Annotated in this window: 109 protein-coding genes, 5 tRNA genes and 2 pseudogenes (2 of these 116 cut by a window edge); 31 read left to right on the top strand and 85 right to left on the bottom strand. The window is 66.8% G+C overall.

The window, feature by feature from the left end; translation table 11 throughout:
* The 7 genes from ACORQU_RS12955 to ACORQU_RS12925 all read right to left on the bottom strand — a co-directional run.
* Window positions 1–737, bottom strand: the 5' portion of a protein-coding gene (locus ACORQU_RS12955; protein WP_491641532.1) for a ferritin-like domain-containing protein. 85 nt of this gene lie to the left of the window's left edge; 737 of the gene's 822 nt are visible here — the first part of the coding sequence; the start codon lies at window positions 735–737; its stop codon lies beyond the left edge, outside the window.
* 28 nt (window positions 738–765) lie between these two features.
* Entirely contained in the window at window positions 766–1,251 is a 486-nt protein-coding gene (locus ACORQU_RS12950) for a T6SS immunity protein Tdi1 domain-containing protein (protein WP_491641531.1), read from the bottom strand.
* Between the two features lie 12 nt (window positions 1,252–1,263).
* Window positions 1,264–2,733, bottom strand: a complete 1,470-nt coding sequence (gene purF / locus ACORQU_RS12945; RefSeq protein WP_491641530.1) for an amidophosphoribosyltransferase — start codon at window positions 2,731–2,733, stop codon at window positions 1,264–1,266.
* A gap of 44 nt (window positions 2,734–2,777) precedes the next feature.
* Window positions 2,778–3,560, bottom strand: a complete 783-nt coding sequence (locus ACORQU_RS12940) for a CvpA family protein (RefSeq protein WP_491641529.1) — start codon at window positions 3,558–3,560, stop codon at window positions 2,778–2,780.
* Between the two features lie 126 nt (window positions 3,561–3,686).
* A complete protein-coding gene (locus ACORQU_RS12935) occupies window positions 3,687–4,685 on the bottom strand; it encodes an SPOR domain-containing protein (protein WP_491641528.1) in 999 nt (332 codons plus the stop codon).
* Between the two features lie 65 nt (window positions 4,686–4,750).
* Window positions 4,751–6,019: a bifunctional tetrahydrofolate synthase/dihydrofolate synthase gene (folC, locus tag ACORQU_RS12930; protein WP_491641527.1), complete on the bottom strand. Its 1,269-nt coding sequence runs from the start codon at window positions 6,017–6,019 to the stop codon at window positions 4,751–4,753.
* Window positions 6,020–6,097: 78 nt separating this feature from the next.
* Entirely contained in the window at window positions 6,098–8,155 is a 2,058-nt protein-coding gene (locus ACORQU_RS12925; protein ID WP_491641526.1) for a phosphocholine-specific phospholipase C, read from the bottom strand.
* A 170-nt stretch (window positions 8,156–8,325) separates the two neighbouring features.
* Between ACORQU_RS12925 and ACORQU_RS12920 the strand changes: the two genes are divergently transcribed.
* The gene (locus ACORQU_RS12920; RefSeq protein ID WP_491641524.1) at window positions 8,326–10,626 is read left to right on the top strand and encodes a TonB-dependent receptor family protein; all 2,301 of its coding nucleotides are present in this window, start codon (window positions 8,326–8,328) and stop codon (window positions 10,624–10,626) included.
* Between the two features lie 128 nt (window positions 10,627–10,754).
* Entirely contained in the window at window positions 10,755–11,789 is a 1,035-nt protein-coding gene (tdh, locus tag ACORQU_RS12915; protein ID WP_491641523.1) for an L-threonine 3-dehydrogenase, read from the top strand.
* 68 nt (window positions 11,790–11,857) lie between these two features.
* On the opposite strand, the gene ACORQU_RS12910 is transcribed toward tdh, so the two are convergent.
* Window positions 11,858–12,571: a TorF family putative porin gene (locus ACORQU_RS12910; RefSeq protein WP_491641522.1), complete on the bottom strand. Its 714-nt coding sequence runs from the start codon at window positions 12,569–12,571 to the stop codon at window positions 11,858–11,860.
* Between the two features lie 391 nt (window positions 12,572–12,962).
* Between ACORQU_RS12910 and kbl the strand changes: the two genes are divergently transcribed.
* Together kbl and ACORQU_RS12900 are read left to right on the top strand one after the other, a co-directional pair.
* Window positions 12,963–14,168 (top strand): glycine C-acetyltransferase, encoded by a 1,206-nt coding sequence (gene kbl, locus ACORQU_RS12905; protein WP_491641521.1) that lies wholly within the window; start codon window positions 12,963–12,965, stop codon window positions 14,166–14,168.
* Window positions 14,169–14,179: 11 nt separating this feature from the next.
* Window positions 14,180–14,557 carry an HNH endonuclease gene (locus ACORQU_RS12900; RefSeq protein ID WP_491641520.1) on the top strand — a complete coding sequence of 126 codons (378 nt, stop codon included), beginning with the start codon at window positions 14,180–14,182 and terminating at the stop codon, window positions 14,555–14,557.
* Here the strand turns inward: ACORQU_RS12900 and ACORQU_RS12895 are convergent.
* The 3 genes from ACORQU_RS12895 to ACORQU_RS12885 form a co-directional block, all read right to left on the bottom strand.
* The gene (locus tag ACORQU_RS12895; protein WP_491641519.1) at window positions 14,554–15,315 is read right to left on the bottom strand and encodes a pseudouridine synthase; all 762 of its coding nucleotides are present in this window, start codon (window positions 15,313–15,315) and stop codon (window positions 14,554–14,556) included. The two genes, ACORQU_RS12900 and ACORQU_RS12895, sit on opposite strands and share 4 nt — an antisense overlap.
* Before the next feature lie 45 nt (window positions 15,316–15,360).
* Entirely contained in the window at window positions 15,361–15,891 is a 531-nt protein-coding gene (locus ACORQU_RS12890; protein WP_491641518.1) for a hypothetical protein, read from the bottom strand.
* A 224-nt stretch (window positions 15,892–16,115) separates the two neighbouring features.
* Window positions 16,116–17,195: an OmpA family protein gene (locus ACORQU_RS12885; protein WP_491641517.1), complete on the bottom strand. Its 1,080-nt coding sequence runs from the start codon at window positions 17,193–17,195 to the stop codon at window positions 16,116–16,118.
* A gap of 363 nt (window positions 17,196–17,558) precedes the next feature.
* Between ACORQU_RS12885 and ACORQU_RS12880 the strand changes: the two genes are divergently transcribed.
* Both ACORQU_RS12880 and ACORQU_RS12875 read left to right on the top strand, forming a co-directional pair.
* Window positions 17,559–19,601: an oxidoreductase gene (locus tag ACORQU_RS12880; protein WP_491641516.1), complete on the top strand. Its 2,043-nt coding sequence runs from the start codon at window positions 17,559–17,561 to the stop codon at window positions 19,599–19,601.
* A gap of 303 nt (window positions 19,602–19,904) precedes the next feature.
* A complete protein-coding gene (locus tag ACORQU_RS12875) occupies window positions 19,905–20,360 on the top strand; it encodes a cell wall hydrolase (RefSeq protein WP_271644858.1) in 456 nt (151 codons plus the stop codon).
* 82 nt (window positions 20,361–20,442) lie between these two features.
* Here ACORQU_RS12875 and prpC read toward each other — a convergent pair whose 3' ends face one another.
* Both prpC and prpB read right to left on the bottom strand, forming a co-directional pair.
* On the bottom strand, window positions 20,443–21,597 hold the full coding sequence (gene prpC, locus ACORQU_RS12870; protein ID WP_491641515.1) for a bifunctional 2-methylcitrate synthase/citrate synthase: 1,155 nt from the start codon (window positions 21,595–21,597) through the stop codon (window positions 20,443–20,445).
* 76 nt (window positions 21,598–21,673) lie between these two features.
* Complete coding sequence (gene prpB / locus ACORQU_RS12865; RefSeq protein ID WP_491641514.1) at window positions 21,674–22,564, bottom strand: methylisocitrate lyase; 891 nt, start codon at window positions 22,562–22,564, stop codon at window positions 21,674–21,676.
* A 114-nt stretch (window positions 22,565–22,678) separates the two neighbouring features.
* Here prpB and ACORQU_RS12860 point away from each other — a divergent pair, with 114 nt between their 5' ends.
* The gene (locus ACORQU_RS12860) at window positions 22,679–23,881 is read left to right on the top strand and encodes a citrate synthase family protein (protein WP_491641512.1); all 1,203 of its coding nucleotides are present in this window, start codon (window positions 22,679–22,681) and stop codon (window positions 23,879–23,881) included.
* A 63-nt stretch (window positions 23,882–23,944) separates the two neighbouring features.
* Here ACORQU_RS12860 and prpE read toward each other — a convergent pair whose 3' ends face one another.
* The 4 genes from prpE to ACORQU_RS12840 all read right to left on the bottom strand — a co-directional run bounded on the left by prpE (window position 23,945) and on the right by ACORQU_RS12840 (window position 29,556).
* Complete coding sequence (gene prpE / locus ACORQU_RS12855) at window positions 23,945–25,849, bottom strand: propionate--CoA ligase (RefSeq protein WP_491641511.1); 1,905 nt, start codon at window positions 25,847–25,849, stop codon at window positions 23,945–23,947.
* Window positions 25,850–25,954: 105 nt separating this feature from the next.
* Window positions 25,955–27,586, bottom strand: coding sequence for an acyl-CoA synthetase (locus tag ACORQU_RS12850; RefSeq protein ID WP_491641510.1), 1,632 nt, complete (start codon window positions 27,584–27,586; stop codon window positions 25,955–25,957).
* A gap of 218 nt (window positions 27,587–27,804) precedes the next feature.
* Window positions 27,805–28,791 carry a malate dehydrogenase gene (locus ACORQU_RS12845; protein WP_491641509.1) on the bottom strand — a complete coding sequence of 329 codons (987 nt, stop codon included), beginning with the start codon at window positions 28,789–28,791 and terminating at the stop codon, window positions 27,805–27,807.
* A 270-nt stretch (window positions 28,792–29,061) separates the two neighbouring features.
* The gene (locus tag ACORQU_RS12840; RefSeq protein ID WP_491641508.1) at window positions 29,062–29,556 is read right to left on the bottom strand and encodes a peptidylprolyl isomerase; all 495 of its coding nucleotides are present in this window, start codon (window positions 29,554–29,556) and stop codon (window positions 29,062–29,064) included.
* 101 nt (window positions 29,557–29,657) lie between these two features.
* Here ACORQU_RS12840 and typA point away from each other — a divergent pair, with 101 nt between their 5' ends.
* From typA to ACORQU_RS12825, 3 genes are all read left to right on the top strand, one after another.
* Window positions 29,658–31,487 carry a translational GTPase TypA gene (typA, locus tag ACORQU_RS12835; protein WP_271644850.1) on the top strand — a complete coding sequence of 610 codons (1,830 nt, stop codon included), beginning with the start codon at window positions 29,658–29,660 and terminating at the stop codon, window positions 31,485–31,487.
* Between the two features lie 40 nt (window positions 31,488–31,527).
* The gene (locus ACORQU_RS12830; protein ID WP_271644849.1) at window positions 31,528–32,007 is read left to right on the top strand and encodes a DUF2127 domain-containing protein; all 480 of its coding nucleotides are present in this window, start codon (window positions 31,528–31,530) and stop codon (window positions 32,005–32,007) included.
* Window positions 32,008–32,068: 61 nt separating this feature from the next.
* Window positions 32,069–33,682, top strand: a complete 1,614-nt coding sequence (locus tag ACORQU_RS12825) for an amidase (RefSeq protein ID WP_491641507.1) — start codon at window positions 32,069–32,071, stop codon at window positions 33,680–33,682.
* Between the two features lie 21 nt (window positions 33,683–33,703).
* On the opposite strand, the gene ACORQU_RS12820 is transcribed toward ACORQU_RS12825, so the two are convergent.
* On the bottom strand, window positions 33,704–34,876 hold the full coding sequence (locus tag ACORQU_RS12820; RefSeq protein WP_491641506.1) for a mechanosensitive ion channel family protein: 1,173 nt from the start codon (window positions 34,874–34,876) through the stop codon (window positions 33,704–33,706).
* 73 nt (window positions 34,877–34,949) lie between these two features.
* On the bottom strand, window positions 34,950–36,341 hold the full coding sequence (locus tag ACORQU_RS12815; protein WP_491641505.1) for a class II 3-deoxy-7-phosphoheptulonate synthase: 1,392 nt from the start codon (window positions 36,339–36,341) through the stop codon (window positions 34,950–34,952).
* Window positions 36,342–36,535: 194 nt separating this feature from the next.
* Here ACORQU_RS12815 and ACORQU_RS12810 point away from each other — a divergent pair, with 194 nt between their 5' ends.
* On the top strand, window positions 36,536–38,659 hold the full coding sequence (locus tag ACORQU_RS12810) for a TonB-dependent receptor (protein ID WP_491641504.1): 2,124 nt from the start codon (window positions 36,536–36,538) through the stop codon (window positions 38,657–38,659).
* Between the two features lie 62 nt (window positions 38,660–38,721).
* On the opposite strand, the gene ACORQU_RS12805 is transcribed toward ACORQU_RS12810, so the two are convergent.
* The 45 genes from ACORQU_RS12805 to ACORQU_RS12585 form a co-directional block, all read right to left on the bottom strand.
* Complete coding sequence (locus ACORQU_RS12805) at window positions 38,722–39,255, bottom strand: disulfide bond formation protein B (RefSeq protein ID WP_491641503.1); 534 nt, start codon at window positions 39,253–39,255, stop codon at window positions 38,722–38,724.
* Between the two features lie 140 nt (window positions 39,256–39,395).
* Window positions 39,396–39,770 (bottom strand): 50S ribosomal protein L17, encoded by a 375-nt coding sequence (rplQ, locus tag ACORQU_RS12800; RefSeq protein ID WP_271644842.1) that lies wholly within the window; start codon window positions 39,768–39,770, stop codon window positions 39,396–39,398.
* Between the two features lie 193 nt (window positions 39,771–39,963).
* A complete protein-coding gene (locus ACORQU_RS12795; protein WP_271644840.1) occupies window positions 39,964–40,962 on the bottom strand; it encodes a DNA-directed RNA polymerase subunit alpha in 999 nt (332 codons plus the stop codon).
* 49 nt (window positions 40,963–41,011) lie between these two features.
* The gene (gene rpsD, locus ACORQU_RS12790) at window positions 41,012–41,641 is read right to left on the bottom strand and encodes a 30S ribosomal protein S4 (protein ID WP_271644838.1); all 630 of its coding nucleotides are present in this window, start codon (window positions 41,639–41,641) and stop codon (window positions 41,012–41,014) included.
* A 15-nt stretch (window positions 41,642–41,656) separates the two neighbouring features.
* Window positions 41,657–42,049, bottom strand: coding sequence for a 30S ribosomal protein S11 (gene rpsK / locus ACORQU_RS12785; RefSeq protein WP_271644837.1), 393 nt, complete (start codon window positions 42,047–42,049; stop codon window positions 41,657–41,659).
* A 12-nt stretch (window positions 42,050–42,061) separates the two neighbouring features.
* Entirely contained in the window at window positions 42,062–42,418 is a 357-nt protein-coding gene (gene rpsM, locus ACORQU_RS12780; RefSeq protein WP_271644836.1) for a 30S ribosomal protein S13, read from the bottom strand.
* A gap of 351 nt (window positions 42,419–42,769) precedes the next feature.
* Entirely contained in the window at window positions 42,770–44,113 is a 1,344-nt protein-coding gene (secY, locus tag ACORQU_RS12775; protein ID WP_271644835.1) for a preprotein translocase subunit SecY, read from the bottom strand.
* A gap of 7 nt (window positions 44,114–44,120) precedes the next feature.
* Window positions 44,121–44,564: a 50S ribosomal protein L15 gene (rplO, locus tag ACORQU_RS12770; protein WP_271648620.1), complete on the bottom strand. Its 444-nt coding sequence runs from the start codon at window positions 44,562–44,564 to the stop codon at window positions 44,121–44,123.
* Complete coding sequence (gene rpmD / locus ACORQU_RS12765; RefSeq protein WP_014161364.1) at window positions 44,564–44,755, bottom strand: 50S ribosomal protein L30; 192 nt, start codon at window positions 44,753–44,755, stop codon at window positions 44,564–44,566. The genes rplO and rpmD overlap by 1 nt, the downstream gene beginning before the upstream one ends.
* Window positions 44,748–45,281 carry a 30S ribosomal protein S5 gene (gene rpsE, locus ACORQU_RS12760; RefSeq protein WP_271644833.1) on the bottom strand — a complete coding sequence of 178 codons (534 nt, stop codon included), beginning with the start codon at window positions 45,279–45,281 and terminating at the stop codon, window positions 44,748–44,750. Before rpsE ends, rpmD begins: the two co-directional genes overlap by 8 nt.
* Window positions 45,282–45,434: 153 nt before the next feature.
* Entirely contained in the window at window positions 45,435–45,791 is a 357-nt protein-coding gene (rplR, locus tag ACORQU_RS12755) for a 50S ribosomal protein L18 (protein WP_271644832.1), read from the bottom strand.
* Between the two features lie 29 nt (window positions 45,792–45,820).
* Window positions 45,821–46,348: a 50S ribosomal protein L6 gene (gene rplF / locus ACORQU_RS12750; RefSeq protein ID WP_271644830.1), complete on the bottom strand. Its 528-nt coding sequence runs from the start codon at window positions 46,346–46,348 to the stop codon at window positions 45,821–45,823.
* 15 nt (window positions 46,349–46,363) lie between these two features.
* Entirely contained in the window at window positions 46,364–46,762 is a 399-nt protein-coding gene (gene rpsH / locus ACORQU_RS12745; protein ID WP_271644829.1) for a 30S ribosomal protein S8, read from the bottom strand.
* Between the two features lie 184 nt (window positions 46,763–46,946).
* Window positions 46,947–47,252, bottom strand: a complete 306-nt coding sequence (gene rpsN / locus ACORQU_RS12740; protein ID WP_271644828.1) for a 30S ribosomal protein S14 — start codon at window positions 47,250–47,252, stop codon at window positions 46,947–46,949.
* Between the two features lie 15 nt (window positions 47,253–47,267).
* A complete protein-coding gene (rplE, locus tag ACORQU_RS12735; RefSeq protein WP_271644826.1) occupies window positions 47,268–47,810 on the bottom strand; it encodes a 50S ribosomal protein L5 in 543 nt (180 codons plus the stop codon).
* Window positions 47,811–47,821: 11 nt separating this feature from the next.
* Entirely contained in the window at window positions 47,822–48,139 is a 318-nt protein-coding gene (gene rplX, locus ACORQU_RS12730) for a 50S ribosomal protein L24 (RefSeq protein WP_491641499.1), read from the bottom strand.
* A gap of 15 nt (window positions 48,140–48,154) precedes the next feature.
* Entirely contained in the window at window positions 48,155–48,523 is a 369-nt protein-coding gene (gene rplN, locus ACORQU_RS12725) for a 50S ribosomal protein L14 (RefSeq protein WP_014161372.1), read from the bottom strand.
* Between the two features lie 14 nt (window positions 48,524–48,537).
* Window positions 48,538–48,804, bottom strand: a complete 267-nt coding sequence (rpsQ, locus tag ACORQU_RS12720) for a 30S ribosomal protein S17 (protein WP_271644821.1) — start codon at window positions 48,802–48,804, stop codon at window positions 48,538–48,540.
* Between the two features lie 11 nt (window positions 48,805–48,815).
* Entirely contained in the window at window positions 48,816–49,001 is a 186-nt protein-coding gene (gene rpmC / locus ACORQU_RS12715; RefSeq protein ID WP_271644820.1) for a 50S ribosomal protein L29, read from the bottom strand.
* Window positions 49,001–49,414 carry a 50S ribosomal protein L16 gene (gene rplP / locus ACORQU_RS12710; RefSeq protein WP_271644819.1) on the bottom strand — a complete coding sequence of 138 codons (414 nt, stop codon included), beginning with the start codon at window positions 49,412–49,414 and terminating at the stop codon, window positions 49,001–49,003. The genes rpmC and rplP overlap by 1 nt, the downstream gene beginning before the upstream one ends.
* Window positions 49,415–49,420: 6 nt before the next feature.
* On the bottom strand, window positions 49,421–50,140 hold the full coding sequence (gene rpsC, locus ACORQU_RS12705; RefSeq protein ID WP_271644818.1) for a 30S ribosomal protein S3: 720 nt from the start codon (window positions 50,138–50,140) through the stop codon (window positions 49,421–49,423).
* 4 nt (window positions 50,141–50,144) lie between these two features.
* The gene (gene rplV / locus ACORQU_RS12700; protein ID WP_130515975.1) at window positions 50,145–50,486 is read right to left on the bottom strand and encodes a 50S ribosomal protein L22; all 342 of its coding nucleotides are present in this window, start codon (window positions 50,484–50,486) and stop codon (window positions 50,145–50,147) included.
* Window positions 50,487–50,498: 12 nt separating this feature from the next.
* Window positions 50,499–50,774 (bottom strand): 30S ribosomal protein S19, encoded by a 276-nt coding sequence (gene rpsS, locus ACORQU_RS12695; protein WP_271644817.1) that lies wholly within the window; start codon window positions 50,772–50,774, stop codon window positions 50,499–50,501.
* Window positions 50,775–50,780: 6 nt separating this feature from the next.
* Window positions 50,781–51,608, bottom strand: coding sequence for a 50S ribosomal protein L2 (gene rplB, locus ACORQU_RS12690; protein ID WP_271644816.1), 828 nt, complete (start codon window positions 51,606–51,608; stop codon window positions 50,781–50,783).
* A gap of 11 nt (window positions 51,609–51,619) precedes the next feature.
* Window positions 51,620–51,919, bottom strand: coding sequence for a 50S ribosomal protein L23 (rplW, locus tag ACORQU_RS12685; protein ID WP_271644815.1), 300 nt, complete (start codon window positions 51,917–51,919; stop codon window positions 51,620–51,622).
* On the bottom strand, window positions 51,916–52,521 hold the full coding sequence (gene rplD, locus ACORQU_RS12680; RefSeq protein ID WP_271644814.1) for a 50S ribosomal protein L4: 606 nt from the start codon (window positions 52,519–52,521) through the stop codon (window positions 51,916–51,918). The genes rplW and rplD overlap by 4 nt, the downstream gene beginning before the upstream one ends.
* Window positions 52,522–52,532: 11 nt before the next feature.
* Entirely contained in the window at window positions 52,533–53,186 is a 654-nt protein-coding gene (gene rplC / locus ACORQU_RS12675) for a 50S ribosomal protein L3 (protein WP_271644813.1), read from the bottom strand.
* Window positions 53,187–53,197: 11 nt separating this feature from the next.
* Window positions 53,198–53,509, bottom strand: coding sequence for a 30S ribosomal protein S10 (gene rpsJ, locus ACORQU_RS12670; RefSeq protein WP_014161383.1), 312 nt, complete (start codon window positions 53,507–53,509; stop codon window positions 53,198–53,200).
* A gap of 404 nt (window positions 53,510–53,913) precedes the next feature.
* Window positions 53,914–55,104 carry an elongation factor Tu gene (gene tuf / locus ACORQU_RS12665; protein WP_271644792.1) on the bottom strand — a complete coding sequence of 397 codons (1,191 nt, stop codon included), beginning with the start codon at window positions 55,102–55,104 and terminating at the stop codon, window positions 53,914–53,916.
* Between the two features lie 53 nt (window positions 55,105–55,157).
* Window positions 55,158–57,245: an elongation factor G gene (gene fusA / locus ACORQU_RS12660; RefSeq protein ID WP_491641498.1), complete on the bottom strand. Its 2,088-nt coding sequence runs from the start codon at window positions 57,243–57,245 to the stop codon at window positions 55,158–55,160.
* A 186-nt stretch (window positions 57,246–57,431) separates the two neighbouring features.
* Window positions 57,432–57,899, bottom strand: a complete 468-nt coding sequence (gene rpsG, locus ACORQU_RS12655; RefSeq protein ID WP_271644803.1) for a 30S ribosomal protein S7 — start codon at window positions 57,897–57,899, stop codon at window positions 57,432–57,434.
* Between the two features lie 11 nt (window positions 57,900–57,910).
* Window positions 57,911–58,285 carry a 30S ribosomal protein S12 gene (gene rpsL / locus ACORQU_RS12650; RefSeq protein WP_271644801.1) on the bottom strand — a complete coding sequence of 125 codons (375 nt, stop codon included), beginning with the start codon at window positions 58,283–58,285 and terminating at the stop codon, window positions 57,911–57,913.
* 233 nt (window positions 58,286–58,518) lie between these two features.
* Window positions 58,519–62,745, bottom strand: a complete 4,227-nt coding sequence (rpoC, locus tag ACORQU_RS12645) for a DNA-directed RNA polymerase subunit beta' (RefSeq protein ID WP_491641497.1) — start codon at window positions 62,743–62,745, stop codon at window positions 58,519–58,521.
* A gap of 92 nt (window positions 62,746–62,837) precedes the next feature.
* Window positions 62,838–66,995 (bottom strand): DNA-directed RNA polymerase subunit beta, encoded by a 4,158-nt coding sequence (gene rpoB / locus ACORQU_RS12640; protein ID WP_271644799.1) that lies wholly within the window; start codon window positions 66,993–66,995, stop codon window positions 62,838–62,840.
* A gap of 284 nt (window positions 66,996–67,279) precedes the next feature.
* On the bottom strand, window positions 67,280–67,648 hold the full coding sequence (gene rplL / locus ACORQU_RS12635; protein WP_271644798.1) for a 50S ribosomal protein L7/L12: 369 nt from the start codon (window positions 67,646–67,648) through the stop codon (window positions 67,280–67,282).
* A 42-nt stretch (window positions 67,649–67,690) separates the two neighbouring features.
* Window positions 67,691–68,230 carry a 50S ribosomal protein L10 gene (gene rplJ / locus ACORQU_RS12630; RefSeq protein ID WP_271644797.1) on the bottom strand — a complete coding sequence of 180 codons (540 nt, stop codon included), beginning with the start codon at window positions 68,228–68,230 and terminating at the stop codon, window positions 67,691–67,693.
* Window positions 68,231–68,590: 360 nt separating this feature from the next.
* A complete protein-coding gene (rplA, locus tag ACORQU_RS12625) occupies window positions 68,591–69,289 on the bottom strand; it encodes a 50S ribosomal protein L1 (protein WP_491641495.1) in 699 nt (232 codons plus the stop codon).
* A gap of 5 nt (window positions 69,290–69,294) precedes the next feature.
* Window positions 69,295–69,723 (bottom strand): 50S ribosomal protein L11, encoded by a 429-nt coding sequence (gene rplK / locus ACORQU_RS12620; protein ID WP_271644795.1) that lies wholly within the window; start codon window positions 69,721–69,723, stop codon window positions 69,295–69,297.
* A 205-nt stretch (window positions 69,724–69,928) separates the two neighbouring features.
* Window positions 69,929–70,486, bottom strand: coding sequence for a transcription termination/antitermination protein NusG (gene nusG / locus ACORQU_RS12615; RefSeq protein WP_271644794.1), 558 nt, complete (start codon window positions 70,484–70,486; stop codon window positions 69,929–69,931).
* Between the two features lie 13 nt (window positions 70,487–70,499).
* A complete protein-coding gene (gene secE, locus ACORQU_RS12610; protein ID WP_271644793.1) occupies window positions 70,500–70,895 on the bottom strand; it encodes a preprotein translocase subunit SecE in 396 nt (131 codons plus the stop codon).
* A 62-nt stretch (window positions 70,896–70,957) separates the two neighbouring features.
* A tRNA-Trp gene (locus tag ACORQU_RS12605) sits at window positions 70,958–71,033 on the bottom strand.
* A 112-nt stretch (window positions 71,034–71,145) separates the two neighbouring features.
* Entirely contained in the window at window positions 71,146–72,336 is a 1,191-nt protein-coding gene (tuf, locus tag ACORQU_RS12600; RefSeq protein ID WP_271644792.1) for an elongation factor Tu, read from the bottom strand.
* A gap of 51 nt (window positions 72,337–72,387) precedes the next feature.
* A tRNA-Thr gene (locus tag ACORQU_RS12595) sits at window positions 72,388–72,463 on the bottom strand.
* A 53-nt stretch (window positions 72,464–72,516) separates the two neighbouring features.
* Window positions 72,517–72,590: transfer RNA gene (locus ACORQU_RS12590), tRNA-Gly, on the bottom strand.
* A 29-nt stretch (window positions 72,591–72,619) separates the two neighbouring features.
* A tRNA-Tyr gene (locus ACORQU_RS12585) sits at window positions 72,620–72,705 on the bottom strand.
* Window positions 72,706–73,017: 312 nt separating this feature from the next.
* Here ACORQU_RS12585 and ACORQU_RS12580 point away from each other — a divergent pair.
* The 5 genes from ACORQU_RS12580 to ACORQU_RS12560 are packed head-to-tail and all read left to right on the top strand — an operon-like array spanning window position 73,018 to window position 79,495.
* Window positions 73,018–74,178: an isovaleryl-CoA dehydrogenase gene (locus ACORQU_RS12580; RefSeq protein ID WP_491641494.1), complete on the top strand. Its 1,161-nt coding sequence runs from the start codon at window positions 73,018–73,020 to the stop codon at window positions 74,176–74,178.
* 10 nt (window positions 74,179–74,188) lie between these two features.
* Complete coding sequence (locus tag ACORQU_RS12575; RefSeq protein WP_491641493.1) at window positions 74,189–75,796, top strand: carboxyl transferase domain-containing protein; 1,608 nt, start codon at window positions 74,189–74,191, stop codon at window positions 75,794–75,796.
* Window positions 75,797–75,804: 8 nt separating this feature from the next.
* The gene (locus tag ACORQU_RS12570) at window positions 75,805–76,590 is read left to right on the top strand and encodes an enoyl-CoA hydratase/isomerase family protein (protein WP_491641492.1); all 786 of its coding nucleotides are present in this window, start codon (window positions 75,805–75,807) and stop codon (window positions 76,588–76,590) included.
* Window positions 76,591–76,592: 2 nt separating this feature from the next.
* Window positions 76,593–78,587: an acetyl-CoA carboxylase biotin carboxylase subunit gene (locus tag ACORQU_RS12565; RefSeq protein WP_491641490.1), complete on the top strand. Its 1,995-nt coding sequence runs from the start codon at window positions 76,593–76,595 to the stop codon at window positions 78,585–78,587.
* 5 nt (window positions 78,588–78,592) lie between these two features.
* Window positions 78,593–79,495, top strand: coding sequence for a hydroxymethylglutaryl-CoA lyase (locus ACORQU_RS12560; RefSeq protein WP_491645113.1), 903 nt, complete (start codon window positions 78,593–78,595; stop codon window positions 79,493–79,495).
* Window positions 79,496–79,558: 63 nt separating this feature from the next.
* On the opposite strand, the gene ychF is transcribed toward ACORQU_RS12560, so the two are convergent.
* From ychF to ACORQU_RS12520, 8 genes are all read right to left on the bottom strand, one after another.
* Entirely contained in the window at window positions 79,559–80,650 is a 1,092-nt protein-coding gene (gene ychF, locus ACORQU_RS12555) for a redox-regulated ATPase YchF (protein WP_491641489.1), read from the bottom strand.
* Window positions 80,651–80,723: 73 nt separating this feature from the next.
* Window positions 80,724–81,305: an aminoacyl-tRNA hydrolase gene (gene pth, locus ACORQU_RS12550; protein ID WP_271644786.1), complete on the bottom strand. Its 582-nt coding sequence runs from the start codon at window positions 81,303–81,305 to the stop codon at window positions 80,724–80,726.
* 54 nt (window positions 81,306–81,359) lie between these two features.
* A complete protein-coding gene (locus tag ACORQU_RS12545; RefSeq protein ID WP_491641488.1) occupies window positions 81,360–82,028 on the bottom strand; it encodes a 50S ribosomal protein L25/general stress protein Ctc in 669 nt (222 codons plus the stop codon).
* A 114-nt stretch (window positions 82,029–82,142) separates the two neighbouring features.
* A complete protein-coding gene (locus ACORQU_RS12540; protein WP_271644784.1) occupies window positions 82,143–83,102 on the bottom strand; it encodes a ribose-phosphate diphosphokinase in 960 nt (319 codons plus the stop codon).
* 62 nt (window positions 83,103–83,164) lie between these two features.
* Window positions 83,165–83,242, bottom strand: a tRNA-Gln gene (locus tag ACORQU_RS12535).
* Window positions 83,243–83,250: 8 nt separating this feature from the next.
* Complete coding sequence (gene ispE / locus ACORQU_RS12530; RefSeq protein ID WP_491641487.1) at window positions 83,251–84,135, bottom strand: 4-(cytidine 5'-diphospho)-2-C-methyl-D-erythritol kinase; 885 nt, start codon at window positions 84,133–84,135, stop codon at window positions 83,251–83,253.
* A complete protein-coding gene (lolB, locus tag ACORQU_RS12525; RefSeq protein WP_491641486.1) occupies window positions 84,132–84,785 on the bottom strand; it encodes a lipoprotein insertase outer membrane protein LolB in 654 nt (217 codons plus the stop codon). Before lolB ends, ispE begins: the two co-directional genes overlap by 4 nt.
* Complete coding sequence (locus ACORQU_RS12520) at window positions 84,782–86,470, bottom strand: tetratricopeptide repeat protein (protein WP_491641485.1); 1,689 nt, start codon at window positions 86,468–86,470, stop codon at window positions 84,782–84,784. Before ACORQU_RS12520 ends, lolB begins: the two co-directional genes overlap by 4 nt.
* A 65-nt stretch (window positions 86,471–86,535) precedes the next feature.
* On the opposite strand from ACORQU_RS12520, the gene hemA reads away from it, so the two are divergent.
* The 3 genes from hemA (at window position 86,536) to ACORQU_RS12505 (ending at window position 90,599) form a co-directional block, all read left to right on the top strand.
* On the top strand, window positions 86,536–87,816 hold the full coding sequence (gene hemA / locus ACORQU_RS12515; RefSeq protein WP_491641484.1) for a glutamyl-tRNA reductase: 1,281 nt from the start codon (window positions 86,536–86,538) through the stop codon (window positions 87,814–87,816).
* Window positions 87,794–88,879 (top strand): peptide chain release factor 1, encoded by a 1,086-nt coding sequence (gene prfA / locus ACORQU_RS12510; RefSeq protein ID WP_491641483.1) that lies wholly within the window; start codon window positions 87,794–87,796, stop codon window positions 88,877–88,879. Before hemA ends, prfA begins: the two co-directional genes overlap by 23 nt.
* A 100-nt stretch (window positions 88,880–88,979) precedes the next feature.
* The gene (locus ACORQU_RS12505) at window positions 88,980–90,599 is read left to right on the top strand and encodes an O-linked N-acetylglucosamine transferase, SPINDLY family protein (protein WP_491641482.1); all 1,620 of its coding nucleotides are present in this window, start codon (window positions 88,980–88,982) and stop codon (window positions 90,597–90,599) included.
* A 9-nt stretch (window positions 90,600–90,608) separates the two neighbouring features.
* Here the strand turns inward: ACORQU_RS12505 and ACORQU_RS12500 are convergent, their stop codons facing one another.
* The gene (locus ACORQU_RS12500; RefSeq protein WP_491641481.1) at window positions 90,609–91,358 is read right to left on the bottom strand and encodes an anti-sigma factor family protein; all 750 of its coding nucleotides are present in this window, start codon (window positions 91,356–91,358) and stop codon (window positions 90,609–90,611) included.
* On the bottom strand, window positions 91,355–91,867 hold the full coding sequence (locus ACORQU_RS12495; RefSeq protein WP_491641480.1) for an RNA polymerase sigma factor: 513 nt from the start codon (window positions 91,865–91,867) through the stop codon (window positions 91,355–91,357). The genes ACORQU_RS12500 and ACORQU_RS12495 overlap by 4 nt, the downstream gene beginning before the upstream one ends.
* 61 nt (window positions 91,868–91,928) lie before the next feature.
* Here ACORQU_RS12495 and ACORQU_RS12490 point away from each other — a divergent pair, with 61 nt between their 5' ends.
* From ACORQU_RS12490 to ACORQU_RS12470, 5 genes are all read left to right on the top strand, one after another.
* Window positions 91,929–93,233 (top strand): S8 family serine peptidase, encoded by a 1,305-nt coding sequence (locus ACORQU_RS12490; protein WP_491641479.1) that lies wholly within the window; start codon window positions 91,929–91,931, stop codon window positions 93,231–93,233.
* Window positions 93,234–93,315: 82 nt separating this feature from the next.
* Window positions 93,316–94,167 (top strand): hypothetical protein, encoded by an 852-nt coding sequence (locus ACORQU_RS12485; RefSeq protein WP_491641478.1) that lies wholly within the window; start codon window positions 93,316–93,318, stop codon window positions 94,165–94,167.
* Between the two features lie 103 nt (window positions 94,168–94,270).
* On the top strand, window positions 94,271–94,789 hold the full coding sequence (moaB, locus tag ACORQU_RS12480; RefSeq protein ID WP_271644774.1) for a molybdenum cofactor biosynthesis protein B: 519 nt from the start codon (window positions 94,271–94,273) through the stop codon (window positions 94,787–94,789).
* Between the two features lie 36 nt (window positions 94,790–94,825).
* A complete protein-coding gene (gene ppk2 / locus ACORQU_RS12475; protein WP_491641477.1) occupies window positions 94,826–95,611 on the top strand; it encodes a polyphosphate kinase 2 in 786 nt (261 codons plus the stop codon).
* Between the two features lie 121 nt (window positions 95,612–95,732).
* On the top strand, window positions 95,733–96,803 hold the full coding sequence (locus ACORQU_RS12470) for a glycosyltransferase (protein ID WP_491641476.1): 1,071 nt from the start codon (window positions 95,733–95,735) through the stop codon (window positions 96,801–96,803).
* Between the two features lie 13 nt (window positions 96,804–96,816).
* Here ACORQU_RS12470 and ACORQU_RS12465 read toward each other — a convergent pair whose 3' ends face one another.
* The 3 genes from ACORQU_RS12465 to ACORQU_RS12455 are packed head-to-tail and all read right to left on the bottom strand — an operon-like array spanning window position 96,817 to window position 98,944.
* Window positions 96,817–97,089, bottom strand: a complete 273-nt coding sequence (locus tag ACORQU_RS12465) for an acylphosphatase (RefSeq protein WP_491641475.1) — start codon at window positions 97,087–97,089, stop codon at window positions 96,817–96,819.
* The gene (locus ACORQU_RS12460; RefSeq protein ID WP_491645111.1) at window positions 97,086–97,613 is read right to left on the bottom strand and encodes a TlpA family protein disulfide reductase; all 528 of its coding nucleotides are present in this window, start codon (window positions 97,611–97,613) and stop codon (window positions 97,086–97,088) included. Before ACORQU_RS12460 ends, ACORQU_RS12465 begins: the two co-directional genes overlap by 4 nt.
* 53 nt (window positions 97,614–97,666) lie before the next feature.
* Window positions 97,667–98,944 carry a YihY family inner membrane protein gene (locus ACORQU_RS12455; RefSeq protein WP_491641474.1) on the bottom strand — a complete coding sequence of 426 codons (1,278 nt, stop codon included), beginning with the start codon at window positions 98,942–98,944 and terminating at the stop codon, window positions 97,667–97,669.
* 91 nt (window positions 98,945–99,035) lie between these two features.
* Between ACORQU_RS12455 and wrbA the strand changes: the two genes are divergently transcribed.
* Genes wrbA through ACORQU_RS12440 form a run of 3 tightly spaced genes read left to right on the top strand, consistent with a single transcriptional unit; the run spans window position 99,036 to window position 100,539 of the window.
* Entirely contained in the window at window positions 99,036–99,635 is a 600-nt protein-coding gene (wrbA, locus tag ACORQU_RS12450) for an NAD(P)H:quinone oxidoreductase (protein WP_491641473.1), read from the top strand.
* Entirely contained in the window at window positions 99,632–100,018 is a 387-nt protein-coding gene (locus tag ACORQU_RS12445) for a DUF2069 domain-containing protein (RefSeq protein ID WP_491641471.1), read from the top strand. The genes wrbA and ACORQU_RS12445 overlap by 4 nt, the downstream gene beginning before the upstream one ends.
* A gap of 35 nt (window positions 100,019–100,053) precedes the next feature.
* The gene (locus ACORQU_RS12440; protein WP_491645109.1) at window positions 100,054–100,539 is read left to right on the top strand and encodes an asparaginase domain-containing protein; all 486 of its coding nucleotides are present in this window, start codon (window positions 100,054–100,056) and stop codon (window positions 100,537–100,539) included.
* A gap of 191 nt (window positions 100,540–100,730) precedes the next feature.
* Here ACORQU_RS12440 and ACORQU_RS12435 read toward each other — a convergent pair.
* The 5 genes and pseudogenes from ACORQU_RS12435 to sufT form a co-directional block, all read right to left on the bottom strand.
* Window positions 100,731–100,961: pseudogene (locus tag ACORQU_RS12435) on the bottom strand (proprotein convertase P-domain-containing protein); the annotation flags it as partial.
* Window positions 100,962–101,099: 138 nt separating this feature from the next.
* Window positions 101,100–102,854 (bottom strand): annotated as a pseudogene (locus ACORQU_RS12430) (S8 family peptidase); the annotation flags it as partial.
* A 454-nt stretch (window positions 102,855–103,308) separates the two neighbouring features.
* Window positions 103,309–104,406: a branched-chain amino acid aminotransferase gene (locus tag ACORQU_RS12425; protein WP_491641470.1), complete on the bottom strand. Its 1,098-nt coding sequence runs from the start codon at window positions 104,404–104,406 to the stop codon at window positions 103,309–103,311.
* Window positions 104,407–104,541: 135 nt separating this feature from the next.
* Window positions 104,542–106,428 (bottom strand): M4 family metallopeptidase, encoded by a 1,887-nt coding sequence (locus ACORQU_RS12420; protein WP_491645107.1) that lies wholly within the window; start codon window positions 106,426–106,428, stop codon window positions 104,542–104,544.
* 674 nt (window positions 106,429–107,102) lie between these two features.
* Entirely contained in the window at window positions 107,103–107,654 is a 552-nt protein-coding gene (gene sufT, locus ACORQU_RS12415) for a putative Fe-S cluster assembly protein SufT (RefSeq protein ID WP_271644766.1), read from the bottom strand.
* 169 nt (window positions 107,655–107,823) lie between these two features.
* Here sufT and ACORQU_RS12410 point away from each other — a divergent pair, with 169 nt between their 5' ends.
* Window positions 107,824–108,240 carry a hypothetical protein gene (locus tag ACORQU_RS12410; protein ID WP_491641469.1) on the top strand — a complete coding sequence of 139 codons (417 nt, stop codon included), beginning with the start codon at window positions 107,824–107,826 and terminating at the stop codon, window positions 108,238–108,240.
* 26 nt (window positions 108,241–108,266) lie between these two features.
* Here ACORQU_RS12410 and ACORQU_RS12405 read toward each other — a convergent pair whose 3' ends face one another.
* Window positions 108,267–109,721, bottom strand: a complete 1,455-nt coding sequence (locus ACORQU_RS12405; RefSeq protein WP_491641467.1) for an NAD(P)(+) transhydrogenase (Re/Si-specific) subunit beta — start codon at window positions 109,719–109,721, stop codon at window positions 108,267–108,269.
* A complete protein-coding gene (locus ACORQU_RS12400) occupies window positions 109,718–110,020 on the bottom strand; it encodes an NAD(P) transhydrogenase subunit alpha part 2 (RefSeq protein WP_271644762.1) in 303 nt (100 codons plus the stop codon). Before ACORQU_RS12400 ends, ACORQU_RS12405 begins: the two co-directional genes overlap by 4 nt.
* Before the next feature lie 135 nt (window positions 110,021–110,155).
* Here ACORQU_RS12400 and ACORQU_RS12395 point away from each other — a divergent pair, with 135 nt between their 5' ends.
* The 3 genes from ACORQU_RS12395 to ACORQU_RS12385 are packed head-to-tail and all read left to right on the top strand — an operon-like array spanning window position 110,156 to window position 111,551.
* Window positions 110,156–110,728: an RNA polymerase sigma factor gene (locus tag ACORQU_RS12395; protein ID WP_491641466.1), complete on the top strand. Its 573-nt coding sequence runs from the start codon at window positions 110,156–110,158 to the stop codon at window positions 110,726–110,728.
* Window positions 110,729–110,733: 5 nt separating this feature from the next.
* Entirely contained in the window at window positions 110,734–111,072 is a 339-nt protein-coding gene (locus ACORQU_RS12390) for a hypothetical protein (protein ID WP_271644761.1), read from the top strand.
* Window positions 111,073–111,077: 5 nt separating this feature from the next.
* Complete coding sequence (locus ACORQU_RS12385) at window positions 111,078–111,551, top strand: DUF3106 domain-containing protein (RefSeq protein ID WP_491641465.1); 474 nt, start codon at window positions 111,078–111,080, stop codon at window positions 111,549–111,551.
* Between the two features lie 23 nt (window positions 111,552–111,574).
* Here ACORQU_RS12385 and ACORQU_RS12380 read toward each other — a convergent pair whose 3' ends face one another.
* A protein-coding gene (locus ACORQU_RS12380) for an NAD(P) transhydrogenase subunit alpha (protein WP_491641464.1) crosses the window boundary here: on the bottom strand, window positions 111,575–111,676 show its 3' end. 990 nt of this gene lie beyond the right edge of the window; only the last 102 of its 1,092 coding nucleotides appear in the window; the start codon falls outside the window, past its right edge; its stop codon occupies window positions 111,575–111,577.

Here is a 111,676-nt window from a genome sequence, read left to right as displayed (position 1 = left end):
AACGGCCCGCGCAGGTAGCCGCCGGCGTATTCGCGCAGCAGTTCGCGGAAGCGCGCGCGCGGCTCGACGCCTTCGCGCTCGCAGTACCAGCGGTACCAGCGCGAGCCAGCGGCGACGTGGGCGACCTCTTCGCGCAGGATGACCTCCAGGATCGCGACGGTCTCGACGTCGCCCAGCTTGCCGAGCTTGTCGATCATCCCCGGGGTGACATCCAGGCCACGCGCCTCCAGCACGCGCGGCACCAGCGCCATGCGCGCCAGGCCATCGTGCGCGGTCTTCTCGCACATCTCCCACAGCCCGTGATGCGCGTCGAAATCGCCGTAGTCGTAGCCCAGCGACTGCAGCCGCGTGCGCAGCAGCATGAAATGGCGCGATTCGTCGTTGGCCACGCCGACCCAGTCGGCATAGAACTGCACCGGAAGGCCGCGAAAGCGATAGACCGCATCCCAGCCTAGGTCGATAGCATTGAGCTCGATGTGCGCGATGGCGTGGAGGAAGGCCGCCCGGCCCTCCACGCTGCCCAGGCCACGCTTGGGCAACTGGCGCGGATGGACCAGCCGGGGCCGCTCTGGCCGTCCAGGCATGCCGATCGGTTGTGGAGGCGGCGCGTCTTCGGGAATGCACAGTTCACCGCGCGCAAAGGCGGCGGCATGACGCTGGGTCAGCGCGACCTTCTCGGCCGGGTCGCGGGCCGCCAGGCAGGCCTGGGCCGCCTCGAACAACGACGGAACGGACATCGCGGTCAGCCAGGTCGCGCGGCGACGCTCACTCGGTCGCCAGCGAGATGTCGGCGAGCGCCTGCCCCGGCGCCAACGCAGCGACCTGGGCGTGCACCTGCCCGGTCAGGGCGAAGTGCGCGGACAGCGCGACCGGCTCCAGATTGGACGCCTCCATTGCCCCGCCCAGCACCAGCGGCACGCGTAGCCCCAGCACCTGTCCGGCATCGGGCGCCTGCCCGGCGCGCAGGCGCTCGGCCACCAGATCGAAACGAAACCAGGCCGCGACGAAGTCTGCGTCGGTCAGCCGCTGCAAAAATTCGGACAGGTCGTCGGCTACCTTCTGGACCACGCCGCTGGCGCAGTCCAGCCAGTGCACGCCGGGCGCCTCCGGCAGCTGCACGAAGGCATCGCCGGCCACGGTCACCATCAACACCTGGGCGCCGGGACCCAGCAACCAGTCCCAGTCGTCCAGCAGGTCGGCGCGGTCGCCGGGCTCCAGGGTGACGGCCAGGTCTTCCAGGGTGATCGCCATCGACGCTTCCGCTCAGACTGCCCGGCGCAGGTGCTTGGCCTCGTCCGAGCGCAGCTGCTGGATGCGATCGAAATAGCCCGGTTCGATCCCGGTCACGTACTCGCCGTTGAAGCAGGACGAATCGAACTGCGTCAGGTCCTGGTTGCCTTCGCGCACGGCCGCTTCCAGGTCATCCAGGTCCTGGTAGATCAGCCAGTCGCAGCCCAGGAATTCCTGGATCTCCTGCTCGCTGCGGTTGTGCGCGACCAGTTCCTCGGCCGCCGGCATGTCGATGCCGTAGATGTTGGGGTGGCGCACCGGCGGCGCGGCGCTGGCCAGGTAGACCTTGCGCGCGCCGGCATCGCGCGCCATCTGCACGATCTGGCGGCTGGTGGTGCCGCGCACGATGGAATCGTCCACCAGCAGCACCACGCGGTTGCGGAACTCCAGGTGGATCGGATTGAGCTTGCGGCGCACCGATTTCACCCGCTCGCCCTGCCCCGGCATGATGAAGGTGCGGCCGACGTAGCGGTTCTTGACGAAGCCCTCGCGGTACTTCACGCCCAGCACGTTGGAGATCTCCAGCGCGGCGTCGCGCGAGGTGTCCGGGATCGGGATGATGGTGTCGATGTCGTGGTCGGGCTTGAGGCGCAGGATCTTCTCGCCCAGCTTCATGCCCATGCGCATGCGCGCCTTGTGCACCGAGACGTTGTCGATCATCGAATCGGGCCGCGCGAAGTACACGTACTCGAAGATGCACGGGCTGTGGTCGGTGGTGGTCGCGCAGACCTCGGAGAACAGCTCGCCGCGCGCGGTGATCACCAGCGCCTCGCCCGGGCGCACGTCGCGCACGCGGGTGAAGCCCAGGATGTCCAGCGCCGCCGACTCGGAGGCCACGATGTATTCGTCGCCGTCGACGTTCTCGCGCTTGCCCAGCACCAGCGGGCGGATCCCGTGCGGATCGCGAAAGGCCACCAGGCCCAGCCCCAGGACCACGCTGACCACCGCGTAGCCACCGCGGCAGCGGCGGTGCACGCCGGCCACGGCGCGGATCGCCGCCTCGGGGGTGAGCATGCGCTGGGCGTCCAGCTCGTGGGCGAACACGTTCAGCAGCACCTCGCTGTCCGAATCGGTGTTGATGTTGCGGCGGTCGGCCTCGAACACCTGCTGGCGCAGGGCCTCGGTGTTGGTCAGGTTGCCGTTGTGGGCCAGGGCGATGCCGTAAGGCGAGTTGACGTAGAACGGCTGCGCCTCGTCCATGCCCTCCGAGCCGGCGGTCGGGTAGCGGCAGTGGGCGATGCCCACCCGGCCTTCCAGCACGGCCATGCGGCGCTCGTCGAACACGTCGCGCACCAGGCCATTGGCCTTCTGTACGCGCAGGCGCGTGCCGTCCGCAGTGGCGATGCCGGCGGCATCCTGGCCACGGTGCTGAAGCACCGTCAGGCCGTCATAAAGCTGACCGGCAACGTTCTGGTTGCCGACGATTCCGACGATGCCGCACATGGGGCGTTCTCCGCTGTTGTCGCTGCTGCGTATGTTGCGTGGCGTTAGAGCGGCCGTTCCTGGCCTTGGGGGCTTGCCACGACCCGGGCCGGGTCGCGTTCGTTGGGACGCACCTGGGCCGGGTCGCCCTGTGGCGCGGCCGGCTCGTTCAGGGGCTTGGGCAGGCCGTTCGACCCGGGTGCCCGGGCGCCTCCCAATGCATCGGACACCGTCTGTCCGAGATGCGGCAGCTGTGCGGCTGCCTGCTGGAATCTGTCGTCGAGGTCCCTATTATCGCCCGACAACGGCAACTTGTTGAGATCCATGTTGCGCAACGTGTCCATGTTCATGTCTTCCATGGCCGGCATCGAGGGCATCGCGGGCACGGAAAAGTCCGGCAACTGGGCGCGCATCCAGTGCGCGCCGGGCTCCAGCACCGGCAGGACGCGCGACTCGCGCCATGCCGATTCGCCGGTCAGCGGCGTGAAGGACATCAGCAGCACCAGCACGCAGGCGAAGAATCCACCCCGCACCAACCCGAGCCCACCGCCTGCCAGGCGGTCCACGCCGGACAGGCGGGTGTTGCGCACCGACGCCCGGATCACCATGCCGATCAGCGCCACCACGATCATCACCCCGACGAAGGTCAGCGCGTAGCCGCCCAGGTAGTCGGCCATTCCGGGCCGCGCGCCATCGGCGAATTGCGCCGCCGCGTCGCCGCCGAACATGAACGCGGCCCACCCGGCCAGCAGCCAGGACAGGGTGCCCACTACGATCCCGATGAAACCGCGCAGCAGCCCCAGCAGAGTGGAGACAACGATGATGGTCAGCAGGACCAGATCGATCATGGCGTCGGGCCAGTAAGCCGGCCTTCCCGAAGATACGGCGTCAGGTTGTCCATCGGTGCTCCCTCCGTGGCTGCGTGGTCGGTCCAGTCCTGGACCCCGGGTCCGCGTTGAGGCGCGGGCCGGTGGTTACGGATGCGGGCGCACGATCCCGGCCAGGCCGTTGCGTGCGGCCACCTGGGCCTTGAGCTGGTCGGCCTCGGCGCGGGTGGAGACCGGCCCAACACGCACCCGGTACAGGCGCCCGCTGTCGGTGGACACCGGCTCGACGAAAGCGCTGAAGCCATTGCCGCGCAGCTTGTCGCGCAGGGCATTGGCATCGCCCTCCTTGCTGAACGCACCGACCTGCAGGGCGAAGCCCACACCGGTCGCGGCCGGCTTGGGGACCGCCGCCACCGGCGGCTTGGCCTCCGGCGCTGGCTGGGCCTTGGGCGGCTCGGGCTTGGCGGGCTCCGGCTTGGCCGGTGCGGGCGTCGCGGCCGGCGTTGGGGCTTCGGATGCCAACTGGGCGGCATCGGGATTGTCCGCGGCCGGCGTTTGCGGCTGCGCCGCCGAGCCGGTCGGCGCGGCGGCCGGCGTTGCGTCCAGCGCGATCACCTCGGCCTTGACGTCGCTGCGCACCTTGACCGCCGCCAGGCGCGCGATCTCGGCCTGGGCCTGGTTGGCGTAGGGCCCCACGCGCACCCGCCAGGCCGGCTTGCCGCCGATGGTGGCTTCCTGGCGGAAGGATTCCAGCCCGGACTGGCGCAGGCGGTCGATCACCACGTCGGCATCGGCCTGCGTCGCATAGGCGCCAAAGGTCACCGCGTAGTCGCCGCCAGCGGTGGCCACCGGAAGACCGTGACTGTTGGTCGGCGTCTTGGGCGCATCGACCGGCTTGAGGGCCTCGGTCCCGCCCTGCGCCGGGGCCGGCATGCCGGTCCCACCATTGGCGCCCGCCTGACCGGGGGTGACCAGCGGCAGCTCACGGGTCTCGAACTGGCCATCCGGCGCATTGGGCACGTCGGTGGAAATGTCCGAAACGCCGCTGTCGCTGGCCGGCCCCTTGACCAGCATGGGCAGGAAAATGACAGCCAGGGCCACCAGGACGATGGCGCCGATGATGCGGTTTCTCAAAGCAGTATCCATCGTCGTGGGCGACGGGCTCGGTCATGAAGCTGCAAATTATAAGGGCTGGACCTGCCCGGCTTTCCTCATGGGGCTGAACCCAGGATCGCCAGCGCTTCGGCAGCCGTGTGGAACGAGCCGAACACCAGCACCCGCTGTCCGGCGCTGGCCTTTCCAAGCGCGGCGGACAGGGCCTCGCCCACGCTCGCAAAGCGCGCCCCTGTGGCGGCTCCAGTGTCGGCCAGGCACGCGGCCAGGGCCTGGGCATCCTGGCCGCGCGGCGTGCCCGCCTCCAGCCCCGCCAGGTACCAGTGGGCGATGCGCCCTTCCAGCGCCTGCACCACGCCGGCACTGTCCTTGTCGGCCAGCGCCGCGTAGACGGCCACGGTCTGCATCGGGTTACCGTCCAGGAAAGCCGCCAACTCGCGCGCGGCCTGCGGGTTATGCGCGACATCGACCCGGACCTCGATGCCATCGCGCTCGAAGCGCTGCAGCCGGCCGCGCACGCGGGCCTGGGCGATTCCGCGGACAAACGCGCTGGCCGGCAGTTCCTCCGGCAACGCGCGCAGCGCGGCGACGGCGGTGGCCGCATTGGCGCGCTGCACCGGGGCGTCCAGCAGCGGCGCAGGCAGCAGCAGTTCGGTGCCGACCTCACGCCAGCGCCACTGGCCGTCCTCGGCCGGCTCATGGAAGAAATCATTGCCCAGTTGGATCACCCCGGCCCCGATGGCATAGGCATGCGCCAGCACGCTGGACGGCGCGGTCACCTCGCCCAACACCAGCGGCGTCCAGGCGCGCGCGATGCCGGCCTTCTCCTTGCCGATGGCCTCGCGATCGGTCCCCAGCCAGTCGGTGTGGTCGATGTCCACGGTAGTGATCACCGCCACGTCTGGGTCGACGATGTTCACCGCGTCCAGGCGCCCGCCCAGACCGATCTCCAGCACCGCCAGGTCCAGTCCGGCGCGCTGGAACAGCCACAGCGCGGCCAGCGTGCCGTATTCGAAATAGGTCAGCGGCGTGTCGCCACGCGCGGCCTCGACTGCCTCGAAACCCTCGACCAGCGCCACGTCATCGGCGTCCACGCCATCGATGCGCACGCGCTCGTTGTAGCGCAGCAGGTGTGGCGAGGTGTAGGCGCCGACCTTCCAGCCGCCGGCGCGCCCAATGGACTCGATGAAGGCCACGGTCGATCCCTTGCCGTTGGTGCCGCCGACGGTGATGACCTGACGCGCCGGACACTCCAGCCCCATCGCAGCAGCCACGGCACGGACGCGGTCCAGCCCGAGTTCAATGGCGCTGGGATGCTGGGCCTGGATGTGGTCCAGCCACTCGGCGAGGGAACGGGAAATCGACACGGGCGCGGCACGGGGTTACGGCAGGGGGCGCGTATTGTGACCGCCCTGCCGGCCCGGCGCGATGTGCCGACGTGGGCGTCAGCTGGCGCGTCCGATCGCCGGGTCGCTGCGGCTGGGGCGGCCGGTTTCCAGATGGCCGGCCAGGCGCCGACGGAAGGCCGCGCCGGGCTGGACCACTTCCAGGTCGTACCAGTGGTCGCTGTCGGCCAGGGCAAGGCGCAGGGTGTGCCGCTGGCCGGGTGCCAGATCGAGCGATTGCGGCGCGGGAGCCGCGTAGTCCAACGCGCGCACCTGCAGTTGGCAGGCCTCGCGGGTCGGGTTGGAGCACTGCAGCACCAGCGTCCCGCCGTCCTGCGTGGCTTCGACCTGCGGCGCGGCCTGCGCATCGCCGGCGAACTCGCGCAAAAAGCCATTGGGCCCATGGACCGTTAGCGCGTAGGCGCCGGACGGCAGCCCGTGTGGCGCGTCTTCCACCCGGCTGCGCGGCATCACCGTGTAGTACCACGGACCCGCATCGCTGCCGGGCGCGTAGACGTTGAATGCCGCAGCGGCATCGCCGTCGTTGATGAGGGTCAGGCGCAGGCCTTCATCGCCGTGGCGCGCGTGCACCTGTAGCGCGTAGGGCAGCGCGCGCGCCGGGCGCTGGCCCGGCTCCTGCTTCGGCTGCATTCCCGGCACCGGGACCACCGGCGCGGGCTGGATCGAAGCGGCCTGCATGCGCTGCAGGTAGTCGGCGGTGGACGGCAGCGCGGACAGGGCCGAATCGTCCGGCGTGGCGAAGTCGAACACGCTGGTCAGGTCGCCGGTCACCGCGCGCCGCCACGGGCTGATGTTCGGCTCGGCGACCCCGAAGCGCGTCTCCAGCAGGCGCAGCACCGAGGTGTGGTCGAACACCTGCGAGTTCACCCAGCCCCCGCGCGTCCACGGCGACACCACGGTCATCGGCACGCGGATGCCCAGGCCCACCGGCGTGCCCTGGTAACTCTCGCCCTGCGTGTCGACCTGGCTCACGCCCATGGTGGCGTCCAACGCCGGCTGCGGCGCCGGCACATGATCGAAGAAGCCGTCGTTCTCGTCGTAGTTGATGATCAGGCAGGTGCGCGCCCACACCTCGGGCACGGCGGTGAGCGCATCGAGGATGCGCGAGGCCAGCGATTCTCCGTGCGCCGGCGTGGCCTCGGGATGCTCGCTGTACGGATACGGCGCGACGATCCAGGACACCTGCGGCAGCTTGCCATTGCGCACATCGCTTGCGAACGCATCGACCAGATGCTGGGCGGTGGTCTGCGCCGCGTTTTCCGCGCTCGAACCGGCGACGATGGAACGCCCGCGCTGATACAGCGGATCGCGCACGTCCATCGCCCGGAAACGCGCGAACGATGACAGCGTGTTGTCGCCGTAGTTGTCGAACTCCTGATAGACGCGCCAATCGATCCCGGCTTCCTGCAGGCGCTCTGCATAGGTGGTCCAGCGCATGCCGGTGAAGCCCGGCTTGTCGCGCGCCATGTCGGCCGTCCAGTTGCCGTCATCGGCGTTGTCCACCGCCTGCGCGCCATCGTTGCCCACGCACAGTCCGCTGCTGCCGGAAAACAGGTACATGCGATTGGGATTGGTCGGCCCATGCATCGAGCAGAAATAGCCGTCGCACACGGTGAAGGCATCGGCTAGCGCGTGATAGAAGGGGATGTCCTGGCGCGTGAAGTGGCCCATGCTCATCGCACTCTTGTAGGGCACCCAGCAGTCGTAGTGCTGCCAGCGCGCCGCGTCCTGCCCGTGTGCACCTTTCCACGAATGATCCAGGCTCTTCATCAGCGCCGCGTTGGTGGCGCGCGCGTCCAGCCGGAACGGCAGGATGGCGTCGCCGTTGTCCTGGCGCTGCTGCCACACCGAAGTTCTCTCGCCCAGCATCAGCGGACGCGGATCGTCGAAGCCGCGGACCCCGCGCAGCGTACCGAAGTAGTGATCGAACGAGCGGTTCTCCTGCATCAGGATCACCACGTGCTCCATGTCGGCGATCGTGCCGCTGCGCACCTGTGCCGGCAGTGCCAGCGCGCGGCCGATGGAGGCCGGCAGCAGGCCAGCGGCGGTGAGTGCGGACAGGCGCTGGAGGAAATCACGACGCGACAGCGTGGACATGCAGGGACCTTGTGCGAACGGGAGAGCCAACCGCTTGGGCGCGGCGCGCTCGACGGTATACGTCAAGTAGATGGCAAGCGCACGACAGGTGACGCGGTCACCGTTGCGTCATCGCGCTTTCATGATGGCGTGACACCGTGCCGCCGCCTCCCCTACCAAGACTGTCGCCGATGTCATCTCCCAACCCTTCGCCGCGCCTTTCGGTGCTGGCGCTTGCCCTGCTCTGCCTTCTTCCCGCCATCGCACAGGCCGACGACACGCCTGTCGAGGACACGGCCGATACCGGGGCCACCCAGCTCGATGCCGTCTCCGTGGTCGCCCCCGGCAGTACCCGCCAGGTGCAGCGCATCAGCCAGCAGGACATCGAACGCCTGCCCGCCGGCAGCAGCGCGCTGAAGGCCATCGACAAGCTGCCCGGCGTGCAGTTCCAGTCGGCCGATGCCACCGGCGCCTACGAGTGGTCCACCTCGATCTACCTGCATGGCTTCGACCAGAGCCGGCTTGGCTTCACCCTGGATGGCGTGCCGCTGGGCAACATGAGCTATGGCGTCACCAACGGCCTGTCGATCACCCGCGCGATCCTGTCCGAGAACATCGCCTCGGTCGAACTGGCGCAGGGTGCCGGCGCCCTGGGCACCGCCTCCAACAGCAATCTCGGTGGCACGCTGCAGTTCTACTCGGCCGACCCGGACATGAGCTTCGGCGGGCGCGTGGCGCAGACCTTTGGTTCCGATGGCGCCCGTCGCACCTATGCCCGCCTGGATACCGGTGAACACAACGGGTTCTCCGCGTACCTGGCCTATGCCGATTCGGACATGGACAAGTGGAAAGGCGACGGCAGCCAGCGCTACGAACAGTTCAACGCCAAGGCGCTCTACACCTTCGGCGATGGCAATCGCATCAGCCTGTTCGTGGACAAGTCGCGCCGTAAGGAGCAGGACTACATGGACCTGTCGCTGACCAGCCAGAAGGCACTGGGCTGGAACTGGGACTACTTCAGTCCCGACTGGGCGACCGCCGCGCAGATGGCCAACGCCTACCAGTCCACCGGCACCTACAGCGGCGTGGCCAACGGCTATCCCGCCTCGCTGGCGGCACTGCCGGCCGACTACGACTGGCTGGACGCGGCGTATTACTGGGGCGCAGGCCTGCGCAACGACACCCTGGCCGCCTTGGCCGGCAGCTTCAACCTGGGTGGCGCCGCGACGCTGGATGTCACCGGCTACTACCATGGCGACCGCGGCGAAGGACAATGGGTCACGCCCTATGTCCCCTCCTCGGCCACCGTGCCGCTGTCCATGCGTACCACCGACTACGGGCTGGACCGCTTCGGCGCGACCGGCGCGCTGAAGTTCAGCATCGGCCAGCATGACCTTGAGCTCGGCGGCTGGGCGGAAAACGCGCAGAACACCCAGGAGCGCAATTACTTCACGCTCGATGCGCCGTTCACGTCGATCTACAACTTCTACGACGTCGGCACGCCGTTCTATCGCCAGTTCCTGCAGAAATATCAGACACACTCGCGCCTGTTCTACGCCCAGGACACGATGCACTTCATGGACGACCGCCTGACCGTCAACGTCGGCGCCAAAGCCGTGAGCACCACGGTCCGCGCACGCTCGCTGGTGACAAGCGCCAGCTACGCCCAGGGGGAAATGAAGGCCGACGACGGCTTCCTGCCGCAGGTCGGCGCCAGCTTCAAGCTGGATGATGCGCAGGACCTGTACGCGTCCTACAGCAAGAACATCGCCGCCTACGATTACAGCCCGTTCGCCACCAGCCAGGCGACCTTCGACAGCCTCAAGAACACGCTCAAGCCTGAGGAATCCAAGACCCTGCAGGCCGGCTGGCGCGCACATGGCGAGGGCTATGAGGCCTCGGTCGGCGCCTACTACACCCGCTTCTCCAACCGCCTGCTGACCATCTCGCCGTGCAGCGCGATCCAGACCTGTTCGGCGATCCTGAGCAACGTCGGCGAGGTGGACAGCACCGGCGTGGATCTGGCCCTGGTGTGGAAGCCGGCCGATGGACTGAGCTGGCTCAACACCGTGTCGTACAACAAGTCCGAGTACCAGGACGATTACCTCAACAACGGCGTGGTCGCCACCTCCGGCAAGCACGTGGTCGGCCTGCCGGAGCTGATGGCCTCCTCCAGCCTGTCCTGGCGAAAGGACGGCTGGCATGCCTCGATCGACGGCAAGTACACCGGCAAGCGCTACATCACCTACCTCAACGACTCCCAGGTGCCGGGCTACTGGCTGTTCAACGCCGGCGGCGGCTACGACTTCGGCCAGATTGGCATGCTGTCCAGCCTGGGCGTTTCGCTGAACGTGACCAACCTGGCCGACAAGCATTACTTCGCCACCACCGGCACGGGCGGCTATGTGGCCTCCGACCCGGACGGCTACAACCAGACCCTGATGGCCGGGGCGCCGCGCCAGCTGTTCCTGACAATCGACGCACGCTTCTGAGGCGCCTCCCACCGGCTGGCCCGACCCGGGCCAGCCGGGTCCGGCACCAGGAAGGTGTCGGGTGAAACGATTTGAACAGGCCGCCAGCCTATAATCGTCGCCTTCTTTGGCTTGGGTTCTCTCGCACCATGGCGGACACGATGAAGGCGCTGGTCAAGCGCGAAGCGGGCAAGGGCATCTGGCTGGAACAGGTGGCCAAGCCCACGCCCGGCCCCAACGAGGTGCTGGTCAAGCTGGAGAAGACCGCCATCTGCGGGACCGACCTGCACATCTACCTGTGGGACGAGTGGAGTCAGCGCACGATCAAGCCGGGCCTGACCATCGGCCACGAGTTCGTCGGCCGCATCGCCGAGCTGGGCTCGGCGGTAACTGGCTATGAGATCGGCCAGCGCGTGTCTGCCGAAGGCCACATCGTCTGCGGCCACTGCCGCAACTGCCGCGGCGGGCGACCGCACCTGTGCCCCAACACCGTCGGCATCGGTGTCAACGTCAACGGCGCCTTCGCCGAGTACATGGTCATGCCGGCCTCCAACCTGTGGCCGATCCCCGACCAGATCCCGTCCGAGCTGGCCGCGTTCTTCGACCCCTACGGCAACGCGGCGCATTGCGCGCTGGAGTTCGACGTGATCGGCGAGGACGTGCTGATCACCGGCGCCGGCCCGATCGGCATCATCGCCGCCGGCATCTGCAAGCACATCGGCGCGCGCAACGTGGTGGTCACCGACGTCAACGATTTCCGCCTCAAGCTGGCCGCCGACATGGGCGCCACCCGGGTGGTCAACGTGTCCAACACCTCGCTCAAGGAGGTGATGGGCGAACTGCACATGGAAGGCTTCGACGTCGGGCTTGAGATGAGCGGCAATCCGCGCGCCTTCAACGACATGCTCGAGTGCATGTACCACGGCGGCAAGATCGCCATGCTGGGGATCATGCCCAAGGGCGCCGGTTGCGACTGGGACAAGATCATCTTCAAGGGCCTGACCGTCCAGGGCATCTACGGCCGCAAGATGTACGAGACCTGGTACAAGATGACCCAGCTGGTGCTGAGCGGCTTCCCGCTGGGCAAGGTGCTGACCCACCAGTTGCCGATCGACGAGTTCCAGAAGGGCTTCGACCTGATGGAGGAAGGCAAGGCCGGCAAGGTCGTGCTGAGCTGGAACTGAGGTTCGTTCCCCTTAAAAAAAAGGCGCCCTGTCGGGCGCCTTTTTCATGTTGAAGCCGGCAACGTGCTTCAGTTGGCCACGGTCGCGCTGATCACCACCTTGTCGTCGGCGATCTCGCCATACGCGTCACGTCCATCCCCGTCGGTGCCGATGTAGGCGGCTGTCAGCGTGAGCGGGCCGAAGGACTTGCCGATGCTCACCGACCAATCCATGTAGTCCCGCCCGACCGTGCCATCCTCGAACTCGCTCTTGCCGACCGAGGCGCCCACGCTGAAATCCCTAGGCAACGGGTAGCTGGCGGCCGCCTGGTAATACCAGCCATCGGTATCGCTGTTGAACACGTTGTCCGTGTAGCCGACCAACAGGCTGTAGTTCTCCAGGAAGGTCACCTTGGTCAACAGTTCGTTGTAATTCAACGCACCAGCGCCCGGATAGTTGTAGCGGTTGATCATCACGTCCAGGTTGGCCCAGTCGGTGAGATCGGCGTTGTAGCCGATGAAGGCGTCGACCTCGTGGTCAGGATCGCCCTCGCCGAAGTCGACATTGGACGCCCAGGTCCCGACGTACAGGCCGAACGGCGCGCTGTAGGTCAGGCCTGCCTGGAAGGCCGGATCGACACCGGTCTGGGACAAACCGCGGAAACGGTAATCGGTGGTCGCGCTAAGCGACCATGACCAGGCCGATCCGGCTTCTTCCTCCGGAGCTTCCTGCGCCATTGCAACCATTGGCAGCGTCGCCAGGACGACGACGGCCACGACGAAACGCACGCTTGCTGCATTCATCTGACTCTCCTGCGTGGGTGGGGGAACAGCGCCTTACCAACACAACTGCAGTGAAGCGCGCCTGCGATGAGAACTGATCGGCGCTTTCACGGTTTTTTAACCGCAAGTTCTCTGGATATTGCGCCGCGCCCTCCGACGCCGTCAACCGATTTTTTGTTACGAATTCAACCGCATATACGTGCAACTTGACTGAAACGCCCCCGATCTCCTCACGAAGCAATCAGCCCTGCAGGGTCGCCCAGGCAGGATCGTTGGCATGGCGAGCGAAAGCGCACACCTCCCTCAAATCGTGCGCAACGCCTTGAGGCCTGTACTGGACAGCATGCGTGACCGATTTGGCTCGCAGCTGCCGCGTAAAATGCGGTCTCCCGTTCGCACACAGGCCTGACCGATGAATGATGCTTCCGCCCTCACCCACCGCTATATCGAGGAACTGGAAGGGATCCGGGACGCCGGCCTGTTCAAGTCCGAACGCATCATCACCGGGCCGCAGTCGGCGGAAATCACCCTGGCCGATGGCCGCACGGTGCTGAACTTCTGCGCCAACAACTACCTGGGGCTGGCCGACCACCCGGACATCATCGCCTCGGCCAAGGCCGCGCTGGATACGCATGGATTCGGCATGGCCTCGGTGCGCTTCATCTGCGGCACCCAGGACCTGCACAAGCAGTTGGAAGCCAAGATCGCCCACTTCTTCGGCAAGCAGGACACGATTCTGTATGCGGCCTGCTTCGACGCCAACGGCGGACTGTTCGAACCGCTGTTGAGCGAGGACGATGCGATCATTTCCGACGCGCTCAACCACGCCTCGATCATCGATGGCGTGCGCCTGTGCAAGGCCAAGCGCTTCCGCTATGCCAATTGCGACATGGCCGACCTCGAAGCCCAACTGCAGGCCGCCGATGCCGCCGGCTGCAGGACCAAGCTGATCACCACTGACGGTGTGTTCTCGATGGACGGTTTCATCGCCCCGCTCGACGAGATCACCACGCTGGCGAAAAAGTACAACGCGCTGGTCCACATCGACGAATGCCATGCCACCGGGTTTCTCGGCGACACCGGCCGTGGCTCGGCCGAGGTCAAGGGCGTGCTGGACAAGATCGACATCATCACCGGCACGCTGGGCAAAGCGATGGGCGGCGCGCTCGGCGGCTTCACCACGGCCAGCAGCGAAGTGATCGAACTGTTGCGCCAGCGCTCGCGCCCGTATCTGTTCTCCAACTCGCTGCCGCCGCACGTGGTGGCCGCCGGCATTACCGCCTTCGACATGCTCGATGCGGCCGGCGACCTGCGCACGCAGCTCAAGGAAAACACCACCTACTTCCGCGAGAAAATGACCGCCGCCGGCTTCGATGTGAAGCCCGGTGTGCACCCGATCAGCCCGGTGATGCTCTACGACGCCCCGCTGGCGCAGCGCTTCGCCGAGCGTCTGCTGGAAGAAGGCATCTACGCGATCGGCTTCTTCTTTCCGGTCGTGCCCAAGGGCCAGGCGCGCATCCGCACCCAGATCAGCGCGGCGCATACACGCGCTCACCTGGATCGGGCCATCGACGCTTTCACCCGCATCGGCCTCGAGTTGGGCGTCCTCAAGGGCTGAGTCCTGCCGGCATGCGCACCGTCCTGCGTCAACGCCTGCTGCTGGCCGCGCGGACCGATGCGCATGCCGTCATCAACGAAGAGGTCTGGACCACCCGTTGCCTGCATTGTCGGCGCGTTCTGCAGCTGCGTGCCGATGGAGAACCGCTTGGCGCGGCGACCCTGGAACACGTGGTGCCGCAAAGCTGGTTCGGCATGGCAAGCGCACGGGCGCTGACCGCCCGCGTCGGCGGCGATGCCGACGATCCGCGCAACCTCGCACTGGCGTGCGCGTCATGCAATCACGGCAAGGGCCACCGTCACGACGCCAATGGCCCGCAGGATGCGCGCGCGATCGAAGTGGTCACCGCGTTGCTGGACAAGCGCCTGCAGCGCTGGCGTGATGCCTAGCGGACGTCCGAAGGCGGCGCGAGCGCGCTGACTTCCTGCGCTGTCAGGTCCCGCCACGCGCCTTTCGCCAGCCCGCCCAGCGGCAACGTGCCGATCGCCACGCGCACCAGGCGCAGCGTCGCCAGATCCAAGGCCTCAAGCAGCCGGCGGATCTGGCGATTGCGGCCCTCGTCCAGGGTGATCTCCAGCCAGGCGTTGCGTGTTCCGGTGCGCAGCAGCGTGGCGCGGGCGGCGCGCAGCGGTTCGCCGTCGCTCAAGACTCCATGCGCCAGCCGGGCCAGCAGCGCGGCATCGGGAATCGCATCGATCTGCACGTGGTAAGTCTTGGACGGGCCGATCCCCGGATCGGTGATCGCGGCGGCCCATGCAGGGTCGTTGCTCATCAGCAACAGGCCCTCGCTGGCCTTGTCCAGGCGTCCGACCGGCGCCAGCCAAGGCAGGTCCACGCCCTCGAAGCAGCGGTAGATCGTTTCGCGCCCACGCTCGTCGGCCGCAGTCGTGATCAGGCCGCGTGGCTTGTTGAGCATCAGATAGCGGCGCTTGGCGCCTGCACCCGACAGACCGTCGACCTCGATGCGCGACTCGCCTGCGATCGTCGGAAATTCGGGATCCCGCACCACACGTCCGTCAACGCGCACGCGACCGGCTTCGATCCAGCGCGCCGCTTCGGTGCGCGAACACAGCCCCAGCTTGGAGAGTGCCCGCGCCAACCCGTGGCGCGGTGCGGCGCCCGGCAAGGGCCTGCGGCGCACGGTCATCCGTTCAAACCCAGCCCTATCGACCGCTGTGACGGACGGAGGTACTCAGTTCTTGCCCGCCGGCTCAGCCACGGCCGGCACCTGGCCCGCGGGTGCCGTGGAAGCCTCACCCGGCGCTGCCGGGGCGGGAACGGCCGCGGCTGGCTTGGCCTTGACCACGCGCACCCCACGCGCCTTCATCCAGGCATCGAACTCGTCGGCCGTCATGCGCTTGCCGTTCTGGTTCATGTCGAAACGCCAGGGCGAGTTGTCGAACTGCGTCTTGGGCTTGTAAGCCGCCGGATCGTTGGCCGAGGCCGCAGGCGTGGCCATGGCGGTCTCCCGGCAGCCGTCCAGCTTCATTCGCGTCAACACGCGGTCGACCGACTGTGACTCGTCATAGGACTGCGCCAGCACACCGCTTGGCGCGCCCAGACGCGTGGTGTTGGCGAACAGTTCCACCGCGACCGGCGGCAGGATCGTCGCCCGCTGCGGCAACGGCTGCGGACTGATCCCGCTGCAGCCGCCTGCTTGCTGGGCGTGTGCGAATGGGGCGACAACGAGCAGCGACAGGACGGCAAACGGAAGCACGCGCATGGAGGAAAAGTGTCTGGCAAAGAGGTGGCGCGAGTGTAGGCAGGCGTCCGCCCGGCAATCAACCGTTACGCGATGTTTTTCCTGCAAATACTTGAAATAAAAAGACTGAATACGCTCCGCCTTCCCGCCTGCTCCCGGAAACGCAGAAGCCCGGCACGAGGCCGGGCTTCTGCGAATTTCCCGAAGCGCCGCAGCAGGGCTGCGGCGCTCGGCGAGACGCCAGATTAGTTCTGGACGTTCAGCTCGGTGCGACGGTTCTTCGCACGGCCTTCGGCGGTCTCGTTGGTGTCGATCGGACGGCTCTCGCCATAGCCGATCGGGCCGACCAGACGCGAGGAGTCGATGCCGTTGCTGGTCAGGTAGTCGTACACAGCCTTGGCGCGACGCTCGGACAGCTTCTGGTTGTAGGCGTCGGTACCGACCGAGTCGGTGTGGCCGGCGACTTCAACGCGCAGGTCGGGGTAGCGCTGCAGGATCTGCACGGCCTCGGACAGGATCGCCACCGCGTCAGGACGCAGGGTCGACTTGTCGAAGTCGAAGTTCACACCCTTCAGGTCGATGGTGACCGGAGCCGGGCAGCCGTCCGGACCGATGGTCTGGCCAGCCTGCGAACCGGGGCACTTGTCGTCGCAGTTGTTGACGCCGTCACCGTCGTCATCCAGGTCCGCGCAGGTCTGGGCCGGCGGCGGCGGCGGCGGCGGCGGAGCGGCCTCAGCCTTGGTGCCCAGCGGGATGATCACGCCGACCGAGGCCAGCACGTCACCGAAGTAGGACTCGTCCGGAGCGTGGACGCTCTGGTCGTTGAAATCACCGCGGTAGGCGACTTCGGCACGCACGGCGACCTTGCTTTCGAAGGTGGTCTGCAGACCGACGCCGACCTTGGCGGCGAAGTTGCCGTCCTTCTCCTGGCCCGGAGAGTTCGGGCTCGGGAACGCGTCGTACTCTTCTTCCGAACGCTGGTAGCCCAAGCCCATCAGCACGTAGGGGTTCCAGCCGCGACCTTCCTGGATGAAGTGGCGACGCAGGTCGAACGAGATGCCGTACTGGCTCCAGTTCAGGTCCTGGTTGTCTTCGAAGTTGGGGTTCTGGTAGTTCAGCTCACCGTCCAGCGACCAGTTCGGGCTGATGAACTTGCCCAGGCCGATCGAAGCGAACGGCGCATCGTCCGTCGCGCGATCGTTGTCCTGCATGTTCCAGCCCACAGCGCCGGTCAGGTACCACCGGTCATCAAATTCCTGAGCCGCAGCGGCCTGCGCCACGCTCAGTCCGGCCAGCATCGCGGCGCAGAGAAGTTTCTTGTTCATTTGCGACTCCTTGAGAGATCAGAGATTTGAAAACCGAACTGCGTGGGAGCGGGAAAACCCGACCTGTTCTGCATTCCAGTTCCATGTTTGAACAGCGGTTGGGCCGTCAACATCCGGCGCACATTATGCAGGGACTCGTGAAGACCACGTTAACAGCTGCCTAACAAGTCTTCAGCGCTCCGTGCTGGGCGCGGGGCACGTTATACGGAGGCAGAGGCGCACAGAGCGTGAAATCCACGCCGCGAATTTGTATCCAAATCGTTCATTGGCCGCCGTTCAGGCATGGCACCGCACTGCTGACCCTTGCTCCACGAACGAGCTTGCGGCAAGGTGCGCGCACTTACCGTACGCAAGCGTATTGACATGCCGACCTCCGACGCGCCGGACACCCCTGTCGCCTATCCCCATCTGCTGGCGCCGCTGGATCTTGGCTTCACGCGGCTGCGCAACCGCGTGCTGATGGGCTCCATGCATACCGGCCTGGAAGATCGCGCCACGGACTTTCCCAAGCTGGCCGCCTATGTGGCCGAGCGCGCGCAGGGAGAGGTCGGGTTGATCGTCACCGGTGGTTTCGCGCCCAACATGGTCGGCTGGCTCAAGCCCTTCGGCGGCAAGCTGTCCTGGCCGTGGGAAGGCCGCCCGCACCGACAGGTCACCCAGGCCGCCCACGCACATGGCGCCAGGATCTGCCTGCAACTCCTGCACGCCGGTCGCTATGCCTACCATCCGCTGTCGGTCGCGCCCTCGGCGATCAAGGCCCCCATCAACCCGTTCAAGCCGCGCGGACTCAGCGCGCGGGGCGTGGAGCGGCAGATCGGCGCCTATGTTCATGCCGCGCGCATGGCCCGCGAGGCCGGCTATGACGGCGTGGAGGTCATGGGCTCGGAGGGCTACCTGATCAACCAGTTCACCGCCGCCCGCACCAACCAGCGCGACGACGCCTGGGGCGGCGATGCCGCGCGGCGCATGCGCTTTGCGGTGGAGATCGTGCGACGCGTACGCGAGGCCTGCGGCCCGGACTTCATCATCATCTATCGTCTGTCCCTGGTGGACCTGGTCGAAGGCGGCAATGCGTGGCCGGACATCGTCCAGCAGGCACGCGCGGTCGAGGCGGCGGGCGCCACCTTGATCAACTCCGGCATCGGTTGGCATGAGGCACGCATTCCCACGATCGTGACCTCGGTGCCGCGGGCGGCCTTCGCCGGTGTGACCGCCAAGCTCAGGCGCGAGGTCGCCGTGCCGGTCATCGCCACCAACCGGATCAATATGCCCCAGGTGGCCGAAGACATCCTGGCATCGGGTCAGGCCGACATGGTGTCCCTCGCGCGTCCGCTGCTTGCCGATCCGCACTGGGTCCGCAAGGCCCGCCAAGGCGACGCCAAACGAATCAACACGTGTATCGCCTGCAATCAGGCGTGCCTGGATCATGTGTTCCAGAACAAGCGCGCGAGCTGCCTGGTCAATCCTCGCGCCTGCGCCGAGACCGAACTGGTCTATCGCAAGACCGACGCCCCCCAGCGCGTGGCCGTTGTCGGCGCAGGCCCGGCGGGCCTGGCCTGCGCGACCGTCGCGGCGGAGCGTGGACACGCCGTCACCCTGTTTGAGGCCGGCGCCGAGATCGGTGGGCAGTTCAACTACGCCAAGCGCATCCCGGGCAAGGAAGAGTTCCACGAGACCCTGCGCTACTTCCGCCAGCGCCTGGACGACACCGGGGTCGCGCTGCGCCTGTCCACCCAGGCGGATCTGGCGATGCTACGCAGCTTCGATCACGTCGTGCTCGCAACGGGCATCACGCCACGCCAGGTGGAATTCCCCGGCGCCGACCATCCTCGTGTCGTCGGCTATGTGGATGTCCTGTCCGGACGCGCCGTGCCTGGCCGCCGCGTGGCCCTGATCGGGGCTGGCGGCATCGGCTTCGATGTGGCCGAGTATCTGGTCCAGGACGGCGCATCCCCGTCGACCGATCCTGCACGCTGGATGGCCGAATGGGGGGTGGACGCCCGCTTCGAGGCACCGGGCGGCCTGGTCGCTCCTCGCCCTGAGCCTGCCGCCCGCGAAGTGTGGCTGCTGCAGCGCTCTGCCGGTCGCCCCGGCGCGCGGCTGGGCAAGACGTCCGGCTGGGTGCACCGGGCCACGCTGAAGGCCAAGGGCGTGCACATGCTGGGTGGCGTGGAATACCTGCGCATGGATGACGGCGGGCTGCACATCCGCATCGACGATGTCGTGCAGGTGCTGCCTGCCGATACGGTCGTCGTCTGCGCAGGACAGGAGCCGCGGCGCGAGCTGGCAACGGCGCTGGAAGCGGCAGGCATGAAGATTCATCTGATTGGCGGCGCGGACGTCGCCGCGGAACTGGATGCCAAGCGCGCCATCGACCAGGCCAGCCGCCTCGCCGCGTCACTCTGAGCAGGCTTCGAGAGGCATTCCCCACGTCGAAAACGGCGCGCTACCACCCTGAATCGGGGGGTGAATGCAAGCCGTCATGTTCAGGTGAGGTTTCGAATTCGCCCCTTACCGTGCGCCAACTTTTTCGACCCGCCGCCCAGTTCAGGCGGGTTTGTCCGGTCTTTGCACTGATCCCCAGTGCAACCGGCACCGGGCAGCCCGCGAGACGGCTGCCTCCCCATGACGCCCAACCATGTCGTCAGCCGTCTTCCCTGGTGTACCGGGACGACAGCCCCGATGTGGCCAAACGGAGCAAGGAGTTCGATGAAACTGGCCTGGATTCTCTGGCTGTCGCATGTGTTGCCGCAGCCAGCCGCCGACTCGCTGTGCCTGTCGACGACGGTTTACCTGGAAGCCCGCGACCAGAGCCTGCGCGGGCAGGAAGCGGTTGCAGAGGTCGCGCTGCGGCGCCGCGACAGCGGCCTGTGGGGCGACTCGCTGTGCGATGTGGTCACCGCCCGGCATCAGTTCGCGCCGGGCATCGTGCCGGCCTCCACCCGCCTGCGGAACAATGGCGCGTGGGCCAGCTCGGTTCGAGTGGCGCTGGACTCGGAGCGCAACTGGGCATTGCCGCGCGGCACCCGGCGCGAGATCGTCCCCGGCGCCAGCCACTTCGCGGCGCACGCGATCGCCAACCCGACCTGGAGCAACTCCTACACGGTAGCGACCATCGGCGACCACACGTTCTATCGCGTGCAATCGCTCAAGCCCCGCTCCTGACGCAGGCGCGTATCACGCGCATGAGAAAGGCCGGCGATCGCCGGCCTTTTTCGTGACCCAAAACGCGCCTAGCTGCAGCGTCTCAGATACGTTTTTTTAATGGAACGAACTCCAGATCCTCTGGCCCGGTGTAGTTCGCGCTGGGGCGGATGATCTTGCCGTCGATGCGCTGCTCGATCACATGCGCGCTCCAGCCCGCGGTGCGCGCAATCACGAACAGCGGTGTGAACATTGCCGTGGGCACGCCCATCATGTGGTAGCTGACCGCACTGAACCAGTCCAGGTTGGGGAACATCTTCTTGATGTCCCACATCACCGACTCCAGGCGCTCGGCGATGTCGTACATCTTGGTGCTCGCCGCCTCCTCGGACAGCTCCCGGGCGACCTGCTTGATCACCTTGTTGCGCGGATCGCTGACCGTGTACACCGGATGGCCGAAGCCGATGACCACTTCCTTACGCTCCACGCGTGCCTTGATGTCGGCTTCGGCCTCGTCGGGCGTGTCATAGCGCTTCTGCACTTCGAAGGCCACCTCGTTGGCGCCGCCGTGCTTGGGCCCACGCAAGGCGCCGATACCGCCGGCGATCGCGCTGTACATGTCACTGCCGGTACCGGCAATGACGCGACAGGTGAAGGTCGAGGCATTGAACTCGTGCTCGGCATACAGAATCAGCGAGGTGTGCATCGCCTTGACCCAGGAATCCTGCGGCTTCTCGCCGTGCAGCAGATGCAGGAAGTGGCCACCGATGGAGTCATCGTCGGTTTCCACATCGATCGCGCGGCCGCTGTGGCTCCAGTGATACCAGTACAGCAGCATCGAGCCCAAACAGGCCATCAGCTTGTCGGCGATGTCGCGCGCGCCGGGATGGTTGTGGTCCTCCTTCTCCGGCGAGACGCAGCCCAGCACGGACACGCCGGTACGCATCACGTCCATGGGATGCGCCGAAGGCGGCAGCTCTTCCAGCGCCGCCTTCACCGCCGCCGGGATGCCGCGCAGCGATTTGAGCTTGGCCTTGTAGCCGCGCAGTTCGGCGGCGGTCGGCAGCTTGCCGTGCACCAGCAGGTAGGCGATCTCTTCGAACTCGCTGGTCGTGGCCAGGTCCAGGATGTCGTAGCCACGGTAATGCAGGTCGTTGCCGGTGCGGCCGACGGTGCACAGCGCGGTATTGCCCGCCGGCGTGCCCGACAGGGCGACTGACTTCTTGGGCTTGAAGCCGGGTGTGGTGGTCTCGCTCATGACGCTCACTCCTCTTGCATGCCTTTGGATGCGATGCGCGGCAGGACCGCGCGTCGCGGATTGCTCAAGCGTGGGCTCAGCCCGCCTTGTTCCTGGAGAACAGTGCGTCGAGCTTGTTTTCGAACGCGTGATAGCCGATGCGCTCGTAAAGCTCCTCACGCGTCTGCATCGTGTCGACCACCGCCTTCTGGTGACCGTCACGGCGGATGGTTTCGTAGACGTGTTCTGCGGCCTTGTTCATGGCGCGGAACGCGGACAGCGGATACAGCTGGATCGCCACCCCGACGCTGGCCAGTTCCTCGCGGGTGAACAGCGGGGTGGCGCCGAATTCGGTGATGTTGGCCAACACCGGCACCTTCACCGCCTCGACGAAGCGCTGGTAGGTGTCCAGGTCGTAGGAGGCTTCGGCAAAGATGCCATCGGCGCCAGCCTCCACGCAGGCGATGGCGCGCTCGATCGCCTTGTCCACGCCCTCGACCTGGATCGCGTCGGTGCGCGCTATCAGGAAGAAGTCCGGATCGGTCTTCGCATCGGCGGCGGCCTTGATGCGATCGACCATCTCGCTCTGGGACACGATCTCCTTGCCTGGACGATGGCCGCAGCGCTTGGCGCCGACCTGATCCTCGAGGTGGCAGGCCGCCGCGCCGGCCTTGATCAACGACTTGACCGTGCGCTCGATGTTGAACGCGCTGGCGCCGAAGCCGGTGTCGATATCCACCATCAGCGGCAGATCGCAGACATCGGTGATGCGACGGGTGTCGATGAGGACGTCTTCGAGCGTGTTGATGCCCAGATCCGGCATGCCCAGCGAACCTGCCGCCACGCCGCCGCCGGACAGGTAGATCGCCTTGTAGCCGGCGCGCTGGGCCAGCAGCGCATGGTTGGCGTTGATCGCACCGATCACCTGCAGCGGGGACTCGGCGGCCAGGGCGGCACGGAAGCGGGCGCCGGCACTTGGGGAGGCCATGACATCACTCCTTATCAATAAGCGAGCCCGACCCGGACGGTCGCTCGCAGGACGAGGCGCAATCTGGCACCCTGCGAAGCATTGATCAATCTTGATCGATCAAATCAATAGATCATGCCTCACGACCTGATTTCCGCCCGGCAGGCCTGTGCCCTGCTGGGCATCAGCCCGGCGACGCTCTACGCCTATGTCAGCCGTGGCCTGCTGGAGTCGCGCCCTGGCGCGGACCACCGCAGCCGCATGTATCGACGCGCCCAGGTCGAACGGCTGGCGCAGAACAAGCGCGCCGGGCGCGGGGCGGCTCGCGGGGCCGCACAGAGCCTGGACCGCGGCCTGCCCGTGCTGGAGACCCGGATCTCGCTGATCCAGCCCGATGGTCCGTATTACCGCGGCCGTTCGGCGGTCGCGGCGGTGCGCGACGGCGCCACGCTGGAGGACACCGCGCGCCTGCTGTGGGACTGCGGCACGCAGGACCCGTTCGCCAGCACGCCTGCGCTGTGGCCGGACACCATCACCCGGGTGGCCCTGGACGACGCACTGCCGCCACTGGAGCGCACATTGGCCTGCATCCCCCTGCTGGCGCTGGAGACGCGCGGCTCGTTCAACCTCGCCATGCCGGTCCGGCACGAGGCCGCCGCCCTGCTCCTGCGCCAGAACGCGGCGCTGCTGGTCGCCCGCCCACCCGACGCCACGCCGGTCCACGCACAGCTGGCCGGCCACTGGGTACCTGGTAGCGCCGCCTTCGCCGAGCTGGTGCGCGCGGCGCTGGTGCTGTGCGCCGATCACGAACTGAACGTCTCGGCCTTCGCCGCGCGCGTGGTCGCCTCCACCGGGGCACCGTTGCATGCCACGGTCTGCACCGGCCTGGCCGCGTTGTCCGGACCGCGTCACGGCGGTGCGACCGCGCGCGCCTATGCCGTGCTGGAAGCCGGCGCCGATGCGCTGGCCACCCGCTGGAACCGTGGCGACGACGTGCCCGGCTTCGGCCATGCGCTGTATCCGCATGGGGACCCACGCGCCGCCGAACTGCTGGCCATGCTGCGCCTTGCGGTGGGCGACACCCCGCGCATGCGCGAGGTCGAACGGGTGATCGCCTGCGCCGAAGACGTCAGCGGGCTGAGTCCCAACGTGGATCTGATGCTGGCCACGCTGTGTTACGCCTTCGAGCTGCCCGCCACGCCGGCGCTGGTCACCTTCGCCAGCGGCCGCCTGGCCGGCTGGTTGGCCCATGCGCTGGAACAGCAGACGCTGGGCAAGTTGATCCGCCCGCGCGCGCAGTACACCGGCCTGCCGCCGGCGGCGGCACCGACGGGCTGAGCGTCAGCCAGCGCGCATCGGCCCCGCTGCGCCGACGGTGCATGACAGATCGCCAACAGGCGCTCAGGCCCCGGCGTCGGGACCGCGATCCAGCGCACGGCGCACTTCGTCCAGCGCGTTGGGATCATCCAGGGTGGACAGGTCGCCCGGATCGTCGCCCTGTGCCAGGGCCTGGATGGAACGCCGCAGCAGCTTGCCCGAACGGGTTTTTGGCAGGGCGCCGACGATGTAGACCCGCGCCGGGCGCGCCACCGCGCCCAGATCCGTTTCCACGATCCTGCGCATGCCATCGGCGGCGCTGTTGCGCGCGGCGGTTTCCTCAGTGGCCTGGCGCAGGGTGGCGAACACGATCGGCACCTGGCCTTTGACCTCATCGGCGACACCGACTACGGCCGCCTCGGCCACCGCGCCGAAGCCGGACACCGACTCCTCGATCTCCCGCGTGCCCAGGCGATGGCCGGCCACGTTGATGACATCGTCGGTGCGCCCAAGAATGAAGGTGTAGCCGTCCTCATCGCGGATGGCCCAGTCCAGCGAGCTGTAGAGCAGTTCCTTGAAATGACTGAAGTAGCTGTCGAGGAACCGCTGGTCGTCGTTCCAGATCGTGCTCATGCAACCCGGCGGCAGCGGCGGCTCGATCACCAGCACGCCCTTCTGGTTGGGCGCGACTTCCTCACCGGACGCCTCGTCGATGACCTTCATCCGGTAGCCGAGATTCGGGAAGCCCGGCGAACCAAAGCGCACCGGCTTCATGTCCACGCCCGGCAGCACGCACAGCGCCGGCCAGCCGGTCTCGGTCTGCCAGTAATTGTCGATCACCGGCTTGCGCAGCGCATCGTTGATCCAGTGCGCAGTGGGCTCGTCCAGCGGCTCGCCGGCGAGGAACAGGTACTTGAGTTCGGACAGGTCGTGGCGACGGATGAAGTCGATGTCGTGCTTCTTCAGCACACGGATCGCCGTCGGCGAGGAGAACATCGTGCGCACGCCGTACTGCTCGCACAGCGCCCACCAGATGCCCGCATCGGGATGGATGGGCAGGCCTTCGTACAGCAGCGAGGTGCAGCCCCCGATCAGCGGCCCGTACACGTTGTACGAATGCCCCACCGCCCAGCCCACGTCCGAGGTCGAGAACATCACCTGCCCCGGCGCGCAGTCGAAGACTGTGCGCATCGACTGCGCCATGGCCACCGCGTAGCCACCGACATCGCGCTGCACGCCCTTGGGCTTGCCAGTGGTGCCCGAGGTATAGAGCAGGTAGCTGGGCTCATTGGATTCCAGCCATTCCACCGGCACCTGCGCATCGCCCACCTGCGCGCGCAGCGTGGCGTAGTCCTCGTCGCGCCCAGGCACTTTCGGCTCGGCCGGATCGAGATCGCGCGAAACGATCAATACCTTGGGCGGGGCGAACCGCGCTTCGGCGCAGGCCGCATCGATCATCGGCTTGTAAGGAATCACCTTGCCGCCGCGCATGCCGGCATCGGCGGCGATCAGCAGCTTGGGCTTGGCATCGTCGATGCGCAGGGCCAGGTTATGCGCGGCAAATCCGCCGAAGACCACCGAATGCACGGCACCGATGCGGGCGCAGGCCAGCATCGCGAAGACCGCCTCGGCCATGTTCGGCATGTACACCACCACGCGATCGCCGCGCGCCACGCCCAACTGCTGCAGGACTGCGGCAAAGGCGTTGACCTCGACATGCAGCTGTCGATAGGTGATCTCGCGGGTGATGTCGGTTTCGGTGGAGACCGCCACCAGCGCCAGCTGGTCGGCACGCGTTTCCAGGTGCCGATCCACCGCGTTGTAGCAGAGGTTGGTCTGCCCGCCGACGAACCATTTACGGAACGGCGGATTCGAATAATCCAGGACCTTCTGCGGCGGCACATGCCAGTGGATCGCCTTGGCTTCCTCGCCCCAGAACGCTTCGGGTTCCTCAATGGAACGACGGTAAACCGCTTCGTACGACGTCATGACCGTCCCTCCCAGAACCGGTGCCGCCGAGCATAGAGGCCGGGTGCCAGGCGCACCTTTGGACAAAGGTCGAAGCTGCACTGCGGCGCAAAGCGGCCGGGCGCGTCAGCCGTCGAGGTCCCTGGCACGGTCGCGCAGGACGAACTTCTGCACCTTGCCGGTGGCCGTGCGTGGCAAGGCGCCGAAGACAAAGGCGCGAGGCATCTTGAACCCCGCCAGATGGGCCCTGCAGTGCTCGCGCAAAGTATCGGCGTCCAGCGCCGCGCCGCCTTCCTTGAGTTCGACGAAGGCACACGGCGTCTCGCCCCACTTCTCATCCGGCCGCGCCACCACGGCGGCGGCCATGACGGCCGGATGCCGGCACAGCGCGTCCTCGACTTCGATCGAGGAAATGTTTTCGCCACCGGAGATGATCACGTCCTTGGCGCGATCACGGATCCTGGCGTAGCCATCGGGGTCGACCACGGCCAGGTCACCGGTATGGAACCAGCCCCCTTCGAAGGCCCGCCGCGTGGCATCGGGATTCTTCAGGTAGCCCTTCATCGTCAGGTTGCCGCGATACATGATCTCGCCGATGGTCGTCCCGTCCCACGGCACCGGCGCCAGCGTGTCCGGGTCGAGCACCTGCATGTCCTCCTGCAGCAGGCAGGCCACGCCTTGTCGGCTGTTGCGCTCGGCACGCTGGCCGACCTCCAGCGCATCCCATTCCTGCCGCGGGATGCACAAGGACGCCGGGCCGTAGACCTCGGTCAGGCCATAGACATGGGTGATGTGGAACCCCATGCGCTCCATGCCCTCGATCACCGCGACCGGTGGCGCCGCACCGGCGACCTGCGCCTGCACCCCGCGCAAGCCTGCCTTCCATTCGTCCGGCGCGGCGACCAAGGCGCTGTGCACGATCGGCGCGCCGCAGAAGTGGGTGACGCAGTGCTCGCGCATCAGTTCGAACACGCGCCTTGGATCGAACCTGCGCAGGCAGACCTGGGTCCCGGCCACGGCCGCCATCGTCCACGGGAAACACCAGCCGTTGCAGTGGAACATCGGCAACGTCCACAGGTAAACCGGATGCTGCGGCATCGACCAGTCGATGATGTTGGCGATGGCATTCAAGTACGCCCCACGATGGTGGTAGACCACGCCTTTGGGATCGCCGGTGGTCCCGGAGGTGTAATTGAGCGAGATGGCCTCCCACTCGTCTTGCGGCAGGCACATCTCGAAGTCGGGATCGCCCGCCGCAAGGAACGCCTCGTACTCGATTTCGCCGAGCAGCACGCCGGTCGTCACCTCCGCGTCGTCCACGTCGATCACGCGGGGGCGGTGCTTGCACAACGCGAGCGCCTGTTCGATCACCGGCGAGAACTCGCGATCGGTGAACAAGACCTTGGCCTCGGCATGATCGAGCATGAAGGCCAGCGTGGCCGCATCCAGGCGCGTATTGAGCGTGTTGAGCACCGCGCCCAGCATCGCGGGGCCGTAGTGCAGTTCGAACATCGCCGGTGTGTTGGGCAACATGGCTGCCACCGTGTCGCCCTGGCCAATGCCCCACGCTTGCAAGGCCGACGCCAGGCGTCGACAGCGCGCGTCTTCCTCGCCCCAGCTCAGGCGCCGCGCACCATGGATCAGCGCGACGCGCTGCGGATGCACCAGCGCCGCCTTGCGCAGGAAACTCAGCGGCGACAGGGCGGTGAAATTGGCCGGATTCCGCTCCAGCCCGGACGTATAGGCCTGCTGCGACATCGGGGCCCTCCCGGTGCCCATGCGAAGGCCGCCAGCGTAGCGAGGGGGCTCCATGCGCGCGGCCCGACCTTGGTCGAAGCCGGTACAGGCAAAGACAAACGCCGGACCTCTCGGCCCGGCGTTGTCTTGCAGTCACTGGCGAATGGCACGCTCGGCCCGCGCAAGCGGCGCGGGCGTTCGCAAAGGCTGCGGACCCATGGCCCGCAGGCAGCCTTTGCTCACCCCAGCAGGTGGGCCACGCCGGCGCGCTCTTCTTCCAGCTCGCCCAGGGTCTTGTCGATGTACTTCTGGCTGAAGTCGTCGATCGGCAGGTCCTTGACCAGGGTGTACTCGCCATTGGCGGTGGTCACCGGGAAGCCGAAGATCACGCCTTCCGAGATGCCGTAGGAGCCGTCGGACGGCACGCCCATGGTCACCCATTTGCCGTCGCTGCCCAGCGCCCAGTCGTGCATGTGGTCGATGGCGGCGTTCGCGGCCGAGGCGGCCGAGGACGAACCACGCGCCTCGATGATCGCCGCACCACGCTTGCCCACGGTCGGGATGAAGGTGTTGGCGTTCCACTCCTGGTCGTTGATCGCATCGGCGATCGACGCGCCATCGGCGGTGGCGAAGCGGTAGTCCGGATACATGGTCGGGCTGTGATTGCCCCACACCACCAGCTTCTCCATGCCGGCCACCGGCTTGCCGAGCTTGGTCGACAGCTGGCTCAGGGCGCGGTTATGGTCCAGGCGCAGCATGGCGGTGAAGTTCTTCGGATTCAGGTCCGGCGCGGACTTCATGGCGATGTAGGCATTGGTATTGGCCGGGTTGCCGACCACCAGTACCTTGACGTTGCGGCTGGCGACCTTGTTCAGCGCCGCGCCCTGGGCGGTGAAGATCTTGGCGTTTTCCAGCAGCAGGTCCTTGCGCTCCATGCCCGGGCCGCGCGGACGCGCGCCGACCAGCAGGGCGTAGTCGGCATCCTTGAACGCCACTTCGGCGTCATCGGTGCCGACCATGCCGGCCAGCAGCGGGAACGCGCAGTCTTCCAGCTCCATCATCACGCCCTTCAGCGCGGCCTGGGCCTTCTCCATCGGCAGCTCCAGCAGCTGCAGGATGACCGGCTGGTCCTTGCCCAGCATTTCGCCGGAGGCGATGCGGAACAGCAGGGCGTAGCCGATCTGGCCGGCGGCACCGGTGACGGCGACTCGGACGGGTTGTTTCATGGTGTGGATTCCTCGTGCATCGGAAGGCGGGCCGATGCCCGCCTCTGGGGAGAAGGCGCTAGGCGCGCCAGGCGGATGGAGGGCTCACGGGGGCCGGGGTCCGGATCTCGCATGCATCCTTCGGATGACACGGCGGGATCGACATGGACGGCAGGCTCCTGATGGGCGCCGCCTCGATTGTGCGGCGCGGAATTTTAGCATGGAGGCCGGGCACGGCCGCTTTCACCTAAAGGTCTACTTGCGGCCGTCGCCCGCCCTGCGGCACTGGGCTCAGGCGGCCAGGTGCTTGTTCCACTCGGCCACGCGGTCGGCCTTGGCGGCCAGGACGGCGTCGGTGTCGCCTTCGATCACCAGCGAGTCGATGGTGTCGCCCTGCTTGACCGCATCGACCACTTCCAGGCCCGAGACCACCTTGCCGAACACGGCGTGCTTGCCGTCCAGCCACGGGGTGGCCACGTGGGTGATGAAGAACTGGCTGCCGTTGGTGTTGGGGCCGGCATTGGCCATGGACAGCACGCCACGCTCATGGGCCACGCCGTTGGTGGTCTCGTCCTCGAAGCGGTAACCCGGGCCGCCACGGCCCGAACCCTCCGGGCAGCCGCCCTGGATCATGAAATCCGGGATGACGCGGTGGAAGTTCAACCCGTCGTAGAAGCCACGCTTGGCCAGGTTGACGAAATTGGCGACCGTGAGCGGGGCCTTGTCGGGGTACAGCTCGACCTGGATGGGGCCGCGGGAGGTGTTGAAAGTGGCGGTGAGGGACATTTTGGGACTCCTTTGGAACGGGCAGCCCGGTTGTGGGCGGTAACCGGCTATAATACGCGCTTCCCTCCCCAGCCCTGCGCGCTCTGTCGCGCCCGTGCCGCATGTCCATCGAAAACCTTCGCAATATCGCCATCGTCGCCCACGTCGACCACGGTAAGACCACCCTCGTCGATCAGCTGCTCAAGCAGTCCGGCACCCTGGCCGAACGCACCGTCCTTGCGGACCGCGTGATGGACAGCAATGACCAGGAAAAGGAACGTGGCATCACGATCCTGGCCAAGAACACCGCCATCACCTGGCAGGGCAACCGCATCAACATCGTCGACACCCCCGGCCACGCCGACTTCGGCGGCGAGGTCGAGCGCGTGCTGTCGATGGTCGACACCGTGCTGATCCTGGTCGACGCCATGGACGGGCCGATGCCACAGACCCGTTTCGTGACCCAGAAGGCCTTCGCGATGGGCTTCAGGCCGATCGTAGTGGTCAACAAGATCGACCGCCCCGGCGCGCGTCCGGAGTGGGTCGTCGAGCAGGTCTGGGACCTGTTCGACCGCCTTGGCGCCACGCCCGAGCAGATGGACTTCCCGATCGTCTACGCCTCGGCGCTCAACGGCTATGCCTCGCTGGACGAGAACGCCCGCGAAGGCGACATGACCCCGCTCTACGAAGCGATCATGCAGCACGCGCCCAAGCCGGAAGTCGATCCGGAAGGCCCGTTCCAGATGCGCATCAGCCAGCTGGACTACAACAACTTCGTCGGCGTGATCGGCATCGGCCGCATCCAGCGCGGCACCCTGAAGAAGAACATGCCGGTGGCGGTGATCGACCGCGAAGGCAAGAAGCGCCAGGGCAAGGTGCTGCAGGTGCTGGGCTTCCTGGGCCTGGAGCGCATCGAGCAGGACAGCGCCGAGGCCGGTGACATCGTGGCCATCTCCGGCATCCAGGAGCTGACCATCTCCGACACCGTCACCGCCCTGGACGCGCCCGAGGCGCTGCCGGCGCTGACCGTGGACGAGCCGACCATCTCGATGACCTTCCAGGTCAACAACTCACCGTTCGCCGGCAACAAGGACCTGTCCGGTGGCAAGTTCCTGACCAGCCGCCAGCTGAAGGACCGCCTGGAGCGCGAGACCGTGCACAACGTGGCCCTGCGCGTGGAGCAGCTGGAAGACGCCGACAAGTTCCTGGTCTCCGGCCGTGGAGAACTGCACCTGTCGGTGCTGATCGAGAACATGCGCCGCGAGGGCTACGAGCTGGCCGTGTCGCGTCCGGAAGTGATCATCAAGGAGATCGACGGCCAGCAGATGGAGCCCATCGAGCAGTTGGTGATCGACGTGGAGGAAATCCACCAGGGCGGCGTCATGGAGAAGCTGGGCGTGCGCAAGGGCCAGCTGAAGAACATGGAGCCCGACGGCAAGGGCCGCGTGCGCCTGGACTATGAAATCCCGGCGCGTGGCCTGATCGGCTTCCAGAACGAGTTCAAGACCCTGACCCAGGGTGGCGGCCTGCTGTTCCACGTGTTCGACCACTACGGTCCCAAGGAACAGGGCGCGATCGCCAAGCGCCCCAACGGCGTGATGATCGCCAACGCCCCGGGTGCGACCCCGGCCTACGCGCTGGGCCCGCTGCAGGAGCGCGGCAAGCTGTTCGCCGCCGAGGGCGACAACGTGTACGAAGGCCAGCTGGTCGGCATCCATTCCAAGGACAACGACCTGACCGTCAACGCGATCAAGACCAAGCCGCTGACCAACATGCGCGCCTCGGGCAAGGACGATTCGATCCAGCTGACCCCGGCCATCAAGTTCTCGCTGGAGCAGGCCCTGGATTTCATCGACGACGATGAACTGGTGGAGATCACCCCCAAGGAGATCCGCCTGCGCAAGAAGTTCCTGACCGAAAGCGACCGCAAGCGGGCCTCGCGCGCGGCCTGATCGCCGCGCGGGATGCATTCCGGCGTATCCTTCCGGCCCGATGTCACAGCGCCAGCGCCCCTACAACCCGGATCCACACGCGCATCCGGGATTGCACGCGCTGGCTTTGTTCGAGCTGGCCAAGGGGCTGTTGGCCCTGATCGCCGCCGCCAGCCTGGAAGTGATGGGCCCCGAGCCCATCCGTCGCCTCATCCACCAGATGATCGCGCGCTTCAACCTGGATCCGGACCGCGGCACCCTGCCCTCGCTGCTCAACGCCATCAATCCCGAGGCGGTGCACCTGGCCGTGGCGGTCGTCACCGTCTACGCCATCTGGCGCCTGGTGGAATCCTGGGGCCTGTGGCGGGCCAAGGCCTGGGCCTCGTGGCTGGGCTGTGTGGGCACGGCGGTCTACCTGCCCTTTGACATGTATGCGCTGGTCCGGCATCCGGGCTGGCACACCTGGGCGGTGGTCATCATCAATGTCCTGGTCGTGGCGATCCTCGCCCGCGACCTGCTGCGGCGCCGGCGCCACGGCTGACCGTTGCGCCCGCCTGGCGCCTGCGTTTAGCCTGCGAGCATCCCCGATGCGGAATCCTTCCATGCGTGCCTGGCCTGCGCTGACACTGTCGTGCCTGCTGGCGCTGTCCGCCTGTTCGACACCCGAGCCGGCCGATTCCCAGGCCAGCGCGCCGCCGACCCAGTTCCTCTATGCCGAGCAATCCATCGCCCAACTGCAGGCGCGCATGGAAGCGGGCGAACTGGACAGTCGCACCCTGACCCGCGCCTACCTGGACCGGATCGCCCAGGTGGATCGCAGCGGCCCGCACCTGGGCGCGGTCCTCCAGCTCAACCCCGATGCCATGACCGAAGCGGCACTACGCGACCGCGAGCGGGCCGGCGGCACCGTGCGTGGCCCGCTCGAGGGCATCCCGATCCTGCTCAAGGACAACATCGACGCCACGCCGATGGCGACCACGGCCGGCTCGCTGGCACTGAGGGACTTCAAGCCGCGCCAGGACGCTTTCCTGGTCAAGCGCCTGCGCGAGGCAGGCGCGGTGATCCTGGGCAAGGCCAACCTGAGCGAGTGGGCCAACTTCCGTTCCTCCGAGTCGATTTCTGGCTGGAGCGGCCTGGGCGGGCAAACCCACAATCCCTATGCGCTGGATCGCAATCCCTGCGGCTCCAGCGCCGGCAGCGCCGTGGCCGCCGCGGCCAACCTGGCCGCGGCCACGGTGGGCACCGAGACCGACGGCAGCATCATCTGCCCGGCCTCGGTCAACGGCGTTGTCGGGCTCAAGCCGACGGTGGGCCTGGTCAGCCGGGATGGCATCGTGCCGATTTCCTGGAGCCAGGACACCGCAGGTCCAATCACCCGCACCGTGGCCGACGCGGCGACCTTGCTCGGGGTGATGGCTGGCCGTGACCCGGCCGATGCCACCACCGGGTATGCCACCTTGAATGCGGCGCTGGACTACCAGGCACGGCTGCGTCCGGGCGGGCTGAAGGGGGCCCGCATCGGCGTACTGCGCAGCACCTTCGCGTTCTCCCCGGAGGTGGCCAAGGCCATGGAAGGCGTGGTCGAAACCTTGCGTCAGGCGGGCGCGACCGTGGTCGATGCCCAGATTCCCACTGCCGGGCAGTGGGACGACGATGAATTGTTCGTGCTCAAGACCGAGTTCAAGAACGGCCTGGCCCGCTACCTCACCACGCACGACGCGCCCGTGACCTCCCTGCAGCAGCTGATCGGCTTCAACCAGCAGCATGCGCGCGAGGAAATGCCGGTGTTCGGACAGGAGCTGTTCGAGCAATCCGCGGCGATGGGGGGCTTGAACGATCCGGCCTACATCCAGGCACGCTCGCGCATCAAGCGCCTGGCCGGCCCCGAAGGCATCGACGCCGCGCTCAAGGCGCAGCACCTGGACGCGCTGGTCGGGGCGGCCACCGGCCCGGCCTGGCGCACCGATCCCGCGTTCAAGGATCCCTTTCCCGGGGCCGGTTATGGCGCGGCGGCGGTGGCCGGTTATCCCAGCCTGACCATCCCGATGGGAAGCACCGCGCAGGGCCTGCCCCTCGGCGTGCTGTTCATGGGCACGGCCTGGAGCGAAGCACGCCTGATCGAGCTGGGCTACGACTACGAGCAGCGCACGCAGGCGCGCAAGCCGCCACAGTACCTTCCCACCATCGCGATGTCCGCCAGCGCCGCCAAGCCGTAAGGCTGCGCGCGCTGACGGCGGTCAATCTGACCGCGATGCGGCTTCCGCGGCATCGTGATCGCCGTGGCTGATCGGCGGCGGGCCATCCTGGGGACTGGGCGAGCGCGTCTGGTGCAGGGACGGCCGTACCGCCGGCGTGTCGAGCATCGGTTCCGGATCGCTGCTGAGCTCGGCGCGGGTCCGCGGCAGCGCGTACGGATGTTCGCGGGCCAGGAACTCGAGGATCTGCTCGCGCACCACGCAACGCAGATCGAAGGCGTCGGCCGAATTGCGTGCACTGACCAGCAGGCGGACCTGCATGGTGGTTTCCGTGGTATCGGTGACCTGGGCGATGCAGACCCGGCCGTCCCAGCGCGCATCGCGCTTGCAGATGCGCTCCAGCTCGGCGCGGACCTCACCCATCGGCGTGCGGTAATCCAGGAACAGCATGATCGTCCCCAGCAACTGCGCGCTGCGCCGGGTCCAGTTCTGGAACGGGTTCTCGATGAACCAGGTCAACGGCACCACCATGCGGCGCTCATCCCAGATGTTCACCACCACGAAGGAACTGGTGATCTCCTCGATCCGGCCCCACTCGCCTTCCACGATGACCACGTCATCCAGCCGGATCGGCTGGGCCAGGGCGATCTGCAGGCCCGCGATCAGATTGCCGAACACCGGCTTGGCGGCGATGCCGGCCACCAGGCCGATGATGCCGGCCGAGGCCAGCAGCGTCTTGCCGACCTGCTTGACCTCATCGAAGCTCAGCAGCACCACCGACACGCCGATCAGCATCACCAGCCCCGCCGCGATCCGGCCCAGCACGCGGGTCTGGGTATGGATCTGGCGCGCCGCCAGGTTGTCCACCACGTTGATCGGGTGATCCCGCAGGATGGCCGCCACGACCGCGTTGACCACCCGCACCAGCAACCAGGTGACGCAGCCGGTCATGCCGATATGCAGGATGCGCACCACCAGGGCCAGGTCGCCGTCGCGCAGCGGCGTGGCCTCCAATCCGATGATCAGGAACAGCATCGGCAACAGGAAGGCCAACGGCACGCTCAGCACGCGCACGATGCGCGCACGCCGGTAATCCTTGTTGCGCGTGCGTCGCGCCATCCACAGGAACACGCTCCAGGCCAGCAGCCCGAGCAACAGCGAGATCCCCAGGGGCACGACGTAGGGGGCGGCGGAATTCCAGTCCAGGTGCTTCATGCCTGGACTATGCCAAAGCCCGTCGTGCAGTTCATGTCGGTGCCGGTCGCGCCGGCACCTTGAAACACTGCGATCAGGCCGCCTGCCCGCGTGACTGGCGCTGCTTGCGCACGATCAGCATCGCGATCTCCAGCGACTGCTCATAGTTCAGGCGCGGGTCGACGGTCGAACGGTAGGCCCGCTCCAGGTCGATGTCGGTCAGCTCGCGCGCCCCGCCGGTGCATTCGGTCACGTCCTCGCCGGTCAACTCCAGGTGCACGCCTCCCAGGCGCGTGCCTGCGGCGGCGTGCAGCTCGAAGGATTGCTCGACCTCACTGCGGATGTTGTCGAAGCGCCGGGTCTTGAAGCCGTTGCTGGTGCTCTCGGTGTTGCCATGCATCGCATCGCAGACCCAGAGCACGCGCCGGCCGTCGCGCCTGACCGCGTCCAGCAGGGGCGGCAGCTTCTGCGCGATCTGGCCTGCGCCCATGCGGTGGATGAAGCTCAGGCGCCCCGGTTCGTCGTCCGGATTGAGCACGTCCATCAGGCGCAGCAGCTGATCGGGCTGCACCGAGGGCCCGATCTTGATCGCGATCGGATTGCGCACGCCGCGCAGATACTCCACATGCGCACCATCGAGCGCGGCAGTGCGCATGCCGATCCACGGATAATGGGTGGACAGGTTGAACCAGCCCCGCTGCCGCGGGACCTCGCGTGTCAGCGCCTGCTCGTAGGGGAGTAGCAGCGCCTCGTGCGAGGTGTAGAAATCGATACGGTTGAGGTTGTGCACCTCCGAGCCGGCCAGGGTCTCCATGAAGCGCACCGCGCCGCCGATGTCGGCCACCATCTGCTGGTACTCGTTGGCCAGCGGCGAGTAGCCCACCCAGGCCAGGTTCCAGTATTCGGGATGGTGCAGATCGGCGAACCCGCCATCGATCAACGCGCGCACGAAGTTCATCGTCATCGCCGAGCGCGAGTGCGCGCGGATCATGCGCTGCGGGTCGGGAATGCGCGCGGCCTCGCTGAACTCCGGCCCGTTCACCAGGTCGCCGCGGTAGCTCGGCAGGGTGATGTCCCCGCGCGTCTCCAGGTCGGCCGAGCGCGGCTTGGCGTACTGTCCGGCGAACCGCCCCACCCGCACCACCGGCAGCTGCAGCCCGTGCACCAGCACCAGGCTCATCTGTAGCAGGACCTTGAGCCGGTTGGAGATCAGGCCTGACTCGCAGTCGTCGAAGCTCTCGGCACAGTCGCCACCCTGCAACAGGAAGCGCTTGCCTTCCTGCGCCTCGGCCAGCTGCTTCTTGAGCGCGAAGATCTCCCAGGACGTCACCAGCGGTGGCAGCCGCCCCAGTTCCTCCACGGCGGACTGCAGCGCGCTCGCATCGGGGTAGGTGGGCAGCTGCAGCGCCGGGCGCGTGCGCCAGCTGTCGGGGCGCCAGTCGCCGGAGGCGGCAGGAAGAGGAATCGCGGGGGCTGCGGCGGACATGCGGGGCTCCTGAAGGACGCCCCATGATCGCAGAGCGCGGGACCCAGGACGAACTCGCTGTCGATTCCGACAGTTTTCCGAGGTCTCTAAACCCCGGGAAACGCGGAATTGCTGGGCATGACTTTCGGCCTGGGCGGCGCAAGCCCAGCAGGAGGAACGTTATCTCATAACATTTCCACAACGGCCCCACCCCGATGAAAACCCCGAACCTGCTCGCCTCCGCGATCGCCCTGGCACTGGCGACCACACCCCTGCTCGCCCTGGCCGACGACGCCCCCACGGACACCACGGTCGACCTGGACGTGGTCAAGGTCCAAGCCAAGCTGGACCAGGCGCGCAATGCGCTGTCGCCTGACATCGGCAGCAGCCAGTTCACCATTACCGGGGCCGACATCGACCGGCTGCCGCTCGGGGCCTCCACGCCGATGAACCAGGTCCTGCTGCAGGCGCCAGGCGTCGTCCAGGATTCCTACGGCGGCGTCCACGTCCGCGGCGACCACGCCAATCTGCAGTACCGCATCAACGGCGTGATCCTGCCCGAGTCCATTTCCGGCTTCGGCCAGAGTCTGGATCCGCGCACGGTGGCCAGCATTCGATTGCTCGATGGGGCCCTGCCAGCCCAGTTCGGTGACCGGACCGCCGCGGTGGTCGACATCACCACCAAGAGCGGCCAGGCGCTGGGCAGCGGCGGCAGCGTCGGGGTGACCACTGGCTCGTTCGGCACCTTCAATCCTTCGCTGGCCTGGTGGGGCGGCCAGGGCCGCTGGAGCTGGTTCGTGACCGGCGATTACGACCAGAACAAGATCGGCCTGGAGAATCCCACCAATTCGCGCACGCCCGATCACGACAAGACCCACCAGGGCAAGGCCTTCGCCGACCTGACCTATCTGGTCAACGAGGACACGCGCCTGAGCCTGATGGCCGGTTACGCCAACAACCGCTTCCAGGTGCCCAACAACCCCGGGCAGACTCCGGCGTTCGACAACCAGGGGCAGACCGATTTCGATTCCAGCGCGCTCGATGAGCGCCAGCGCGAAAACACCCGCTTCGCCACCGTCGCGCTGCAGGGCCTGGTCGGCGACAGCGCCTATCAGGTCTCGCTGGGCCAGCGCTACAGCAGCGTGGCCTTCGATCCCGACGTGACCGGCGATCTGATCTTCGACGGCGTCGCCTCGCAGGTCGATCGCGGCAACCGCGCCAACGTGCTGCAGGCCGATGTCTCCACCCCGCTGGGCCAATCGCATACCTTGCGCTACGGCCTGTACGGCGACTTCGAGCACGCCACCGCCAGCGACAATAGCTGGGTCTTCCCGGCCGAGGCCGATGGCAACCAGACCAGCAACGTTCCCGAGCTGATCGGCGACAGCAGCCGCTTCCACGCCAGCACCACGGCCCTCTACCTGCAGGACGAGTGGAAACTCGGCGAAGACTGGACGGTGAACTACGGCCTGCGCGCAGACCGCTACAAGGCCTTCGGACGGACCGAAAGCCAGCTCAGCCCACGCGTCGGCGCGATCTGGCAGGCCACCGACCGCACCACCCTGCACGCAGGCTACGCGCGTTACTTCACGCCGCCGGCAAGCGAATTGATCTCCTCCGGGGACATCGCCCTGTTCGATGGCACCACCAACCAGCAACTGGCCGCCGGCGCGCAGGTTCCGCTCAGCGAGCGCAGCGACTACTACGACCTGGGCATCTCACAACAGCTCGGCGACCACCTGACCCTGGGACTGGACGCCTACGACCGCCTGGCCGACCGCCTGCAGGACGAGGGGCAGTTCGGCGCCGCCTACATCTACTCGACCTTCAACTACCGCTACGGCCACGTCCATGGCCTGGAGTTCTCCGCCGACTACGACAACGGGCCGGTGAGCGCGTATTTCAACGCGGCCTACAGCCGGGCGATGGGCAAGCAGGTCATGACCGGCGCCTACAACTTCGATCCCGACACCCTGGCCTACGTGGCGGACAACTGGATCCACCTGGACCACGACCAGAAGCTGACCTCGTCGGGCGGGATCAACTACAGCTTCGCCGGCCACAACCGGGTGGGCGCCAACTACCTGTATGGCAGCGGCCTGCGTACCGATACGGACACCGTGCCCAACGGCGCCTCGCTGCCTTCCTATTTCCAGCTCAACTTGAGCGCGGGGCACGACTTCGAGGCCGACACGCAGCACCCGCTGCACGTGCAGGTCGCTGCGGTGAACGCGCTGGATCGCAGCTATCAGCTGCGCGACGGCGGCGGCATCGGTGTGTTCGCGCCGCAGTGGGCGCCGCGGCGCGGCGTCTTCCTGAGTGTGCAGCAGGACTTCTGACGCGTCACCCGCAACCTCGCGGCGCAAGGCCGGTCGACGATCGCGACCGGCTCCAGCCGGATTCAGGGCATCCGCAGCTCACGCAGCAGATTGGGCTTGCGGCTGCGAAAGGCGGCGATCAGCGCCCATAACACCAGCGCCACGAACCAGATCAGGGCCCATTCGGGCATCGACAGCCCGAGCAGGCGCCAGGTGACCTCGGCGCACTCGCCCGCGCCGGTCAGTACATGGCGCACCATGTCGCCCAGCGGGAAGGCCTGCATCATGTAAGCCAGATCCGGGCCGCATGCCGGCACCTGATCCTTGGGAAGGTGCTGCAGCCAGACGTGCCGGGTGGCGATGGCGATTCCCAACCCGCCGGCGATCAGCGCGAGGACCCCATAGACGCCCCGCCCGCCGCGCCGTCGTGGGCCGTGCAGGCCGCCGATCAGGAACACCACCGCCAGCAGCGCGAAGGCGCCGCGCTGGAAGCTGCACAGCGGACACGGGATCTGCCCCTGGAAGTACTGGGTGTAGAGCGCGGCACCGAGCAGGGCAACACAGACCAGGAAGCCGAAAAGAAACTGTGCGCGGAACGACCAGCGAAAAGGGTTCATGACGACAGGCTAGAGGATGATGCCCGCATTATCCCCATCCACGGCGCCAACGGCCAACGCCACTCCCCTTTGCCCACCCCAGAATGCAAAACCCCGGCAAGCGCCGGGGTCTGCAGAACGTTCGAAGCGGTGTATCGCGCTTACTCGGCGGCCGCTTCAGGACGGTCCACGAGCTCGACGTAGGCCATCGGCGCGTTGTCGCCAGCGCGGAAACCGCACTTGAGGATGCGCAGGTAGCCACCCGGGCGCGACTGGTAACGCGGGCCCAGCGTGGTGAACAGCGTGCCCACGGCTTCCTTGTCGCGCAGGCGCGAGAAGGCCAGGCGGCGGTTGGCGACGCCATCGACCTTGGCCAGGGTGATCAGCGGCTCTGCGACACGACGCAGTTCCTTGGCCTTGGGCAGGGTGGTCTTGATCAGGCCGTGCTTGATCAGCGACGCAGCCATGTTGGAGAACATCGCAGCGCGGTGCGAGCTGGTGCGGCTGAACTTACGGCCGGCTTTCTGGTGGCGCATGGTCTTGGTTCCTAGAAAAGATTGATGCTGTTGAGGTTCGCTGTCGCCTTCATTGGCGTTGTTGCATGGACTGCGGATGGCCCAAGTCCGGGCTCCTTCCCGGACATCGCCGCGCGCCTTTTGGCCCGTCGACGTCTGTGTTGCTTACAACAAGGTCCCCACCAGCGAGGCGGGGACCCATGTCACTTCACGATCAGCCCAGCATGCCGTGCTGGGAGACACCGGCCGGCGGCCAGTTTTCCAGCTTCATGCCCAGCGACAGGCCACGCTGCGCCAGGACTTCCTTGATCTCGGTCAGGGACTTCTTGCCGAGGTTCGGGGTCTTGAGCAGCTCGACTTCGGTCTTCTGGATCAGGTCGCCGATGTAGTAGATGCTCTCGGCCTTGAGGCAATTGGCCGAACGCACGGTCAGCTCCAGGTCGTCGATCGGGCGCAGGAGCACCGGATCCACGCCACCGGTCTGCTGCTTCGGCGCGCCGCGATCGCGGTGCGTGAAGTCGCCGAACACCGACAGCTGGTCGCTCAGGATGTCGGCGGCGGTGCGCACGGCTTCCTCGGCGTCGATGGTGCCGTTGGTCTCGATGTCGATGACCAGCTTGTCCAGGTCGGTACGCTGCTCGACGCGGGCGGACTCGACCGCATAGGCCACGCGGCGGACCGGCGAGAACGAGGCGTCCAGCACCAGGCGGCCGATCGTACGGCTCTCTTCGTCCGGACGACGGCGCGCGGCGGCCGGCTGGTAGCCGAAGCCGCGCTCGATCTTCAGGCGCAGGTTGACCGCGATGTCCTTGGTCAGGTGCGCGATCACGTGGTCGGGATTGAGGATCTCGACGTTGTGGTCGGTCTTGATGTCGCCGGCGGTCACCACGCCCGGGCCCTGCTTGGCCAGGCTCAGGGTGGCGTTGTCACCGGTGTGGATGCGGATGGCTACATCCTTGAGGTTGAGCAGGACTTCGAGCACGTCTTCCTGCAGCCCCTCGATGGTGCTGTACTCGTGCAGCACGCCGTCGATCTCGACCTCGGTGATGGCGAAGCCGGGGATGGACGACAGCAGCACGCGACGCAGCGCATTGCCGAGCGTATGGCCGTAACCGCGCTCCAGCGGTTCGATGACCACCTTGGCACGGTTGTCGGTCAGGCGCTCGATCTGCGGGCCGCGGGGGCGCAGCACTTGCTGAGTGATACCCGTCATGTTGCTTTGTCTCCTGCAAACCCCCGCCACGGCGGGGGTGGGAATGTGATTACTTCGAGTACAGCTCGACGATCAGCGCTTCGTTGATGTCGGCGGGCAGATCCGAACGGACCGGCACGGCCTTGAACACGCCGGCGAACTTCTTCGAATCCACTTCCACCCAGGACGGGCTCAGGTCCAGCTGGGCCGACACGGTCAGGGATTCCTGCACGCGCAGCTGCTTCTGGGCCTTTTCCGACAGCTCGATCGCGTCGCCGGCCTTGACCTGGTAGGAGGGCAGGTTCACGGACTTGCCGTTGACCAGCACCCCACGGTGGGACACCAGCTGGCGGGCGGCCGGACGGGTCACCGCAAAACCCATGCGGTAGATGACGTTGTCCAGACGGGTTTCCAGCAGCTGCAGCAGGTTCTCGCCGGTGTTGCCCTTCTTGGTCGAGGCCTTCTTGTAGTAGTTGCGGAACTGACGCTCCAGCAGGCCGTAGATACGCTTGACCTTCTGCTTTTCACGCAGCTGGTTGGCGTAATCCGACAGCTTGCCGCGGCGGGCAGTTGCGCCGTGCTGGCCGGGCTTCTGCTCCAGCTTGCACTTGGAGTCCAGCGCGCGCGCCGGGCTCTTGAGGGACAGGTCTGCGCCTTCGCGGCGGGCGAGTTTGCAGGTAGGACCGATGTAACGAGCCATTTGTTATCGCTCCCTTTAGACGCGACGCTTCTTCGGCGGACGGCACCCGTTGTGCGGGATAGGCGTCACGTCGATGATGTTGGTGATCTTGTAGCCGACGTTATTGAGCGAACGTACGGCCGACTCACGACCCGGACCCGGGCCCTTGATGCGGACTTCCAGCGACTTCAGACCGTAGTCCAAAGCGGCACGGCCGGCCTTTTCGGCGGCGACCTGTGCGGCGAACGGGGTGGACTTGCGCGAACCGCGGAAGCCCGCACCGCCCGACGTGGCCCACGAGAGCGCATTGCCCTGGCGGTCGGTGATGGTGACGATGGTGTTGTTGAAAGAAGCGTGGACGTGGGCAACGCCGTCGGTGACGACGCGCTTGATCTTCTTCTTGGTAGTCTTGGCAGCTGGCTTGGCCATGAGGTGCGCCCCTTATTTCCGGATGGCTTTGCGCGGACCCTTGCGGGTGCGTGCATTGGTACGGGTGCGCTGGCCGCGCAGCGGCAGACCACGACGATGACGCAGACCGCGATAGCAGCCCAGGTCCATCAGGCGCTTGATCGCCATACCCACTTCGCGACGCAGGTCGCCTTCGACGATGTACTTGCCGATTTCGGCGCGCAGGCGCTCGACTTCCGGCTCGGACAGGTCACGGATTTTGGTCGACGTCGCGACGCCTGCGGCTTCGCAGACCTGCTTCGACCGGGTACGGCCAATGCCGTAAATGCTCTGCAGCCCCACCCAGACGTGCTTCTGGGCAGGCAGGTTGACACCTGCAATACGCGCCATGACGCGATTCTCCAAACTGTTTGATGGCCGGGATGCACGGCAATCCGATGGCGGATTGACGGCAAGTGGCGTAGGGAACTGGAAATTGTACCAAGGTCTCGGGTTACTTGGAAGTCCATGGAACCAACAGGTTCCACGGACCCGGCATGGGGAGTGTGCCCATGCTCCGGCGCCGGAAACGACCTGGTGCCCTGCCCTGTCGGCCAAGACCCCGCCCCGCACTACTCTTGCGCAGGGACCGATCGCTTCACACCCGCGCGCGAGACCGCCGCACGAGCCGCCCATTTTGAAAGTCCGGCCGATGGCCGGGCTTGGTGGCGGATGGGACCGCCGATGTGCTTGCCCTGGGGATCAGCCGCGGGACAGACCGCGCGAACCGCCCTTCAGGTTGGCCTTCTTCAACAGGCTCTCGTACTGGTGGGACATCAGGTGCGCCTGGATCTGCGCAATGAAGTCCATGACCACCACCACCACGATCAGCAGCGAGGTGCCGCCGAAGTAGAACGAGGTGCCCAGCTGGGTCCTCATGATTTCCGGCAGCAGACACACCGCCACCAGATACAGCGAGCCAGCTGCCGTCAGGCGCGTCAGAACGGCGTCGACGTAATCGGCCGTGGCGCGACCGGGCCGAATCCCCGGGATCAGGGCGCCGGATTTCTTCAGGTTCTCCGCCGTCTCCTGGGAGTTGAACACCAGAGCGGTATAGAAGAACGCAAAGCCGATGATCATCGCCGCGAACACGATCATGTGCAGCGGCTCGCCCGGCGCCAGGGCCTGCGAAATGCGCTGCAGCCAGATGGCCGAGCTGGCCTCGCCGGACCACTGCGCCAGCGTCGCCGGGAACGCCAGGATCGACGAGGCGAAGATCGGCGGAATCACGCCTGCCATGTTCAGCTTCAGCGGCAGGAACGAGGTCTGGTTCATGTACGCGTTACGACCGCCCTGACGGCGCGCGTAGTTGACCGTGATCCGGCGCTGACCGCGCTCGATGAACACCACGAACCAGGTAAATGCAAACACCACCAGCGCCACGATGATCAGGGCGATGGGGCTCATCGTGCCGTCGTTGACGGCGCCGAACGTATGGATCACCGCAGCCGGCAGGCCCGCGACGATGCCCGAGAAGATGATCAGCGAGACACCGTTGCCGATACCGCGCTCGGTAACCTGCTCACCGACCCACATCAGGAAGATGGTGCCTGCGGTCAGGGCCACGATGGCCGTGATCACGAAGCCCATGCCCGGTGCGTACACCACCGGCGCACCGCCCGGGGCGGTCTGGTGCTGCAACGCCAGGGCGATACTGCCGCCCTGCACGATCGCCAGCAGCACCGCGCCGACGCGTGAGTACTGGGTGATCTTGCGCCGCCCGGACTCGCCTTCCTTCTGCAGCGCCTTGAGCGCCGGAAAGATGTGCGCGCCCAGCTGGATCACGATCGAGGCCGAGATGTACGGCATCACGTTCAGCGCGAAGATGCTGAAGCGATGCAGGGCGCCGCCCGAGAACATGTTGAACATGTCCACGATGCCGCCGCCCTGCTGCTGCATCAGCGCCAGCATTGCGTCCGGATTCACGCCCGGTACCGGAACGAAACAGCCGATCCGGTAGACGATCAGGGCACCCAGCACGAACAGCAACCGCTGCCGAAGCTCGGTGAACTTGCCCAGACCACCCGCAATGCCTTGCTGCGCCATGCCTTGATTACTCCTGGACGCTGCCGCCGGCAGCTTCGATCGCGGCCTTCGCACCAGCCGTGGCCAGCACGCCCTTCAGGGTGAAGGCCTTGGTGAGGTCGCCCTTCTTCACGATCTTGGCGCGCTTGGCGGTGCTGGGCACCAGCTTGGCGGCACGCAGTGCGGCGAAGTCGATCTCACCGGCTTCCAGACGGTCCAGCTGGTAGGACAGCACCTCGGCGGTGTCCTTCTTGAGCTTGGAACGGAAACCGACCTTGGGCAGACGCTTGATCAGCGGCATCTGGCCGCCTTCGAACTTCGCCTTGATCTTGCCCTTACCGGCGCGGGCGAACGAACCCTTGTGGCCGCGGCCTGCAGTCTTGCCCAGGCCCGAACCGATACCACGACCGACGCGCTTGCGCTCGGTGCGGGCGCCTTCGACGGGCGCGAGAGTGTTGAGACGCATAGTGATTACTCCTCGACGCGGACGAGGTAGTGAACCTTGGCGATCAGGCCGCGCACCTGCGGGCTGTCCTTGAGTTCACGCACATCGTTGAGCTTGTTCAGACCCAGCGCCTTCACCGACAGACGGTGACGGGACTGGGAGCCACGCAGGCCACGCACCAGGCGGACCTTGACGGTCTTGTTGGACTCATTAGCCATGGGTAAGTTCCTCCACCGACTTGCCGCGCTTGGCCGCGATGCGGGCCGGCGACTGCATGTCTTCCAGGCCACGCAGGGTGGCGCGGACCAGGTTGATGGGGTTACGCGAGCCGACCGCCTTGGCCAGCACGTTCTTCACGCCCACCGCCTCGAGCACGGCGCGCATGGCGCCACCGGCGATCACGCCGGTACCTTCGGAGGCCGGCTGCATGAACACGCGGGCCGCACCGTGGCCGGCCTTGACCGGGTGCCACAAGGTGCCGTTGTTCAGCTCGACGTTGAGCATCCCCTTGCGGGCGTACTCCATCGACTTCTGGATGGCCACCGGGACCTCGCGGGCCTTGCCGTAGCCGAAGCCGATGCGGCCGTTGCCGTCGCCGACCACGGTCAGCGCGGTGAAGGTGAACTGGCGACCGCCCTTGACCGTCTTGCTGACGCGGTTGACCGCGATCAGCTTCTCGATCATGCCGTCGTCGACTTTCTCTTCGCGGTTGCGATCACGCCCGCGGGAACGTTCTTCTGCCATGTTGGTTTCCTGTTGAAAGGGTCTGTACGGCTGGGCCGCTTATCGTTGTGGTCTACCGCGGTGTTGCGTCTCGCGGCTGCATAAGAGCCGCGGCGCCCGGCGCACCCGCGCCGGCAGGAGGTTGCGTGGGGGCAAGCCCCACGCGATTCAAGCTTAGAACTGCAAGCCGCCTTCGCGCGCGGCATCGGCCAGCGCCTTGACGCGGCCGTGGTAGCGGTAGCCGGAACGGTCGAAGGCGACCTTCTCGACACCGGCTGCCTTGGCGCGCTCGGCGATCAGCTTGCCGACCTTGGCGGCGGCATCGGCGTTCTTGCCGTTCTTCAGGCCGTCCTTCACGTCGGCCTGCAGGGTGTTGGCGGACGCCAGCACCTTGGAGCCGTCGGCGGTGAAAACCTGCGCGTACAGGTGCTGACCGGTGCGCAGCACGCTCAGACGCGGAACGCCGAGCTTGCGGATGTGGGCACGGGTCGACTTGGCGCGACGCAGACGGGCAGTGTTCTTGATGCTCATGATCTTGATCCTCGGGAAGGAGAAGCGCCTTAGGCCTTCTTGGCTTCCTTGCGAATGATGGTTTCGTCGGAGTACTTCACGCCCTTGCCCTTGTAGGGTTCCGGCGGACGGAAACCGCGGATCTTGGCGGCAACCTCACCGACGCGCTGCTTGTCTGCGCCCTGCACCAGGATTTCGGTCTGGGTCGGGGTCGCCAGGGTGATGCCCTCGGGCGCCTTGAACAGCACCGGGTGCGAGAACCCCAGCGACAGGTTCAGGTCAGCGCCCTGCATGGCGGCGCGATAACCCACGCCGACCAGCTCGAGCTTGCGCTCGAACCCTTCCGACACGCCCTTGACCATGTTGGCCAGGATCGCGCGGATGGTGCCGGTGATGGCTTCGTGCTCGGCGGTCGCCGGCGACAGGCTGATCACGCCATTCTCGTTGGACAGGCTCACGCCCTGGGGCTGAGCGAGCGTCAGCGAGCCCTTCGGGCCCTTGGCGGTGATCGTGCCGTTGGCGGTATTGACTTCGGTACCCTTCGGCAGGGTGATTGGCTTCTTGGCGACGCGGGACATGTCAGTCTCCTTCCCTTAGGCCACGAAGCACAGGACTTCACCGCCGACGCCCTGTTGGCGCGCCTGCGCATCGGTCATGATGCCTTTGGACGTGGAAATGATGGCAACGCCCAGGCCATTGAGCACCTTGGGCAGTTCGTCCTTGCCGCGATACTGGCGCAGGCCCGAACGGGACACACGCTTGAGCGTGTCGATAACCGGCTTGCCCTCGAAGTACTTGAGGACGATCTCGAGCTCAGCCTTGTTGTTCTCGGTCTTGGTGACGCGCGAGTCGGTGATGTAGCCCTCGGACTTGAGGACACCGGCGATGGCGACCTTGATGTTGGAGGACGGCATCTTCACCGTCTGCTTGCCGACGGCCGCCGCATTACGAATGCGGACGAACATGTCGGCGATGGGATCAGTCATGCTCATGTGCGATTCCTATGAGTGCACCGATATCCGCTTTCGCGAAGATCTTGGGTTGTGGAGGCCGGGCTCGGGGCCCTGCCGTTGCGGGATTGACTTCCGCATCGAAGCCCGGCCACGCGACGGAGGCCAGGCTATCGGAAGGTGAAGAATCCGGGGCGCGGATTCTACACCATAACTGCCGTGCGTGTTACCAGCTGGCCTTGCGCAGGCCGGGCACGTCGCCGCGCATGGTGGCTTCGCGCAGCTTGTTGCGGGCCAGGCCGAACTTGCTGTACACGGCGCGCGGGCGGCCAGACAGCTCGCAGCGGGTGCGGAAACGGCTCGGCGAGGAGTCGCGCGGCAGCTTCTGCAGCTTGGTGGAAGCCTCGATCTTCTCTTCGTAGGACGCATCCTGACTGGAGATGATCTTCTTCAGCTCATCGCGCTTGGCCGCGTACTTCTTGGCCAGCTTCGCCCGCTTCAGGTCGCGGTTGACCATGGAGGTCTTTGCCATGTGGTTTTCCTCGACTTAGTTGCGGAACGGGAACTTGAAGGCTTCGAGCAGCGCCCGGGCCTCGGCGTCGGTCTTGGCGGTGGTGGTGATGGCAATGTCCATACCACGCACGGCGTCAACCTGGTCGAAGTCGATTTCCGGGAAGATGATCTGCTCCTTGACGCCCATGTTGAAGTTGCCACGGCCGTCGAAGGAACGACCGGACACGCCACGGAAGTCGCGCACGCGCGGCAGCGCGATGCTCACCAGGCGGTCCAGGAACTCATACATGTGCGCGCGGCGCAGGGTGACCTTGCAGCCGATCGGCCAGCCGTCACGGATCTTGAAGGACGCCACCGACACGCGCGACTTGGTGGTGATCGGCTTCTGGCCGGAGATCTTGGCCAGATCGGCGACGGCGTTTTCCAGGATCTTCTTGTTGGTCGCCGCTTCACCCACACCCATGTTGATGGTGATCTTGGTGATCTTCGGGACTTCCATCGGATTGGCGTAACCGAACTTCTTGGTCAAGTTCGGAACGACCTCTTCCTTATAGATTTTTTCGAGACGAGTGGTCATGACCTCATTCCTCAGGCGTCAAGCGCCTCACCGCTGGAGCGGAACACACGCAGTTTGCGTCCATCCTCCAGCACCTTGAAACCAACGCGCTCGCCCTTGCCAGAATCGGCATTGAACAGGGCAACGTTGGAGATATGGATCGAGGCTTCGCGCTCGACGACGCCGCCGGCGACACCCGCCTGCGGGTTCGGCTTGGTGTGGCGCTTGACGATGTTCACGTTGGACACGACCACACGGTCGCCATCCACACGCAGCACATCGCCCTGCTTGCCCTTGTCCTTGCCGGCGATGACGACCACCTGGTCGCCCTTCTTGATACGGTTAGCCATTGTGATTTCCTCCGCTCACAGCACTTCGGGTGCGAGCGAGACGATCTTCATGAACTTCTCGGAGCGCAGTTCGCGGGTCACCGGTCCGAAGATACGGGTGCCGATCGGCTCCTGCTTGTTGTTCAGCAGGACGGCGGCGTTGCCGTCGAAGCGAATCAGCGAGCCGTCGGCACGACGCACACCCTTGCGGGTACGCACGACCACGGCGTCATAGACCTCGCCCTTCTTGACCTTGCCGCGCGGGATCGCGTCCTTGACGGTGACCTTGATGATGTCGCCGATGCCGGCATAACGGCGCTTGGAACCACCCAGCACCTTGATGCACATCAGCTCCTTGGCACCGGAGTTGTCGGCCGCATCGAGATAGCTCTGCATCTGGATCATGATTCAGACTCCTCTTATTCGGCCGCGCGGGCGACGATCTCGACCACGCTCCAGTTCTTGGTCTTGGACATCGGCGCCACCTCAACCACGCGGACCAGGTCGCCTTCGTTGCAGGCGTTGTCCGCGTCATGGGCGTGCAGCTTGGTCGAGCGCTTGATGTACTTGCCGTACAGGGCGTGCTTGACCTGACGCTCCACCAGAATGGTGACCGTCTTGTCCATCTTGTTGCTCACGACACGACCTTCGATCGTGCGCTGCGTCTTCTGTTCGTTGTCACTCATGTCGGCGGTCCTTACTTCTTGCTGCCGAGCAGGGTCTTGACGCGAGCGATCTCGCGACGGACCCGGCGGGTTTCGTGGGTCTTCGGCAGCTGGCCGGTGGCCTTCTGCATACGCAGGGAGAATTGCTCCTTGCGCAGCTCACCCAGATGGGCATTCAGCTCGTCGGCCGACTTCTCGCGGAGTTCGTTGATAGCCATTAGCGCACCGTCCGGGTCACAAAGGTGGTGGTGACCGAGAGCTTGGCGGCGGCCAGGCGGAACGCCTCGCGCGCGGTTGCTTCGTCGACGCCCTCGATTTCATAGATCATGCGGCCCGGCTGGATCTGGGCCACCCAATACTCCACGTTGCCCTTACCGGAGCCCATGCGGACCTCGATCGGCTTCTTGGTGATGGGCTTGTCGGGGAACACGCGGATCCACATCTTGCCGCCGCGCTTGACGTAGCGGCTGATGGAACGGCGCGCGGCCTCGATCTGGCGCGCGGTCAGCTGACCGTGCGCGGTGGCCTTCAGGCCGTACTCGCCGAATGAGACGAGGTTTCCGCTCCAGCTCAGGCCGTCATTGCGGCCCTTGTGCATCTTGCGGTACTTGGTTCGCTTGGGTTGCAACATTGCCGGTTACCTCGCGTCACGATCGCGGGACGGGCGCGAAGGACGGTCACCGCGCTCGGGGCGCGAATCGTCCTGCTTCTCCTGACCCACCTGGCTGAAGTCGAACACTTCGCCCTTGTAGACCCACACCTTGATGCCGATGATGCCGTAGGTGGTCTTCGCTTCGGCAAAGCCGTAGTCGATGTCGGCGCGCAGGGTGTGCAGCGGCACACGGCCTTCGCGGTACCACTCGGAACGGGCGATCTCGGCGCCGTTCAGACGGCCGGCGACGTTGACCTTGATGCCCAGGGCACCCAGGCGAATCGCGTTGCCGACGGCGCGCTTCATCGCACGACGGAACATGATGCGGCGCTCGAGCTGCTGGGCGATGGACTCGGCCACCAGCTGGGCGTCCAGCTCGGGCTTGCGCACTTCGGTGACGTTGATGTGCGCCGGAACGCCCATCATCTGGCTCACTTCCTTGCGCAGCTTCTCGATGTCCTCACCGCGCTTGCCGATCACCACGCCCGGACGGGCGGTGTGGATCGTCACGCGCGCGGTCTTGGCCGGACGCTCGATCATGATCTTGCTGATGCCGGCCTGGGCGAGCTTCTTGCGAAGCATCTCGCGAACCTTCAGGTCAGCGGCCAGATAGCTGGCGTAGTCGCCCTTGTTGGCGTACCACTTGGAGTTCCAGTCCTTGGAGATGCCCAGGCGGATACCGGTCGGATGTACTTTATGGCCCATAGTCTTATTTGCCCTTGCCTTCGCCCACCACCACGGTGATGTGGCTGGTGCGCTTGAGGATGCGCGTGCCCCGGCCCTTGGCGCGGGCCATGAAACGCTTCAGCGTCGGGCCCTCGTCGACCATGATGGTCTGGACCTTCAGCTCGTCGACGTCGGCGCCCTGGTTGTTCTCGGCGTTGGCGATTGCCGACTCCACCACCTTCTTGATCAGGTGGGCGGCCTTCTTGTCCGAGAACTTCAGCAGGTTGACGGCGCGCTCGGCCGACAGACCACGCACCTGGTCAGCGACCAGGCGGGCCTTCTGCGGGGAGATGCGCGCGGTGCGCAGGATGGCTTTCGCTTCCATTGTCATCTCTCCTTAGCGCTTGCCGCCGGCTTTCTTGTCGCCGCCATGACCCTTGAAGGTCCGGGTGACGGCAAACTCGCCGAGCTTGTGGCCGACCATGTTCTCGTTGACCAGCACCGGAACGTGGTTCTTGCCGTTATGCACGGCGATGGTGAAACCCACCATTTCCGGCAGGATCATGGAGCGACGCGACCAGGTCTTGATCGGACGCTTGCTACCGGCCGCAGCCTCCACCTTCTTGACGAGGTGGTGATCGACGAACGGGCCTTTCTTGAGTGAACGTGCCATGGTCGATTAGCCCCTACGATCGCGGACGATGAATTGCTGCGTGCGCTTGTTATGGCGCGTCTTGTAACCCTTGGTCGGCACACCCCAGGGGGTGACCGGATGCGGGTTGCCCTGGCCAGCCTTGGCCTCACCACCGCCGTGCGGATGGTCGACCGGGTTCATGGCCGCGCCGCGCACGGTCGGGCGAACGCCACGCCAGCGCTTGGCACCGGCCTTGCCGAGCTTCTCAAGGCTGTGCTCGTCGTTGCCGACTTCGCCGATCGTGGCGCAGCACTCGGCCGGAACCTTGCGCATTTCGCCAGAACGCAGGCGCAGCGTGGCAAAGCCCTGCTCGCGCGCGACCAGCTGGACCGAGGCGCCGGCGGCACGGGCGATCTGCGCGCCCTTGCCCACCTTCAGCTCGATGCAATGCACCGTGGTGCCGACCGGGATGTTCAGCAGCGGCAGGGTGTTGCCGGTGCGGATCGGGGCGTCACGGCCCGCGATCACCTGGTCGCCGGCCTTCAGGCCCTTGGGCGCGATGATGTAGCGGCGCTCACCGTCGACATAGCACAGCAGCGCGATGTGCGCGGTGCGGTTCGGGTCGTACTCGATCCGCTCGACGCGGGCCGGAATGCCGACCTTGTCGCGCTTGAAGTCGATGATGCGGTAGTGCTGCTTGTGGCCACCGCCGACGTGGCGGGTGGTGATCCGGCCGTGGTGGTTGCGACCGCCGGACTTACTCTGCTTCTCCAGGAGCGGAGCGTGCGGAGCACCCTTGTGCAGGTCGGGCGTCACTACACGCACAGCCGAACGACGGCCGGGAGAAGTGGGTTTGAATTTCATCAATGGCATGTGGGTCTACCTCAGGCCGTGGCCGACACGTCGATGGCCTGGCCATCGGCCAGACGCACGTACGCCTTGCGCCAGTCGCCGCGACGGCCACCGCGGTTACGGAAGGACTTGTTCTTGCCCTTGACGTTCACCACGTTGACGGCCTCGACCTTGACGTCGAACAGCTGCTCGACCGCGGCCTTGATGTCGGCCTTGGTGGAGTCGTTCGAGACTTCGAAGACATACTGATTGGAAACTTCCTGCAGACGTGCAGTCTTTTCGGACACGCGCGGGGCGCGCAGCACGCTGAAGATTTTTTCGTTGCTGATCATGCCAGCCACTCCTCGATCTTCTTCACCGCATCGGCAGTGATCACGACGGTGTCGGCACCGACCAGCGAAGCCGGATCCAGGCCCTGCACGTCACGCACTTCGACGTAAGGCAGGTTGCGGGCCGACAGGTACAGGTGCTCGGAGGCATCCTCGGTCACGATCAGCGGACGCTTGCCGACGTTCAGATCCTTGAGCTTGGAAATCAGGCCCTTGGTGTTGGACGCCTCGACATCAAACGCGTCGACGACGGTCAGGCGATCCTGGCGAGCCAGCTCGCTGAGGATGGCCTTCATCGCGGCGCGGTACATCTTGCGGTTGACCTTCTGATCGAAGCTGCGCGGCTTGGCCGCAAAGGTCACGCCGCCGCCCACGAAGATCGGAGCCGTGAGGGCGCCATGACGCGCGCCGCCACCCTTCTGCTTCTTGGACTTCTTGGTGGTGCCGTTGACTTCCGAACGGGTCTTCTGGGCCTTGGTGCCCGCGCGACCGGCGTTGCGGTAGGCGACGACGACCTGGTGGACCAGGTCCTGACTGAATTCGCGGCCGAACACTTCGTCGGAGACCGACAGTTTGTTGGCGCTGCCGTTAATGGCGAGTTCCATGTTGGTTCTCCTTATGCCTTGCTCGCCGGACGCACGATCACGTCACCACCCGGCGCGCCCGGCACGGCACCGCGGATGGCGATGAGGCCACGCTCGGCGTCCACGCGGACGACTTCCAGGTTCTGCGTGCTCTGCTGCACGGCGCCCATGTGGCCAGACATCTTCTTGCCCGGGAACACGCGACCAGGGGTCTGGCGCTGACCCAGCGAACCCGGCGCGCGATGCGACAGCGAGTTACCGTGGGTGGCGTCGCCCATGCGGAAGTTCCAGCGCTTGATCGTGCCCTGGAAGCCCTTGCCCTTGGTCACGCCCTGGACGTCGACCTTCTGACCCACTTCAAAGATGTCGGCCTTGATCTCGCCGCCAACGCTGAAGTCACCGATCTTGTCGGCTTCCACGCGCAGCTCCCACAGGCCACGACCGGCTTCGACCTTGGCCTTGGCCAGGTGTCCGGCGACCGGCTTGGTCACCAGCGAGGCGCGACGCGTCCCCACGGCCACCTGCACGGCACTGTAGCCGTCGGTTTCAGCGGTCTTGATCTGGGTGATGCGGTTCGGGGTGGCTTCGATCAGGGTCACCGGAATGGACTTGCCGTCCTCGGTGAATACCCGGGTCATGCCGGCCTTGCGGCCAACGATGCCCAACGAAAATTTCTTCGCAGTCATGGTCGGTGCCTTTAGGTCAGCTTGATCTGGACGTCAACGCCAGCCGCCAGCTCGAGCTTCATCAGCGCGTCGACGGTCTTGTCGTTGGGATCGACGATATCCAGCACGCGCTTGTGCGTGCGGGTCTCGTACTGGTCACGCGCGTCCTTGTCGGCGTGCGGGGAGACCAAGATGGTGTAGCGTTCAATCTTGGTGGGAAGCGGGATCGGGCCGCGCACTTGCGCGCCGGTCCGCTTGGCCGTTTCGACGATCTCGCTTGCCGAGCGGTCGATCAGGCGATGATCGTAGGCCTTGAGCCTGATACGGATCTTCTGGTCCGCCATGACGGTTTCCTGTGTTGAAAGAGCGACGGGCGCGGCCTCTGGGATGCCTTGCCCCGGTAATGGTCCACGAGCTTTTCGAAGTCCCTGCGCCTGGTGCCACCTGAGCCAGATGGCGCGCCGGGGCCGAGAAGGCCCGGGAATCTTCCTGACAAACAAGGCAGACCGATGAACGGCCTGCCCAGACTGAAAAGTATAGAACGCGCGAAACGCGCCGTCAACCACCCGGACGCACGCTGGCACGAAAGCGGACTTTCGCGCCAGTGCTTCACGCATCAACTTCCTGTCTGGCGAACACGAGGCGCTTCCTGCACCTCTTTTCGCGGTAAGCCGGCCACTTCTCCCAGGGAGGGGCCAGCGGATACTGCTCTCCGACGCGCCACCCCGCCGGGGTGGCGCTGGGGATCTTACTTGATGACCTTGGCCACCACGCCGGCGCCGACCGTACGACCACCTTCGCGGATCGCGAAGCGCAGGCCGTCGTCCATCGCCACCGGGTTGATCAGGGTGACCTTCATCTTCACATTGTCGCCCGGCATCACCATCTCGGTGCCTTCCGGCAGCTCGATCGCACCGGTGATGTCGGTGGTGCGGAAATAGAACTGCGGACGGTAGCCCTTGAAGAACGGGGTATGACGACCACCCTCGTCCTTGGACAGCACGTACACCTCGGCCTCGAACTCGGTGTGCGGGGTGATCGAACCCGGCTTGGCCAGCACCTGGCCACGCTCGACGTCGTCACGCTTGGTGCCGCGCAGCAGCAGACCGGCGTTGTCGCCTGCCTGGCCCTGGTCCAGCAGCTTGCGGAACATTTCCACGCCGGTCACGGTGGTCTTCTGGGTCGGGCGGATACCGACGATCTCGATTTCCTCGCCCACCTTGATCACACCGCGCTCGATACGACCGGTCACCACGGTGCCGCGGCCAGAGATCGAGAACACGTCTTCCACCGGCATCAGGAAGGTCTTATCCACGTCGCGCTCGGGCGTCGGGATGAAGGTGTCCAGCGCCTCGACCAGCTTCAGGATCGCCGGCACGCCGATCTCGCTCTGGTCGCCTTCCAGCGCCAGGCGGGCCGAACCGTGGATGATCGGGGTGTCATCGCCCGGGAAGTCGTACTTGCTCAGCAGTTCGCGCACTTCCATTTCCACCAGCTCGAGCAGCTCGGCGTCGTCCACCATGTCGGCCTTGTTCAGGAACACGACGATGTACGGCACACCGACCTGACGCGACAGCAGGATGTGCTCGCGGGTCTGCGGCATCGGACCGTCAGCGGCCGAGCACACCAGGATCGCGCCGTCCATCTGAGCGGCACCGGTGATCATGTTCTTCACGTAGTCGGCGTGGCCCGGGCAATCCACGTGGGCGTAGTGGCGGTTGTCCGATTCGTATTCCACGTGCGCGGTGGAGATCGTGATGCCGCGCGCCTTCTCTTCCGGCGCCGCGTCGATCGACGAATAGTCTTTGAACTCGCCACCGAAACGCTCGGCACCCACCTTGGTCAGTGCGGCGGTCAGCGTGGTCTTGCCATGGTCAACGTGACCGATGGTGCCCACGTTCACGTGCGGCTTGGTGCGCTCGAACTTACCCTTTGCCATTGTTGTTGTCCTTCGAATGTTGTCTGAATTGATGGTCTTGTCGAAGCGGTCGATTACTTCTTGGTGACCGCGTCAGCGATGTTGGCCGGCGCTTCGGCGTAGTGGTCGAACTCCATCGAGAAGGTCGCGCGACCCTGCGACATCGAGCGCAGCGTGGTGGCGTAGCCGAACATCTCGCCCAGCGGCACCATCGCGTTGATCTGCTTGCCCGACGGATTGTCGTCCTGGCCCTGCAGAATGCCGCGACGACGGCTCACGTCGCCCATCACGTCACCCAGATATTCCTCGGGGGTGACGATCTCGACCTTCATCATCGGCTCCAGCAGCACCGGCGAAGCCTTGGCGAAGGCCTCCTTGAAGGCCATCGAGCCGGCGACCTTGAACGCCATTTCGTTGGAGTCGACGTCATGGAACGAACCATCGACCGCCTTGATGGCCACGTCGACCACCGGGAAGCCGGCCAGGACGCCATTCTTCAGCGCCTCTTCAATGCCCTTGCCCGCCGCGGCGACGTATTCCTTCGGCACCACGCCACCGACGATCGCGCTCTCGTAGCTGAAGCCCGCGCCACGCTCGGCCGGCTCCATCTCGATGACGATGTGACCGTACTGGCCGCGACCACCGGACTGACGCACGAACTTACCTTCCTGCTTGACGCCCTTGCGGATCGTCTCACGGTAGGCCACCTGCGGCTTGCCCACGTTGGCTTCCACGTTGAACTCGCGCTTCATGCGGTCCACGAGGATTTCCAGATGCAGCTCACCCATGCCGGCGATGATGGTCTGGCCGGATTCCTCGTCGGTCCGCACACGGAACGAAGGGTCTTCCTGCGCCAGGCGACCCAGGGCCAGGCCCATCTTCTCCTGGTCGGACTTGGTCTTCGGCTCCACCGCCATGGAGATGACGGGTTCCGGGAACACCATGCGCTCCAGCGTGATGATGTGATCCTGCGCGCACAGCGTGTCGCCCGTGGTGACGTCCTTCAGACCCACCGCCGCGGCGATGTCGCCCGCGCGCACTTCCTTGATCTCTTCACGATTGTTGGAGTGCATCTGCAAGATGCGGCCCACGCGCTCCTTCTTAGACTTGACCGGGTTGTAGACCTGGTCACCGGAGTTCAGCACGCCGGAGTAGACGCGGAAGAAGGTCAGCGAGCCCACGAACGGGTCGGTCATGATCTTGAACGCCAGGGCCGAGAAGGGCTCCTTGTCGTCGGACTTGCGGCTGGCTTCCTGCTCGTCCTCGTCGATGCCCTGCACAGGCGGCACGTCGACCGGCGACGGCAGCAGCTGGATCACGCCGTCGAGCATGGCCTGCACGCCCTTGTTCTTGAAGGCCGTGCCGCAGTACACCGGCACGATCTCCACGCGCAGGGTGCGCTGGCGCAAACCTTCCAGCACCTCGGCCTCGGACAACTCGCCCTCATTGAGGTACTTGTCCATCAGCTCTTCGCTGGCTTCGGCGGCGGCTTCGATCATGAAGCTGCGTGCTTCGTCGGCCTTGGCCTGCAGATCGGCCGGGATGTCGCGATATTCGAACACAGTGCCCTGTGAGGCGGTATCCCAGTGGATCGCCTTCATCTTGACCAGGTCGATGACGCCCTCGAAGCCATCTTCGGCGCCGATCGGCACCTGCATCGGGACGGCATAGGCACCCAGGCGCGCCTTCAACTGGTCGACGACCTTGTTGAAGTTGGCACCGGTGCGGTCCATCTTGTTGACGAAGGCCAGGCGCGGGACGCGGTACTTGTTGGCCTGGCGCCACACGGTCTCGGACTGCGGCTGCACGCCGCCCACGGCGCACAGCACGAACACCGCACCATCGAGCACGCGCAGCGAACGCTCGACTTCGATGGTGAAGTCGACGTGGCCGGGGGTGTCGATGATGTTGAACCGGTGCTGCGGCATGGACTTGTCCATACCGCTCCAGAACGCGGTGGTCGCAGCGGAGGTGATCGTGATGCCACGCTCCTGCTCCTGCTCCATCCAGTCCATCGTGGCGGCGCCATCGTGCACTTCACCGATCTTGTGGCTGACGCCGGTGTAGAACAGGATGCGCTCCGACGTGGTGGTCTTGCCCGCGTCGATGTGGGCCATGATGCCGAAGTTGCGGTAACGCTCGATGGGAGTGGTGCGAGCCACGACAGTCTCTCTTTTTTGTTGAAAGAACGCCGCGCGAATAACGCGCGGACAGGGGCACTGGATCACCGGATTCCTAAAGACCGAACGCCGCCCTGCGGCGGCTTTCGGCTTCTTTGGCGGCAATCCACCGCTAAGTAGCGCCTAGATGGCGCCTCAGGCCTTGAATCTCAAGGCCCGGCATTGCGATTACCAGCGATAGTGCGCGAAGGCCTTGTTGGCTTCGGCCATACGATGGGTTTCTTCACGCTTCTTGACGGCGCCGCCGCGGTTCTCGGAGGCATCCAGCAGCTCGGCAGCCAGCTTGCGCGGCATGGAGTTCTCGCCGCGCTTGCGGGCGGACTCGATCAGCCAACGCATGGCCAGGGCCAGGCGGCGCGAGGAGCGCACTTCAACCGGCACCTGGTAGGTGGCACCACCGACGCGGCGGGACTTGACCTCGACGGCCGGAGAGATGTTCTCCAGGGCCTTCTCGACCAGCTCCAGCGGGTTCGGATTCTTTTCGCCGATGACGTCCATCGCGCCGTAGACGATCTTCTCGGCCACGGACTTCTTGCCACTCAGCATCACCATGTTGATGAAGCGGGCGATGGTCTGCGACCCGTGCTTCGGGTCGGGCAGGATGGTGCGCTGCGGCGCGGAACCTTTACGAGACATGTCTTATTCCCTTAGCTCTTCGGGCGCTTGGCGCCGTACTTGGAACGGGCCTGGCGGCGCTTGGCGACGCCGGCGGCGTCCAGCGAACCACGCACGGTGTGGTAACGCACACCCGGCAGGTCCTTGACGCGACCGCCGCGGATCAGCACCACGGAGTGCTCCTGGAGGTTGTGCCCTTCGCCACCGATGTAGCTGATGACTTCTTCCTGATTGGTCAGGCGCACCTTGGCCACCTTGCGCAGCGCCGAGTTCGGCTTCTTGGGCGTGGTGGTGTAGACGCGCGTGCAGACGCCGCGGCGCTGCGGGCAGTTCTCGAGTGCCGGCGAGGCGCTCTTGTAGGTCGTCGCCTGCCGCGGCTTGCGGACCAGCTGGTTGATCGTTGCCATCTTTGGATTCTTTGAATGAAGGCCGTGACGCCGGGCCTTGTGCGTGAAAACGACGGCAGGCCGTAGAAGCGGCCTGCCGAGACAGGAGAGTATAGCGGGCTTGAGAATTCGTCGTCAACCGACGCCTGCTCATGCCGTCTGGTCCATCCTGGGACCGGGACACGGGGCGCATCCCGCGCCCCCTTCCACTTGGTCCGGGACGGCCCTGAGGCCGCCCGGCAACTTGCGACTGCTTACTGCTGCTCGGCGCCGCTTTCCGATTCGGCCTCACCGGCCTCGACCACCGTTTCGGCAGCGGCCGGCCCGGACAGAGCGGCCATTTCCGACTCGGTCAGACCCGAGGCATTGCGACGGCGCTGACTGTGGTAGGTCAGGCCGGTACCGGCCGGGATCAGGCGGCCGACGATGACGTTCTCCTTCAGGCCGCGCAGGCCGTCACGGGTTCCGCGCACGGCGGCCTCGGTCAGCACGCGCGTGGTCTCCTGGAAGGAGGCCGCGGAGATGAACGACTCGGTCGCCAAGGAGGCCTTGGTGATGCCCAGCAGGACCGGATCGGACTGGGCCGGCAGCTCGTTGCGGGCCACCAGCTTGGCGTTCTCCTCGATCATGCGCTGCTTCTCGACCTGCTCGCCAGCCAGGAACTTGCTGTTGCCCGCGTCGGTGATTTCCACCTTGCGCAGCATCTGGCGGGTGATCACCTCGATGTGCTTGTCGTTGATCTTCACACCCTGCAGGCGGTAGACGTCCTGGATTTCCTTGACCAGGTAGGCGGCCAGCGGCTCGACACCCAGCAGGCGCAGGATGTCCTGCGGGCTCGGCTCGCCGTCCACGATCGTCTCGCCCTTGGCCACGTGCTCGCCTTCGAACACGATGATCTGGCGGAACTTGGGAATCAGCTCCTCGTGCTCGGTGCCGTCGGTGTCCTTGATGATCAGGCGCTGCTTGCCCTTGGTGTCCTTGCCGAAGCTGATGATGCCCGAGCGCTCGGCCAGGATCGCCGGATCCTTGGGCTTGCGTGCCTCGAACAGGTCGGCCACGCGCGGCAGACCACCGGTGATGTCGCGGGTCTTGGACGCTTCCTGCGGCACCTTGGTCACCACGTCGCCCACGCCGACGGCCGCACCGTCCTGCAGGTTGACGATCGAGCGCGGCGGCAGCAGGTACTGCGCCGGCAGATCGGTGCCCGGGATGTTCAGGTCGTTGCCGTCCTTGTCCACGATACGCACCAGCGGACGCAGGTCCTTGCCCTGCGAGCCACGACGCTTGGGATCGGTGATCTCGCGCGAGGCCAGGCCGGTCAGTTCGTCGGTCTTCTCGATGACGGTGATGCCGTCGACGAAATCCACGAAGCGCACGAAACCGGCCACTTCCGACACGATCGGGTGGTTATGCGGATCCCAGTTGGCCACGGTCTGGCCAGCCTTGACCGCATCGCCGTCCTTGACGGTGATGTTGGCGCCGTAGGTCAGCTTGTAGCGCTCGCGCTCGCGGCCATGGGCGTCGAGCACCGACAGCTCACCCGAACGCGACACCGCCACCAGCGAGCCGTTGGCGTGCTCGACCGACTTGAGGTTGTTGAACTTCACCGAACCGGTGGTCTTGACCGTGATGTTGTCCACCGCGGCGGCACGCGAAGCGGCACCACCGATGTGGAAGGTACGCATGGTCAGCTGGGTGCCGGGCTCGCCGATCGACTGGGCGGCGATGACGCCGACCGCTTCGCCGATGTTGACGATGTGGCCACGGGCCAGGTCGCGACCGTAGCAATGCGAGCACACGCCGAACTCGGACTGGCAGGTGATCGTCGAACGCACCTTCAGCGTCTGCACGCCGGCGTCCTCGAGCTTCTGCACCCAGGCTTCGTCCAGCAGGGTGTTGCGGGTAACGATCGGATCCTCATCGTCGCCAGGCAGGTACACGTCTTCGGCCACGATGCGGCCCAGCACGCGCTCGCGCAACGGCTCGACCACGTCGCCGCCTTCCACGATCGGGGTCATGGTCAGGCCTTCGCTGGTCCCGCAGTCGACCTCGGTGATCACCACGTCCTGGGCCACGTCGACCAGGCGACGGGTCAGGTAACCGGAGTTGGCGGTCTTCAGCGCGGTATCGGCCAGACCCTTACGGGCGCCGTGGGTGGAGTTGAAGTACTCCTGCACGTTCAGGCCTTCGCGGAAGTTCGCCTTGATGGGCGTCTCGATGATCGAGCCATCCGGACGGGCCATCAGCCCGCGCATGCCGGCCAGCTGGCGGATCTGCGCCTGGCTACCACGGGCACCGGAGTCGGCCATGATGTACAGCGAGTTCATGGACTTCTCGTTGATGGTCTCGCCCTTGGCGTTTTCCACCTTGTCGGTACCGATGGTGTCCATCATCGCCTTGGCGATGCGCTCGTTGGTGCGCGACCAGATGTCCACGACCTTGTTGTAGCGCTCGCCAGCGGTGACCAGACCGGACTGGTACTGCTCCTGGATCTCCAGCACTTCCTGCTCGGCTTCGCCCAGGATGCCCTTCTTCTCATCCGGGATGACCATGTCGTCGATACCGATCGACACGCCCGCGCGGGTGGCGTAGTGGAAGCCGGTGTACATCAGCTTGTCGGCGAACACGACCGTGTCCTTCAGCCCCAGACGACGGTAGCTGGAGTTGATCAGGCGCGAGATGTTCTTCTTGGTCAGGTCGGTGTTGGCCAGCGCGAAGGGCAGGCCCTCGGGCAGGATTTCGGCCAGCAGCGCACGCCCGACCGTGGTCTCCACGATCGAGGTCTTCTTCTCGCGGCCACCCTGCTCGTCGATCACCGTCTCGGTGATGCGCACCTTGACCTTGGCGTGCAGCTGCACGACACGGTTGTCATAGGCGCGCTTCACCTCGGCGATGTTGGCGAACACCATGCCCTCGCCTGCCTTGTTCTCCAGCGAGCGGGTCATGTAGTACAGGCCCAGCACCACGTCCTGCGAGGGCACGATGATCGGCTCGCCGTTGGCCGGCGACAGGATGTTGTTGGAGGACATCATCAGCGCACGCGCTTCCAGCTGGGCTTCCAGCGAGAGCGGCACGTGGACGGCCATCTGGTCACCGTCGAAGTCGGCGTTGAAGGCGGTACACACCAGCGGGTGCAGCTGGATGGCCTTGCCTTCGATCAGCACCGGCTCGAACGCCTGGATGCCCAGGCGGTGCAGGGTCGGGGCGCGGTTCAGCAGCACCGGGTGCTCGCGGATGACTTCTTCCAGGATGTCCCAGACCTCGCCTTCCTCGCGCTCGACCAGCTTCTTGGCGGCCTTGATGGTGGTGGCCAGGCCGCGACGCTGCAGCTTGGCGAACACGAACGGCTTGAACAGTTCCAGGGCCATCTTCTTGGGCAGGCCGCACTGGTGCAGCTTGAGGTACGGGCCGACCACGATGACCGAACGGCCCGAGTAGTCCACGCGCTTGCCGAGCAGGTTCTGGCGGAAGCGGCCCTGCTTGCCCTTGATCATGTCGGCCAGCGACTTCAGCGGGCGCTTGTTGGTGCCGGTGATGGCCCGGCCGCGACGGCCGTTGTCCATCAGGGCGTCAACCGACTCCTGCAGCATGCGCTTTTCGTTGCGCACGATGATGTCCGGGGCATTGAGCTCCAGCAGGCGGCGCAGACGGTTGTTGCGGTTGATGACGCGGCGGTACAGGTCGTTCAGGTCGGAGGTCGCGAAGCGGCCACCATCCAGCGGCACCAGCGGACGCAGGTCCGGCGGCAGCACCGGCAGGACGGTCATGACCATCCATTCCGGGCGGTTGCCCGACTCCAGGAACGCCTCGACCAGCTTGATGCGCTTGGTCAGTCGCTTGAGCTTGGTCTCAGAACCGGTGGCGGCGATTTCCTCGCGCAGCTTGACCATCTCGGCCTGCAGGTCGATGTGGCGCAGCAGTTCGAACACGGCCTCGGCGCCCATGGCGGCGTCGAAGTCGTCACCGTGCTCCTGGCGCGCGGTCATGTACTGCTCTTCGGTCAGCAGCTGGCGGCTTTCCAGCGGGGTCAGGCCCGGCTCGGTCACCACGTAGGCTTCGAAGTACAGCACGCGCTCGATGTCGCGCAGGGTCATGTCCAGCATCAGGCCGATGCGCGAGGGCAGCGACTTGAGGAACCAGATGTGGGCGACCGGCGAGGCCAGGTCGATGTGGCCCATGCGCTCGCGGCGCACCTTGGCCAGGGTCACTTCGGTGCCGCACTTTTCGCAGACCACGCCGCGGTGCTTCATGCGCTTGTACTTGCCGCACAGGCACTCGTAGTCCTTGATCGGGCCGAAGATGGCCGCGCAGAACAGGCCGTCACGCTCCGGCTTGAAGGTGCGGTAGTTGATGGTTTCCGGCTTCTTCACTTCGCCGAAGGACCACGAGCGGATCAGGTCCGGCGAGGCCAGCGCGATCTTGATCGCGTCGAAGTCCAGGGTCTGGCGCTGCTGGTTGAAGAGGTTGAGCAGGTCTTTCATTTTGGTTCTCCCTCAGGAGGAATGCTTGTCGATGGACTGGTCGAAAGGGGACGTTCCGGCGCGGCGGCGAGGCCATCGCGCCGGCAGCGCGATCAGTTGTCTTCCAGCTCCATGTTGATGGCCAGCGAGCGGATTTCCTTCACCAACACGTTGAAGGATTCCGGCATGCCCGCGACCATCTCGTGTTCGCCATCGACGATGTTCTTGTACATCTGGTTGCGGCCCTGCACGTCGTCGGACTTGACGGTCAGCATTTCCTGCAGGGTGTGCGCCGCGCCGTAGGCTTCCAGCGCCCAGACTTCCATTTCACCGAAGCGCTGACCACCGAACTGCGCCTTACCGCCCAGCGGCTGCTGGGTGACCAGGGAGTACGGGCCGGTCGAACGGGCGTGCATCTTGTCGTCGACCAGGTGGTTCAGCTTGAGCATGTGCATGTAGCCCACGGTCACCTTGCGCTCGAAGCCCTCGCCGGTGCGACCGTCGTAAAGCTGGGTCTGGCCGCTGGTCGGCAGGTCGGCGAGCTGCAGCATGTGCTTGATCTCGCTCTCGGCCGCGCCGTCGAACACCGGGGTCGCCATCGGCACGCCATCGGTCAGGTTCTTGGCCAGGGCGATCAGCTCATCGTCGCTGAACTGCGACAGGTCCACGCGGTCCTCGCCCAGCTTCTGGTCGTGGTTGTAGATCTGCGCCAGGAAGGCGCGCAGGTCGTTGACCGCGGCCTGGGCTTCCAGCATGCCCTGGATCTTGCGACCCAGGCCCTTGGCGGCCCAGCCCAGGTGGACTTCCAGCACCTGGCCGATGTTCATGCGCGAAGGCACGCCCAGCGGGTTCAGCACGATGTCCACGGTCTCGCCGGTGGCCATGTACGGCATGTCTTCCACCGGCACGATGGTCGACACCACACCCTTGTTGCCGTGGCGGCCGGCCATCTTGTCGCCCGGCTGGATGCGGCGCTTCACGGCCAGGAACACCTTGACCATCTTCAGCACGCCCGGAGCGAGGTCGTCACCGGCGGTGATCTTGCCGCGCTTGTCGGCGAAGCGACGCTCGAACTCCTTCTCGTGCACCTGGATCTGCTTCTGGGCGCGCTCGATGGCGTCGGCGGCGTCGTCATCCTTCATGCGGATGGCGAACCAGTCGGACTTCTTCAGGCCGTCCAGGTAGGCATCGGTGATGGTGTCGCCCTTCTTCAGGCCGGCACCGCCGTTGGCGACCTTGCCCACCAGCTGCGTCTTGAGGCGCGCGAAGATCGCGTTCTCCAGGATGCGGAACTGGTCGTCGAAGTCCTTCTTGACGCGCTTGATCTCGGAGTCCTCGATCTGGCGCGCGCGCTTGTCCTTCTCGATGCCGTCGCGGGTGAAGACCTGCACGTCGATGACCACGCCGTCCATGCCCGGGGGCACACGCAGCGAGCTGTCCTTCACGTCCGAGGCCTTCTCGCCGAAGATCGCACGCAGCAGCTTTTCTTCCGGGGTCAGCTGGCTCTCGCCCTTCGGCGTGACCTTGCCGACCAGGATGTCGCCGGCACGCACTTCGGCGCCGATGTACACCACGCCGGACTCGTCGAGGCGGTTCAGCGCGCTCTCCGAGACGTTCGGGATGTCGGCCGAGATCTCTTCCGGTCCCAGCTTGGTGTCGCGCGCCTGGACGGTCAGCTCTTCGATGTGGATCGTGGTGTAGCGATCCTCTTCCACCACGCGCTCGGAGAGCAGGATGGAGTCTTCGAAGTTGTAGCCGTTCCAGGGCATGAACGCGATCAGCATGTTCTGGCCCAGGGCCAGCTCGCCGATGTCGGTGGACGGGCCGTCGGCCAGCACGTCGCCGCGCGCGACCACGTCACCCACGTTCACCAGCGGGGTCTGGTTGATACAGGTGTTCTGGTTGGAGCGGGTGTACTTGATCAGGTTGTAGATATCCACGCCGGCATCCTGCTCGCCGACGATCTCCTCTTCGTTGACCTTGACCACCACGCGAGCCGCGTCGATCTGCTCGATCACGCCGCCGCGACGGGCATTGACCGTCACGCCCGAGTCGCGCGCCACGGCGCGCTCGATGCCGGTGCCGACCAGCGGCTTCTGCGAACGCAGGGTCGGAACGGCCTGGCGTTGCATGTTGGCGCCCATGAGCGCGCGGTTGGCGTCATCGTGCTCCAGGAACGGCACCAGCGCCGCGGCGATGGAGACGGTCTGCATGGGCGAGACGTCCATGAAGTCCACGTCCGCCGGCGGCTTCAGCAGCGACTCGCCCTGGAAGCGGCACGGTACGAACAGCTCGGTCAGCCTGCTCTTGGAGTCATGCAGCGCATTGGCCTGGGCGATGACGTACTCGTTTTCCTCGATGGCCGACAGGTACTCGATCTCGTCGGTGATCTGGCCGTCCACGACCTTGCGGTACGGCGTCTCCAGGAAGCCGTAGGCGTTGGTGCGGGCATACACCGCCAGCGAGTTGATCAGGCCGATGTTCGGGCCTTCCGGCGTCTCGATGGTGCAGACGCGGCCGTAGTGGGTCGGGTGCACGTCGCGCACTTCGAAGCCGGCGCGTTCGCGGGTCAGGCCGCCCGGGCCCAGAGCCGAGACGCGGCGCTTGTGGGTGACTTCCGACAGCGGGTTGTTCTGGTCCATGAACTGGGACAGCTGCGAGGAGCCGAAGAACTCCTTGATCGCGGCGGCCACCGGCTTGGCGTTGATCAGCTCCTGCGGGGTCAGGCCTTCGGACTCGGCCATCGACAGGCGCTCCTTGACCGCGCGCTCGACGCGGACCAGGCCCACGCGGAACACGTTCTCGGCCATTTCGCCGACCGAACGCACGCGACGGTTACCCAGGTGGTCGATGTCGTCGACCACGCCGCGGCCGTTGCGGATCTCGGTCAGGACCTTGATCACTTCCAGGATGTCCGAGCTCTCACCGTTGGTGGCGACCAGACGCTTGGACTCTTCGTCGTTGCGCACGCTGTAGTACTTGTGGTCGTACAGCACCGACTCGCCGGTGGTTTCCTTGCGGCCCACGCGACGGTTGAACTTCATGCGGCCGACGCTGGACAGGTCGTAGCGCTCGAAGGTGAAGAACAGGTTGTGGAACAGGTTCTGCGCGGCGTCCTTGGTCGGCGGCTCGCCCGGACGCATCATGCGGTAGATCTCGACCAGCGCCTCGAGCTGAGTCTTGGTCGGATCGATGCGCAGGGTGTTGGACAGGTACGGACCGCGGTCCAGATCGTTCACCCACAGGGTGCCGACGGTTTCCACGCCGGCCTTGCGGAACGCAGCCAGCTGGTCGTCGGTGATCTCGTCATTGGCGTTGGCCAGCAGTTCGCCGGTGGCAGCGTCGACCACGTCGTGCGAGAGGATGCGGCCGACCAGGTACTCGTCGGGCACGCCCAAGCCTTCGATGCCGGAGGCTTCCAGCTGCTTGACGTGACGCGCGGTGATGCGCTTGCCGGCTTCGACGATGACCTTGTCGCCATCGGCCAGGTCGAAGTTCAGCGTCTCGCCGCGCAGGCGCTCGGGCACCAGCTCCAGCTGCACGCCTTCCTTGGGATCGATGTGGAAGGTGTTGATCTCGAAGAACTGGTTGAGCATCTCCTCGTTGGAGTAGCCCAGCGCACGCAGCAGGATCGAGACCGGCAGCTTGCGGCGACGGTCGATACGGGTGAACAGCGCGTCCTTCGGGTCGAACTCGAAGTCCAGCCACGAGCCGCGGTAAGGAATGATGCGGGCGCTGTACAGCAGCTTGCCCGAGCTGTGGGTCTTGCCACGGTCGTGGTCGAAGAACACACCCGGCGAACGGTGCAGCTGCGAAACGATGACGCGCTCGGTGCCGTTGACGATGAAGGTACCGTTGTCGGTCATCAGCGGGATTTCGCCCAGATAGACCTCCTGCTCCTTCACGTACTTGATCGCCTTGGTCGACGACTCACGGTCGTAGATCACCAGGCGCACGGTCACGCGCAGCGGCGCGCCGTAGCTCATGCCACGCTGGCGGCACTCGCGCTCGTCGAAGGCCGGCTCGCCGAGCTTGTAGCCCACGTACTCCAGGGCGGCGTTGCCCGAGTAGCTGGCGATCGGGAAGACCGACTTGAGGGCGGCGTGCAGGCCACGGTCGTCGCGCTTGGCGGCGTCAACGTGCTCCTGCAGGAACTCGCGATAGGAATCGACCTGGATGGCGAGCAGGAACGGGACCTCGAGGATCGACCGCTGCTTGCCGAAATCCTTGCGGATGCGCTTCTTTTCGGTGAACGAGTATGTCGTCGACATGGGACATTGCCTCTGGCATCTGGGGGCCACGCGTCCGTGACCCCGGGGAACATTCTTTCGAATGGGAAGAACTGTCAGTTGGAAGTCGCTGGTATTGCCGGCACCAGCACGCCATCTCCCGCTACTTCCAACTACCAACTCGTGGATTTTTGGCCACCGCTTGGATGGCGAAACTACGACTGCTAGTTGTGTACCGCCTACCGCACTTCAACAACGACCGAAGGCCAGGGGCTTTCGCCCCCGGCCTTTGGATGTCGCCGATGGAACCTGGCGACGGATTTTGATTACTTCAGCTCGACGGTCGCGCCAGCGGCCTCGAGGTCCTTCTTTGCCTTCTCGGCGTCTTCCTTCGACAGGCCTTCCTTCAGGACGCCACCGGCCTCGGTGAGGTCCTTGGCTTCCTTCAGGCCCAGGCCGGTGATGGCGCGGACAGCCTTGATGACGTCGACCTTCTTGGCGCCGGCTTCCTTCAGCACGACGTTGAACTCGGTCTGCTCTTCGACGGCAGCGGCCGGGCCGGCGGCGGCAGCCACGGCAACCGGGGCGGCGGCGGAGACGCCGAACTTGTCTTCGATCGCCTTGACCAGCTCCATGACTTCCATGAGGGTCTTTTCAGCGATGGCGTCGACGATCTGTTCGTTGGACAGGGACATTGTGATTACCTTCGGTCAAATTTCTGGAATGGGTTACGGGAATTAAGCCGTTTCAGCCGGGGCTTCTGCCTCGGCCGGCGCTGCTTCGTCGCCACCGCCCTGCTTGTCGGCCACGGCCTTGACGGCACGGGCGAACATCGTGGCGGGTTCGGCCAGCGCACGGGCCACCATGGCCAGGGCCTGGTCGAGCGTGGGCAGCGAAGCCAGCACGTCGACGTGGCTGGCCGGGTACAGCTGGCCACCGACGGCGACCACCTTGGCCTGCAGCTTGTCGTTGCTCTTGGCGAATTCCTTGATCAGGCGACCGGCAGCGCCGGGCTCCTCGGTCGAGAACGCGTACAGCAGCGGGCCGACCAACGAGTCCTTGGTGCACTCGTATTCGGTACCTTCCACTGCACGGGCGGCCAAGGTGTTCTTGACGACCCGCAGGTACACGCCGGACTCGCGCGCCTGCTTGCGCATCGCGGTCATCTGGGAGACCGTGGTGCCTGCGTACTCGGCGGCGATCAAGGAGTGCGCCTTGGCGGCGACTTCTGCCAGCTCGGCGACAACTTCTTGCTTCTGGGACAGATTGAGAGCCATTAATCACTCCTCTTGTGAACTCCGCTCACGGCTCCTGCCGTTTGCGGTCCAGGGCAGCATCCATCCTGGACGCCGGGGATGCCTTCGCATCCCAACTGGTGGCCTTATCACCCGGCCCCCGAAACGGGAAACCAGAAAAACCGATGAAGGCGGCACCATCTGCGCGGGCTGGCATCAAGCCAATCAAGCAGTCCCGCTAACGCCGACGCCGAATCCTTGCCAGGACCGAGCTTCCCTGCCCGTCGTCGGAGCGCGCTGACCGCACCTGCGGTCTTTGACGGCTTTCTTCGGGCCTTGCAGCCCTCCGATCGCCCTCAAGCACAACCCCGGTGGCAGGTCGCCCCGCCACCGGTTACAGCATTACTTCAGGCTCAGCGAGGACTGGTCCACGGTCACGCCGGGGCCCATGGTCGAGCTGAGCGAGATCTTCTGCAGGTACTGACCCTTGGCGGTGGACGGCTTGGCCTTCACCAGGTCGGCCAGCAGCGCCTGCAGGTTGGTCTTCAGCGCGTCGTCCTCGAAGGACGCCTTGCCGATGGTGCAGTGGATGATGCCCGCCTTGTCGGTGCGGTAGCGCACCTGACCGGACTTGGCATTCTTCACCGCTTCGGCCGGGTTCGGGGACACGGTGCCGACCTTGGGGTTCGGCATCAGGCCGCGCGGACCCAGGAGCTGGCCCAGCTTACCCACCACGCGCATGGCGTCCGGGGTGGCGATGACCACGTCGTAGTTCAGGTCGCCGGCCTGCATCTTCTCGGCCAGGTCGTCCATGCCGACCGCTTCGGCGCCGGCAGCCAGGGCCTCGTCGGCCTTCGCGCCAGCCGGGGCGAACACGGCCACACGGACCGACTTGCCGGTACCGGCCGGCAGCACGGTCGAACCGCGCACCTGCTGGTCGGACTTCTTCGCGTCCACGCCCAGGCGGACAGCCACGTCGATGGACTCGACGAACTTGGCCTTCACGGCGCCCTTCAGGATCTGCAGGGCCTCGTCAACGGCGTAGGCCTTGCCCGGGGTCACGGCGGCCAGGATGGCCTTCTGTCGCTTGTTCATTGCCATTGTCTTTAGCCCTCGACCGTCAGACCCATGGAACGGGCCGAGCCCGCAATCGTACGCACTGCGGCATCCAGGTCGGCCGCCGTCAGGTCGGGCTCCTTCGCCTTGGCGATCTCTTCCAGCTGGGCACGGGTGACCTTGCCCACCTTTTCGGTGTTCGGACGCTTGGAACCGGACTGGATGCCCACGGCCTTCTTCAGCAGGATCGACGCCGGCGGCGTCTTGGTGATGAAGGTGAAGGTACGGTCCGAATAGGCGGTGATCACCACCGGAATCGGCAGACCCGGCTCGAGCTTCTGCGTGGCGGCGTTGAACGCCTTGCAGAACTCCATGATGTTCAGGCCGCGCTGACCCAGCGCAGGACCGACCGGCGGCGAGGGATTGGCCTGACCGGCCTTCACCTGCAGCTTGATGTAACCAATGACTTTCTTTGCCATTTCAATGCTCTCCGGGTGCTAGCGCCTGGAAGACAGGCTCCCCATCGGATCGGGAAAATCACGCGTCCCGACATCGCGTTTCTCGTCGCGCGAAAGGCCGCCCTCGCGGGCGGCCAGTGCGGATGCCCGGCTCGACCGGACAGGGAGCCGCGCACTATAGCAGGTTTTGAGGCCTCTCGCGCAACGCGCCAGAGGCCAGGGGAATTCAGGCCTTTTCGACCTGGCCGAATTCCAGCTCCACCGGGGTCGAGCGACCGAAGATGAGCACGGCCACGCGCAGGCGGCTCTTCTCGTAATTGACTTCCTCGACCACGCCGTTGAAGTCGTTGAACGGGCCATCGACCACGCGCACCATCTCGCCGGGCTCGAACAGCACCTTGGGCCGGGGCTTTTCGACACCTTCCTGAACACGATCCAGGATGGCCGCCGCCTCTTCGTCGCGAATCGGGAGCGGGCGATCGGCCGTGCCGCCAATGAAGCCCAGCACCTTGTTGGTGTCCTTCACCAGATGCCAGGACTCATTGTCGATGCGCGGAATGCCCGCCTCGTCCTGGGTCTCGATCTGGACCAGCACGTAGCCGGGGAAGAACTTGCGCTCGGAACGCCGCTTCTGGCCGGCGCGCATTTCCACGACCTCTTCGGTCGGGACCAGCACGTCGCCGAAGCGCTCTTCCATGCCATCGCGCACGATGCGGTCGCGCAGCGCCTGCGCCACGGACTTCTCGAAGCCTGAATAGGCATGTACCACGTACCAACGCTTCACTGCGACGCTCTCCTCAACGGCCCATCGTGAACAGTTTCTCGACCATCCATTGGATGACGAAATCGAAGCCCGCCAGAATCAGGCTGAGGATCACCACGACCACCATGACCACCCAGGTCATCCGCAGCGATTCCTGACGGGTTGGCCACACGACCTTGCGCAGCTCGAAACGCGACTCGGACAGGAATTCGACCGTGTCCTTGCCCTTGGCGGTCGCAATGAAGACCGCGGCACCTGCCACCAGACCGACCACGACGGCCAGCGCACGCAACGGTGTGGCCCACTGTCCGGCGAACCACCACCACACCACCAGCCCAGCCACCACCAGCGCGGCCGCGGCCACGTACTTGGCGATATCGCCACCGGACGTACCTGTCGCCGTCTTGGATTGTTGGATCTTGCTGTTCATTGAAGTCGGGTGTGCCGCCTTGCACTGCGCCGCCGCCTGCGGCGACGGAACTTACGGGGCAGTGGCACGCCAGGAGGGACTCGAACCCCCAACCTGCGGTTTTGGAGACCGCTGCTCTGCCAATTGAGCTACTGGCGTACGGAACCTGCTGAAAGTGTTGCCCTTAGACGGCGAAGGCGGACCGAGGTTCCCGGCCCGCCATTCGCGTCACTTCCGGCGATGCGGGATCGCCGGATCGCTGGACCTTAGCTTACTTGATGACCTTGGCCACCACGCCGGCGCCGACCGTACGGCCACCTTCGCGGATCGCGAAGCGCAGGCCGTCGTCCATCGCCACCGGGTTGATCAGGGTGACCTTCATCTTCACGTTGTCGCCCGGCATCACCATCTCGGTGCCTTCCGGCAGCTCGATCGCACCGGTGATGTCGGTGGTGCGGAAGTAGAACTGCGGACGGTAGCCCTTGAAGAACGGGGTATGACGGCCACCCTCGTCCTTGGACAGCACGTACACCTCGGCCTCGAACTCGGTGTGCGGGGTGATCGAACCCGGCTTGGCCAGCACCTGGCCGCGCTCGACGTCGTCACGCTTGGTGCCGCGCAGCAGCAGACCGGCGTTGTCGCCTGCCTGGCCCTGGTCCAGCAGCTTGCGGAACATTTCCACGCCGGTCACGGTGGTCTTCTGGGTCGGGCGGATACCGACGATCTCGATTTCCTCGCCCACCTTGATCACACCGCGCTCGATACGACCGGTCACCACGGTGCCGCGGCCAGAGATCGAGAACACGTCTTCCACCGGCATCAGGAAGGTCTTATCCACGTCGCGCTCGGGCGTCGGGATGAAGGTGTCCAGCGCCTCGACCAGCTTCAGGATCGCCGGCACGCCGATCTCGCTCTGGTCGCCTTCCAGCGCCAGGCGGGCCGAACCGTGGATGATCGGGGTGTCATCGCCCGGGAAGTCGTACTTGCTCAACAGCTCGCGCACTTCCATTTCCACCAGCTCGAGCAGCTCGGCGTCGTCCACCATGTCGGCCTTGTTCAGGAACACGACGATGTACGGCACGCCGACCTGACGCGACAGCAGGATGTGCTCGCGGGTCTGCGGCATCGGGCCGTCGGCGGCCGAGCACACCAGGATCGCGCCGTCCATCTGGGCCGCACCGGTGATCATGTTCTTCACGTAGTCGGCGTGGCCCGGGCAGTCCACGTGGGCGTAGTGGCGGTTGTCCGATTCGTATTCCACGTGCGCGGTGGAGATCGTGATGCCGCGCGCCTTCTCTTCCGGCGCCGCGTCGATCGACGAATAATCCTTGAACTCGCCACCGAAACGCTCGGCACCCACCTTGGTCAGTGCGGCGGTCAGCGTGGTCTTGCCATGGTCAACGTGACCGATGGTGCCCACGTTCACGTGCGGCTTGGTGCGCTCGAACTTACCCTTTGCCATGGCTGCTTATTCTCGGATCGTTAGATAAGAGGATGAAACGTACTGCTTGGATGGTGCTCACGAAAGGAATCGAACCTTCGACCTCCTCCTTACCAAGGAGGTGCTCTACCGACTGAGCTACGTGAGCGTGAAACCTGGTGTTGCTGCGATACATCTGGCGACGATGGAGCACATGTTCAATGGAGCGGGAGACGGGAATCGAACCCGCACCATCAGCTTGGAAGGCTGAGGTTCTACCGTTGAACTACTCCCGCGCCGGGGTACCGCAACAACACAAAACTTTTGGTGGAGGGAGGTGGATTCGAACCACCGAAGGCGTAAGCCAGCAGATTTACAGTCTGCCCCCGTTGGCCGCTTGGGTATCCCTCCGGATGACGCTTGTGTCCGGCCTTTCGGGCCGGGGTGAAACAGCCGGTGATTCTGGCGTGAGATCCGCGAGCTGTCAACGACTGCGCGCGATTTTCCACCAGGCCCACCGCTGCGCCCGAAGCGGACGCATCCTCGCCTTGGAGGCGAGTCCTCACGGCGGCCGGCCGTGGGGGCGCGCATTGTGGCAGGCAACCGCGCCGACGGGAAGCACCTTGATGCTGCCCCGCAGCGTGCACCTTGCCGGCGCGCACGTCAGCCTGCCCCGCTTTTGCCCCGCCGCACTCCGTGTGGCGCACGATCCCACAGGACCTCATGAGCCCGGATTTCAGTTTCGACCTCGGTGAAGACATCGACCAACTGCGCAGTGCCGTGCGCGATTTCGCCTCCCGCATCATCGCGCCACTGGCTGACACGGCCGACCGCGACAACGCGTTTCCCAACGCGCTGTGGCCCCAACTGGGCGAGATGGGCCTGCTGGGCCTGACGGTGGAGGAGGAGTATGGCGGCAGCGGCTTGGGGTATCTGGCCCACGTGGTGGCCATGGAGGAAATCTCCCGCGCCTGCTCAGCCATTGGGCTGTCCTACGGAGCCCATTCCAACCTGTGCGTGAACCAGCTGCGCAAGAACGGCACGGCGCAACAGAAGTCACGCTACCTGCCAGGGTTGGTGAGCGGCGAGCACATCGGCGCGCTGGCAATGAGCGAGGCCGGCGCGGGCTCTGACGTGGTGGGCATGAAATTGCGTGCGGACAAGCACGGAGATTGCTACGTTCTCAACGGCAGCAAGATGTGGATCACCAACGGGCCGGACGCGCACACCCTGGTGGTCTACGCCAAGACCGATCCGCAGGCCGGTCCGCGCGGGATCACCGCCTTCATCGTCGAGCGCGGATTCAAGGGATTTTCCACCGCACAGAAGCTGGACAAGCTGGGCATGCGCGGATCCAACACCTGCGAACTGGTGTTCAACGACTGCGAGGTCCCCGAGGAGAACATCCTGGGCGGCCTCAACCAGGGCGTGAAGGTGCTGATGTCCGGCCTGGACTACGAGCGCATCGTGCTCTCCGGGGGCCCACTGGGCATCATGGCCGCCAGCCTGGACGCGGTGCTGCCCTACGTGCGCGAACGTCGTCAGTTCGGCCGGCCGATCGGCGAGTTCGAGCTGATGCAGGGCAAGCTGGCCGACATGTACGTCGGCTTCAACGCCTGTCGCGCCTACGTCTATGCGGTGGCCAAAGCCTGTGACCGCGGCGAGACCACGCGCAAGGACGCGGCCGGGGCGATCCTGTACAGCGCCGAGAAGGCCACCTGGATGGCCGGCCAGGCCATCCAGGCCCTGGGCGGCAACGGCTACATCAACGATTACCCCACCGGCCGCCTGTGGCGCGATGCCAAGCTGTACGAGATCGGCGCCGGCACGTCGGAGATCCGGCGCATGCTGATCGGCCGCGAACTGGTCGGAACCAAGGCATAAGGACATCGGCATGGGCGTGATTGCTTCGAAATTGCGGACCGACGATGCGGTGTTCCAGGCCAATCGCACGGCCCTGCAGGCCCAGGTCGACACCCTGCGCGAGCGCGTGGCCCACACGGCGCTTGGGGGCAGCGAGGCTGCCCGCGCCAGGCACACCGGGCGCGGCAAGCTGCTGGCGCGCGAGCGCATCGACACCCTGCTCGACCCCGGCGCGCCGTTCTTGGAACTGGCCCCGCTGGCCGCCCACGGTATGTACGAGGACCAGGTGCCCTGCGCCGGGGTGGTCGGCGGCATCGGCCGCGTGCAGGGGCGCGAGTGCGTGATCCTGGCCAACGACGCCACGGTCAAGGGCGGCACCTATTACCCGATGACGGTCAAGAAGCACCTGCGCGCGCAGGAGATCGCCCGGGAAAACCACCTGCCCTGCCTGTATCTGGTCGATTCGGGCGGCGCGTTCCTGCCGATGCAGGACGAGGTGTTCCCCGATCGCGAGCACTTCGGCCGGATCTTCTACAACCAGGCCCAGCTCTCGGCCGCCGGCATCCCGCAGATCGCCTGCGTGATGGGCTCATGCACCGCTGGCGGCGCCTACGTGCCGGCGATGAGCGATGAGACCATCATCGTGCAGGGCCAGGGCACGATTTTCCTGGGAGGCCCGCCGCTGGTGAAGGCCGCCACCGGCGAGGTGGTCACTGCCGAGGACCTTGGCGGCGCGGACGTGCATACCCGCCTGTCCGGCGTGGCCGACCACCTGGCCGAAAACGATCACCACGCCCTGGCCCTGTTGCGCGAGATCGTCGGCCACCTCGGCCCGCGCCGCCCACCCGCGCTGGCGCCACAGGCGGTCGAGGAACCGCGCTACGACCCGGCCGAGGTGTACGGCGTGATCCCCGCCGATACGCGCAAGCCCTACGACGTGCGCGAAGTCATCGCGCGCATCGTCGACGGCTCGCGGCTGGATGAGTTCAAGGCGCGCTACGGCACCACGCTGGTGACCGGCTTCGCCCATGTCCACGGCTATCCGGTGGGCATCGTAGCCAACAACGGCATCCTGTTTTCCGAAAGCGCGCTCAAGGGCGCGCATTTCGTCGAGCTGTGCTCGCAGCGCGGGATCCCCCTGGTGTTCCTGCAGAACATCACCGGCTTCATGGTCGGCCGGGCCTATGAAAATGGCGGCATCGCCAAGGACGGCGCCAAGCTGGTCACGGCGGTGGCGACCACGGCCGTGCCCAAGTTCACCGTGCTGATCGGCGGCTCCTACGGCGCGGGCAATTACGGGATGTGCGGTCGCGCGTACTCGCCGCGGTTCCTGTGGAGCTGGCCGAACTCGCGTATTTCGGTCATGGGCGGCGAACAGGCCGCCAGCGTCCTGGCGACCGTGCGCCGCGATGGGCTCGAAGCCCAGGGCAAGACTTGGGCCGCCGAGGACGAGGACGCCTTCAAACAGCCGATCCGCGAGCAATTCGAGGCGCAGTCCGATCCGTACTACGCCAGCGCGCGGCTGTGGGACGACGGCATCGTCGATCCGGCGCAGACCCGGCGCCTGCTCGGCCTGGGCCTGGCCGCGGCCGCCCATGCGCCCATCCCCGAAACACGCTTCGGCGTGTTCCGCATGTAGGCCCGGCCATGGACGCTCCCCTTCTCCAATGCGAACACAGCGGCGCGACGCTGACCCTCTGGCTCAACCGGCCCGAGGTGCACAACGCCTTCGACGAACACCTGATCGCCGCGCTCACCGAGGCGCTGCGCGCCGCCGACGCTGATTCGGCCGTGCGCGTGGTCGTGCTGGCCGGGCGCGGCAAGAGCTTCTGCGCCGGCGGCGACCTGGACTGGATGCGGCGCATGGCCGGTTTCAGCCACGAGGACAACCTGCGCGATGCCGGCGCGCTGGCGACGATGCTGACCACGCTCGCCGGCCTGTCCAAGCCAACCATCGCCCGCGTGCACGGCGCGGCCCTGGCCGGCGGCACCGGGCTGGTGGCCGCCTGCGACATCGCCATCGCCACGCCCGAGGCGCGCTTTGGCACGACTGAAGTGCGACTGGGCCTGATCCCGGCCACGATCAGCCCCTACGTGATCCGCGCGATCGGCGCGCGTGCGGCGCAACGCTATTTCCTCACCGGCGAGCGCTTCGACGCGGCCCAGGCACTGCGACTCGGGTTGCTGCATGAGGTGTGCGAGACGGACACCCTCGACGCGCGCGTGCAGGCCTTGGCCGAGGATCTGCTCGCCGGCGCGCCGCAGGCCCAGGCCGACTGCAAACGCCTGGTCGCCGACGTGGCCGGGCGCGGCATCGACCCGGCGCTGATCGACGACACCACCGCGCGCATCGCGCGGGCCCGCGGCAGCGCCGAGGCGCGCGCAGGCATCGCAGCATTCTTCGACAAACGTGCCCCGGACTGGAGGTCCTGACGGTGTTCGGCAAACTTCTGATCGCCAACCGCGGCGAAATCGCCTGCCGCGTCATCGCCACCTGCAAGCGGCTGGGCATTGCCACCGTCGCGGTGTATTCCGAGGCCGACGCCAACGCGCGGCATGTGCGCCTGGCCGACGAGGCGGTGTGCATCGGCCCGGCCGCGGCGCGCGAGAGCTACCTGCGCGCGGACAGGGTCGTCGAGGCCGCGCGCGCCTCCGGCGCGCAGGCCGTCCATCCCGGCTATGGCTTCCTGTCGGAGAACGCGGACTTCGCCCGCGCCTCTCAGGAGGCTGGGCTGGTCTTCGTCGGCCCGCCGGTGGCGGCCATCGAGGCGATGGGCTCCAAATCGGCAGCCAAGGCGTTGATGCAGGCCGCCGGGGTGCCGCTGGTCCCCGGTTACCACGGCGATGACCAAACCCCTGCGCTGCTGCGCGCGGAGGCGGCGCGTATCGGCTATCCGGTGCTGATCAAGGCCAGCGCCGGCGGCGGCGGCAAGGGCATGCGCGTGGTCGAGCGCGAGACGGATTTCGACGCCGCCCTGGCCTCGTGCCGGCGCGAAGCGTCCGCCAGCTTCGGCGATGACCGGGTGCTGGTGGAGAAATACCTGGTGCGCCCCCGCCACATCGAGGTGCAGGTGTTCGGCGACACGCAAGGCAGCGTGGTGCACCTCTACGAGCGCGACTGCTCGGCCCAGCGCCGACATCAGAAGGTGATCGAGGAAGCCCCCGCGCCCGACATCAGCGCGACCTTCCGCGCGGCCATCGGCCAGGCCGCCGTGGAGGCGGCCCGCGCGGTGGGCTATGTCGGCGCGGGCACGGTGGAGTTCATCGTCGATGCCGACGGCGCGTTCTACTTCATGGAAATGAATACCCGACTGCAGGTCGAGCACCCGGTGACCGAGCAGGTCACCGGACTGGATCTGGTCGAATGGCAGCTGCGCGTGGCGGCAGGTGCGCCGCTGCCGCTGGCGCAGGACCAGATCACCCTGCACGGCCATGCGATCGAGGTGCGTCTGTACGCCGAGCAGCCCGAGCGCGGCTTCCTGCCGTCGACCGGCACGCTGCAGCAGCTGGCCTTTCCCCCCGCCTCGGCGCATGTGCGCGTCGATTCGGGCGTGGACGCAGGCGACACCATCGGTGCCGATTACGACCCGATGATCGCCAAACTGATCGCCTGGGACAGTACCCGCGCTGGCGCGCTCGCACGCATGCGCAGCGCCCTGGCCCAGACCCGAATCGCCGGGGTCGGCAACAACCTGGCGTTTTTGTCGCGCCTGGTGGACAACCCGCAGGTGCGCGCCGGCGGCTATGACACCGGCTTGATCGAGCGCGAGCTGGCCGAGCTGCTGCGCCCGGATCCAGTGACCCCGGCACTGCTGGCCCTGGCCAGCCTGCATGTCCTGCTCGCCGAGCAGCGCCAGGCCGCCGCACTGGCCGCCGCGGCCGGCAATCCGTCCTCGCCATGGGCGATCGCCGATGGCTGGCGCGCCAACGGCCACGCCCGTTGCAGCTTGCGCTTCGACGAGGCTGACGGCACGTCCCACACCGTGCAGGTCGAGCAGCACGCCGGCGGTGTCTGGCGCCTGGATGGTGTGTCGGTGCGCGTACTGGAGATCCACGACGACCACCTGCTTCTGGCGGCCGGCCCGCGCACCGTGCAGGGTCATGTCGTAACTGACGGCGCGGGGGCGCTGACGGTCATCACGGCAGACGCCCGCGTCCGCCTGCAGCCATACGTGCCGCTGGCGCACCAGGCGGGCACCGCCGATGCCCAGGGGGGCCTGGTGGCGCCCATGCCGGGCCGGATCATCGCGGTCATGGCCGAAGCCGGCGCCGAGGTTGCCGCCGGCGCCCCGTTGCTGGTCATGGAAGCGATGAAGATGGAATACACGGTCAGCGCACCGGCGGCCGGCACCGTCACCGCGCTGCTGTGCAAGGTCGGTGACCTGGTGGCCGACCAGGCGCCACTGGTCGAGTTCGAGGTGGCCGCGTGAGCGCCCTGCCCGCCAAGGTGAAACTTGTGGAGATGGGCGCGCGCGATGGCCTGCAGAACGAGCCCGGCACCGTCACCACGCAGACCAAGCTGGACCTGATCGCGCGCCTGGCCGAGGCTGGCCTGCGCCACATCGAGGCCACGGCCTTCGTCTCGCCCAAGTGGGTGCCGCAGATGGCCGACCACGACGCGGTGATGCGTGGCGTGCCACGGCGGCCAGGCGTCGTGTATTCGGCGCTCACGCCCAACCTGCGTGGGTTCCAGGCCGCCCACGCGGCCGGCGCGGACGAGGTCGCGGTGTTCGCCGCCGCCTCCGAGGCCTTCTCGCAGAAGAACATCAACTGCTCGATCGCCCAGAGCCTGGCGCGTTTCGAGGAGGTCACCCGCGCCGCACAGGACGCCGGCGTCCCGGTGCGCGGCTATGTCTCCTGCGTGCTGGGCTGCCCTTACGCTGGCGATATCGCGCCCAGCGCGGTGGCCGAGGTGGCCGCCGCCCTGCACGCGATGGGTTGCCACGAGATTTCGCTGGGCGACACCATCGGCGTGGGCACGCCCGGCAAGACCCAGGCAATGCTGGAAGCGGTGATGGCCCGCGTACCGGTCGAACGCCTGGCCGGCCACTTCCACGACACCTGGGGCCAGGCCCTGGCCAACGTCCACGCGGCCCTGCAACTGGGCGTGGCGACCTTCGACAGCTCGGTGGCCGGGCTGGGCGGCTGCCCGTACGCGCCTGGCGCGGCCGGCAACGTGGCCAGCGAGGACCTGCTCTACCTGCTGGACGGGCTGGGCATCGAGACCGGCGTGGATCTGCATCGGCTGGCGGCCGCCGGTGGCTTCATCAGCCACGCGCTGGGCCGGCCCAGCCGCTCCAAGGTGGCCCAGGCGCTGGCCGGACAGGGCCTGGGTTGAATCCCCAAGACGCGAAAGGCCGCGCAGTGCGCGGCCTTTGCGTCGACCTCAGTGCGGCCCGATTCAGACGTTGAACCGGAAGTGCAGCACGTCGCCTTCCTGCACCTTGTACTCCTTGCCCTCCAGGCGCAGGCGCCCGGCTTCCTTGGCACCGGCCTCGCCCTTGTACTTGATGAAGTCGTCGTAGCCGATGGTCTCGGCGCGGATGAAGCCCTTCTCGAAGTCGGTGTGGATGACCGCCGCGGCCTTGGGCGCGGTCGCGCCGGACTTGACCGTCCACGCGCGGACTTCCTGCACGCCGGCGGTGAAGTAGGTCTGCAGGCCCAGCAGCTGGTAGGCGGCACGGATCACGCGGTTCAGGCCGGGCTCGTCCAGGCCCAGGTCGGTCAGAAAGGCATCGCGGTCGGCATCGTCCAGCTGCGAGAGCTCTTCCTCGATGGCGGCCGAAACCGGCACCACCTGCGCGCCCTCTTTCTCGGCGCGGGCACGCACCGCGTCCAGATGCGGGTTGTTCTCGAAACCGTCCTCCAGCACGTTGGCGATGTACATCACCGGCTTGAGGGTCAGCAGGAACAGGTCGCGCACCAGCGCCTTCTCCTCCTCGTCCAGGCCAGCACCGCGTCCGGGGATGCCGTCGTCCAGCGCCTTGCGCAGCTTCTCCAGCACCGGCTTGCGCGCGATGGCGTCCTTGTCGCCACCCTTGGCGCTGCGCTCGGCGCGGTTGAGCGCCTTCTCCACGCTGTCCAGGTCGGCCAGCGCCAGCTCGGTGTCGATGGTCTCGATGTCCGAGATCGGGTCGACCTTGTTGTTGACGTGGATCACGTCGTCGTTCTCGAAACAGCGCACCACGTGGGTGATCGCATCGACCTCACGGATGTGCGCCAGGAACTTGTTGCCCAGGCCTTCACCGCTGGCCGCACCGGCGACCAGGCCGGCGATGTCGACGAATTCCACCGCCGTGGGCACGACCCGCTGCGGCTTGACGATCTCCGACAGCGCGCCCAGGCGCGGGTCCGGCACCGGCACGATGCCCACGTTGGGCTCGATGGTGCAGAACGGGAAGTTGGCCGCGGCGATGCCCGCCTTGGTCAGCGCATTGAAGAGGGTCGACTTGCCGACGTTCGGCAGGCCCACGATGCCGCATTTGATGCCCATGTCTTGCTCACTCCTGCAACCGCAATCCGGTAAGCGCCAGCGGACTGTGCCCAGTCCGCTGGCGGCTGCCGGCTCACGCCTTGATGCTGTTGAGGCGCTTCATCGCCTCGTTGAAATCACCGGCCACTGCCAGGGGCAGCACGTCCAGCGCGTCGTCGATCGCACGCCCGATCAGGATCTCATCGTCCGCACTCGGTCGGCCCAGCACCCAGCCGGTGACCTTGTCCTTGTGGCCGGGATGGCCAATGCCGATGCGCAGCCGGCCAAAGCGCCCGTGCCCCAGCAATTTCATCGTGTCGCGCAGGCCGTTCTGGCCGCCATGGCCGCCGTCGAACTTCAACCGGGCGATCCCCGGCGGCATGTCCAGCTCGTCATGGGCGATCAGCGCCTGCTCGGGCTCGATCTTCCAGAACCGCAGCGCCGCGGCGACCGACTTGCCCGAGAGGTTCATGAAGGTGGCCGGCTTGAGCAGCCGTACCGTCTGCCCGCCGAGGCTGGCCTGGGCGGTCTCGCCGAACAGCTTGGCATCCACGGCGAACCGCGCGCCCAGCTGCAGCGCGAGGGTGTCGACAAAACGGAACCCGGCATTGTGCCGGGTCCGCAGGTGTTCGGGTCCGGGGTTGCCCAGCCCGACGATGAGACGCACGCCTTCCATCGAAGGTTCGCCAGACCACCGGGACAGGCCTGCGGCCCGCCCCGGCGCGTCCGGTTACTCGGCGTCCTTGGCGCCGTCGTCGGCGACCTTGGCGGCCGGCACGTCGGCGCTACCTTCCTCGCCCTCGGCCGACTCGTCCTCGACCTTGACGTGCTTGGCGATGACCACGGCCACGTCGTGCTCCTTGCCCAGCTTCAGCTCGGGGATCTCGACGCCCTTGGGCAGCTTCAGCTCGGACAGATGGACCACGTCGCCCAGGGCCAGCTTGGCCAGGTCGATCTCGATGAACTCCGGCAGGTCCGACGGCAGGCACTCGACCACGACTTCGTTGAGCTCGTGGGTGATGACCACGTCGGAGGACTTGCCGGCCGGCGAGGTGTCCTGGTTGAGGAAGTGCAGCGGCACGGCGGTGCGCAGCGTCTCCTTGTCGTTCACGCGCTGGAAGTCCAGGTGCATGATCTGCTGCTTGAACGGATGGCGCTGCATGTCACGCAGCAGGACCTTCTGCACTTCGCCATTGAGGCTCAGGTCCAGGATCGACGAGTAGAACCAGTCGTGCTGGCTGGCGGTCCAGACTTCGTTGTGGTTCAGCGAGATGCTGACCGGCTTGAGGTCGCCACCGTAGACGATGGCGGGGACGCGACCGGCGTGACGCAGGCGGCGGCTCGCACCCTTCCCCTCGTCCTCGCGGCGCTCCACGTTGATTTCATGTGTCGTAGCCATGTTGATTCACTTCTTTGGTTGGTAGACCGCCTCGCGGCGGCGATGCGACTCCCCCGCGACCAGGAGAGCCGTATTGCGGCAGGCGATGGAGGATTCCCCCGCCCGCCGGAATGCTTAGTCCACGTAGAGCGAACTGACCGATTCGCCGAAGGCGATGCGGCGGATGGTCTCGGCCAGCATGCTGGCCACCGAGAGCTGGCGGATCTTGCTGCAGCCACGGGCCGCGTCGGACAGCGGGATAGTGTCGGTGACCACCAGCTCGTCGAGCACGGACTTGTTGAGGTTGTCCACGGCCGGGCCGGACAGCACCGGGTGGGTGCAGTAGGCGGCGACCTTGGTCGCGCCCCGGTCCTTGAGCGCGGCCGCGGCGGCGCACAGGGTGCCGGCGGTGTCGACGATGTCATCGACCATCACGCATTCCTTGCCTTCCACGTCGCCGATGATGTTCATCACGGTGGAGACGTTGGCGCGCGGGCGGCGCTTGTCGATGATCGCCAGGTCCGCATCGTCCAGGCGCTTGGCGATGGCGCGGGCGCGGACCACGCCGCCCACGTCCGGCGAGACGACCATCATCCGGTCGGTGCCATAGGCACGCCAGATGTCGGCCAGCAGCAGCGGCGAGGCGTACACGTTGTCCACCGGGATGTCGAAAAAGCCCTGGATCTGGTCGGCATGCAGGTCCACGGTCAGCACACGGTCGGCGCTGACGGCGCTGAACATCTTGGCCGCGACCTTGGCGGTGATCGGCACGCGCGAGGAGCGCAGGCGACGGTCCTGACGCGAATAGCCGAAGTACGGCACCACGGCGGTCACGCTGGCGGCGCTGGCGCGCTTGAGCGCGTCGATCAGCACCAGCAGTTCCATCAGGTTCTCGGCCGTGGGCGCGCAGGTGGGCTGCACCACGAACACTTCCTGGCGACGGACGTTCTCCTCGATCTCCACCTGCACTTCGCCGTCGGAGAAGCGCGAGACCATCGCCTTGCCCGGGCGCACGCCCAGTTCGCGACAGATGCTCTTGGCCAGCGGCTTGTTGGCGTTGCCGGAGAAGACCAGCAGGCTGCGTTCGTCTTGCACGGGAGGTTCTCGATGACTGCGGTGGGACGTCTTGAAACGGCGGCGGCACACGAACGACGGGCTGGCTGGGGCGGCAGGATTCGAACCTGCGAAATGCCGGGATCAAAACCCGGTGCCTTAGGCCTCTTGGCGACGCCCCAGTAAAAAATCAGTCCGCGTCCTGCACTTTCCCTTCCAGCGCGTCCAGCAGGGGCGAACGCGCCGCCCCGGCCACCACCCAGCCCTGCTGGTTCGCAGGTAGCAGCGCCAATCCGGCCTGGGCGGCCTGAAGGCTTGCGAACTCCACGAAACAGCCGCTGCCCGTCCCCGTCAGTCGTGGCGTCCCGATGCTGGACAAGGCCTGGAACGCCGCCTCGATGGCAGGTTCCCGGCGGCGCAGCACCGGCTCGAACACGTTGTCGGGCACGGATCCGGAAAGGAAGTCCGCTATTTTCACGGGTGGGGCATTGCGCGTCAAATCCGGCGCGCCGAACAGCTTGGCCGTGGCCACGTGGACGCCCGGGTCGACCAGGACGTACCAGGCTGGGGCCAGGTCCAGGGGCGTCAGCCGCTCACCCACCCCCTCGGCCCAGGCGTTGCGCCCGCGCACGAAGACCGGCACATCCGCGCCCAGCGCCAGGCCCAGCGTGGCCAGTATGTCCTCGCTCAGATCCAGCCCCCACAGGCGGTCCAGCACCCGCAGGACCGTCGCCGCATCGGAGGACCCGCCGCCAAATCCGCCACCGGCAGGAATTTCCTTTTCGACGCAGATATCGGCACCAAGTGCGCATTTTGCGTGTTTCTGCAGCAGGATCGCAGCACGCACAAGCAGATCGTCCGCCTCCGCCACGCCGGGAACCGAGGCGCCGACGCGGGTGATGCCCCCGTCCTCACGGACTCGGATTCCGACCCGGTCGCCCCAGTCCAGCAGGCGGAAGGCGCTCTGCAGGTCGTGATAGCCATCCTCGCGGCGGCCGATGATGCGCAGGCACAGGTTGAGCTTGGCCGGTGCCGGCCACCACGACCAGCCACCCGGCGTGGCATTGGCACTCATGGCGTCGCCGCGCCGGCAGGCTGCCAGGCATCGATGATCAGGCGCACGCGCGAGTCGCCGCGCTCGGCCTCGATCCGCGAGGGCAGCGCCGGAACATCGGCGGTCGCGGGCTGCCAGGCGGTGTAGGCAATGCGCCAACCGGACTGTTCCAGCAGCGCGGGCAGGCCATCGGCGCCGTACTGAAGATGGCCGGGCGCGGCCCCAGGCGCGGCCTGGCCACGGATCCAGTAGGCCAGCGCCTGCACCGGGATTTCCCAGCCAGTGGCCGCCAGCAGCAGTTGGCCGGCATCGGCGCCGCGCAGCGGACCACCGTCCAGTCCTTCGAGCAGCACGCCCTGCCCGTCGCCGGTCAGGCGCCAGCTCTGCCGGGTGACCGGCGCACTGAGCGATACATCGAACTGGGCGCCGCGCTGGCGCCAGTCGATGCGACCGCTGCCGCCCTTGTCGGCGCGCCGGATCGCGACCCGCCCTTCCAGCGCCCAGTCCGGATGCGCCTGCAGCCAGCGCTCGCGCGCGGCCTGGTTCGCGGCGGCAGCGGCCGGATCCGCGGGGCCTGCAACCGGCGCGATCGGACGGGGACCCAGCGTGGTGCAGCCGGCCAGCAACATCGCCAGCGTCAGGCTGGCGGCGGTTTTCAGCGGGGACTTCATGCGCCGGCCTTCTCCAGCGCGCGCTGCAGCGAGCGGTTCTGCGGGTCGAGCTTGCGCGCCTCGTCGAAGTAGCGTCGGGCCTCGTCGTGCTGGCCGCGCTCCCACAGCAGCTGGCCCAGGTGGGCGGCGATCTCCGGATCCTTCATCAAGGTGTAGGCCCGGCGCAGCTGCACCAGGGCTTCGTCCTTGCGGCCCAGGCGATAGAGCACCCAACCGTAGCTGTCGATGATCGCCGGCTCGTCCGGCTCGGCCGCGCGGGCCCGGTCGATCAGCTCCAAGGCTTCCTTGTAACGCTCGGTGCGGTCGGCCAGGGTGTACCCCAGCGCGTTGAGCGCAGCGGTATTGGTGGGATCGGTGACCAGGACCCGGCGCAGGTCGGCCTCGGCACGGTCGATGCGGTCGCGCCGCTCCCATGCCAGGCCGCGCGCGTAGAGCAGATTGGTGTCGTCCGGATAGGCGGCCAGGCCGCGCGCCAGGGCGTCCAGCTCTCCGGCGTCATCGCCTTCCTTCTGGCGCAGCTCGGCTTCCAGCAGATAGGCGTCGCGGCGCGCCGGCTCGTCCACCGAGGCATCGGCCTGCAGTGCGTGAACGCGATCGAATGCGTCCTGCTTGCGCCCCAGCGCGTACAGCGTATTGGCCGTGCGAAGGCGGGCTTCCACCTTCTGCTCGCCTTCGCCCACGCCCTGGTACCAGTCCAGCGCCTGCTGCGGACGCTTGAGGTATTCGGCGATCTGGCCCAGCAAGAGCCGCTGCGCCGGGTCGCGCACCTGCGCGTCATCCGCCCCGCCGGCCTCCTTGTAAAGCGCATCCAGGCCCGCGGTGTCCTCGGCCTTGGCCAACAACGAAGCCCGCAGGCCGTAGGTGCGGGTGTCCTGCGGACCATTGGCCAGGGCGGCGGCGGCTTGCGCGGGCAGGCCCAGGGCGTCGAATTCGGAGGCGATGCCCAGGCGCATGTTGGCGTCCTGGGTGGCGCCGGGCTCCAGCCCTTCCAGCACCTGGCGGGCCTCGTCGGTGCGCCCGGCCTGGCGCAGCTGACTGGCATGCAGCAGGGCCACACGCGGATTGACCGGGAACCGGGCGATCACCTGTCCCACGATGCGCTCGGCCAGGGCGGGCTGCTGCAGCGACTGGGCCAGTCCGCCGAACGCCAGCCACACGTTGAGCTCATTGGGCAGGGCCTGGTCATCCAGCAGCCGGCCCAGCACACGCGCCGACAGCGCAGGATCGCGCCCGCCGCTACCCAGCGAGGTCAGCGCGTAGCGCCACGCCTGGGGATCGGGGTCGCGCAGGAGGGATTCGAGCTCGCGGCGGGCGGCACGCTCGCGCCCCTGACGCAGGGACAGCGTCGCCTCGGCTGCCCGCATCGCCAGCGATTCGGGCGCGCGGCGCTTCCACAGCTTCAGCGCCCGGGCCGCGCGCGCATCGTCATTGGCCAGCAGCGAGATCCGCGTGGCGAGCTCGGCCAGGCCGGTGTCCTCGCTGGCCTCGGCCGCCTCCAGATACAGCCGCGACGCCTCCGGGAGCTTGCCGGCCTGCAGGGCGAATTCCCCCGCCATGACCGGCTCCAGCACGCTCGAAGTCGTCGTTTCCGCCTTGGCCGGTTGCCGGGCCTGGAGGGCCGGGACTGACGCAAAACCGGCAACCAGCAGCACCAACGACGGAACGAAACGCATCTTTGCGGGCATTAGGGGGAACCGGGCCGTAAAATGGGGGGATCAAACAGCCAGCAGCTTAGCGCAAGCCCTAAAAGATGACGTTGTGGGTCCTTGGACTGAACCATCAGACCGCGCCGGTCAGCCTGCGTGAGCGGGTGGCCTTTGCCGGCGATGCGCTGCCCGAGGCGCTGGCGGCCCTGCGCGCGCTGCCGCAGGTGAGTGAAGCGGCGCTGCTGTCCACCTGCAACCGCACCGAGCTTTACGCGATGGCCGAGGACGCCACACCGCTGGTGCAGTGGCTGGCCACGCATGGCGAAGGGCTGGACGGCTACCTGTATCGCCACCGCGACGCCGAGGCCGTGCGCCACCTGTTCCGGGTCGCCACCGGGCTGGATTCGATGGTCCTGGGCGAGCCGCAGATCCTGGGCCAGGTCAAGGATGCCTGGGCGCTGGCGCGGGAGCATCGTGCGCTGGGCAGCGGCCTGGATCGCCTGTTCCAGCAGGCCTTCTCGGTGGCCAAGCGGGCCCGCACCGATACCCGCGTGGGCGCCAACCCGGTGTCGGTGGCCTCCACCGCCGTGCGCCTGGCGCAGAACTCCTTCGCCCGCCTCAGCGACTCGACCGTCCTGCTGGTCGGCGCCGGCGAAACCATCGAACTGGCCGCCAGGCACTTGAGCGAAGGCAAAGTCCGGCGCCTGCTGGTGGCCAACCGCACCCTGGCCCATGCCCAGGAACTGGCCAGCCGCCACGGTGGGGTGGCCTTGCCCCTGACCGAACTGGACCGCCACCTGGCCGAGGCGGACGTCGTGTTCTCGGCCACCGCCGCGCGCGAACCGGTCATCAACCGCGCCCAGGTCGTCGAGGCATTGGCGCGGCGCAAGCACAAGCCGATGATGCTGTTCGACCTGGCCGTACCGCGCGACATCGAGGCCAGCGTGGCCGAGCTGGCCGACGCCTACCTGTATACGGTGGACGATCTGGAGCGCGCGGTGGAGGAAAACCGCCGCGGTCGCCGCCAGGCCGCCGACGAGGCCGAGACCATCATCGACCTGCAGGTGGCGCGCTTCGTCGAGACCCTGCAGGCCGGCAGCCGCCAGGCCCCGCTCAAGCGCCTGCGCGCCTACGGCGACGCCACCCGACAGGAGGTTCTGGAGAAGGCCCAGGCCCAGCTGACCCAAGGCCGCGACCCGGCCGAGGTCCTGGAATTCCTGGCCCACACCCTGACCAACCGCCTGCTGCACCCGCCCACCGCCGCACTGCGCGAAGCGGCGTTGTCCGGCGATACCGACCTGACCCGCGCTGCCGAACGAATGTTCCCGGCCAAGGCGCCCTACTCCCACGCCAAGTTGCCCGATGACGCCGACCCTGCGCCGTAAGCTGGAGGCGCTGGCAGAGCGCCGTGAGGAACTCGAACGCCTGCTCGCCGATCCCGAGGTTGCCAGCGACAACGAGCGCTTCCGCAACCTTTCGCGCGAGTTCGCCCAGCTCGAGCCGCTCGCCACCGCGCTGGCGGCCGAGGCCCAGGCCCGCGCCGACCTGGCCGCCGCGCAGGCCATGCGCGAGGACCCGGAGCTGCGCGAACTGGCCGAAGAAGAGATCACCAGCGCCCAGGCGCGGCTGAGCGAATTGGACGAAGCCTTGATGCTGCTGCTGGTCCCGCACGACCCGCGCGACGAGGGCAACCTGTTCCTGGAAGTCCGCGCAGGCACGGGCGGCGACGAAGCGGCGATCTTCGCCGGCGACCTGTTCCGCATGTATGCGCGCTACGCCGAGCGCCAGGGCTGGAAGGTCGAAGTGGAATCGGACAGCCCCGGCGAACACGGCGGCTACAAGGAAGTGGTGGCGCGCATCGTCGGCCGCGGCGCCTATTCCCGGCTGAAGTTCGAATCGGGCACCCATCGCGTGCAGCGCGTGCCGGCCACCGAATCGCAGGGCCGCATCCACACCTCCGCCGCGACGGTGGCGATCATCCCGGAGGCCGACGAGGTCGAGGAGATCGTGATCAATCCGGCCGACCTAAAGGTCGACACCTTCCGCTCCTCCGGGGCCGGCGGCCAGCACGTCAACAAGACCGACTCGGCCATCCGCATCACCCACATCCCGACCGGCGTGGTGGTCGAGTGCCAGACCGAGCGCTCCCAGCACGCCAACCGCGACAAGGCCATGAAGCGGCTCAAGGCGCAGCTGCTGGACGCCGAACGCAGCCGGCAGGCGGCCGCCGAAGCCCAGACCCGCAAGCTGCAGGTCGGCAGCGGCGACCGCAGCCAGCGCATCCGCACCTACAACTTCCCGCAGGGCCGCATCACCGACCACCGCGTCGAAGGCCTGACCCTGTACGACCTACCCAACATCATCGAAGGCGGCATGGACGACCTGATCGGTCGCCTGGTGCACGAACACCAGGCCGATGAGTTGGCGCGACTGTCGGAGGGGACGTGACCTGGAGCGATCTGGCGTGAACTTACCGACTGCGCAGCGCGAACTGGAGCAGCTGCGCCGGCACCTGCGCCGCGAGCCCGGGAACTTCGTCGGATGGGTGATGCTGGCCGACGCTGAGATGGACCTGGGCCAGCCCCGCGTTGGCGAGGCCGCCGCCCGCCATGCGTTGTCGTTGCAGCCCAACCACCCCGAGGCCCTGGCGCGACTGGGCCGGGCGCAGTGGATGCTGGGCGACATCGATGCTGCGGCCGCCAGCCTGCGGATCGCCTGCGAGCTGCAACCGCAACATCCCGGGTTTTGGCTATGGCTGGGCCATGTACTGGAAGACGCACAGGACGCCGAAGGGGCCGCCGAAGCCTATCGCCGTTCCCACGCCCGCATGCCGCAAGAGGCGCAGATCGCCGCGCACCGACTCAATTGGCAGCGCAAGCTGTGCGACTGGCGCGATCTGGAGGCGCTTGCCAAACAGGTGGTGCGCGCCGTCGAGCAAGGCCAGTCTGCGGTGGAACCGTTCGCATTCCTGAGCGAGGACGCCTCGCCCGAGGCTCAGCGCCGGTGCGCGGCGACCCGCGCAGCGGCGCTGACGAGCGAGCCAGCCCTTCCTCCCCCCCAAGTGCGGACGTGTGGGCGGCTGCGGGTCGGGATGATCTCGAATGGGTTCGGCGCGCACCCCACCGGACTGCTGATCGTGGCCATGGTTGAAGCGCTGGCCAGCGATCCCAATCTGGAACTGCACCTATTCGCGCTCAACACCGGTGATGGCAGTACGATCGGCCAGCGGCTGCGTGGCGCTGCACATTGGCACGACCTGTCGGTCAGTGCGCACGGCCAGGCCGCCGCCGCCATCCGGGCCGCAGGCATCGACGTGCTGTATGACTTGCGAGGCTGGGGTGGCGGAGGACGTCCGGAGATCCTGGCCCAGCGCCCGGCGCCGGTGCAGGTCAACTGGCTGGCCTATCCTGGCACCTCGGGCGCGCCATGGATCGATCACTTGCTCGCGGACGACTTCGTCATTCCACTCGGCAGCGAAGCGGCCTACAGCGAGGGGATCGTGCGCTTGCCACGGGCCTTCCAGCCGTCGGACACGCAACGCACCGTCGGCACGCCGCCATCGCGCACGGCGCTGGGACTGCCGAACGAGGGCATCGTGTTCTGCTGCTTCAACAACAGCTACAAGCTGAACCCACGCAGCGTGGACCGCGCCCTGGCAGTCCTGAGGCACGTTCCCGGCAGCGTCCTGTGGCTGCTCTCAGGCCCGGGCCGGGCCGACCTACGCCTGCAGGAGTACGCGGTAACCCGAGGAATCGAGTGCAGCCGGCTGATATTCACGCCAAAGCGTCCGCACACAGAATATCTAGCGCTGTACCGGCACGCAGACCTCTTCCTGGACACCTCGCCGTACAACGCGCACACCACGGCCTCCGACGCGCTCTGGGCCGGTTGCCCCATCCTGACCACTCCGGGCCGCACCTTCGCATCGCGGGTCGCCGGCAGCCTCAACCATCACCTAGGCCTGGACGCGCTCAACGCCGTCGACGACGCGGCCTTTGTCCGGACCGCGATCGAGCTGGCCACCCATGCCGGCGCACTAGAAGCCGTCCGCCAAACACTGGACGCGGTCAAGCTAGAGCGATCGGTCTTCGACATGGAGGGCTTCGCCCGCGATTTCAGTGCCGCCACGCTGGACATGGCCCACGTACGTGGATGGCACAGACACTAGACATCACCCTTAGGGATGCCAGCCCACCTTGCGCGCGGCCTGTTCGCCCTTTGCGTCCAGCGCTTCGCCTGCGATGCGCGCATCCACCGCGTCGAGCACCGCGGCAGGCAGCGGCGAGGCCGCCTGGCGCATCGGTCCCTGCGCGGGCTCTTCCTCGTGTGCGAGCACCGGCAACGACCAACCCTGCCCATCGCGACAGGCCAGGCCGGCGGTCCTGGCCGAAGCCATGCTGAAGGCGCGGCAGTAGCGCCCCCCCTGGTCGCGGAAGCTCAGCGCCACCTGCACCCTGCCAGCGCGATCGACGGACAGCTGGTCGTCCAGCGCCGCGGCCAACTCACCCCGTGCGCGCAGCCCGTCGCTGCCCTGCACCCAATCTGCCTCACGGGGGCCCCGCAGCCATGGCAGCGCGATCACCGCCAGCACGATGCCGGCGGCCAGCGCGCCGAGGTGGGTCCATACCGTGCGCGCCCGATTGCGTGGGGCGAAGGCCACGACATGGCCCGGCGCCGTCGTTGCCTCGCTAGCGCCCGCCTTCGATGCAGCCCCGGTGCCGAGCACCCACTGCAGCAACGCATCGGGCACGGGTGCTTGCGCCGCTGCCACATGCGAGGTGCGCAGGCGCGCATCCAGGCGACGCTGGCGCGCGATCCGCGCGGCCAGTTCCGCGTCGCGTGTCATCGCAGCGTCGACCTGCGCGACGCCTTGCGCATCCAGTTCACCGTCCAGGTAGGCCATCAGGGTGGCTTCGTCGATCGTCATGTCGCTGCTCCAGGTTCGTCGCCCAGCAGGGCCTGCAACGCCTCGCGTCCGCGTGCCAGTCGGCTGGTGAGGGTGCCGATCGGGATGTCCAGGACCTGTGCCGCCTCGCGGTAAGCCAAGCCTTCCACCAGCACCAACGCGATGGCGCTGCGCTGCTCCTCGGGCAAACGCGCCATCGCCACCTCGACCGACAGGCGCACCGCGTGTGCCTCGACGGTCGTCACGCCGACCCGTTCACCCAGTTCGGCATCGGCGAACACCTCCTGCCCGCGCCGACGCGACCGCACCTCGTCGATCCAGGCGTTGCGCACGATGCGATACAGCCACGGATCCAGCGGCTGGGCCGGATCCCACTGCGCCGCCCGCGCCAACGCGCGCTCGGCGGCGACCTGAAGCAGGTCGTCGACATCGTGCCGCGTCCCGGCCAGATGGTGGGCGTAACGGCGCAGTTTCGGCAGCCGCTCGCACAGCGCCTGGCGGAAGGACGGGGTCGCCGCGTCATGCTTCATGGGAGGTATACGTTCGGGAAGCCAGATTGCTTCCATGGCAGGCACACCATGTTGTACACCGATGCGACGCACCCAGGGCGGCGCGATCCTAGCGCAAGCCGCCGCCCTTACGGCGTGCTTGGTCCTGGCGCCGGCGGCGCACGCGCAACTGCAGCCTCTTCAGCCCCTGCAGCAGGCCACCGCGCCGATCACCCGGGGTCTGACCCAGACGGTCGATCCGCTGTTGCGCGATACCACCACGACCATCGACCGCACCCTTGCCCGCGCGCGCATGCTGGCCCAACGCCAGCTGTTGCGCCAGCATCGCGATGCACTGGACACCGATGCCAACGACAACGTCGTCGTGCGCGGCCAGGTGCTGGCGCTGGCGCCCACCCCCGAGGCCCTGGAACTTGCACGCCGGGCCGGCTTCACCGTCGAGCCTCCGCACCACCTGAACACCCTGGGCCTGGACGTGGTGTCGCTGCATGCCCCGCCCGGCGTGTCCACGCGCGAGGCGGTGGACACGCTGCGCCGGCTGGATCCGTCCGGCAGCTACGACTACGACCATCTCTATGCACAGGGCGGCGCAGCGGAGCCGACCCGGGGCGTGGCCGCGACGCCGGCACCCCAGGCTGGAACGCCGTGGCGAGTCGGTCTGGTCGACAGCGGCGTGGACGCCAACCATCCCGCGCTGGCGGGTGCGCAGATCCAGCAATGGGGCTGCGCCGACCAGCCACACCCGGACCTGCATGGCACGGCCGTGGCCTCGCTGCTGGTCGGCGATGGCCGGCACGCCCACCCCGGGGTGTACCTATTCGCGGCCGATGTGTACTGCGGCACGCCGACCGGGGGCAATGCGCTGGATGTGGCAAAGGCGCTGGCCTGGCTGGTACAGCAGCGGGTGCGCGTGGTGAACCTCAGCCTGGTTGGCCCGGACAATGCGTTGCTCAAGCGCGCGGTGGCTGCGGCGCTCGGGCGCGGCATGGTAGTGGTCGCCGCGGTCGGCAACGACGGACCCGCCGCGCCGCCACTGTTTCCCGCGGCTTATCCGCAGGTGATCGGCGTGACCGCAGTGGACCCGCGCGATCGCGTCCTGCCCGAGGCCGGGCGTGGCGCGCAAGTGGACTTGGCTGCGGTCGGCGCGCAGGTCCAAGCCGCCGCGCCGGGGGGTGGATACCAACGCATGCGTGGCACTTCGTTCGCCGCGCCACGCGTGGCCGCACTCGCCGCCCAAGCCCTGGCCGCGCGCCCTGAGCAAGATGCCGACGCCCTGCTCGATGCCCTGTCGGCGCATGCGCGCGATCTTGGCGCCCCCGGCCCGGACCCGATCTACGGCCGCGGGCTGGTGCCGGACACGCCGGATGAACAGGCGGCAACACGCTAGGGGCACCGGGAAGAAACGTGCACCTCCAGGCGTAGGACTCTTTGAAGGCAGCGGATTTCCCGCGCCAACGAGGAGACATCCCATGCGTCACACCACGCTGAAGTTGGCCACCGCCGCGATCGTGCTTGCCCTGGGCAGCACGGGCACCTCGGCCCAGGTCCTTGGCGGCCTGGGCGGCCAGGTGGGCGGCGCCATCGGTGGTGCCGGCAACATCGGCGGCCAGATCGGCGGCGTCGGCCCGTCCATGGGCGGCATCGGCAACACGATCGACACCACTCGTGGCATGGCCGGCGATCGTCTGCAGCAGAGCCGCACCCGTGCCGAACGCGCCAAGGAGCGCGCGGCGGCGACCACCGCGTCGGTGGCCAGCCAGGCGCAGGGGCTGGGCCAGCAGGTGCAGACGCTCGGCAACGCCGCCAGCTCGGCCGCCTCGGTGACCGGCGATGCCCGTGGCACCGGCAACGCCGCAGGCAGCGCGTCCAACGGCGACCTGAGCGGCGCGCTCAACGGGGCCGGCAACGCGGCAGGTTCGGCCGCCGTCGATACCAGCGGGGTGACGGGCGCCGCCCAGTCCACCGCCCGCCAGACCGCCGACACGGCCCGCACGGGCGCCACCCAGGCCGCGCAGGGGGCACGCAACGCGGCCAGCCGCGTGCGCGACACAGCGCAGACAGTCGCCGCCCGCACCCAGAGCGGCGTGCAGAACGCAGCCGACCAGGCCGGTGCCGCCGCATCCGAGGTCGGTAACAGCGCCTCATCGGCCAGCGGCAGCGGCGCTGCTTCCGGTAGCGCGACCGGCAACGGCACGCTGGGCGACACCACCGGCACCGGTACCACCTCGGGCCATGCCAGCGGCAGCGCCTCGCGCAGTGGTGCGAATGCCTCGATCGGCGGCTCGGCCAATGGCTCGGCCAGCACCGACACCCAGCCGTAAGCGGCTTGGCTGATACACCGGCGCCGGCCCCCTTCGGAAGGCCGGCGCCGCTCTATCGAGCCCGTGCGTTGAAGCCTCACGGCCCAGCGCTTAGGCTGGCGGGATGAGCCATGCCGACACCCTGATTCCCCTGCGCCTGTGCGTGCTTACCGTCTCGGACACCCGCACCCTGGCCAACGACACTTCCGGCGACTATCTGGTGGGCGCGCTCACCGAGGCCGGCCACCTGGTCCGCGACCGCACGCTGGTCAAGGACGACATCTACCGGATGCGCGCCATCGTCGCGGCCTGGATCGCCGATGACGAAGTCGACGGCATCCTGGTCACGGGGGGCACCGGCTTCACCGGCCGCGATTCCACGCCAGAGGCGGTGCTGCCCCTGCTGGACAAGCAGATGCCGGGCTTCGGCGAGCTGTTCCGCGCGGTCAGCGTGGAGGAGATCGGCACCTCCTCGCTGCAGTCCCGCGCGTTTGCCGGGCTGGCCAACCAGACCTTCGTGTTCTGCCTGCCAGGCTCGACCTCGGCCTGCCGCACGGCCTGGGAGAAGATCATCTCGGCCCAGCTGGACGCGCGCACCCGCCCCTGCAATCTCGCCACGCTGCGCCCACGCCTGAAGGAGTAGAACGGGCGTCCATCTCCCCCAAAGGCGTGTGGATCGATGGGCAAGAAACTCAAGCGCAAGGACTACGAGCAGGAACTCGAGCCCCTGCAACTGCAATTGGTGAACCTCTCGCGCTGGCTACTGCGCACCGGCAAGCGCGTGGTGGTGCTCTTCGAAGGCCGCGATACCGCCGGCAAGGGCGGCGCGATCAGCGCCATCCGCGAGCACCTCAATCCCCGCCAGTGCAAGGTCGTGGCGCTCCCCAAGCCCAGCGACCGCGAAGCTACGCAGTGGTACTTCCAGCGCTACGTCCACCAGTTGCCCGCCGCTGGCGAGATCGTCCTGATGGACCGCAGCTGGTACAACCGCGCCGGCGTTGAACGGGTCATGGGGTACTGCACGCCCGACCAGTACACGACCTTCCTGCAGCAGACACCGATCTTCGAGCGATTGCTGATCGATGACGGCATCCTGCTGTTCAAGTACTGGCTGACCGTGGACCAGGCCCAGCAGGAGGAACGCTTCGCCGAACGGCTGGACAACCCGCTCAAGCGCTGGAAACTCTCGCCGGTGGACGTGGAAGCGCGCACCCAGTACCAGGCCTATACCGACGCGCGCGAGGCCATGCTCGCGGCGACCCACACTCACCACGCGCCCTGGACCCTGGTGGACTTCAACGACCAGAAGCGCGGCCGCCTGACCCTGATCCGCGACCTGCTCTCGCGCCTGCCCGATACCACCGTCCCGCCCCCGGACCTGGAACTTCCCGCGCTCGAGCACAAGCCGCTCAAGGAGTCGTTCACCCTGTTGAAGCCGATCTCCGACGTCAGCGACCCGGACTGAAACACCCTGGCAGCACCGTGAATGTCTCGTGACATCGGCCGGCGATCAGGGATGACGTGACGGTGGCAACCTTGCATCATGCCTCCCTCCGGGCACGCCCCCACCGTGCCAGACGTCACCCATGGCTCCGCTCGCACCGACCGCCCCACCGCCCGCCCCCGTCCGTATCCGCCTGGTGACCCGTGACAACGGCGTCGGCCTGCGACGCGATCTGGACATCATGACCCGCGCCCTGGCGGGCGCGCGGCTGCGGAGCGAAGCACTGACTTTCGGCGACACGCGGCTGTTCAACAATGTGCTCCAGGCGGGAACTCGGCTGAAGTCGGCGGTGATCGGGCCCGTGGAGACCCAGGTCTTCCTGGAACGCGTCTACCGCGGCTGCCTGCCCGCGGCCCGCCGTAACGTGCTGGTCCCCAATCCGGAGTGGATGCTGGACAAGTGGATCCCGCTGCTGCCCCAGTTCGAGCGCGTGCTGTGCAAGACCCGCCACGCCGAACGGGTGTTCGCGCAGCTGGGCTGCAACACGCGCTATATCGGCTTCACCAGCGAGGATCGCTTCGACGCCGGCGTTCCGCGGCAGCGCGCGTTCCTGCACGTGGCAGGGCGCAGCACCGCCAAGGGTACCGACGCCGTGTTCCAGGCCTGGCTGCGGCATCCGGAATGGCCCACGCTCACCGTTGTGCAGTCGCGCGACGTGCCGCAGGTGCAGGCGCCCAACATCGTCCACCGTCTCGACTATCTGGACGACGCCGAACTGCGCCAGCTGCAGAACGCGCACCAGTTCCATCTCTGCCCGTCCGAGGCCGAGGGCTTTGGCCATTACCTGGTCGAAGCCCTGAGCACCTCGGCGGTGGTCATCACCACCGATGGGGAGCCCATGAACGAGTTGGTCACCCCCGAGCGCGGCCTGCTGCTGGCACCGGCAGCGCAGCGTCCGATGGCGCTGGGAACCCGCTACCAGGTGGAAGCGGCGGCCGTCGAGAACGCCGTCGAGCGCGCCCTGGCGCTGGATGCAGAGGCCCGCGCGACGCTGGGAGCAGCGGCTCGCCAATTCTTCCTGGACAACGATGCCGCCTTCCCGGAGCGACTCACCCAGGCTTTGCAGCCTCAGCTGGAGACCAGCCTGCCGGCACGACGCCGCGTTGGCGCGCGCCTGATGGCAGCCCTGCTGCCCGGCCAGGGCTCCGGCTGAATCCACGCACGTCTCAGCCGGTGACGAACCCCGGCGGCACCGACTCGGTCCACGTCTGACGTACAACCTCGGTCACGCTGGCGATCGGCGGGCCTTCCTGCAACCAGTCGGCCAAGGTGTCCAGCGCCGCAGCCGATCCGCAGGCAATCACCTCCACACGGCCATCGGGCAGATTGCGCGCACTGCCGTCCAGCCCCAGTGCCTGCGCGCGTTCACGCGTAGAGGCACGGAAGAACACTCCCTGCACGCTTCCGCTGACCAGGAACTTAGCGGCCACCCTGCTCATTGCCTCGCGCCCTGCCCGGTCCCGGCCGATCCGGCGTCGACCACGTGTTGGATGTCCTCCGGCGTCACCGGCCCCACGAAGCGCTCGGCCACCTTGCCCTGCGGATCCAGCAGGTAAGTCGTCGGCAGGCCCTCTGGCGGAGGGAACGCCTTGGGCGGCGCATACACATCCACCAGCGCGATCGGATAGTCCACCGGGTGCTGCTTGAGGAAGGCCTTCAAGGCATCGGGTGCAATGTCGTCATAGGCCAGGCCCAGGACTTCGATGTCCTCGCGCTGCGCATCCATCTTCGACAGGGCGGGCATCTCGGCCAGGCAGGGGTGGCACCAGGTCGCCCAGAAATTCACCACCAGCCACTTGCCCCGATGGGCGGCCACATCGAATTCGGCCCCGTCGGTCGTGACGACCTTCAGGTCGACCGGTGTCGCCGGGTCCGGTGTGTGTTCAGGCGCCGCATCGGCCGCAGGCGCCGAGGAGGACTGCGGGTCGGACGCGGATGGGGCCTGTTGCTGGCAGCCGGCCATCGCCAGCCAGGCCAGCGTCAACAGGGTGAAAGCAGTGAATCGCGGGAAACGAATCAAGAGCGTGGCTCCGACACAGGGGGATACAGGGCGCCGGCACGATGGCGCAGCAGGTCGCGGACGGGCAGGCGGATGCGGTCGAGGGCTTCGCGCGCGGCCTGGCCCAGGGCATCGTCCTGGCAGGGCAGATGCGCTTCGGCGATGGGCACGCGCAGCTGGCAGGCCTCGTAGAGTTCGGCGAGCGAGGTGCTTTCCAGGTCACGCGCCAGCAGCCATTCGCCGTCCTCGGTACAGCGCAGCAGCTTGATGCGCGAAAGCCGCTCGAGGAACTCCTGCACCAGCGAATCGGTCAGCATCGGCTCGAGCTGCAGGATCTTGTCATCGCTCAACCCCCGGCCTTCAGCCCGCGCCTCGTGGAAGCGCCCCAGCAGCCGCAGCAGTCCGTAGATCTCAAAGCCCTGTGGCAGGCGCATGGACTCGGGCTGGTAACGGAAGGCCGACATCGAGGCCGCCAGGGAGGCGCCCAGCAGGATCGAACCCCAGCTCAGATAGATCCACAGCATCAGGATCGGCGCCACGGCCGCCACGCCATAGACGCGGGTATAGGAACCAAAACTGGACAGATACAGGCCCATGCCCCACTTGATCAGCTCCAGGCCGATGGTCGCCAGCAGGGCGCCGGCAAACGCGTAGCGCCAGTGGATCGACCGGTGTGGGACCACCCGGTAGATCACGGCGATGGCGCACAGCTCGATCATCACCGGCGCCAGGGCCAGGGCGATCGAAGCGATCTGCCGCCCCTGTTCGGTCTTGAACAAGGGCAGCGCGAACACCCGCGCGGTGATCGCCAGCGAGGCCGCAGACAGCAGCGCGCCCAGCGTGAGCACCGTCCAGTACATGACAAAGCGCCCCAGCCGCGGCCGCGAGCCAGACACGCGCCAGATCCGGTTGAACGCGGCCTCCACGCTGTTGAGCGTGATCAGCAGCGAGACCACTAGCGCGATCACGCCGGCCACGGTCAAGTCACGCGCGGCCTCGGAAAACTGGCGCAGATAGCCTTCGGCCGCGCGCGCGGCGCTCGGCACGAAGTTGGAGAAGATGTAGTCACTCAGCGTGTCGCTCCACTGGGCAAATCCCGGGAACGCCGAGAGCACACCGAACACCACCATCGCCAACGGCACCAGCGCGAACATCGTCGTGTAGGCCAGCGCCGCGGCGGTCTGGAACAGCCGGTCATCCCAGAAGCGCTTGAGCAGGAACTGCGAGAACGCCGCCACGCGCGCACGGTCGCGCACGTTCTCGTTCCAGCGTTGCAGGGTGTGGGACACGGACATCGGCGCAAGGGTAACCGAAGCGCCGTGGGGCGACAGGCAAGCGCCATGGACCGATACTGGCGCCCCTGTTGACGCATGGACACCCTGCCCGATGCCCGAGATCCTGGTCCTGTACTACAGCCGCGGCGGCTCGGTCGCACGCCTGGCGCGCCAGCTGGCACGCGGCATCGGGGAAGTCCAGGGCATGTCCGCCCGTCTGCGCAGCGTGCCGCCGGTGGCCGCCGTCACTCAAACCAGTGCGCCCCCCGTTCCGGAAGACGGCGCCCCGTACGTCGAGCCCAACGACCTGGTCGAATGCATCGGCCTGGCGATCGGCAGCCCCACCCGATTCGGCAACATGGCCGCGCCGATGAAGTACTTCATCGATTCGCTCGGCGCCGAATGGGCCAGCGGCACCCTGGTGGACAAGCCGGCCGCCGTGTTCACCTCCACCGCCACCCAGCACGGCGGCCAGGAGTCCACGTTGCTGTCGATGCAGGTGCCGTTGCTGCACCACGGCTGCGTGATCGTCGGCATTCCCTATACCGAGTCGCTGCTGAGCACCACGCGCACCGGCGGCACGCCCTACGGCGCCAGCCACGTGGCCGGTGGCGAGGACGACCCGCAGCCCAGCGAGGAAGAAGCCGCGCTGGCCCGTGCCCTGGGGCGGCGCCTGGCTCGGGTCGCGCAGCGCCTGGCGTCGGCATCGTGAGCCGGGTTCCCCGTCCCGGGTTGGCCATCGCGCTCCTCCTGCTGTCGGCGCTGTTCGGCTGGTGGTTCCGTGACGATCGCCATGTCATCGCCACGCTGGTGGTCTTCACCCTGCCGCCGCTGCTGCTGGCCATCGGCGCACGACTGGGGCGCCCGCTGGCGGTGTTCTGGTCCGGCGTGCTGGCGCTGGGCTGGTTCAGCCACGGCGTGATGACCGCCTGGTCACACCCGGAGGTGCGCTTGTATGGCTGGCTGGAATTGCTGCTGGCGTTGGTCATCGTGTTCGCGTCCAGCTGGCGTGGGCTGCGTGGGCGCTTCGCGCGCAAGGCTGGGGCTGCGCGTGGCACCCGCGTAGAATCCGCGCCCGACGACTCCTCGCCGTAACCAGGTCCAGGCCCGTGAACCCTCTTTCCAAGCCGATGGATGAGCTGCTGGTGGTCACCACCGGCGGCACCATCGACAAGATCTATTTCGACGACAAGTCCGACTACCAGGTGGGCGAGCCGCAGATCGGCCGCATCCTGAAGGAACTGGGCGTGGCGTTCCGTTTCACCGTGATCCCGATCATTCGCAAGGACTCCCTGCACATCAACGACGCCGACCGGGAGTTGCTGCGCGCCACCATCGCCGCCCAGCCGGCACGCCATGTGCTGATCACCCATGGCACCGACTCGATGGTCGCCACCGCGCAGACGCTGGCCACGCTGGAAGGCCGGGTGATCGTCCTGACCGGCGCACTCAATCCGGCGGGCTTCCGCGGCTCGGATGCGGAGTTCAACATCGGCTGCGCGGTCGGTGCGGTGCAGTCGGCACCGGAGGGCGTGTGGATCGCCATGAACGGCCGCATCTGGGACCCGCGGCACGTGCGCAAGAACGTCGCGGCCAACCGCTTCGAAGCGGCCTGAGTGCCGCCTGGCGCGCAGTGACTGCAAGGGCCCGGTCCGGGCCAGGGCTTTGCATCAGTCGATGAAAACCAAGCGACCCGGCAGGCCATCCCTGCCTGCCAGGTCGCGCACTGGCTTTACTGCGGAAGCTCCGGGCGGACCTCCTGTCCCGCGCATCCGCTGCGCGCTGCCCGCGAGCTTCGCCCCTGCGCTTAGAAGGTGACGCTCCAGCTGTTGATGTAGCCCGTGTCGCCGCTGGCGTTGTCGTTGACGCGCAGCTTCCAGGCACCGTTGAGGGCTTCGCTGGACAGGTTCACGCTGTAGGTCTTGTTGATGTTGTCGGCGCTGCCGCCGCTACGATTGTGCAGCACGTACACGCTGCCATCCGGTGCCAGCAGATCGACTTTCAGGTCCCCGATGTAGGTGTGCACGATGTTCACCGCCACCGGCACGCTGGACCCGGCGTTACCACTGCGCCCGGACACGTTGATGGTGCTGGTGACCGTGGCGTTGTCGCTGATCGCCACATCGCCGGTGTTGCTGTAGGTCTGGGAGGAACCGCCGCCACTGCCACCGGCGGTGTAGCTCCCGCTGAGGCTGAGGCCGGAGAACGTCGAGTACGCCTTGACGCGCACGTAGTAGGTGCCGGCCGAGGGGCTGGCGATGGTGCAGGTTTCGGCGTTGCCGTTCTTGTAAGGCCGGCAGTCGTAGCTGCTGTCGGTCGGTGCGCTGCCGAACTTCACGTACAGGTCCGCGTCACCGGAGCCGCCGGAGGTGGTGAACACCAGGTTCGACGCCCCAGCGGGCACGGTCATCGTGTAGTTGAGCGAATTGCCGCTGCTGGCCGCCAGCCCGGTCTTGGGCGTGCCGTTGGTCAGCGTGGTGCCGGTATCGCCACCACCGTCGTCCCCGCCGCCGCCACTGGCGGCATCGACCGCCGCGCGTGCCTGCAGGATGCCTGTACCGATCGACTGCGAGGGTGTGGACGGGAAGGCGCGCGCACTGCTCTTGATGATCGATTCGACCTGGGCGGGGGTCAGCGCCGGGTTGGCCACCGACTGCATCAAGGCCACGACGCCGGCCACGTGCGGAGTCGCCATCGAGGTGCCGCTGTAGGACGCGTAGGTCTCCGAGCCCGGCGAGGTCGTACCGCTATTGAGCGTGGACAGGATGCCCGAGCCCGGCGCGGCGATGTCCACCAGCGAGCCATAGTTGGAGTAGCTGGCGCGCGCGCCGCTGCTGGTGGTGGCACCCACGGCGATGACGTTGTTGCAGTTGGCCGGGCTGGCGTTGGAGACGTTGGTGTTGTCGTTGCCCGCGGCGATCACCAGCGTGGTCCCACGCGAGACCGCGCCGTTGATGGCCGCCTGGGTGGTGCTGCCGCACGCCCCACTGCCACCCAGGCTGAGGTTGATGGCCTCGGCCGGATACGGGTTGGTCGGCACGCCGCTGACCGTGCCGCCGGAGGCCCAGATGATCGCGTCGGCAATATCCGAGTCATAGCCACCGCACTTGCCCAGCACGCGCACCGGAACCACCTTGGCCCCATACGCCACGCCGGCCACGCCCTTGTTGTTGTTGGTCACCGCCGCGATGGTGCCGGCCACGTGGGTGCCATGCCAGCTGGAGTTGGACGCGCCGATGCCGCTGCCGCATTCGTTGGCTGCGTAGGCATCGCCCGGGTCGGACGGGTCCGAATCGCGCCCATCGCCGTCGTTGGACACGAAGGTATCCACGATGAAGTCATAGCCCGGCAGGATGTTGGCGTTGAGGTCCGAGTGCGAAGTGATGCCGGTGTCGAGCACCGCCACCACCGCCCCGCTGCCATTGGTGACGTCCCAGGCGCTGGTCGCGTACATGCCGCCGGTACCGGTGCCGAAGTCCCACTGCTGGCTGAAATTGGTGTCGTTGGGCGTCAGGTACGCATGGTTGAGCTTGTCGACCTCGACGTATTCCACGTTGGGATCGGCGGCGATCTGGCGCATCAGGGTTTCGGCTTCCACCTTGTCCAGCTTGCGGTCGGTGGTCACCACGTCCGAGCCCACCGCCGTGCGGCGCAGGTGGTTCAGGCCCAGGGCCCGTCCTTTCGCGCTGGGAACCGCGCGCGCGGCGCTGCCCAAGGCCTGCTTCATCGACGCGGCGCTGGCCTGCTCGCTGCTGCCGTCGCGGTACTTCACGATGAAACGGTCGAAGCTGTGCTGCTCGGATGACTGCAGGCCGCTCAGGTTGACGCGGTCGGCCGCCATGGCCGGCACCGCGCCCAGGGCGGAGATCGCCACCACGGTGGCGAGGGCCAGTGAATGCAGGCGCAGGCGGCGCTTGGAGACTTCGGACATCAGAATTCCCTCTGGGTGAATTGACCCGCTTCTTGCGGGAAAAGACCGGCGATCGCCCTCGAATCCATCGAGGCCGTTGAATGCACTGCGTTGCGATCTCCGGGGGATGACGGCCCGGCATCGCGCCGAACCTGAGCCGAACCTAACCGAGCTAACAGGACCTGGACAGGTCTCACAGGATGGTTTGTGACGAAATATGTCACCACTTTTTAAAATCGGGACAGCCATCACGTCAAAAAATGGCCCGAGCCGCCTTCTCCGATGTCCGGATCGCGCTCTGAATACGTTTTCCGGGATAGGTCTTTGCTGTTGCAGCATCGCTGGCGCACCGAACAAGGGTTCAGGCGCTCCACGCGCCATTCACCAACGACCGCCTCGTGTGCGGGCCGACACAAAACAGGCCGGGCGGATGACCCGCCCGGCCTGCTCACGCATTCAACTTTGAGGCGTGGACTCAGCCGTCCAGGCGCACCAGCCAGCCATGGGGGTCGGGCAGGCGCCCGTACTGGATGTCGGTCAGCTCCTTGCGCAGGGCCATGGTGACCTGGCCAGCCTCGGCATCCGGGTTGCCCACCGCAAAGCCCTCGCCCTTCAACTCCCCGATCGGGGTGACCACCGCGGCCGTGCCGCAGGCGAACACTTCGGCGATCTCGCCTGAGGCCACACCCTGCTTCCACTCGTCGATGGACACCTTGCGCTCCTGCACGGTCATGCCGCGATCGCGCGCCAGCTGGAGGATGCTCGAGCGCGTGATGCCCTCAAGGATGCTGCCGGACAGCGCCGGGGTCACCAGCGTGCCGTCCTGGTAGACCAGGAACACATTCATGCCCCCCAGTTCCTCGATGTACTTGCCCTCGACCGGGTCCAGGAACAGGACCTGCGAACAGCCCTTCGACTGGGCGATGGTCTGCGGCAGCAGCGAGGCGGCGTAGTTGCCGCCGCACTTGGCCGCGCCGGTACCGCCCTTGCCGGCACGCGCGTAATCGGTGGACAGCCAGATCGACACCGGCGCCACGCCCTTGGCGAAATAGGGACCGGCCGGGCTGGCGATCACGTAGTAGGTCGCCTTCTGCGCGGCACGCACGCCCAGGAACGCCTCGTCGGCGATCATGAAGGGACGGAAATACAGGCTGGTTTCCGGTGCCGAGGGCACCCAGTGCGCGTCCACGGAGATCAGCTGGCGCAGCGACTCCACGAACAGGTCCACCGGCAGCTCCGGCAGCGCCAGGCGCTTGGCCGAGCGCTGCAGGCGCGCGCCGTTGGCCTGCGGACGGAAGGTCCAGATCGAGCCGTCGGCGTGGCGGTAGGCCTTGATGCCCTCGAAGATTTCCTGGCCGTAGTGCAGGACCGAGGCCGCGGGATCGAGCGAGAGCGGGCCGTAGGGCCGCACCTGCGCGTCATGCCAGCCATGGTCACGGTCCCAGGTGATGGCGACCATGTGGTCGGTGAACCGGGTACCGAAACCCGGCGCGGAAAGGATCTGGTCACGTTCAGCGGCGCTGCGCGCATGGCCGGAACGCTGGACGGAAAAAACCGTGGACGACGAAGACATGGAGCGCTACCTGCTCGGAAACAAAACCCCGCAAGGATAGCGCCCGCAAGAGGACGATTCACGCTGCCCCGCGTCGTTTCCAGCGCAACCAACAGGCCCCGGCCACGCCGGGGCCTGCGACTCACACCACCACGATCAGTAACGCCCGCGCACGGTCACCCCGGAGAAGGTCGAGTACGCCTTGATCCGGATGTAGTACGTCCCCGCGCTGGGGTTGGAGAAGGTGCAGGTTTCGCTGTTGCCGGACCTGTAGGGCCGGCAGTCGTAGGAGGTGTCGGTCGGCGCGCTGCCGGCCTTCACGTACAGGTCCGCATCGCCGGTGCCGCCGGAGATATAGAAGCGCACGCTGCTGGTCCCCGACGGCACCTGCATCGTGTAGTTCAAAGAATCGCCCCGGCTGGCCGCCAGGCCGGACACCGGAACATCGTTCTCCAGGACCGTGCCCGAGCCGCCATCGTCACCGCCACCCTCGCAGCTCACACCCACCGCCGCGAAGGCCGCGGTCACGTCATCGGCATCGTGCCCAAGGTCTTCGGCCGCCGTTTCCACACCGCACGCACCATCATCGTAGTCCGTGCTGGAGGTCCAGTAATCCGAATTGGCCTTGGCGAAGGTCTGGAATGCCGTCTTGGTCGTCCAGCCCGAGGTGGTCGCCAACGTGTAGAAGGCCTTGTTGTAGACCCCCGACGAGTAGTGGACGTCTAGCCCGCTGTAGTAATCATCGGCATTGTCGATGGAGCTGCCGTCGGCGGTGGGATCCTCCATGTAGCGCAGCGCGCCGCTGCCCTTGAAGATCTGCGCGCCCACCTCGAAGTCGTTACTCCCGTTCATGAAGTACTCGGCCGCCTCGCCGGCCATGTCCGAGAACGCCTCGTTGATGCCGCCGGACTGACCGGAGTAGGTCAGGTCGGAGTTCTGCTCGGTGAAGCCGTGGGCGATCTCGTGCGAGGACACGTCCAGCGCCACCAGGGGATAGAAGGTGCTGCCGCCATCGCCGAAGGTCATCCCGGTGCCGTCCCAGAACGCGTTCTGGTAGTTGCTGCTGTAGTGCACGCGCATCTGCAGCTGGAAGGTCAGCGGTGCCTGGCCGACATAGTCGTTGAACATGTCGAACACCACGCCACCGAAGTAGTGCGCGTCGTTGAGCGGCGAGTAGGCGCCGTTGATCTGCTTGACCGTATTGCGCGGGCAGCTGTACGAGAACGCGGTGCTGCCGCTGGTCCCGCCATTGAGGTTGACCGTTTTGACGTTGGTGTTGTTCATCGTGCACGTCGAGCCGCTCTGGCTGACGTCCAGATAGCCGAAGTCGGTGCCGTACTCGTACTGCCCCGTCTTGGCGTTGCCCCCCGGCCCGGTCCCGACCTCGGCATGGGTCAAGGCATCCCACTGCTTGAGCACGCGGCCGGTCTGCGCATCGAGAATGACCATCGGGCGACTGGGATCGCCACCGGTCGGGCTGTCGGCGAAGAAGCTCACCACATAGGCCACGTGCGCCCTGCCGGCCTCGTCGACGAAGACCATCTTCTCGCTCTTCTCGCGCTCGATCTTCTGGGTCAGGGCCTGCTTGCCCAGCGCCCGAGTCTTTGCCGCTGCCAGAGCCTGCGCGCCGCTGAGACGGACTGACGCGTTGAGCGGGATCTCGCTGGCTAGGCCATCGATGCGGCGCCCGAACAACGTGCGCACGTTGCCGTCCTTGTCCTCGCCGACCACGATCTGCTCGCCGAACACGGGCAGCCCGTCGTAGACCTGGTGATAGCGATAGTGCTTGGCACCGCTGCGATCGGTGCGTGACCGGACCAGCTTGAGCGTGGAGCGCGGATCGAGTCCGACCAGTTCGGCATGGCGTTCGGCCAGGGCCGGCACCGCGCCCAGCCGCTGTACGGCAGCGGCGTACTGCGCCTGGAGTTGGGTCACGTCCTGCTTGTTGAGGTTGGTGCGCGTGGCCGCCTGGGCGGAGGCGGCACACACGGCGATGGCCAGCGGGCTGAGCCACAGGGCAATGGAACGTCCTTTGTTTTGCATCACGTTTGCGATCTCCCTCAATGGGTTTTCCAGGGACAGTGGCAGGGACCTGCCGCCGCCCCACTGGGTGGCAGGCGGCCAGGGATGGCCGCCAGGGCAAGACCGGCTGCTTGGTGCAGGCCGCAGTCCTCCCGCGCGCAATGAGCCCCCCTGTACGCAAGACCGGGCATGTGCACGCAACTCGTCAGTGGTTGTCTTAAAGCGCGACAAAAGCGCTTCAGTCCGCATCGGGTGACCGATGCGGCCGCAGGCCTCATGGAAATCGGGAGCCGCCTGCATCGCCGGAGGAATGCCACCAAGGCCGTCCTTGGTTGTCCGCACGATACGGTGTGGTGTCGCCGACCTCCTGTCAGGACCGATGCGGTGCTACCGGTGCGTGTCGCGACGCATGAATCCGATAGCCAAGGGAGGGCCAGAGACCGCATCCCGAATGGGTGGTGCGCAGCGAGTCAACCACGGTTCATGGACGCGCGGCACAGCGCTTGTCATCGAAAGTGCCGATCTGGGACTGCCCTCGCAGCGCGAAGTCCAAAGCCATCCCATGCAAACGTATCGCGTCATGCCGCATCGACACGCTCCTTCCGTTCGCTTCACGCTGCCGCCGCGGCACGACGCGGCATTAATGGAACGATGCGCACAAAAAAGCCCGCGGGATTGGCGGGCTTTCCGGGGCATCACATCATGCCGGTCTCGAGGCGCGCGGCCTCGGACATCATCGTCTGGTTCCAGGGCGGATCGAACACCAGTTCCACGTCCGCCTCGGCGATGGTCGGGATCATCTCCAGCTTGCTGCGCACGTCGTCGACCAGGATCTCGCCCATCCCGCAGCCCGGCGCGGTCAACGTCATCTTGACCGCCACCTGGCGCTGGCCATCGTCGCGGTGGTCCAAGTCCACCTCGTAGATCAGCCCCAGGTCGACGATGTTGAATGGAATCTCCGGGTCGAAGCAGGTCCGCAGCTGCGACCAGACCAACTGCTCGACCTGGTCGTCGCCGGCATCCTCGGCCAGTTCCAACGGCGCAGCCGGCTCCTTGCCCAGTGCATCGGCGTCCTGGCCGGCGATGCGGAACAGGTTGCCCTCCACGAAGACGGTGTAGCTGCCGCCCAGGGCCTGGGTGATATAGCCATAAGTGCCGGCCGGTAGGGTGACCGTCTCGCCCGCGGGCACCATGACGGCGGCGCAATCGCGCTCGAACTGGACCGGTTCGCTGCTGCTTGAGTACATGTGAATCAGGTGGGGACGACGGGGACGCCAGGCAAGCGCCCATTCTACCGGGCTGGGGTGCCAGCGCCGGGCCGCTGGCACCCCACAGCGTTGCAGTGGTCCATCGACCTGCCGCCGGCGAGAAGGGCCGGGACGGTATCCTTGTTCGATTGTCCCTGCGCCATTGCCGATGCCATCGACCTCCGCCCCGCGTTTCCCGCCCCTGACCGCACTGTTCCTGTTCCTGCTGCTGGGGCTGCTCCAGACCATGACTTGGATGGGCCTGTCGGTCTACCTGGGCGGACAGTGCAGTTGGATGGCCCTGGTCCTCGGCCTGACCGCGGCCTTGGCCCTGCGCCTGGGGGGCATGCCCGCCGGCGGCGCGCGCACGCTGTGGGCCGCCGCGCTGACCGCGCTGGGCGCGGTCTGGGTCAGTTGGGGCATCGTGGTGCTGCAGATGGCCATCTCGATGGGCGTGCGCCCGGATGAATCAGCCCTCAAGCTCGGCGGACACTTGGCCTGGACCCTGATCCAGCTCGCCAACCGCCCGCTGGACTGGCTGCTGCTGGCCGCCGGGGTGATCGTCGCGGCCATCGCCTCGCGCTGAAACGGGCCGCCGGCCGCGCAAGCGGCTCAGTGGCCGCCGTCCAGGGCCTTGAGTTCGCTCACCAGCGCGCTGGCCACCTCCGCGCCATCGCCATAGAGCATGCGCGTGTTGTCGGCATAGAACAGCGCATTCTCGATCCCGGCAAAGCCAGTGCCCTTGCCGCGCTTGATCACGATGGTGTTCTTCGAATCCACCACGTCCAGGATCGGCATGCCGTAGATCGGACTGGCCGGGTCGGTCTTGGCCACCGGATTGACCACGTCGTTGGCACCGATCACCAGCGACACGTCGGTGTTGGCGAATTCGGGGTTGATGTCGTCCATGTCGGCGATCAGGTCATAGGGCACGCCGGCCTCGGCCAGCAGCACGTTCATGTGGCCGGGCATGCGGCCGGCGACCGGATGGATCGCGAACTTCACCTTCACCCCGCGCTCGATCAGGCGCTGGGCCAGCTCCCAGATCTTGTGCTGGGCCTGGGCCACGGCCATGCCGTAGCCGGGCACGATCACCACGCGCTCGGCGAAGGCCATCATCGCGGCGACATCGCCGGCCTCGATCGGCTTCTGGCTGCCGGTGATCTCCTGCGCCGCACCACCACCGCCGAAATTGGAGAACAGCACGCCGGTGACCGGGCGGTTCATGGCCTTGGCCATCAGCCGGGTCAACAGGATGCCGGCCGCGCCCACCATCATGCCGGCGATGATCAGCGCTTCGTTGCCCAGCACGTAGCCTTCGAACGACACCGCCAGGCCGGTGAACGCGTTGTACAGCGAGATCACCACCGGCATGTCCGCACCGCCGATCGGCAGCGTCATCAGTACGCCCAGCGCCAGGGCGACGATGAAGAACGCCACGATCGCGATCGGGTTGAGCGACACCGCCGCCCAGATGCCGAGCACGACCACCGCCACCGCCACGCCCAGGTTGAACAATTGCTGGCCGGGGAAGGTCACGCGCTTGTCCAGGCGCCCGTCCAGCTTGGCCCAGGCGATCACCGAGCCGGACAGCGACACCGCGCCGATGGCCGAGCCGATCACGGCCAGGGCCAGGGTCGTCGTCCCCGGCGCGCGGGCGGCCAGTTCGGCGATCGCGGCCTCGCTCCAGTTGCTGGTATCGCGGTTGAGGATGAAGGCGTAGCGCAGCAGCTCCACCGCACCGATGGCGGCGGCCGAGCCGCCGCCCATGCCGTTGTACAGCGCCACCATCTGCGGCATGTCGGTGATGGCGACCTTCTTGGCCGACACCCAGGCCGCACCGACGCCAATGACGATCGCCGCCAGGATCAGCGGGATGTTGTGCAGCTCGGGCAGGAAGAACGTGGCGATGGTCGCCACCAGCATGCCGGTGCCGGCCCAGCGGATGCCGCTGCGCGCGGTCATCGGCGAGGCCATGCGCTGCAGGCCCAGCAGGAACAGCGTGGCGGCCACCAGGTAGCTGGCGCTCACCACCCAGTCCAGCAGTTGCACGGTAGTGAGGTTCACTTGGGCGCCTCCGGCTTCTTCTTGCTGGACTTGAACATGTCCAGCATCCGCTCGGTCACCACGTAGCCACCGGCCGCGTTGCCCGCGCCGAGCAGCACCGCCAAGAAGCCCAGCACCTTCTCCAGCGTGGTGTCGGCATGGCCCAGCACCACCATCGCACCGATCAGCACGATGCCGTGGATGAAGTTGGATCCGGACATCAGCGGCGTGTGCAGGATCACCGGCACGCGCGAGATGATGACGTGGCCGGCGATGGCCGCCAGCATGAAGATGTACAGCGCTACGAAACCGTCGCTCATGGACCGAGTTCCCCTTGGATAGCCGACTGAAGGCCGCGGCGGCATCATAACCGTGGGCTGACCGGCTTGAGGCCCTCGTCAACCCGAGATGCGCTGGCGCGTTTGCACAGGCATTCCCCCTGCCATGGCTAAGCTGTGCTGGTGAGTCCGCTCCTCTCCGATCCCCCCGATTCCACGGCACCGGCCGCCGAGCGTGTGCCTGCGTCGCTGGAAGCCTTCCTGGCTGGCATCTCCACGCGCGCCTACCGCTTTGCGGAGGCTGGCCTGCGCAGTCGCGAGGACGCACTGGATGCCGTGCAGGATGCGATGATGAAGATGCTGGGCTATGCGGACCGCCCGGCGACCGAGTGGACGCCGCTGTTCTGGAGCATCCTGCGCCGGCGCATCATCGACCTGCAACGGCGCGGCAGCTTCCGCCTGCGCTGGCTGCTGCCCTCCAGCGAGCGCAGCGAGGATGCGCTGGCCGAATGGGCCGACCAGGGGCCGGGGCCCTCCCTCCAGCACGAGCAGCGCGAGGGCTATACCCGCCTGGTCCAGGCCCTGCGCACGCTGCCCGCCCGGCAGCGCGAGGCGTTTACCCTGCGGGTCCTGGAGGAACTGGACGTCGCCGATACCGCCCGGGTGATGGGGTGCTCGGAAGGCTCGGTCAAGACCCACCTGTCGCGTGCCCGCGACGCCTTGCAGAAACAACTGGAGGACCTACGGTGAAGCCCATGCAGCAATTCGACCAGGACATGCGGCAACTGCATGCCGCGTCGCTGGGGGCCATCCCGCCGCAGACCCTGGCCCGGCTGCGCGCCGCACGCCAGGCCCAGGCCCGTCCCCGGCGCGCGCGCGCTGCGGCCTGGCTGGGCGCGAGCGCGTGCACTGCCGTGCTGGCGGTGGTCGCCGTGACCCACCTGATGCCGGTGAGACAGGCCACGCCCGTGACCACCCCGGCGGTGGCGACCGTGCAGGCCTCCGAAGACTTCGTCAGCACCACGGACGTGCTCGACCAGAATCCCGACCTGTATGTCTGGCTGGGCTCGGATGCCTCGCTGGCACTGGAATGAGCCCCATGCGCGCCCTGCTCCGCTCCGTTCTCCTGCTCGCCCTGGCCACCTCGGCCGGCCTGGCCGGTGCGCAGGACCACCGTCCACCGCCGCCACCTCCGCCTCCGCCGGGGCCTGCTGACCGGACCGAATGGCCCGACTGGCAGCACCTGACGCAGGCCCAGCGCGAGGTTCTGGTGGAGCAACTGCGCGAGCGCTGGGACAGCGATCCCGACCGACGTGGCCGGATGATGTCCCACGCCCAGCGCTGGCACGATATGGGCCCCGAGCAACGCGAGAAGGCGCGCCGTGGGGTGCAGCGCTACGAGCGGATGACCCCGCAGCAGCGCGAGGAGGCCCGCGCGTTGTTCGATCACATGCGCGGGCTGCCGCCCGAGCAGCGCAAGGCCTTGCGCGAGGACTGGAAGAAGATGACGCCGCAACAGCGGCGCGACTGGGTCCGTGCGCACCCGCCCGAGCGCGACGACGACCCGGACTGAGCCAGGCCACGCCGCAGGCAGGATCAGATGGCCGCGTCGGCCTGCCAGCGGGTCTTGGCCAGCAGTTCGTCTTCCCAGTCGAAGGCCAGTGCACCGTCCTTGAGGAACAGCGACACGAAGTTGTA

Source organism: Pseudoxanthomonas sp. JC1303, from assembly GCF_058448525.1.
The sequence above is the reverse complement of the archived record's forward strand: the minus strand, read 5'-3'. Positions and strand labels throughout refer to the sequence as shown.

Coding starts and splice junctions, on each gene's coding strand:
- rplF (WP_271644830.1), bottom strand. CDS start 46,348: ATGTCCCGCGTCGCCAAGAAGCCAATCACCCTGCCGAAGGGTACCGAA.
- rplJ (WP_271644797.1), bottom strand. CDS start 68,230: ATGGCTCTCAATCTGTCCCAGAAGCAAGAAGTTGTCGCCGAGCTGGCA.
- rpsJ (WP_014161383.1), bottom strand. CDS start 53,509: ATGGCGGACCAGAAGATCCGTATCAGGCTCAAGGCCTACGATCATCGC.
- rplV (WP_130515975.1), bottom strand. CDS start 50,486: ATGGAAGCGAAAGCCATCCTGCGCACCGCGCGCATCTCCCCGCAGAAG.
- ACORQU_RS12410 (WP_491641469.1), top strand. CDS start 107,824: ATGCCATCGACCTCCGCCCCGCGTTTCCCGCCCCTGACCGCACTGTTC.
- ACORQU_RS12420 (WP_491645107.1), bottom strand. CDS start 106,428: ATGCAAAACAAAGGACGTTCCATTGCCCTGTGGCTCAGCCCGCTGGCC.
- ACORQU_RS12840 (WP_491641508.1), bottom strand. CDS start 29,556: ATGTCCCTCACCGCCACTTTCAACACCTCCCGCGGCCCCATCCAGGTC.
- ACORQU_RS12885 (WP_491641517.1), bottom strand. CDS start 17,195: ATGAACAAGAAACTTCTCTGCGCCGCGATGCTGGCCGGACTGAGCGTG.
- rpsL (WP_271644801.1), bottom strand. CDS start 58,285: ATGGCAACGATCAACCAGCTGGTCCGCAAGCCGCGGCAGGCGACGACC.
- ACORQU_RS12895 (WP_491641519.1), bottom strand. CDS start 15,315: ATGACCGTGCGCCGCAGGCCCTTGCCGGGCGCCGCACCGCGCCACGGG.
- ACORQU_RS12795 (WP_271644840.1), bottom strand. CDS start 40,962: ATGACGGGTATCACTCAGCAAGTGCTGCGCCCCCGCGGCCCGCAGATC.
- ACORQU_RS12390 (WP_271644761.1), top strand. CDS start 110,734: ATGCAGCAATTCGACCAGGACATGCGGCAACTGCATGCCGCGTCGCTG.
- rpsD (WP_271644838.1), bottom strand. CDS start 41,641: ATGGCTCGTTACATCGGTCCTACCTGCAAACTCGCCCGCCGCGAAGGC.
- ACORQU_RS12810 (WP_491641504.1), top strand. CDS start 36,536: ATGAAAACCCCGAACCTGCTCGCCTCCGCGATCGCCCTGGCACTGGCG.
- rplA (WP_491641495.1), bottom strand. CDS start 69,289: ATGGCAATGAACAAGCGACAGAAGGCCATCCTGGCCGCCGTGACCCCG.
- ACORQU_RS12910 (WP_491641522.1), bottom strand. CDS start 12,571: ATGAATGCAGCAAGCGTGCGTTTCGTCGTGGCCGTCGTCGTCCTGGCG.
- ACORQU_RS12505 (WP_491641482.1), top strand. CDS start 88,980: ATGCTGGCCGACGCTGAGATGGACCTGGGCCAGCCCCGCGTTGGCGAG.
- ACORQU_RS12805 (WP_491641503.1), bottom strand. CDS start 39,255: ATGAACCCTTTTCGCTGGTCGTTCCGCGCACAGTTTCTTTTCGGCTTC.
- wrbA (WP_491641473.1), top strand. CDS start 99,036: ATGCCCGAGATCCTGGTCCTGTACTACAGCCGCGGCGGCTCGGTCGCA.
- moaB (WP_271644774.1), top strand. CDS start 94,271: ATGAGCCATGCCGACACCCTGATTCCCCTGCGCCTGTGCGTGCTTACC.
- hemA (WP_491641484.1), top strand. CDS start 86,536: ATGACGTTGTGGGTCCTTGGACTGAACCATCAGACCGCGCCGGTCAGC.
- ACORQU_RS12940 (WP_491641529.1), bottom strand. CDS start 3,560: ATGATCGATCTGGTCCTGCTGACCATCATCGTTGTCTCCACTCTGCTG.
- ACORQU_RS12950 (WP_491641531.1), bottom strand. CDS start 1,251: ATGGCGATCACCCTGGAAGACCTGGCCGTCACCCTGGAGCCCGGCGAC.
- ACORQU_RS12400 (WP_271644762.1), bottom strand. CDS start 110,020: ATGAGCGACGGTTTCGTAGCGCTGTACATCTTCATGCTGGCGGCCATC.
- prfA (WP_491641483.1), top strand. CDS start 87,794: ATGACGCCGACCCTGCGCCGTAAGCTGGAGGCGCTGGCAGAGCGCCGT.
- ACORQU_RS12890 (WP_491641518.1), bottom strand. CDS start 15,891: ATGCGCGTGCTTCCGTTTGCCGTCCTGTCGCTGCTCGTTGTCGCCCCA.
- ACORQU_RS12495 (WP_491641480.1), bottom strand. CDS start 91,867: ATGAAGCATGACGCGGCGACCCCGTCCTTCCGCCAGGCGCTGTGCGAG.
- rpsC (WP_271644818.1), bottom strand. CDS start 50,140: ATGGGCCATAAAGTACATCCGACCGGTATCCGCCTGGGCATCTCCAAG.
- rpsG (WP_271644803.1), bottom strand. CDS start 57,899: ATGTCTCGTAAAGGTTCCGCGCCGCAGCGCACCATCCTGCCCGACCCG.
- ispE (WP_491641487.1), bottom strand. CDS start 84,135: ATGAGTGCCAATGCCACGCCGGGTGGCTGGTCGTGGTGGCCGGCACCG.
- prpB (WP_491641514.1), bottom strand. CDS start 22,564: ATGGCCTCCCCAAGTGCCGGCGCCCGCTTCCGTGCCGCCCTGGCCGCC.
- ACORQU_RS12875 (WP_271644858.1), top strand. CDS start 19,905: ATGAAACTGGCCTGGATTCTCTGGCTGTCGCATGTGTTGCCGCAGCCA.
- rpsM (WP_271644836.1), bottom strand. CDS start 42,418: ATGGCGCGTATTGCAGGTGTCAACCTGCCTGCCCAGAAGCACGTCTGG.
- prpC (WP_491641515.1), bottom strand. CDS start 21,597: ATGAGCGAGACCACCACACCCGGCTTCAAGCCCAAGAAGTCAGTCGCC.
- ACORQU_RS12440 (WP_491645109.1), top strand. CDS start 100,054: ATGGATGAGCTGCTGGTGGTCACCACCGGCGGCACCATCGACAAGATC.
- ACORQU_RS12425 (WP_491641470.1), bottom strand. CDS start 104,406: ATGTCTTCGTCGTCCACGGTTTTTTCCGTCCAGCGTTCCGGCCATGCG.
- rplB (WP_271644816.1), bottom strand. CDS start 51,608: ATGCCATTGATGAAATTCAAACCCACTTCTCCCGGCCGTCGTTCGGCT.
- ychF (WP_491641489.1), bottom strand. CDS start 80,650: ATGGGCATCAAATGCGGCATCGTGGGCCTGCCGAACGTCGGCAAGTCG.
- ACORQU_RS12500 (WP_491641481.1), bottom strand. CDS start 91,358: ATGACGATCGACGAAGCCACCCTGATGGCCTACCTGGACGGTGAACTG.
- rpsS (WP_271644817.1), bottom strand. CDS start 50,774: ATGGCACGTTCACTCAAGAAAGGCCCGTTCGTCGATCACCACCTCGTC.
- secY (WP_271644835.1), bottom strand. CDS start 44,113: ATGGCGCAGCAAGGCATTGCGGGTGGTCTGGGCAAGTTCACCGAGCTT.
- pth (WP_271644786.1), bottom strand. CDS start 81,305: ATGGAAGGCGTGCGTCTCATCGTCGGGCTGGGCAACCCCGGACCCGAA.
- ACORQU_RS12520 (WP_491641485.1), bottom strand. CDS start 86,470: ATGCCCGCAAAGATGCGTTTCGTTCCGTCGTTGGTGCTGCTGGTTGCC.
- ACORQU_RS12815 (WP_491641505.1), bottom strand. CDS start 36,341: ATGTCCGCCGCAGCCCCCGCGATTCCTCTTCCTGCCGCCTCCGGCGAC.
- rplE (WP_271644826.1), bottom strand. CDS start 47,810: ATGACCACTCGTCTCGAAAAAATCTATAAGGAAGAGGTCGTTCCGAAC.
- secE (WP_271644793.1), bottom strand. CDS start 70,895: ATGAACAGCAAGATCCAACAATCCAAGACGGCGACAGGTACGTCCGGT.
- rplD (WP_271644814.1), bottom strand. CDS start 52,521: ATGGAACTCGCCATTAACGGCAGCGCCAACAAACTGTCGGTCTCCGAC.
- ACORQU_RS12920 (WP_491641524.1), top strand. CDS start 8,326: ATGTCATCTCCCAACCCTTCGCCGCGCCTTTCGGTGCTGGCGCTTGCC.
- tuf (WP_271644792.1), bottom strand. CDS start 72,336: ATGGCAAAGGGTAAGTTCGAGCGCACCAAGCCGCACGTGAACGTGGGC.
- kbl (WP_491641521.1), top strand. CDS start 12,963: ATGAATGATGCTTCCGCCCTCACCCACCGCTATATCGAGGAACTGGAA.
- ppk2 (WP_491641477.1), top strand. CDS start 94,826: ATGGGCAAGAAACTCAAGCGCAAGGACTACGAGCAGGAACTCGAGCCC.
- ACORQU_RS12490 (WP_491641479.1), top strand. CDS start 91,929: ATGCGACGCACCCAGGGCGGCGCGATCCTAGCGCAAGCCGCCGCCCTT.
- ACORQU_RS12850 (WP_491641510.1), bottom strand. CDS start 27,586: ATGTCGCAGCAGGCCTATACGTCCGGGCTGGAGCGGAATCCGGCCAAT.
- rplQ (WP_271644842.1), bottom strand. CDS start 39,770: ATGCGCCACCAGAAAGCCGGCCGTAAGTTCAGCCGCACCAGCTCGCAC.
- ACORQU_RS12385 (WP_491641465.1), top strand. CDS start 111,078: ATGCGCGCCCTGCTCCGCTCCGTTCTCCTGCTCGCCCTGGCCACCTCG.
- lolB (WP_491641486.1), bottom strand. CDS start 84,785: ATGAAGTCCCCGCTGAAAACCGCCGCCAGCCTGACGCTGGCGATGTTG.
- rplC (WP_271644813.1), bottom strand. CDS start 53,186: ATGACTGCGAAGAAATTTTCGTTGGGCATCGTTGGCCGCAAGGCCGGC.
- ACORQU_RS12575 (WP_491641493.1), top strand. CDS start 74,189: ATGGGCGTGATTGCTTCGAAATTGCGGACCGACGATGCGGTGTTCCAG.
- prpE (WP_491641511.1), bottom strand. CDS start 25,849: ATGACGTCGTACGAAGCGGTTTACCGTCGTTCCATTGAGGAACCCGAA.
- rpoC (WP_491641497.1), bottom strand. CDS start 62,745: ATGAAAGACCTGCTCAACCTCTTCAACCAGCAGCGCCAGACCCTGGAC.
- ACORQU_RS12545 (WP_491641488.1), bottom strand. CDS start 82,028: ATGGCTACGACACATGAAATCAACGTGGAGCGCCGCGAGGACGAGGGG.
- ACORQU_RS12570 (WP_491641492.1), top strand. CDS start 75,805: ATGGACGCTCCCCTTCTCCAATGCGAACACAGCGGCGCGACGCTGACC.
- ACORQU_RS12845 (WP_491641509.1), bottom strand. CDS start 28,791: ATGAAACAACCCGTCCGAGTCGCCGTCACCGGTGCCGCCGGCCAGATC.
- sufT (WP_271644766.1), bottom strand. CDS start 107,654: ATGTACTCAAGCAGCAGCGAACCGGTCCAGTTCGAGCGCGATTGCGCC.
- ACORQU_RS12925 (WP_491641526.1), bottom strand. CDS start 8,155: ATGTCCACGCTGTCGCGTCGTGATTTCCTCCAGCGCCTGTCCGCACTC.
- ACORQU_RS12860 (WP_491641512.1), top strand. CDS start 22,679: ATGCCTCACGACCTGATTTCCGCCCGGCAGGCCTGTGCCCTGCTGGGC.
- rpsN (WP_271644828.1), bottom strand. CDS start 47,252: ATGGCAAAGACCTCCATGGTCAACCGCGACCTGAAGCGGGCGAAGCTG.
- typA (WP_271644850.1), top strand. CDS start 29,658: ATGTCCATCGAAAACCTTCGCAATATCGCCATCGTCGCCCACGTCGAC.
- ACORQU_RS12900 (WP_491641520.1), top strand. CDS start 14,180: ATGCGCACCGTCCTGCGTCAACGCCTGCTGCTGGCCGCGCGGACCGAT.
- ACORQU_RS12460 (WP_491645111.1), bottom strand. CDS start 97,613: ATGGCCGGCTGCCAGCAACAGGCCCCATCCGCGTCCGACCCGCAGTCC.
- ACORQU_RS12485 (WP_491641478.1), top strand. CDS start 93,316: ATGCGTCACACCACGCTGAAGTTGGCCACCGCCGCGATCGTGCTTGCC.
- ACORQU_RS12935 (WP_491641528.1), bottom strand. CDS start 4,685: ATGGATACTGCTTTGAGAAACCGCATCATCGGCGCCATCGTCCTGGTG.
- ACORQU_RS12825 (WP_491641507.1), top strand. CDS start 32,069: ATGCGTGCCTGGCCTGCGCTGACACTGTCGTGCCTGCTGGCGCTGTCC.
- rpsE (WP_271644833.1), bottom strand. CDS start 45,281: ATGGCAGAAGAACGTTCCCGCGGGCGTGATCGCAACCGCGAAGAGAAA.
- ACORQU_RS12880 (WP_491641516.1), top strand. CDS start 17,559: ATGCCGACCTCCGACGCGCCGGACACCCCTGTCGCCTATCCCCATCTG.
- purF (WP_491641530.1), bottom strand. CDS start 2,733: ATGTGCGGCATCGTCGGAATCGTCGGCAACCAGAACGTTGCCGGTCAG.
- tdh (WP_491641523.1), top strand. CDS start 10,755: ATGGCGGACACGATGAAGGCGCTGGTCAAGCGCGAAGCGGGCAAGGGC.
- ACORQU_RS12465 (WP_491641475.1), bottom strand. CDS start 97,089: ATGAGCAGGGTGGCCGCTAAGTTCCTGGTCAGCGGAAGCGTGCAGGGA.
- ACORQU_RS12830 (WP_271644849.1), top strand. CDS start 31,528: ATGTCACAGCGCCAGCGCCCCTACAACCCGGATCCACACGCGCATCCG.
- ACORQU_RS12470 (WP_491641476.1), top strand. CDS start 95,733: ATGGCTCCGCTCGCACCGACCGCCCCACCGCCCGCCCCCGTCCGTATC.
- rpsK (WP_271644837.1), bottom strand. CDS start 42,049: ATGGCCAAGCCAGCTGCCAAGACTACCAAGAAGAAGATCAAGCGCGTC.
- rpmC (WP_271644820.1), bottom strand. CDS start 49,001: ATGGCTATCAACGAACTCCGCGAGAAGTCGGCCGACGAGCTGAATGCC.
- rpoB (WP_271644799.1), bottom strand. CDS start 66,995: ATGTCGACGACATACTCGTTCACCGAAAAGAAGCGCATCCGCAAGGAT.
- rpmD (WP_014161364.1), bottom strand. CDS start 44,755: ATGGCTAATGAGTCCAACAAGACCGTCAAGGTCCGCCTGGTGCGTGGC.
- rplL (WP_271644798.1), bottom strand. CDS start 67,648: ATGTCCCTGTCCAACGAACAGATCGTCGACGCCATCGCTGAAAAGACC.
- rplK (WP_271644795.1), bottom strand. CDS start 69,723: ATGGCAAAGAAAGTCATTGGTTACATCAAGCTGCAGGTGAAGGCCGGT.
- tuf (WP_271644792.1), bottom strand. CDS start 55,104: ATGGCAAAGGGTAAGTTCGAGCGCACCAAGCCGCACGTGAACGTGGGC.
- rpsQ (WP_271644821.1), bottom strand. CDS start 48,804: ATGAGTGACAACGAACAGAAGACGCAGCGCACGATCGAAGGTCGTGTC.
- rplR (WP_271644832.1), bottom strand. CDS start 45,791: ATGAGCATCAAGAACACTGCCCGTCTGCGTCGCGCCAAGTCGACCCGT.
- ACORQU_RS12580 (WP_491641494.1), top strand. CDS start 73,018: ATGAGCCCGGATTTCAGTTTCGACCTCGGTGAAGACATCGACCAACTG.
- ACORQU_RS12820 (WP_491641506.1), bottom strand. CDS start 34,876: ATGAAGCACCTGGACTGGAATTCCGCCGCCCCCTACGTCGTGCCCCTG.
- rplW (WP_271644815.1), bottom strand. CDS start 51,919: ATGATCAGCAACGAAAAAATCTTCAGCGTGCTGCGCGCCCCGCGCGTG.
- rplX (WP_491641499.1), bottom strand. CDS start 48,139: ATGGCTAACCGTATCAAGAAGGGCGACCAGGTGGTCGTCATCGCCGGC.
- ACORQU_RS12455 (WP_491641474.1), bottom strand. CDS start 98,944: ATGTCCGTGTCCCACACCCTGCAACGCTGGAACGAGAACGTGCGCGAC.
- rpsH (WP_271644829.1), bottom strand. CDS start 46,762: ATGAGCATGACTGATCCCATCGCCGACATGTTCGTCCGCATTCGTAAT.
- rplN (WP_014161372.1), bottom strand. CDS start 48,523: ATGATCCAGATGCAGAGCTATCTCGATGCGGCCGACAACTCCGGTGCC.
- rplP (WP_271644819.1), bottom strand. CDS start 49,414: ATGTTGCAACCCAAGCGAACCAAGTACCGCAAGATGCACAAGGGCCGC.